The 113821-nt window shown below is 72.2% G+C and carries 99 protein-coding genes, 1 other RNA gene and 2 pseudogenes (2 of these 102 cut by a window edge); 52 read left to right on the top strand and 50 right to left on the bottom strand.

The window, feature by feature from the left end:
- Positions 1–793, bottom strand: the 5' portion of a protein-coding gene (locus ACZ7MF_RS35660; protein ID WP_471482325.1) for a helix-turn-helix domain-containing protein. Its footprint begins 56 nt before the window's first position; only the first 793 of its 849 coding nucleotides appear in the window; the start codon lies at positions 791–793; its stop codon lies off the left edge, out of view.
- A gap of 95 nt (positions 794–888) precedes the next feature.
- Between ACZ7MF_RS35660 and ACZ7MF_RS35655 the strand changes: the two genes are divergently transcribed.
- Complete coding sequence (locus ACZ7MF_RS35655; protein ID WP_115741861.1) at positions 889–1332, top strand: ATP-binding protein; 444 nt, start codon at positions 889–891, stop codon at positions 1330–1332.
- Here the strand turns inward: ACZ7MF_RS35655 and ACZ7MF_RS35650 are convergent, their stop codons facing one another.
- Positions 1333–2112 carry an alpha/beta fold hydrolase gene (locus tag ACZ7MF_RS35650; RefSeq protein WP_471482324.1) on the bottom strand — a complete coding sequence of 260 codons (780 nt, stop codon included), beginning with the start codon at positions 2110–2112 and terminating at the stop codon, positions 1333–1335. It lies immediately after the preceding gene.
- A 59-nt stretch (positions 2113–2171) separates the two neighbouring features.
- Here ACZ7MF_RS35650 and ACZ7MF_RS35645 point away from each other — a divergent pair, with 59 nt between their 5' ends.
- Positions 2172–2585: a MarR family winged helix-turn-helix transcriptional regulator gene (locus ACZ7MF_RS35645; protein ID WP_471482323.1), complete on the top strand. Its 414-nt coding sequence runs from the start codon at positions 2172–2174 to the stop codon at positions 2583–2585.
- Here the strand turns inward: ACZ7MF_RS35645 and ACZ7MF_RS35640 are convergent.
- Positions 2582–3172: a cysteine hydrolase family protein gene (locus ACZ7MF_RS35640; RefSeq protein ID WP_471482322.1), complete on the bottom strand. Its 591-nt coding sequence runs from the start codon at positions 3170–3172 to the stop codon at positions 2582–2584. The two genes, ACZ7MF_RS35645 and ACZ7MF_RS35640, sit on opposite strands and share 4 nt — an antisense overlap.
- 132 nt (positions 3173–3304) lie before the next feature.
- On the opposite strand from ACZ7MF_RS35640, the gene ACZ7MF_RS35635 reads away from it, so the two are divergent.
- On the top strand, positions 3305–4297 hold the full coding sequence (locus ACZ7MF_RS35635) for a GlxA family transcriptional regulator (RefSeq protein WP_356858784.1): 993 nt from the start codon (positions 3305–3307) through the stop codon (positions 4295–4297).
- Between the two features lie 2 nt (positions 4298–4299).
- Here the strand turns inward: ACZ7MF_RS35635 and ACZ7MF_RS35630 are convergent, their stop codons facing one another.
- The 6 genes from ACZ7MF_RS35630 to ACZ7MF_RS35605 all read right to left on the bottom strand — a co-directional run bounded on the left by ACZ7MF_RS35630 (position 4300) and on the right by ACZ7MF_RS35605 (position 10939).
- Entirely contained in the window at positions 4300–4956 is a 657-nt protein-coding gene (locus ACZ7MF_RS35630) for a M15 family metallopeptidase (protein ID WP_471482321.1), read from the bottom strand.
- Positions 4957–5220: 264 nt separating this feature from the next.
- On the bottom strand, positions 5221–6117 hold the full coding sequence (locus ACZ7MF_RS35625) for an ECF transporter S component (protein ID WP_471482320.1): 897 nt from the start codon (positions 6115–6117) through the stop codon (positions 5221–5223).
- Positions 6114–7805, bottom strand: coding sequence for an ABC transporter ATP-binding protein (locus ACZ7MF_RS35620; RefSeq protein WP_471482319.1), 1692 nt, complete (start codon positions 7803–7805; stop codon positions 6114–6116). The genes ACZ7MF_RS35625 and ACZ7MF_RS35620 overlap by 4 nt, the downstream gene beginning before the upstream one ends.
- Entirely contained in the window at positions 7802–8953 is a 1152-nt protein-coding gene (locus tag ACZ7MF_RS35615) for an energy-coupling factor transporter transmembrane component T (RefSeq protein WP_471482318.1), read from the bottom strand. The genes ACZ7MF_RS35620 and ACZ7MF_RS35615 overlap by 4 nt, the downstream gene beginning before the upstream one ends.
- Before the next feature lie 67 nt (positions 8954–9020).
- Positions 9021–9683 carry an SCO2322 family protein gene (locus tag ACZ7MF_RS35610; protein ID WP_471482317.1) on the bottom strand — a complete coding sequence of 221 codons (663 nt, stop codon included), beginning with the start codon at positions 9681–9683 and terminating at the stop codon, positions 9021–9023.
- Positions 9680–10939 carry a prenyltransferase/squalene oxidase repeat-containing protein gene (locus ACZ7MF_RS35605; protein WP_471482316.1) on the bottom strand — a complete coding sequence of 420 codons (1260 nt, stop codon included), beginning with the start codon at positions 10937–10939 and terminating at the stop codon, positions 9680–9682. The genes ACZ7MF_RS35610 and ACZ7MF_RS35605 overlap by 4 nt, the downstream gene beginning before the upstream one ends.
- Before the next feature lie 319 nt (positions 10940–11258).
- Between ACZ7MF_RS35605 and ACZ7MF_RS35600 the strand changes: the two genes are divergently transcribed.
- Positions 11259–11930 (top strand): phosphotransferase, encoded by a 672-nt coding sequence (locus ACZ7MF_RS35600; RefSeq protein ID WP_471482315.1) that lies wholly within the window; start codon positions 11259–11261, stop codon positions 11928–11930.
- A gap of 24 nt (positions 11931–11954) precedes the next feature.
- Here ACZ7MF_RS35600 and ACZ7MF_RS35595 read toward each other — a convergent pair whose 3' ends face one another.
- A complete protein-coding gene (locus ACZ7MF_RS35595; protein ID WP_471482314.1) occupies positions 11955–12617 on the bottom strand; it encodes a TetR family transcriptional regulator in 663 nt (220 codons plus the stop codon).
- Positions 12618–12821: 204 nt separating this feature from the next.
- Here ACZ7MF_RS35595 and ACZ7MF_RS35590 point away from each other — a divergent pair, with 204 nt between their 5' ends.
- Genes ACZ7MF_RS35590 through ACZ7MF_RS35580 form a run of 3 tightly spaced genes read left to right on the top strand, consistent with a single transcriptional unit; the run spans position 12822 to position 16119 of the window.
- A complete protein-coding gene (locus ACZ7MF_RS35590; protein WP_471482313.1) occupies positions 12822–14297 on the top strand; it encodes a glycosyltransferase family 4 protein in 1476 nt (491 codons plus the stop codon).
- The gene (locus ACZ7MF_RS35585) at positions 14291–15025 is read left to right on the top strand and encodes a class I SAM-dependent methyltransferase (RefSeq protein ID WP_115741845.1); all 735 of its coding nucleotides are present in this window, start codon (positions 14291–14293) and stop codon (positions 15023–15025) included. The genes ACZ7MF_RS35590 and ACZ7MF_RS35585 overlap by 7 nt, the downstream gene beginning before the upstream one ends.
- A complete protein-coding gene (locus ACZ7MF_RS35580; protein WP_471482312.1) occupies positions 15022–16119 on the top strand; it encodes a prenyltransferase/squalene oxidase repeat-containing protein in 1098 nt (365 codons plus the stop codon). Before ACZ7MF_RS35585 ends, ACZ7MF_RS35580 begins: the two co-directional genes overlap by 4 nt.
- Before the next feature lie 13 nt (positions 16120–16132).
- Here the strand turns inward: ACZ7MF_RS35580 and ACZ7MF_RS35575 are convergent, their stop codons facing one another.
- From ACZ7MF_RS35575 to ACZ7MF_RS35555, 5 genes are all read right to left on the bottom strand, one after another.
- On the bottom strand, positions 16133–16426 hold the full coding sequence (locus tag ACZ7MF_RS35575; protein WP_115741843.1) for a hypothetical protein: 294 nt from the start codon (positions 16424–16426) through the stop codon (positions 16133–16135).
- A gap of 94 nt (positions 16427–16520) precedes the next feature.
- A complete protein-coding gene (locus ACZ7MF_RS35570) occupies positions 16521–17408 on the bottom strand; it encodes a hypothetical protein (RefSeq protein ID WP_471482311.1) in 888 nt (295 codons plus the stop codon).
- A gap of 158 nt (positions 17409–17566) precedes the next feature.
- A complete protein-coding gene (locus tag ACZ7MF_RS35565; protein ID WP_471482310.1) occupies positions 17567–18553 on the bottom strand; it encodes an N-acetylmuramoyl-L-alanine amidase in 987 nt (328 codons plus the stop codon).
- A gap of 22 nt (positions 18554–18575) precedes the next feature.
- Positions 18576–19256, bottom strand: coding sequence for a class I SAM-dependent methyltransferase (locus ACZ7MF_RS35560; RefSeq protein WP_471482309.1), 681 nt, complete (start codon positions 19254–19256; stop codon positions 18576–18578).
- A gap of 128 nt (positions 19257–19384) precedes the next feature.
- Complete coding sequence (locus tag ACZ7MF_RS35555; RefSeq protein ID WP_471482308.1) at positions 19385–21142, bottom strand: MFS transporter; 1758 nt, start codon at positions 21140–21142, stop codon at positions 19385–19387.
- Positions 21143–21422: 280 nt separating this feature from the next.
- Between ACZ7MF_RS35555 and ACZ7MF_RS35550 the strand changes: the two genes are divergently transcribed.
- Positions 21423–22883 carry an MFS transporter gene (locus ACZ7MF_RS35550; protein ID WP_471482307.1) on the top strand — a complete coding sequence of 487 codons (1461 nt, stop codon included), beginning with the start codon at positions 21423–21425 and terminating at the stop codon, positions 22881–22883.
- Between the two features lie 147 nt (positions 22884–23030).
- Here the strand turns inward: ACZ7MF_RS35550 and ACZ7MF_RS35545 are convergent, their stop codons facing one another.
- From ACZ7MF_RS35545 to ACZ7MF_RS35530, 4 genes are all read right to left on the bottom strand, one after another.
- The gene (locus ACZ7MF_RS35545; protein WP_471482306.1) at positions 23031–23663 is read right to left on the bottom strand and encodes a response regulator; all 633 of its coding nucleotides are present in this window, start codon (positions 23661–23663) and stop codon (positions 23031–23033) included.
- A gap of 85 nt (positions 23664–23748) precedes the next feature.
- Positions 23749–24954, bottom strand: coding sequence for a sensor histidine kinase (locus tag ACZ7MF_RS35540; RefSeq protein WP_471482305.1), 1206 nt, complete (start codon positions 24952–24954; stop codon positions 23749–23751).
- 37 nt (positions 24955–24991) lie between these two features.
- Positions 24992–25708 carry an ABC transporter permease gene (locus tag ACZ7MF_RS35535; RefSeq protein ID WP_471482304.1) on the bottom strand — a complete coding sequence of 239 codons (717 nt, stop codon included), beginning with the start codon at positions 25706–25708 and terminating at the stop codon, positions 24992–24994.
- A complete protein-coding gene (locus ACZ7MF_RS35530) occupies positions 25708–26631 on the bottom strand; it encodes an ABC transporter ATP-binding protein (RefSeq protein WP_471482303.1) in 924 nt (307 codons plus the stop codon). Before ACZ7MF_RS35530 ends, ACZ7MF_RS35535 begins: the two co-directional genes overlap by 1 nt.
- Before the next feature lie 186 nt (positions 26632–26817).
- Here ACZ7MF_RS35530 and ACZ7MF_RS35525 point away from each other — a divergent pair, with 186 nt between their 5' ends.
- Entirely contained in the window at positions 26818–27714 is an 897-nt protein-coding gene (locus ACZ7MF_RS35525; protein ID WP_471482302.1) for a MaoC/PaaZ C-terminal domain-containing protein, read from the top strand.
- Positions 27715–27862: 148 nt separating this feature from the next.
- Here the strand turns inward: ACZ7MF_RS35525 and ACZ7MF_RS35520 are convergent, their stop codons facing one another.
- Together ACZ7MF_RS35520 and ACZ7MF_RS35515 are read right to left on the bottom strand one after the other, a co-directional pair.
- Positions 27863–28030, bottom strand: a complete 168-nt coding sequence (locus ACZ7MF_RS35520; RefSeq protein WP_115741833.1) for a hypothetical protein — start codon at positions 28028–28030, stop codon at positions 27863–27865.
- A 97-nt stretch (positions 28031–28127) separates the two neighbouring features.
- On the bottom strand, positions 28128–29387 hold the full coding sequence (locus ACZ7MF_RS35515; RefSeq protein WP_471482301.1) for a hypothetical protein: 1260 nt from the start codon (positions 29385–29387) through the stop codon (positions 28128–28130).
- A gap of 269 nt (positions 29388–29656) precedes the next feature.
- Between ACZ7MF_RS35515 and ACZ7MF_RS35510 the strand changes: the two genes are divergently transcribed.
- The 3 genes from ACZ7MF_RS35510 to ACZ7MF_RS35500 are packed head-to-tail and all read left to right on the top strand — an operon-like array spanning position 29657 to position 32711.
- The gene (locus ACZ7MF_RS35510; protein WP_471482300.1) at positions 29657–30526 is read left to right on the top strand and encodes a Nif3-like dinuclear metal center hexameric protein; all 870 of its coding nucleotides are present in this window, start codon (positions 29657–29659) and stop codon (positions 30524–30526) included.
- Positions 30523–31266, top strand: a complete 744-nt coding sequence (locus ACZ7MF_RS35505; protein WP_356859135.1) for a zinc ribbon domain-containing protein — start codon at positions 30523–30525, stop codon at positions 31264–31266. The genes ACZ7MF_RS35510 and ACZ7MF_RS35505 overlap by 4 nt, the downstream gene beginning before the upstream one ends.
- A gap of 11 nt (positions 31267–31277) precedes the next feature.
- On the top strand, positions 31278–32711 hold the full coding sequence (locus ACZ7MF_RS35500; RefSeq protein ID WP_471482299.1) for a bifunctional RNase H/acid phosphatase: 1434 nt from the start codon (positions 31278–31280) through the stop codon (positions 32709–32711).
- Here the strand turns inward: ACZ7MF_RS35500 and eda are convergent.
- From eda to ACZ7MF_RS35480, 4 genes are all read right to left on the bottom strand, one after another.
- Positions 32686–33345 carry a bifunctional 4-hydroxy-2-oxoglutarate aldolase/2-dehydro-3-deoxy-phosphogluconate aldolase gene (gene eda / locus ACZ7MF_RS35495; protein ID WP_471482298.1) on the bottom strand — a complete coding sequence of 220 codons (660 nt, stop codon included), beginning with the start codon at positions 33343–33345 and terminating at the stop codon, positions 32686–32688. The genes ACZ7MF_RS35500 and eda overlap by 26 nt on opposite strands.
- Before the next feature lie 73 nt (positions 33346–33418).
- A complete protein-coding gene (gene yaaA, locus ACZ7MF_RS35490) occupies positions 33419–34201 on the bottom strand; it encodes a peroxide stress protein YaaA (RefSeq protein WP_471482297.1) in 783 nt (260 codons plus the stop codon).
- A gap of 33 nt (positions 34202–34234) precedes the next feature.
- On the bottom strand, positions 34235–34849 hold the full coding sequence (locus ACZ7MF_RS35485; protein ID WP_471482296.1) for a hypothetical protein: 615 nt from the start codon (positions 34847–34849) through the stop codon (positions 34235–34237).
- The gene (locus ACZ7MF_RS35480) at positions 34846–35607 is read right to left on the bottom strand and encodes a MerR family transcriptional regulator (protein ID WP_471482295.1); all 762 of its coding nucleotides are present in this window, start codon (positions 35605–35607) and stop codon (positions 34846–34848) included. Before ACZ7MF_RS35480 ends, ACZ7MF_RS35485 begins: the two co-directional genes overlap by 4 nt.
- A gap of 175 nt (positions 35608–35782) precedes the next feature.
- On the opposite strand from ACZ7MF_RS35480, the gene ACZ7MF_RS35475 reads away from it, so the two are divergent.
- The 3 genes from ACZ7MF_RS35475 to ACZ7MF_RS35465 all read left to right on the top strand — a co-directional run bounded on the left by ACZ7MF_RS35475 (position 35783) and on the right by ACZ7MF_RS35465 (position 37661).
- A complete protein-coding gene (locus ACZ7MF_RS35475) occupies positions 35783–36364 on the top strand; it encodes a Uma2 family endonuclease (protein ID WP_471482346.1) in 582 nt (193 codons plus the stop codon).
- 50 nt (positions 36365–36414) lie between these two features.
- An RNA gene (rnpB, locus tag ACZ7MF_RS35470) (RNase P RNA component class A) lies at positions 36415–36817 on the top strand.
- Positions 36818–37409: 592 nt separating this feature from the next.
- Positions 37410–37661, top strand: a complete 252-nt coding sequence (locus ACZ7MF_RS35465; protein WP_471482294.1) for a hypothetical protein — start codon at positions 37410–37412, stop codon at positions 37659–37661.
- Positions 37662–37855: 194 nt separating this feature from the next.
- Here ACZ7MF_RS35465 and ACZ7MF_RS35460 read toward each other — a convergent pair whose 3' ends face one another.
- Positions 37856–38470 carry an acyl-CoA thioesterase gene (locus ACZ7MF_RS35460; RefSeq protein ID WP_471482293.1) on the bottom strand — a complete coding sequence of 205 codons (615 nt, stop codon included), beginning with the start codon at positions 38468–38470 and terminating at the stop codon, positions 37856–37858.
- Between the two features lie 532 nt (positions 38471–39002).
- Here ACZ7MF_RS35460 and ACZ7MF_RS35455 point away from each other — a divergent pair.
- Positions 39003–39680 (top strand): DUF3159 domain-containing protein, encoded by a 678-nt coding sequence (locus ACZ7MF_RS35455; protein WP_471482345.1) that lies wholly within the window; start codon positions 39003–39005, stop codon positions 39678–39680.
- 489 nt (positions 39681–40169) lie between these two features.
- Positions 40170–40754: an MFS transporter gene (locus ACZ7MF_RS35450; protein ID WP_471482292.1), complete on the top strand. Its 585-nt coding sequence runs from the start codon at positions 40170–40172 to the stop codon at positions 40752–40754.
- Here ACZ7MF_RS35450 and ACZ7MF_RS35445 read toward each other — a convergent pair.
- The 5 genes and pseudogenes from ACZ7MF_RS35445 to ACZ7MF_RS35425 all read right to left on the bottom strand — a co-directional run.
- Positions 40693–41010: pseudogene (locus ACZ7MF_RS35445) on the bottom strand (NADP-dependent oxidoreductase); the annotation flags it as partial. The gene ACZ7MF_RS35450 and the pseudogene ACZ7MF_RS35445 sit on opposite strands and share 62 nt — an antisense overlap.
- A gap of 419 nt (positions 41011–41429) precedes the next feature.
- A complete protein-coding gene (locus tag ACZ7MF_RS35440) occupies positions 41430–42602 on the bottom strand; it encodes an ABC transporter permease (RefSeq protein ID WP_471482291.1) in 1173 nt (390 codons plus the stop codon).
- Positions 42603–42613: 11 nt separating this feature from the next.
- Positions 42614–43327, bottom strand: coding sequence for an ABC transporter ATP-binding protein (locus ACZ7MF_RS35435; protein WP_471482290.1), 714 nt, complete (start codon positions 43325–43327; stop codon positions 42614–42616).
- Positions 43324–44541: an efflux RND transporter periplasmic adaptor subunit gene (locus ACZ7MF_RS35430; protein WP_471482289.1), complete on the bottom strand. Its 1218-nt coding sequence runs from the start codon at positions 44539–44541 to the stop codon at positions 43324–43326. Before ACZ7MF_RS35430 ends, ACZ7MF_RS35435 begins: the two co-directional genes overlap by 4 nt.
- Positions 44542–44555: 14 nt before the next feature.
- The gene (locus ACZ7MF_RS35425; protein ID WP_471482288.1) at positions 44556–45071 is read right to left on the bottom strand and encodes a hypothetical protein; all 516 of its coding nucleotides are present in this window, start codon (positions 45069–45071) and stop codon (positions 44556–44558) included.
- Positions 45072–45201: 130 nt separating this feature from the next.
- Here ACZ7MF_RS35425 and ACZ7MF_RS35420 point away from each other — a divergent pair, with 130 nt between their 5' ends.
- The gene (locus tag ACZ7MF_RS35420; RefSeq protein ID WP_471482287.1) at positions 45202–45858 is read left to right on the top strand and encodes a response regulator transcription factor; all 657 of its coding nucleotides are present in this window, start codon (positions 45202–45204) and stop codon (positions 45856–45858) included.
- Positions 45859–45866: 8 nt separating this feature from the next.
- Entirely contained in the window at positions 45867–47051 is a 1185-nt protein-coding gene (locus ACZ7MF_RS35415) for a sensor histidine kinase (RefSeq protein WP_471482286.1), read from the top strand.
- 141 nt (positions 47052–47192) lie between these two features.
- Here the strand turns inward: ACZ7MF_RS35415 and ACZ7MF_RS35410 are convergent.
- From ACZ7MF_RS35410 to ACZ7MF_RS35400, 3 genes and pseudogenes are all read right to left on the bottom strand, one after another.
- Positions 47193–47484, bottom strand: a pseudogene (locus ACZ7MF_RS35410) (IS982 family transposase); the annotation flags it as partial.
- A 98-nt stretch (positions 47485–47582) separates the two neighbouring features.
- Positions 47583–48080 carry an FBP domain-containing protein gene (locus tag ACZ7MF_RS35405; protein ID WP_471482285.1) on the bottom strand — a complete coding sequence of 166 codons (498 nt, stop codon included), beginning with the start codon at positions 48078–48080 and terminating at the stop codon, positions 47583–47585.
- A gap of 52 nt (positions 48081–48132) precedes the next feature.
- Entirely contained in the window at positions 48133–49680 is a 1548-nt protein-coding gene (locus ACZ7MF_RS35400; RefSeq protein ID WP_471482284.1) for an MFS transporter, read from the bottom strand.
- A gap of 795 nt (positions 49681–50475) precedes the next feature.
- Between ACZ7MF_RS35400 and ACZ7MF_RS35395 the strand changes: the two genes are divergently transcribed.
- A complete protein-coding gene (locus ACZ7MF_RS35395; RefSeq protein WP_471482283.1) occupies positions 50476–50604 on the top strand; it encodes a hypothetical protein in 129 nt (42 codons plus the stop codon).
- Between the two features lie 496 nt (positions 50605–51100).
- Here the strand turns inward: ACZ7MF_RS35395 and ACZ7MF_RS35390 are convergent, their stop codons facing one another.
- On the bottom strand, positions 51101–51754 hold the full coding sequence (locus ACZ7MF_RS35390) for a GPP34 family phosphoprotein (protein WP_471482282.1): 654 nt from the start codon (positions 51752–51754) through the stop codon (positions 51101–51103).
- 395 nt (positions 51755–52149) lie between these two features.
- Here ACZ7MF_RS35390 and ACZ7MF_RS35385 point away from each other — a divergent pair, with 395 nt between their 5' ends.
- Positions 52150–54039, top strand: coding sequence for a S9 family peptidase (locus tag ACZ7MF_RS35385; RefSeq protein WP_471482281.1), 1890 nt, complete (start codon positions 52150–52152; stop codon positions 54037–54039).
- Positions 54040–54293: 254 nt separating this feature from the next.
- Positions 54294–54659 (top strand): hypothetical protein, encoded by a 366-nt coding sequence (locus ACZ7MF_RS35380; RefSeq protein ID WP_471482280.1) that lies wholly within the window; start codon positions 54294–54296, stop codon positions 54657–54659.
- A gap of 12 nt (positions 54660–54671) precedes the next feature.
- Here the strand turns inward: ACZ7MF_RS35380 and ACZ7MF_RS35375 are convergent, their stop codons facing one another.
- Entirely contained in the window at positions 54672–55235 is a 564-nt protein-coding gene (locus tag ACZ7MF_RS35375) for a GrpB family protein (RefSeq protein ID WP_471482279.1), read from the bottom strand.
- A 325-nt stretch (positions 55236–55560) separates the two neighbouring features.
- On the opposite strand from ACZ7MF_RS35375, the gene ACZ7MF_RS35370 reads away from it, so the two are divergent.
- The 5 genes from ACZ7MF_RS35370 to ACZ7MF_RS35350 all read left to right on the top strand — a co-directional run bounded on the left by ACZ7MF_RS35370 (position 55561) and on the right by ACZ7MF_RS35350 (position 60854).
- Complete coding sequence (locus tag ACZ7MF_RS35370; RefSeq protein WP_471482278.1) at positions 55561–55917, top strand: WDGH domain-containing protein; 357 nt, start codon at positions 55561–55563, stop codon at positions 55915–55917.
- A 701-nt stretch (positions 55918–56618) separates the two neighbouring features.
- On the top strand, positions 56619–58052 hold the full coding sequence (locus tag ACZ7MF_RS35365; protein WP_471482277.1) for an amidase: 1434 nt from the start codon (positions 56619–56621) through the stop codon (positions 58050–58052).
- Positions 58053–58075: 23 nt separating this feature from the next.
- Positions 58076–58513 (top strand): HIT family protein, encoded by a 438-nt coding sequence (locus ACZ7MF_RS35360; RefSeq protein WP_471482276.1) that lies wholly within the window; start codon positions 58076–58078, stop codon positions 58511–58513.
- A 151-nt stretch (positions 58514–58664) separates the two neighbouring features.
- Positions 58665–59426: a MerR family transcriptional regulator gene (locus tag ACZ7MF_RS35355; protein WP_471482275.1), complete on the top strand. Its 762-nt coding sequence runs from the start codon at positions 58665–58667 to the stop codon at positions 59424–59426.
- Between the two features lie 312 nt (positions 59427–59738).
- The gene (locus tag ACZ7MF_RS35350) at positions 59739–60854 is read left to right on the top strand and encodes an FAD-binding oxidoreductase (protein WP_471482274.1); all 1116 of its coding nucleotides are present in this window, start codon (positions 59739–59741) and stop codon (positions 60852–60854) included.
- Between the two features lie 193 nt (positions 60855–61047).
- Here ACZ7MF_RS35350 and ACZ7MF_RS35345 read toward each other — a convergent pair whose 3' ends face one another.
- Entirely contained in the window at positions 61048–61764 is a 717-nt protein-coding gene (locus ACZ7MF_RS35345) for a TetR/AcrR family transcriptional regulator (protein WP_471482273.1), read from the bottom strand.
- A 255-nt stretch (positions 61765–62019) separates the two neighbouring features.
- On the opposite strand from ACZ7MF_RS35345, the gene ACZ7MF_RS35340 reads away from it, so the two are divergent.
- Complete coding sequence (locus ACZ7MF_RS35340; RefSeq protein ID WP_471482272.1) at positions 62020–63780, top strand: CocE/NonD family hydrolase; 1761 nt, start codon at positions 62020–62022, stop codon at positions 63778–63780.
- Between the two features lie 477 nt (positions 63781–64257).
- Here the strand turns inward: ACZ7MF_RS35340 and ACZ7MF_RS35335 are convergent, their stop codons facing one another.
- Positions 64258–64800 (bottom strand): TetR/AcrR family transcriptional regulator, encoded by a 543-nt coding sequence (locus ACZ7MF_RS35335; protein WP_471482271.1) that lies wholly within the window; start codon positions 64798–64800, stop codon positions 64258–64260.
- Positions 64801–64893: 93 nt separating this feature from the next.
- On the opposite strand from ACZ7MF_RS35335, the gene ACZ7MF_RS35330 reads away from it, so the two are divergent.
- Positions 64894–65640 carry an alpha/beta fold hydrolase gene (locus ACZ7MF_RS35330; RefSeq protein ID WP_471482270.1) on the top strand — a complete coding sequence of 249 codons (747 nt, stop codon included), beginning with the start codon at positions 64894–64896 and terminating at the stop codon, positions 65638–65640.
- 663 nt (positions 65641–66303) lie between these two features.
- Here ACZ7MF_RS35330 and ACZ7MF_RS35325 read toward each other — a convergent pair.
- The gene (locus ACZ7MF_RS35325) at positions 66304–66678 is read right to left on the bottom strand and encodes a MerR family transcriptional regulator (protein ID WP_471482269.1); all 375 of its coding nucleotides are present in this window, start codon (positions 66676–66678) and stop codon (positions 66304–66306) included.
- Positions 66679–66745: 67 nt separating this feature from the next.
- Here ACZ7MF_RS35325 and ACZ7MF_RS35320 point away from each other — a divergent pair, with 67 nt between their 5' ends.
- Positions 66746–67081: an EthD domain-containing protein gene (locus ACZ7MF_RS35320; protein WP_471482268.1), complete on the top strand. Its 336-nt coding sequence runs from the start codon at positions 66746–66748 to the stop codon at positions 67079–67081.
- Between the two features lie 78 nt (positions 67082–67159).
- On the opposite strand, the gene ACZ7MF_RS35315 is transcribed toward ACZ7MF_RS35320, so the two are convergent.
- Together ACZ7MF_RS35315 and ACZ7MF_RS35310 are read right to left on the bottom strand one after the other, a co-directional pair.
- The gene (locus ACZ7MF_RS35315) at positions 67160–69466 is read right to left on the bottom strand and encodes a TOMM precursor leader peptide-binding protein (RefSeq protein ID WP_471482267.1); all 2307 of its coding nucleotides are present in this window, start codon (positions 69464–69466) and stop codon (positions 67160–67162) included.
- A gap of 32 nt (positions 69467–69498) precedes the next feature.
- Complete coding sequence (locus tag ACZ7MF_RS35310) at positions 69499–69699, bottom strand: hypothetical protein (protein ID WP_361014936.1); 201 nt, start codon at positions 69697–69699, stop codon at positions 69499–69501.
- Positions 69700–69988: 289 nt separating this feature from the next.
- On the opposite strand from ACZ7MF_RS35310, the gene ACZ7MF_RS35305 reads away from it, so the two are divergent.
- The 6 genes from ACZ7MF_RS35305 to ACZ7MF_RS35280 all read left to right on the top strand — a co-directional run bounded on the left by ACZ7MF_RS35305 (position 69989) and on the right by ACZ7MF_RS35280 (position 75656).
- The gene (locus tag ACZ7MF_RS35305; RefSeq protein ID WP_471482266.1) at positions 69989–70681 is read left to right on the top strand and encodes a tryptophan 2,3-dioxygenase family protein; all 693 of its coding nucleotides are present in this window, start codon (positions 69989–69991) and stop codon (positions 70679–70681) included.
- On the top strand, positions 70678–71526 hold the full coding sequence (locus tag ACZ7MF_RS35300; protein ID WP_471482265.1) for an alpha/beta hydrolase: 849 nt from the start codon (positions 70678–70680) through the stop codon (positions 71524–71526). The genes ACZ7MF_RS35305 and ACZ7MF_RS35300 overlap by 4 nt, the downstream gene beginning before the upstream one ends.
- Positions 71527–71641: 115 nt before the next feature.
- Entirely contained in the window at positions 71642–73192 is a 1551-nt protein-coding gene (locus ACZ7MF_RS35295; RefSeq protein ID WP_471482264.1) for an amino acid adenylation domain-containing protein, read from the top strand.
- Positions 73193–73319: 127 nt separating this feature from the next.
- The gene (locus ACZ7MF_RS35290; RefSeq protein WP_471482263.1) at positions 73320–73556 is read left to right on the top strand and encodes an MbtH family protein; all 237 of its coding nucleotides are present in this window, start codon (positions 73320–73322) and stop codon (positions 73554–73556) included.
- 34 nt (positions 73557–73590) lie between these two features.
- Positions 73591–74538 carry an ATP-binding cassette domain-containing protein gene (locus ACZ7MF_RS35285; RefSeq protein ID WP_471482262.1) on the top strand — a complete coding sequence of 316 codons (948 nt, stop codon included), beginning with the start codon at positions 73591–73593 and terminating at the stop codon, positions 74536–74538.
- 95 nt (positions 74539–74633) lie between these two features.
- A complete protein-coding gene (locus ACZ7MF_RS35280) occupies positions 74634–75656 on the top strand; it encodes an ArsR/SmtB family transcription factor (RefSeq protein WP_471482261.1) in 1023 nt (340 codons plus the stop codon).
- A gap of 99 nt (positions 75657–75755) precedes the next feature.
- Here the strand turns inward: ACZ7MF_RS35280 and ACZ7MF_RS35275 are convergent, their stop codons facing one another.
- The 5 genes from ACZ7MF_RS35275 to ACZ7MF_RS35255 form a co-directional block, all read right to left on the bottom strand.
- On the bottom strand, positions 75756–78287 hold the full coding sequence (locus ACZ7MF_RS35275; RefSeq protein ID WP_471482260.1) for an FtsX-like permease family protein: 2532 nt from the start codon (positions 78285–78287) through the stop codon (positions 75756–75758).
- Complete coding sequence (locus ACZ7MF_RS35270) at positions 78284–79081, bottom strand: ABC transporter ATP-binding protein (protein ID WP_471482259.1); 798 nt, start codon at positions 79079–79081, stop codon at positions 78284–78286. Before ACZ7MF_RS35270 ends, ACZ7MF_RS35275 begins: the two co-directional genes overlap by 4 nt.
- A 94-nt stretch (positions 79082–79175) precedes the next feature.
- Positions 79176–79700, bottom strand: a complete 525-nt coding sequence (locus tag ACZ7MF_RS35265; protein ID WP_471482258.1) for a flavin reductase family protein — start codon at positions 79698–79700, stop codon at positions 79176–79178.
- A complete protein-coding gene (locus ACZ7MF_RS35260) occupies positions 79697–80989 on the bottom strand; it encodes a cation:proton antiporter (RefSeq protein WP_471482257.1) in 1293 nt (430 codons plus the stop codon). Before ACZ7MF_RS35260 ends, ACZ7MF_RS35265 begins: the two co-directional genes overlap by 4 nt.
- A 26-nt stretch (positions 80990–81015) precedes the next feature.
- A complete protein-coding gene (locus ACZ7MF_RS35255; RefSeq protein ID WP_471482256.1) occupies positions 81016–82566 on the bottom strand; it encodes a tryptophan halogenase family protein in 1551 nt (516 codons plus the stop codon).
- Between the two features lie 408 nt (positions 82567–82974).
- Here ACZ7MF_RS35255 and ACZ7MF_RS35250 point away from each other — a divergent pair, with 408 nt between their 5' ends.
- The 12 genes from ACZ7MF_RS35250 (at position 82975) to trpC (ending at position 104579) form a co-directional block, all read left to right on the top strand.
- On the top strand, positions 82975–83703 hold the full coding sequence (locus tag ACZ7MF_RS35250) for an AfsR/SARP family transcriptional regulator (RefSeq protein WP_471482255.1): 729 nt from the start codon (positions 82975–82977) through the stop codon (positions 83701–83703).
- A gap of 168 nt (positions 83704–83871) precedes the next feature.
- Positions 83872–84870 (top strand): LysR family transcriptional regulator, encoded by a 999-nt coding sequence (locus ACZ7MF_RS35245; RefSeq protein WP_471482254.1) that lies wholly within the window; start codon positions 83872–83874, stop codon positions 84868–84870.
- Between the two features lie 31 nt (positions 84871–84901).
- Positions 84902–85180, top strand: coding sequence for an acyl carrier protein (locus ACZ7MF_RS35240; RefSeq protein WP_471482253.1), 279 nt, complete (start codon positions 84902–84904; stop codon positions 85178–85180).
- A 35-nt stretch (positions 85181–85215) separates the two neighbouring features.
- Positions 85216–86502, top strand: a complete 1287-nt coding sequence (locus ACZ7MF_RS35235) for a beta-ketoacyl-[acyl-carrier-protein] synthase family protein (RefSeq protein WP_471482252.1) — start codon at positions 85216–85218, stop codon at positions 86500–86502.
- Complete coding sequence (locus ACZ7MF_RS35230) at positions 86502–87587, top strand: beta-ketoacyl synthase N-terminal-like domain-containing protein (protein ID WP_471482251.1); 1086 nt, start codon at positions 86502–86504, stop codon at positions 87585–87587. The genes ACZ7MF_RS35235 and ACZ7MF_RS35230 overlap by 1 nt, the downstream gene beginning before the upstream one ends.
- A gap of 62 nt (positions 87588–87649) precedes the next feature.
- Positions 87650–88420, top strand: a complete 771-nt coding sequence (gene fabG / locus ACZ7MF_RS35225) for a 3-oxoacyl-[acyl-carrier-protein] reductase (protein WP_471482250.1) — start codon at positions 87650–87652, stop codon at positions 88418–88420.
- 32 nt (positions 88421–88452) lie between these two features.
- Entirely contained in the window at positions 88453–89157 is a 705-nt protein-coding gene (locus ACZ7MF_RS35220) for a DsbA family protein (protein ID WP_471482249.1), read from the top strand.
- A gap of 98 nt (positions 89158–89255) precedes the next feature.
- Positions 89256–100622 carry an amino acid adenylation domain-containing protein gene (locus tag ACZ7MF_RS35215; RefSeq protein ID WP_471482248.1) on the top strand — a complete coding sequence of 3789 codons (11367 nt, stop codon included), beginning with the start codon at positions 89256–89258 and terminating at the stop codon, positions 100620–100622.
- Positions 100619–101497 carry an ABC transporter permease gene (locus tag ACZ7MF_RS35210; RefSeq protein ID WP_471482247.1) on the top strand — a complete coding sequence of 293 codons (879 nt, stop codon included), beginning with the start codon at positions 100619–100621 and terminating at the stop codon, positions 101495–101497. Before ACZ7MF_RS35215 ends, ACZ7MF_RS35210 begins: the two co-directional genes overlap by 4 nt.
- Before the next feature lie 26 nt (positions 101498–101523).
- Positions 101524–102771, top strand: coding sequence for a cytochrome P450 (locus ACZ7MF_RS35205; protein ID WP_471482246.1), 1248 nt, complete (start codon positions 101524–101526; stop codon positions 102769–102771).
- A gap of 1 nt (position 102772) precedes the next feature.
- Complete coding sequence (locus tag ACZ7MF_RS35200; protein WP_388513323.1) at positions 102773–103723, top strand: TauD/TfdA family dioxygenase; 951 nt, start codon at positions 102773–102775, stop codon at positions 103721–103723.
- A gap of 85 nt (positions 103724–103808) precedes the next feature.
- Positions 103809–104579, top strand: coding sequence for an indole-3-glycerol phosphate synthase TrpC (trpC, locus tag ACZ7MF_RS35195; protein WP_471482245.1), 771 nt, complete (start codon positions 103809–103811; stop codon positions 104577–104579).
- A 92-nt stretch (positions 104580–104671) separates the two neighbouring features.
- Here trpC and trpD read toward each other — a convergent pair whose 3' ends face one another.
- The gene (trpD, locus tag ACZ7MF_RS35190; RefSeq protein WP_471482244.1) at positions 104672–105793 is read right to left on the bottom strand and encodes an anthranilate phosphoribosyltransferase; all 1122 of its coding nucleotides are present in this window, start codon (positions 105791–105793) and stop codon (positions 104672–104674) included.
- A gap of 124 nt (positions 105794–105917) precedes the next feature.
- Between trpD and pdxR the strand changes: the two genes are divergently transcribed.
- Complete coding sequence (gene pdxR / locus ACZ7MF_RS35185; protein WP_471482243.1) at positions 105918–107300, top strand: MocR-like pyridoxine biosynthesis transcription factor PdxR; 1383 nt, start codon at positions 105918–105920, stop codon at positions 107298–107300.
- Here pdxR and ACZ7MF_RS35180 read toward each other — a convergent pair.
- Together ACZ7MF_RS35180 and ACZ7MF_RS35175 are read right to left on the bottom strand one after the other, a co-directional pair.
- Positions 107290–107874 (bottom strand): anthranilate synthase component II, encoded by a 585-nt coding sequence (locus tag ACZ7MF_RS35180; RefSeq protein ID WP_471482242.1) that lies wholly within the window; start codon positions 107872–107874, stop codon positions 107290–107292. The two genes, pdxR and ACZ7MF_RS35180, sit on opposite strands and share 11 nt — an antisense overlap.
- A complete protein-coding gene (locus tag ACZ7MF_RS35175; RefSeq protein WP_471482241.1) occupies positions 107871–109364 on the bottom strand; it encodes an anthranilate synthase component I family protein in 1494 nt (497 codons plus the stop codon). The genes ACZ7MF_RS35180 and ACZ7MF_RS35175 overlap by 4 nt, the downstream gene beginning before the upstream one ends.
- A gap of 212 nt (positions 109365–109576) precedes the next feature.
- Here ACZ7MF_RS35175 and ACZ7MF_RS35170 point away from each other — a divergent pair, with 212 nt between their 5' ends.
- On the top strand, positions 109577–110929 hold the full coding sequence (locus ACZ7MF_RS35170) for a class II 3-deoxy-7-phosphoheptulonate synthase (protein WP_471482240.1): 1353 nt from the start codon (positions 109577–109579) through the stop codon (positions 110927–110929).
- A 14-nt stretch (positions 110930–110943) separates the two neighbouring features.
- Here the strand turns inward: ACZ7MF_RS35170 and ACZ7MF_RS35165 are convergent, their stop codons facing one another.
- Entirely contained in the window at positions 110944–111654 is a 711-nt protein-coding gene (locus ACZ7MF_RS35165; protein ID WP_471482239.1) for a thioesterase II family protein, read from the bottom strand.
- Between the two features lie 274 nt (positions 111655–111928).
- On the opposite strand from ACZ7MF_RS35165, the gene ACZ7MF_RS35160 reads away from it, so the two are divergent.
- Both ACZ7MF_RS35160 and argH read left to right on the top strand, forming a co-directional pair.
- The gene (locus ACZ7MF_RS35160) at positions 111929–113011 is read left to right on the top strand and encodes a cysteine synthase family protein (protein WP_471482238.1); all 1083 of its coding nucleotides are present in this window, start codon (positions 111929–111931) and stop codon (positions 113009–113011) included.
- Positions 113008–113821, top strand: the 5' portion of a protein-coding gene (gene argH / locus ACZ7MF_RS35155; RefSeq protein WP_471482237.1) for an argininosuccinate lyase. Its footprint extends 656 nt past the window's final position; only the first 814 of its 1470 coding nucleotides appear in the window; it begins with the start codon at positions 113008–113010; its stop codon lies beyond the right edge, outside the window. The genes ACZ7MF_RS35160 and argH overlap by 4 nt, the downstream gene beginning before the upstream one ends.

Below are 113821 nucleotides of genomic sequence, written 5' to 3'. Positions count from 1 at the left end.
CCCGGTGGATCAGCTCCGCCGAGTCCTTGAGGGAGAGCGCGGCGGCCCGAAGATGATCGTAACGGAGTGAACAGTCCCTGACTGTCTCCGGGTTGGCCGTCGGATGGCCACTGCCGTACCTCTCCGTATAGAGGATCGCCGGGTCCTTGGCGAAGCGGAAGAGCGTGAATGCGCCGGTGAGTCCCGGGTGCGCTCCGACCGAGAACGGCAGCACCTGGACGTTGATCCGGGGATTGGTCTCGAAGGACAACAGGTGGGCCAGTTGCCCGCGCATCGTCTCCCGGCCGCCGATCTCCTGGCGGAGCGCGGCCTCACTGAGGACCGTCCAGAAGACCGGCGGCTCCTCCTTCTCGAAGATGCGCTGGCGGGCGAGCCGCACCGCGGTGCGGTCGTCGAGGTCGTTCGGGTCGAGTGTGCCGAGCACGGCCCGTACGTAGGCGTCGGTCTGGAGCAGGCCGTGGATCATGTGCGTCTGGAAGGTGCAGATCTCGACGGCACGCCCCTCCAACTCGGCCACCTGTTGGAACCAGGCCGGAACCTGGCTGCGCATCACCAGGTCGACCAGCCGGGACAGTAACCCTCCCGTGCCCAGCGCAGCGTCGACGCGCTCGCTGAACTCCGGCGTCGGCAGCTTCCGGGCCGTCTCGATCTGGCCCACCAGGGAGCCGGTGTAGTTGACGATGTCGCCGAGCTGCCGCTGGGTGAGCCCGGCCGCCTCGCGATGGCGGCGCAGTTCGAAGCCGTAGTAGTCGAGTGGTGAGGCGCCCGGGTCGAGGACGTTGATGTGGGTCATGTGCGGAGGCCCTCTCTCGTCCAACTCGGTCCACGGCGGGACCGGTTGTATCCGTTCGGTAGCCCACGGTAGTCGTGCGACGTCAGGCTCGTGCCGTGAACGAATACTTTCCCTCGGTCCTCGTGGGACACTGCGCGAACCAGTACCGGATGAGCTTCACGGCCGGCGCGCACTCGGCGCGGCACGTCCGGCGCATCGTCCGCTCGTACCTGCGTGAGTGGGACCTCGCCGAGCTGACCGACGCGGTGGAACTCGGCGTGACCGAGCTGCTGGCGAACGTCGTACGTCATGTCCCGGACGGCCGCTGCGTGTTGCTGTTGCAGCGGCGGATGGGCGGCGACGGGAGCGGGGTCCGGGTGGAGGTGTCGGACGGGAGCCCCCGGCAGCCCGTACCGGCCGGGCCGGTGAGCGACGACTCGGAGTGCGGCCGGGGGCTGGTGCTGCTGGACGCGGTGGTCGACAAGTGGGGCGTGGGGCCGGGGCCGAGGGGCGGCAAGACGGTGTGGTTCGAGTGCGGGGTCGGCTCCGCACCGGCCTAGCTAGAGCTTTGCGAGGAAGGGAGCCATCGCCGCCCAGGTCGCGTCCGGGGCTTCGAGGTGCGGGAGGTGCCCGGCTTCCGGGACCTCGACGAACTGCGCGCCGGGTATGGCGCGTGCGACGGCCCGCCCGTAGGCAGGTGTGACGATGCGGTCGCTCTCGCCCCACACCACGAGTGTGGGGACGTCCACCGCGTCGAGCCGGTCGAGCAGCGTCGGATCGCTCATGCTCCGGCCCGCGACGGCGGCGATGGTGCGGCCGTTCGCCTGCTGGATCGCGCGCTGCTCGTCGGTGAGGCGGGCGGGGTCGACGTAACCGCGCTCCGGGTGGTGCCAGGCGGCCTCGGCGAGTCCACGGGCGTCCAGGGCGAAGAAGTCCGCGACGGGTTCGCCGTCCACCACCGCGCCGACGCCGTCGATGACGACCACGGCCCCGATCACTCCCGCACAGCGGTCGTCGGTGGCGGCCTGCACCGCCATCTCGACGGCCACCCACCCGCCGATCGAGGATCCGATCAACACGACGCCGCGCTCGTCGTGCTCGCGCAGGCGCGCGAGATAAGCGGCCGCGAGCTGAGGGACCGAGGCGATGGAGTCGGCGCGCGTCGTGCCTTCCCAGCCGGGATGCGTGGGCGCGAACGCGTGCATCGTGGCCGCGAGGTGCCCCACCAGGGGCGCGACGGTCCGGGGTCCACCGCCCCCGTGCAGTACGAGTGCCGTGCGTGCTGCTGCGGGGGAGCCGGCCCGGAGGGCGGGAAGGCCCTGGACGAGAGAGATGTTCATGACGCTCCTGCTGGCTTCGTATCAACATGTTTATATACGAGTGTTGATACGGTAACACCATGACGACCGACCTGGAAGTGCTCGGGCAGGCGATCAAACGTGCCCAGTACCGCAACCACCGCGCGATGGACGCCGCACTGCGCGAGACCGGGGTCAGCCTCGTCCAGTGGGACGCCTTGCGCGCCATCGAGCGGATGCCCGGAGCCTCCGGGCACGAACTGGCCGTCGCGACGTTCCAGAGCGACCAGGCGTTCGGCACCCTCGCGAACCGGCTCGTGGAGCGCGGGCTCATCACCCGGTCCGCAGGCCGTGGGCGACGCCTCGATCACGCGCTCACCGAGTCGGGGCGGGCGGCACTCGCGGAGGGGCGGCAATTGGCGACCGGTGTCCTGCGGGACCTCTTCGCACCTCTCGACGAGGAGCAGCGGGCGCGACTGCTCCGCGCGCTCCGGGACCTCACCGAGGGCCCCTAGGTCAGGGACTCCTGCGACGGCACGACGACCCCGTACATGTCGGCGACGGTGGCGAGGGCGCTGTAGTGCACCTGGCGGGCGTCGAGTTCGGTGTCCGCGACCGGCAGGGCGCGGGTGGCGCAGGCGTCGGCGACGACCGTGGGGCGGTTGCCGCGCAGAAAGGCGCCCTGGGCGGTGAAGGCCACGCACATGTGGGTCATGAAGCCGACGACGACGAGGTCGTTGTTGCCCGCCGCGTCGACGTGCTCGCCCAGGTCGGTGCCGAAGAAGGAGTCCGGCGCCTTCTTGGTGACGACGGGTTCGCCGTCGACCGGGGCGACGCTCGGGTGGATCTGCCCGATCTCGGCGCCGAGGTCGTACGGGCTGCCCACGCCGCCGTCGTGGACGACGTGGACGACCCTGGCCCCCTCCTGGCGGGCGCGGGCCAGCAGCCGGGCGCCCGCGTCCAGTGCGGCCTGCCAGCCGTCGAGTTCCATCACGCCGGTCGTGTAGGTGTTCTGGTAGTCGACGAGGACCAGCGTGGAGTCGGCGAGCTTCGCGGGGGTGTCGTCGAGCCCGCTGAGGCGGCGCAGCGTGGTTCTGGGCATGGGAACTCCTCGAATCCGGGTGCGGGTGAAGGCCGTCGGCCTGCTCCTGTGACGCTAGGGCTCGCCCGGCGATGTCGGCAATGTCGTCTAACCTGCAGATACCGACATGGCCGTGTGACCGCGGGAGGAACCGTGAACTCCGTCGGACGACTGATCGTCGTCGTGCTCTTCGAGGGCGTCGACCTGCTCGACGTCACCGGGCCGCCGGAGGTGTTCTCCCTCGCGCGGCGCGAGACGGAGGACGCGGCGGGCTACGAGGTGGTCCTCGCCGCCGGGACCATGGACCCGGTGACCACCGCCGCCGGAGTCCGCGTCCTGCCGGACGCCACCTTCGAGGACCTGTCCGCGCGGCGCATCGACACCCTGATCGTGCCCGGCGCGGTCGAGATCGACGGCCGACGCCGGGTCCGGGCGGTCACCGACCCCGTCGTGGTCGAGTGGGTGCGGCGCCTCGCGGCACGCACCCGGCGAGTCACGTCCGTCTGCGTCGGGGCGCACGTCCTGGCCGCCGCCGGGCTGCTCGACGGCAGGCGCGCCACCACGCACTGGTCGACCGCGCGGCAGCTCGCCGACGAACATCCGGCCGTCGAGGTCGACGCCGACCCGATCTTCATCCGAGAGGGCGACGTGTGGACCGGCGCGGGCATCAGCTCCTGCCTCGACCTCTCCCTCGCCCTCGTCGCCGACGACCTCGGCGAGGCGGTGGCGCTCCGGGTGGCCCGGCAGCTCGTGATGTACCTGAAGCGGCCGAGCGGGCAGAGCCAGTTCAGCGTGCCGCTGGAGCAGGTGTCCACGACCCGGCGCGTCGAGGACCTCCGCCACCACATCCTGCGCAACATCGCCGCACCGCTCACCGTTGCCGACCTCGCGGCCCACGCCCACGTCAGCGACCGGCAGCTCACCCGCATCTTCAAGACCGAACTCGGCACGACCCCGTACGCGTACGTCGAGTCGGCGCGCGTGGAAGCGGCACGCCACCAGCTCGAATCCACCGACGCGACCCTGGAACGCGTCGCCTCGGCCTGCGGTTTCGGCACCGTCGACACCCTGGTCAGAGCCTTCCGCCGCCGACTCGACACGACCCCGACCGAGTACCGCCGCCGCTTCCGGACGGGCGCGGCCTGAGGTCAGCCCAGTTCCGCGGGGCCGTAGCACGCGGCACCCGCGCCCGTCGCCAAGGCCCAGTAGCGGTCTCCGTACGACCAGTGCCACCACTCCGTCGGGTAGTTGACCAGGCCCGCCGCCGTGAGTGCGGTGCCCAGCACGGCACGGTGGGAGCGGGCCTCGTCGCTGATGTTGTCGGCGTGCGTGTAGCAGGCGCCCGCGCTTTCCTCCGGGGTCGCGTTCATACGGGTGCCCAGGTCGAGTTCGCGGCCGTCGAGGTCCGCGAGCGTCAGGTCGACGGCGGCGCCCGCGCTGTGCGGGGCTATCTCTGGCGGGGAGACGTAACGGCTGGCCGCCGAGCGGATCCGGTCGGGGGACCACTCGGGGTTTTCGGTGCGCAGCCGGGTCGCGTACTCGTCGAAGTAGCGGCGTTGGAGGGCGGGTGGGCGGTATCCCTCGACGAAGAGCAGCCGCAGTCCCGGCGGCAGTTGCGCCTGGGCTTCGAGGAGCCGGGCGAGCACGCCTTCCCGCAGGTGGGCGAAGGCGCCCGCGGAGTCCTGCCACTTGCGCCGGTCGACCAGCAGCGGGCTGTCCCGCAGTACGTCGACGAGTCGTTCGCCGCACTCCTGGACGGGCACGGCGGCGACCTTCGGGTCGGACATCAGCACGATCTCGGTCATGGCGCGATCATCTCGCGGCCCGGATTGCCTTCGGCCGGTTCCTCTCTGACGGAGGAAGAGCGCCGGGAGCGGGCTGAGCGGACGCGCGCCTACCTGGCCGAGAACTTCGGGGTCGAGGTGGACGACGAGGAGAGCGCGGTGATGGGACGTAGGCTCCGGGAGGCGTTCGCCCGGCAGCAGAGTGATGCCGGGTGATCCTGCACCACCTCGTTCTCGGCGCGCCCACGCTCGTTGCGCTGTCGGGCAATCGGCAGGTGTCCGCTCTCATCCACCGCGCGAACTTCGAGACGGAGACCCGCTTGTGGGTGCCGGCCCTTTCCGTGGCCTGCTCGGAGCCTGCTCGAACGTGACCGGTGTCTCGAAGGCCGCCCTGCGGGTCGCGCGGCGCAGTGCCTTCAGGACAGGGGTGCCGAGGGCGAGGGTCAGGACGACCGTCATGGCGGCGCGGCCGCCGTCCCAGCCCAGCGACGTCGCCAGGCAGTAGGCGAGGAAGTGGGCCAGGTTGGCGGGGAGCGACGCGTCCGGGTCGAAGGCGATGTTCGAGGCGAGGGTGTTCATGAAGGTCCAGCCCGCCAGGTTCATCACCGTGCCGTAGGCGAAGGCCGCCAGGAAGCCGTACGCGGCCAGCAGCAGCAGCTCCGCGCGGCCGCGCAGGCGGTCGGGGCCCGGCAGCAGGCCCGCGCCCATCGTGAACCAGCCCATCGCCAGCATCTGGAACGGCATCCACGGCCCCACCCCGCCCGTGAGCAGCGCCGACGCGAACATCGTCACCGAGCCGAGGACGAAGCCGAAGCCGGGGCCCAGGACCCGGCCGCTGAGGACCATGAGGAAGAACATCGGCTCCAGGCCGGCCGTCCCCGCGCCGATGGGGCGCAGGGCCGCGCCCGCCGCCGCCAGGACGCCGAGCATGGCCACCGCCTTGGGGCCCAGGCCCGATTCCGAGATCGTCGCCGCCACCACCGCCACCAGCAGCACCAGAACGCCCGCGAACAGCCACGGCGCGTCCTGCGCGTGCGCGTTCAGCGAGGCGTCCGGCGGGGCCAGGAAGGGCCAGCCGAAGCCCGCCACACCCACCGCGCTGACCAGCACGAGGGCGGCGACGGAACGGGGGCCGAGGCGCACGGCGCGGGCCTGGCGCTGAGGAGGGGAGCCGCCGGTCATGCCAGTGCCTCCCGCACCTGTGCCACCGTGAGCCACTTGCGCGGCGCCAGCACCTTGGCGACCTGCGGGGCGTAGGACGGCGAGGCCACCACCACGTCCGCCGCCGGGCCGTCGGCGATCACCTCGCCCTCGGCGAGGAGTACGACGCGGTGGGCCAGCTCGGCGGCCAGTTCCACGTCGTGCGTGGCCAGCACGATCGCGTGGCCCTCGGAGGCCAGGCCGCGCAGGATGCCGGCCAGCCGGGCCTTGGCCGCGTAGTCCAGGCCGCGGGTCGGCTCGTCCAGGAGGAGGAGGGGAGGGCGGGCGGTCAGGACGACGGACAGGGCGAGGGTGAGGCGCTGGCCCTCCGAGAGGTCGCGGGGGTGGGTGGCGTCCGTGATGCCGGGGAGCAGCTCCGACAGCAGCGTTCGGCAGGTGCCGGGGGCCGCGTCCGCGTCCCGGTCGGCGGCCGCGCACTCGGCGGCCACCGTGTCGGCGTACAGCAGATCGCGCGGCTCCTGCGGGACGAGGCCGACCCGGCGTACGAGGTCGCGGGGGGCCGTTCGGTGCGGTACCGCGTCCCCGGCCCGGACCGAACCGGCCGACGGCTCGACCAGGCCGACGAGCGCCGAGAGCAGGGTCGACTTCCCGGCGCCGTTGCGGCCCATCAGGGCGACCGTCTCGCCGGGGGAGACCGTCAGATCGACGTGGCGCAGGGCCTGGACGCGGTCGCGGCGCACGGCGAGGGCGCGGACCTCGGCGGCGTACGGGGTGGGCGCCGAGGGGTTCTCCGGACGCTTCCCGCGGCGGCGCCAACGGGAGGTGACGGGGCGCGGGGCGGGTGGCGCCTTGAGCGGGGCGGACGGCGGCGGGGTGTGGTCGGGGATCTCCCGGTCGGCCAGGCGTTCGCGCAGCGGGGCGGCCCGGCGGCGGGCGTCCCGGATCGTCAGCGGCAGCGGGGACCAGCCCGCCAGCCGGCCCAGGCCCACCACCGGCGGATACACGGGGGACGCCGCCATCACCTCCGCCGGGGCGCCGATGACGGGCGCCTCACCGGGGGCCGGGAGCAGGACGACCTGGTCGGCGTACTGGATCACCCGCTCCAGACGGTGCTCGGCCATCAGGACCGTCGTACCGAGGTCGTGGACCAGGCGCTGGAGGACGGCCAGGACCTCCTCGGCGGCGGCGGGGTCCAGGGCGGAGGTCGGCTCGTCCAGGACCAGGACCTCCGGATGCGGGGTGAGGACCGAGCCGATGGCGACCCGCTGCTGCTGGCCGCCGGAGAGGGTCGCGATGGGGCGGGAGCGCAGGTCGGAGAGGCCCAGCAGGTCGAGGGTCTCCTCGACCCGGCGGCGCATCACGTCGGGGGACAGTCCCAACGACTCCATTCCGTAGGCCAGTTCGTCCTCGACGGTGTCCGTCACGAAGTGGGAGAGCGGGTCCTGGCCGACCGTGCCCACCACGTCGGCGAGTTCGCGCGGCTTGTGGGTGCGGGTGTCCCGCCCGGCCACGGTGACCCGGCCGCGCAGGGTGCCGCCGGTGAAGTGCGGGACCAGACCGCCGACCGCGCCGAGGACGGTGGACTTGCCGACGCCGGAAGGACCGGCGAGCAGGACCAGTTCGCCTTCCGGGACCTCGAAGTCCACGGCCCGGACGGTGGGTTCGGTGGCGCCGTCGTACGTGACCGACACGTCCTCGAAGCGGATCACGACGGCTCCTTCACGGCGGTCTTCACGGCGGGCTCGGGTGCGGGGGTGATGAACGCCGGGAGCAGGCCGACGAGTACGGCCGCCGCCGGCCACAGGGGGAGGGACGGGGCGACCAGGGGGACCACGCCCGGGTGCAGCGCCGCCGGGTCGCGGGCGGCGGCGAGGAAGAGCAGCGCGGCGACCGTCGCGCCGGACGCGGTGACCAGCCAGGCGCGGGCGTCCCAGCGGTCGGGGCGGTACCGGGTGCGGACCGTGCGACGGCCGCCGAGCCACAGGCCCGCGACCGCGGCGGCGACACCGGCCAGGAGTACGGGGATGCCGTACGTGCCGCCCGCGGCGGTCAGCAGTCCGTACGTCCCCGCGCAGACGCCGAGCAGGCCGCCGAGGGTGAGGGCGGCGGTGGTACGGCGGACGGGGGCCGGTACGTGTGCGGTACGGCCGTAGCCGCGGGCGTCCATCGCGGCGGCGAGGGCGACGGAGCGCTCCAGGGCGCCCTCCAGGACGGGGAGCCCCACCTGGAGCAGGCCCCGTATGCCGCGGTCCGGGCGGCCGCGCAGGCGGCGGGCGGCGCGCAGGCGCTGGGCGTCGGCGATGAGGTTCGGCGCGAAGGTGAGGGCCACGACGACGGCGACGCCCATCTCGTACAGGGCGCCGGGGAGGGACTTGAGGAGGCGGGAGGGGTTGGCGAGGGCGTTCGCGGCGCCGACGCAGATGAGCAGGGTGGCCAGCTTCATCGCGTCGTACAGCGCGAAGGTGAGGCCCTCCGCGGTGACCCGGCCGCCGAGGCGGATGCCCTGGGCCCAGTCGGGGAGGGGGACTTCGGGGAGGGTGAGGAGGGTGTGGGTGCCGGGGATGGGGGAGCCGAGGAGGGTGGTGAAGAGGAGGCGGATGAGGAGGACGGCGAGGGCGAGTTTGACGAAGGCGCCGTAGGAGCGGGACCAGGGGGCGTGGGGGCGGCGGGTGACCACCACGTAGGCGGAGACAGTGATGAGGAGGGTGAGGAGGAGGGGGTTGGTGGTGCGGGTGGCGGCGGTGCCGAGGGCCAGCGCCCAGAGCCACCAGGCGCCGGGGTGCAGGGCGCCCCGGCGCTGGTGGCGGGCGGGGGTGGGGGCGCTTGCCCGCGCTGACAGGGTGCCGCCTGCGCCCACCCGTGCCGCCCCAGCGGCACGATTGCCCGCAGGGTCAGCGGGGTCAGCGGGGCGATTGTCCGCCGCTTCAGCGGGTTGCATTCCTGCGCCGCCTTGCCTGCCAGGTTGCCGCGCCGGCCAGGGCCGCCACCACCGCTATGCCCGCGTAGAGGCCGATCGATGGGCCGCCGTCGTCGCCCTCGCCGTCCTCCGTGGCCTTCGGGGCGGCCGAGACGCTGGAGTCCTCCTTCTGCGACACCTGTTCGCCGCAGCCCGACTTCGGGTAGCCCGCTATCGCGCACAGCAGGGCGTTGGTGTTGTAGCGGAGGGGGTCGGCGACGGCGGCCAGGGCGTCGGCCGTGGTCGCGTCGGGGGAGACCCGGGCGCAGGCCGTGCGCGGGGCGGGCGGGGTCTCGCCGGAGGGGGCGTCGGGGGCCGTGCCGAAGTCGAGGACCAGTGCCACCCGCTTGGTGCCGTCCTCGGCCGGGGTCTTCGCGCAGATCGACGCGAAGTCCGCCGTGCCGCGCGGCTGGGCCGCGTCGCCCGAGTTCTCGCTCACCGCGAAACGGAAGCCCTGGACGTCACCGTCGGAGGGGTGGGCCATGGACGGGCCCTGGGTGGCGTAGACCCACTTCGCGCCGTCGCGGTCCCAGAAGGACCAGTAGCGGTAACCGGCGGCCTGCGCCTGGCCCGCGGTCCCGATCAGCAGGAACGCGGCCAGGAGCAGGGGGACGAGGCGGCGGGGCGTCACGGCTGCTGCTTCTTGTTGCGGTTGCTGAGCAGGAAGCCGATGCCGACGCCGAAGAGCAGGCAGACGCCGACGAACCACCAGACGCCGAAGGGGGAGTCGTCGTCCTTCTTCTCGTCCTTCGACTTCTCGTCGTCGCTCGCGGTCGCGGTGTCCTTCGCCGCCATGCCCTGCGGAGCGGGTCCCGTCGCGTTCAGCTTCGCCACCAGGTCCGTGCCGCCGAAGTCGCGCGGGTCGGTGCCCGTGGCGTGGGCGGCGAAGATCAGCTGGGCGTAGGCGGCCGGACCGCTCTCCCCGGCCCATTTCGCGGCGTTCTTCTTCAGCCAGGCCAGCGGCTCGGCCGCCTTGTCCGCGCCGCCCTGTGCGGCGAGGGCGACGACCGCGTCGGCGGTGTTGCCGTAGTCGGGCTGGTCGGCGGAGCCGCCGAGGGCGGAGACGAGGTGGCCCTCCTTGGCGAGCGTGTCGGTGAGATACGCGGCGGCGTTGACGGCGGCGCGCCCGCGGTCGGGCTGGTCCGCGTCGGCGCAGGACGCGGCGGCGGTCTTCTTGCCCGCCTCGGCGACCAGGCCCTCGCCGAGCGCGCCGAGCAGGCCCGCGGCGGTCGCGTCCGCGTTGGGGAGCAGCTTGCCGTCCTTGTCGGGCTGGAAGGCGAAGGCGCCCGCGCCCTTGTCCTTCGCGCAGGGCAGGGCGAAGGTCAGCAGGGCGTCGTAGGGGGACTTGCCGCCCTTCTCGACGTCCTCGGGGTTGGTCTCCGTGGCCGTCAGCGCGCCGATGACGACGGAGGTGGAGTTGGCGTCGCTGGGGGTGCCGGGGCTGTAGCCCCAGCCGCCGTCCTCGTTCTGTACGGACTTCAGCCAGCCGAGGGCTTCCTCGATCACGTCGCCGTGCCCGCCGACGGCCCACAGGGCCTGGACGGCGGCGGCCGTGTTGTTGGTGTCGACCATGGTCTTGGCGTCGCAGGGCTTGGACGGGTCGGCGCGGAAGGGGGCGAAGGCGCCGTTCGCGCACTGCTGGTCCGTGAGCCACTTCACGGCCGTCGAGGACGGGACCACGCCCGCCGTGTCCTGCGCGAGCAGCGCGAGGGACTGGCGCCAGACACCGTCGTACTGGGGGTCGGTGGTCCCGTACAGCCCGGACGGTGCGGTCTTGGACGGGGCGGAGGACGGCGACGGATCGGCGGCGACCGCGGGCGCGGTGGCGGCGCCGATCACGGCTATGGCGGCCAGAGCCGCGGCGCTGCTGCGACGGCGGACGTTCATGATCGGCGGGTGCCTTTCCCTGTGCGGGGTCCGGCAGCACGGGGCACCCCCGGCGGCTCGGCCCCGTATGCCTCGACGGTGCCCGTGCGCGGCGGGTGCCGGGCACGTGAGCCGGTCACATCCGTGCGGGGCAGTCCGGCTCACCGTCCGGGAGTCTCGGGGAGGCTCGGCGGGCGGCTCACGGTTGCGGGTCAGCGCCGGAATTGCACCGGCTTCCCCCCGTACGGGTGATGACGACGCCGCCACTTTACCCGTCCCCGGGGTCCGGGCCGAGGGGTGGCCGGGACGGGGGCGGCGGCCGGGCGATACGTTCCCGGGCATGCGGACGGGGAGACTGATCGGGGCGGGGCGTTCGGCCGACGTGTACGAGGCGGACGCGGGACGGGTGCTGCGGCGCGACCGGGAGGGCGTCGGGGACGCGGTGGCCGAGGGCGCGGTGATGGAACACGTGCGGCGGCACGGCTACCCCGTGCCACGGGTGTGGCCCGGGGCGACGGAGTCCCCGCGCACGGACCTGGTCATGGAGCGGCTGTCCGGGCCGACGATGCTGCGGGCCTGGCAGGACGGGGCGTTGACGCCCCAGGAGGCGGGCGGCATGCTCGCCGGGCTGCTGCGGCGCCTGCACCGGGTGCCCGCGTACCGCAGCGCCGACCCGGGCGTGCGCGTTCTCCACCTGGACCTGCACCCGGACAACGTGATCCTCACGGCGGACGGGCCCCGGGTGATCGACTGGTCCAACACCGAGGAGGGTGATCCCGGACTGGACTGGGGCATGTCCGCGGTGATCCTCGCCCAGGTGGCGGCCGCCGGCGGACCGATGTCCGGGCCCGTCCGGGGCACGCTGGCCGCGCTGCTCGCCGATCCCCGTGCCCTCACGCCGGACGGTCTCGCCGAGGCGCTGCGGCGCCGGGCGGCCAACCCGACCATGAGCCGGGACGAGGTGGAGCTGCTGCCCGCCGCGGAGGCGCTGGTCCGCTCCCACCTGGACTGAACGCCGGGACTGAACGGGGGACTCTCAGGGGCGCTCCGCCGCCTCTGCCGTCCCGGCCTCCGTCAGGTCGATCAGCCGGCACACCGTCTCGATGTCCACCCGCACCTGGGCGAGGGAGGTGCGGCCGGCCAGCCAGGTGATCAGGGTCGAGAGCCAGGTGTGCTCGACGACCCGGACCGCCGACAGCTGCTCGGGCGTCGGGTTCTCCAGGCCGCCCATCGCGTCCAGGATGATCGCCGTGGTCTGCCGGGAGACCTGGTCGACCTCCGGGGAGACGCTGCGGTCGGCGAAGGTCAGGGCACGGGCCATCGCCTCGGCCAGCCGGGGCTCGCGCTGCAACGCGCCGAAGGCCCGCATCAGGGTCTGCGCCACCCGGTCCGCGGCCGTCTCGCCGGTGGGCGGGCTCCTGCGCAGGGTGCCGTGCAGCCGCTCCAGCTGGTCGTGCATGGTCGCGACCAGCAGATGCACCTTGGACGGGAAGTACCGGTACAGCGTGCCGAGGGCGACCTGCGAGGACTCCGCGACCTCCCGCATCTGCACCGCCTCGAAGCCGCCCCGGCAGGCGAGCTGGGCGGTCGCGTGCAGGATGCGGCGGCGGCGCTCCCGCTGGCGCTCGGTGAGGGGCGGGGCAGTGGAGCGGTGCGCCGAACCGGGCGCCTTCGCCGCCGGGTTGTCCACCTTGGTCACCTACTTCCCCGGGTCCCGCGTCCGGATCTCCCCGAGCCCCGCGCGACGGAGTGCCGCGCCGTGGCGTGAATCACCTGATCCACTCGGCACAGGGTCTCTACCTGCCGGTAGATTCGGAGCCTCTGACGATCAAGTCTGAAACTTGTTCTAGATTAACCTCCCGACGTAGTGTCGCGGGACAGCGCAGTGAGGAGGGGGCCCAGAGTGACCGCCGAGGCCAGTCAGACGGGTCCCCGTCCGGAGCCAGCCGCCGACGGCTTGCCACCGCTGCGCATCGCCCTCCTCACCTACAAGGGGAACCCGTTCTGCGGCGGCCAGGGCGTCTACGTCCGCCACCTCTCCCGCGAACTGGCCCGCCTCGGCCACCGCGTCGAGGTCATCGGCGCCCAGCCCTACCCCGTCCTGGACGACGGGCCCCTCGTCGGCGACCGGCTCTCGCTCACCGAGCTGCCCAGCCTCGACCTCTACCGCCAGCCCGATCCCTTCCGCACCCCGAAGCGGGGCGAGTACCGGGACTGGATCGACGCGCTCGAGGTCGGCACGATGTGGACCGGCGGCTTCCCCGAGCCCCTCACCTTCTCGCTGCGCGCCCGCCGCCATCTGCGGGCCCGCCGCGGCGACTTCGACGTCGTCCACGACAACCAGACCCTCGGCTACGGCCTGCTGGGCGACGTGGGCGCCCCCCTGGTCACCACCATCCACCACCCCATCACCGTCGACCGGCAGCTCGAACTCGACGCCGCGGACAGCCGCAAGCGCCGCTACTCGGTCCGCCGCTGGTACGCCTTCACCCGGATGCAGAAGCGCGTCGCGCGCCGCCTGCCGTCCGTGCTCACCGTCTCCGGCACCTCCCGCCAGGAGATCGTCGACCACCTCGGCGTACGGGACGACCGCATCCACGTCGTCCACATCGGCGCCGACACCGACCTGTTCTCGCCCGACCCGTCGGTGCCGCGGGTGCCGGGCCGGATCGTGACGACGTCCAGCGCGGACGTACCGCTCAAGGGCCTCGTCTTCCTCGTCGAGGCGCTGGCCAAGGCACGCACGGAGCATCCGCGGGCCCACCTCGTCGTCGTCGGCAAGCGGCCCGCCGAGGGGCCCGTCGCCCAGGCGATCGAGCGGTACGGCCTCGAAGGCGCCGTCGAGTTCGTCAAGGGCATCTCGGACGCCGAACTGGTCGACCTCGTGCGGTCCGCCGAGGTCGCGTGCGTGCCGTCGCTGTACGAGGGGTTCTCGCTGCCCGCCGCCGAGGCCATGGCGACCGGCACGGCGCTGCTGGCCACCACCGGCGGGGCCGTCCCCGAGGTCGCCGGACCCGACGGGGAGACCTGCCTCGCGGTGCCGCCGGGCGACGCGGACGCGCTGGCCGCCGGGTTGAACCGGCTGCTCGGCGACCGCGAACTGCGGGCCAGGCTCGGCGCCGCCGGACGCGAGCGCGTGCTGCGCCACTTCACCTGGGCCCGCGCCGCCGAGGGCACCGTCGCCCGCTACCGCGAGGCCATCGGCCGCCGCCCCTCCGGCACGAGCGCCGCGAGCGCCCCGAGTGCGCCGAGCGTCGCGAGTGCCCCGGGGGCCGTGCCCGCGGGCCAGCAGCCGACTCCGGCCCCCGCCCCGAGCCCGAGCCCGAGCCCGACCACCAGTGACACCGGCGTCTATCCCGAAAGCAGGGCCACGTGCTGACCGTCGACTTCTCCCGGTTCCCGCTCGCCCCCGGCGATCGCGTCCTGGACCTCGGCTGCGGCGCCGGCCGGCACGCGTTCGAGTGCTACCGGCGCGGGGCCCAGGTCGTCGCGCTGGACCAGAACGCGGAGGAAATCCGCGAGGTCGCCAAGTGGTTCGCGGCGATGGAGGAGGCCGGTGAGGCCCCGGCCGGCGCCACCGCCACCGCCATGGAGGGCGACGCGCTCGCCCTGCCCTTCCCCGACGAGTCCTTCGACGTCGTCATCATCTCCGAGGTGATGGAGCACATCCCCGACGACAAGGGCGTCCTCGCCGAGATGGTCCGCGTCCTCAAGCCCGGCGGCCGCATCGCGATCACCGTGCCGCGCTACGGCCCCGAGAAGGTCTGCTGGACCCTGTCCGACGCCTACCACGAGGTCGAGGGCGGCCACATCCGCATCTACCGGGCCGACCAGCTCCTCGCCCGCATCCGCGAGGCCGGACTCAAGCCGTACGGCACCCACCACGCGCACGCGCTGCACTCGCCGTACTGGTGGCTGAAGTGCGCGTTCGGCGTCGACAACGACAAGGCGCTGCCGGTGCGGGCGTACCACAAGCTGCTGGTGTGGGACATCATGAAGAAGCCGCTGGCGACGCGGGTCGCCGAGCAGGCGCTGAACCCGCTGATCGGCAAGAGCTTCGTCGCCTACGCGACCAAGCCGCACCTGCCGACGGTGGACGCCGCGTGACCGCGCCCCGCACCCCCGGCACACCCCGCACCCCGCGTACCGAACACCTCGTCCTGCCCGGCGTCCTCACCGCCGCCGAGGCCGCCGAGACCGTCCGGGGCATCCTCGCCGTCCAGCGCGAGGACGGCGCGATCCCGTGGTTCCGCGGGCACCACCTCGACCCCTGGGACCACGTCGAGGCGGCGATGGCCCTGGACACGGCCGACGAGCACGAGGCCGCCGAGCGGGCCTACGCGTGGCTGGCCCGGCACCAGAACCAGGACGGCTCCTGGTACGCCGCCTACGCCGACGGGGACTTCGCCGACGTCACCGACCGCGGCCGGGAGACCAACTTCATCGCGTACGTCGCGGTCGGCGTCTGGCACCACTACCTCGCCACCGGCGACGACGTGTTCCTGGAGAGGATGTGGCCCGTCGTCCACGCGGCCGTCGAGTTCGTGCTGCGCCTCCAGCAGCCCGGCGGGCAGATCGGCTGGCGCCAGGACGACGACGGCACCGACACCACCGACGCGCTGCTGACCGGCAGTTCCTCCGTCCACCACGCCCTGCGCTGCGCGCTCGCCATCGCCGAGCAGCGCGAAGAGCCGCAGCCCGACTGGGAGTTGGCGGCGGGCGCGCTGCGGCACGCCATCCGCCGCCATCCGGAGCGGTTCCTGGACAAGGGCCGCTACTCGATGGACTGGTACTACCCGGTCCTCGGCGGCGCGCTGACCGGCACGGAGGCCAGGTCCCGCATCAAGGAGAGCTGGGACCGGTTCGTGGTCCCGGGCCTCGGCGTGCGCTGCGTCGTCCCCAACCCGTGGGTGACGGGCGGTGAGTCGGCCGAACTCGCGCTCGCCCTGTGGGCGGTGGGCGAGTCCGACCACGCCCTGGAGATCCTCCAGTCCATCCAGCACCTGCGGGACCCGGACAGCGGCCTGTACTGGACGGGCTACGTCTTCGAGGACGAGGCTGTCTGGCCGCGCGAACTGACCGCCTGGACGGCCGGTTCCCTGCTCCTGGCCGTCGCCGCGCTCGGCGGCCACGAGGCCACCTGCCAGGTCTTCGCGGGCGACCGGCTGCCGCGGGGCCTGGACCCCGACTGCTGCGTCTGAGGGCCGCCCGGCGTCAGCCCCGGTGGAGGCGGTTGGCGACGGCGTGGCCGACGAAGAGGTAGACGACCGCGGCCAGTCCGTACCCGGCGACCACGCGGGCCCAGGCCTCGTCGAAGGTGAAGAGGTCGTGCGACCAGCCGGCCAGCCAGTCGGCCGCGTCATGGACGAACCGCACCAGGTCGTTGGCCCGGTTGGCGTCCAACAGATACATCAGGATCCACAGTCCGAGGATGAAGGCCATGATGTCCGCGATCACCGCGACGGCCGTTCCGGCGGAGTGGGAGCCACTGCGCGTTCGAGGGGACATGCCTTCCGTCTGGCCCGGAAAGCGCGTTCGAAACCTACGGCCCCTCGCCCGGAAGTACCGGTGGGCGAGGGGCCGTTGAGGTGAGCGGGGCCGGTCAGCCGCGCTGGATGCCCGAGCTGTCCTGGAGGACGCCGCGGCGGCCGTCCTGGGTCTGCGCGACCAGGTTGGCGCCACGCTGCTCGACGGCCAGGTACCAGGTACCCGGCGCCAGCTCGGCGATCGGCGTCGGGGAGCCGTCCTCCGCGAACAGCGGACGCGGCACCGGCACGGCGAACCAGAACGGGGAGAAGTCCCCGGCCGGCTGCGCCTGCGCCTGCTGCGGCGCCTGCGGCTGGCCGGGCTGGGGCTGACCGGGGTGCGGCTGGCCCGGCTGCGGCTGGCCGCCGAAGGACGGACCGGGCTGACCCGGCTGACCAGGCTGTCCGGGCTGGCCCGGCTGACCGCCGTACGGCTGCTGCTGGGCGCCCGGGTAGCCGTAACCACCCTGGGGCTGGCCGCCGTAGGGCTGCGGCGCGGCCGGACGGGCGGCCGGGATCAGGGTGCCCTTGAGGGCCGGGAGCAGCGGCGTGGCCACGGCCGCGGCGGCCATGACCAGCGTGGCGACGAGAGCGAGGATCAGGCCCGTCCCGGCACCGATGCCGCTCGCACCCCCGTCGTTGTCGAAGGCGCCCGCCGGGTCGAAGATGTTGCCGAGCGCGCACCACGCGGCGAAGACCGTGAACGCGATGCCGAACTGGCCGAGGTCGAGACCGGCCACCTTCCTGGGCTGCGGCATGGCGCGGTTCACGACGACGAGCGCGGCGCCGATGACGCCCGCCAGGACGACACCGAGCACGACCGAGCCACTGCCCCACAGGCTGGGAATGTCGGCGCTGTCCGGCGCACCGTCGATCGAGTAGATGTCGAGGAACGACGCGATCAACAGCAACACCGCTGCTCCGATCACCACGCCGTCGCCTCGAGTGAGCGAGCGGATATTCACTTCAGGTCCTTCGTAGGTCGTCTCGTCGTCGGTAGAGGCGTCGCTGTCACGACGGCGCCGAAAGGTTCCGGTGTGAAGCGCGGGGGTGGCCCCTCATCGTACGGACGACACTATCGTCCGGACCTCGGGGCTGTCCGCAGGGATCGGGACGCCGGGCGTTACCCGCGCAGGAAACTCACGATTCCCTCAGACATCCCCTCCGCCGCCTTCTGCCGCCAACTGCCGCTGGTCAGCAGGGCCGCGTCCTTGCTGTCGCGCATGTTGCCGCACTCGATGAACACCTTGGGAACCGTTGACAGATTGAGACCGCCCAGGTCCGTGCGCGTGACCAGACCGGTGCCGTCGCCGAGGTAGTTCGAGGGGGCGGTGCCCGTGACGCGCACGAAGCTGCCCGCGACGCGCTTGCCCAGTTCGGCGGAGGGCGCCACGATCGCGCGGGTGTCGGCGGCCCCGTCGTGCACCGAGCCGGGCATGATCACGTGGAAGCCGCGGTTGCCCGCCCCCGACCCGTCCGCGTGGATCGAGATCGCGGCGTCGGCCTTCGCGTCGTTGCCGATCCGGGCCCGTTCGTCCACGCAGGGGCCGAAGGAACGGTCGCCGTCCTGCGTCAGCTTCACGGTCGCGCCCTGCTCCTCCAGCAGGGTGCGCAGCCGGTGGGCCACGTCGAGTGTGAACTTCGCCTCGGGCCAGCCCGCGTTGGTGGCCGTGCCGGTCGTGTCGCACTCCTTCCAGTGCGTACCGACGTTCACCTTGCGGTTGATGTCGGACGCGTGCTGGAAGTTGGCGGGGTTGTGGCCGGGGTCGATGACGACGACCTTGCCCTGGAGCGGCCCGGAGGCGGGGAGTGCGGAGGCGGAACCGGACGGCGCCTTCGACGTGGGGGCGGGTGACGAACCCGCGGGCTTCTTGGCGTCGCCGCCCTCGGACGCGGGTGCACCGGAGGCCGACGGCGCCGCCGACGTCCGTACGGCGCCCGCCCGGTCGGAGCCGCCCCCGTCCCCGTCGTCGGGGCCGCCGACCGCCGCGTACACCCCCCACCCGAGCAGCGCCCCCGGCACCAGCGCGGCGACCGCCACGGTCAGCGGGCGGCGCAGCGGGGAGCGGCGGGGCTGGGGAGGTTCGAAGTCCGGGCCTGTGTACGACACGTCAGCGACTCTAACCGTGCCCTCAGATCCCCGCGCCGGTTCGCCGCAGGACGCGCAGCGAGTCGGTCGCGGAGACCTCGGTGAACGCGCCGGACGCCAGCGCCCTGAGGTGGACGCGGTACGGGGCCTGGCCGGTGAACTCGTCGGCCGGGTCCGGGAAGACGTCGTGGATGGCCAGCAGGCCGCCGTCGGCCACGTGCGGGGCCCAGCCCTCGTAGTCGGCGTTCGCGTGCTCGTCGGTGTGGCCGCCGTCGACGAAGACGAGGCCGAGGGGGGAGTTCCAGAGCGCCGCGACCTGGGGGGAGCGGCCGACGAGTGCGATCACGTGCTCCTCCAGACCGGCCCGGTGCAGGGTGCGGCGGAAGGTGGGCAGGGTGTCCATCACGCCCAGCTCCGGGTCGACCGTCTCCGGGTCGTGGTAGTCCCAGCCCGGCTGCTGCTCCTCGCTGCCCCGGTGGTGGTCGACGGTGAGCGCGGTGACCCCGGACCGGCGGGCCGCGTCGGCGAGCAGCACGGTGGAACGCCCGCAGTACGTGCCGACCTCCAGCAGCGGCAGCCCGAGCCCGCCCGCCTCCACGGCGGCGGCGTACAGCGCGCGGCCCTCGTGCGCGGGCATGAACCCCTTCGCGGCCTCGAAGGCGGCCAGGACGTCGGGGGCGGGGCTGGTGGCAGGGCTGGGGGTGGAGGCGGGGGCCGCGGTCATGGGGGCCTTTCGGTGATCGTGCGGGGCGTTGCAGGGGAGTTGCGGGGGTGTACCGGCGCCCCATGCTGCCGTACCCCCCGCCGCGTGCTGCGACAGGGGGTACGGGGGCCGGGAGGACGGGGCGAGGGTCAGGCGGGGACCGTCTCGCCCGGCAGGGACAGGTCCAGGTCGACCTGGCGGTCACCGCCGTGGGTGGCCGCGTGGGCGAGCGGGGCGTGGCCCGCGGCACGGGCGGCCAGGACGTACGGGCCCTGGGCGGGCACGGCGAGGGCGTAGCTGCCGTCGCCCGCGGACAGGGTCGCGCCCGCCTGCCGTCCGTGCCGGTCGATCAGGGTGACCTTGGCGCGGGCGACGGGGGCGCCGTCGGCGGCCAGCACCCGGCCCCGGAAGCCGTGCGGGTGCTGCCCGGCCCCGGCGAGCGCCTGCTCGGCGCGGGCCAGGTTCGCGTCCTCCTCGCTGCTCGCGCGCAGCTGCGAGACCGCCGCCGGGGTGCTGCGGGGGAGGAAGAAGGCCAGGACCAGGCCGACGGCGACCGCGCCCGCCGCGATCATGAAGGAGACGCGGAAGCCGTGCAGGGTGGGGACGGCGACGCCGCCCACGTCGTTCGCCGTGTTGGCCAGCACCATGCCGATGACGGCGCTCGACACGGACGTACCGATGGACCGCATCAGCGTGTTGAGACCGTTGGCGGCGCCCGTCTCGGAGGCCGGGACCGCGCCGATGATCAGGGCGGGCAGCGAGGAGTAGGCGAGGCCGATGCCCGCGCCGATCAGCACCGAGGTGACGACGGTCTGCCAGGCGGCGCTCATCAGGCCGAGGCCGCCGGCGTAACCGATCCCGATGATCACCAGACCCATGATGAGAGTGGTGCGCGGGCCGTAGCGGGCGGACAGGCGGGCGTACACCGGCGCGGTGAACATCATCGTCAGGCCCAGCGGCGCCACGCACAGACCGGCGACCACCATCGACTGACCGAGGCCGTAGCCGGTCTCCGAGGGCAGCTGGAGGAGCTGCGGCAGGACGAGGGAGATGACGAAGAAGGAGACGCCGACCATGATCGAGGCGAGGTTGGTGAGCAGCACCTCGCGGCGGGCCGTGGTGCGCAGGTCGACCAGCGGGGCCGCGACGCGCAGCTCCATCAGGCCCCACAGGAGCAGCACCACGACGGCGGCGCCGAACAGTCCGAGCGTGGTGGGCGACGACCAGCCCCAGTCGCTGCCCTTGCTGATCGGCAGCAGGAAGAGGATCAGACCGGCGGTCAGGCCGAGCGCGCCCGGCAGGTCGAACGAGCCCCTGGCGCGCAGCGGGGACTCGGGTACGACCAGCAGGGTCAGGGCGATGGAGACGACACCGAGGCCCGCGGCGCCGAAGTACAGGGCGTGCCAGTCGGTGTTCTGTGCGACCAGGGCCGCGGCGGGCAGCGCCAGGCCGCCGCCGACGCCGATCGAGGAACTCATCAGGGCCATCGCCGAGCCGAGCCGCTCGCGGGGCAGCATGTCGCGCATCAGACCGATGCCGAGGGGTATCGCGCCCATCGCGACGCCCTGGAGCGTACGGCCGACGATCATCGGGACCAGGGCGTCGGTGAGCGCGCTGAGCAGTGCGCCGACGACCATCACGGACAGGCTGGCGATCAGCATGCGGCGCTTGCCGAACAGGTCGCCGAGCCGGCCCATGATCGGCGTGGCCACGGCTCCGGACAGGAGCGTGGAGGTCAGGACCCAGCTGGCGTTGCTGGGTGAGGTGTCCAGAAGTCGGGGCAGGTCCTTGATGACCGGGACCAGCAGGGTCTGCATCACCGCGACGACGATGCCCGCGAACGCGAGCACCGGGACGGTGGCCCCGCTCGCTCGCCGCGCGGGCTCGTCGGTCGTCGTGTGGGACATGGGGTGGGGCCTCCAGGCCGGAGTTGGCGGGTGCGGTGCGTGATCGTGATACGTGCAAGCTGAACCTCGTGCGCCCGGGCAACTATTCCGTTGCTTCGAGTCCCTAACTAATTCTTGACCTTCTCTTGGCGTTCAGGGGAGGGAGACGGAGGGGAGGGGAGGGGGGAGACCCGGGGAGACCGAGCAGGTGGCCGGGGGACGGCTAGGTCGCGAGACCTAGGCCGGTCCGGGGCCGAAATACCGATGCAAGGGGCAGGCCCGGGTTGAGACCATGACACCCATGCTCGAAGCCACCGGTTCCTCCGCCTCCGCCGCCACGCGGATATCCCCGCGCCGTACCCCGCCCACCTGGCTGGTCGTGGCGCTCGCCTGCGCCGGACAGTTCCTGGTCGTGCTCGACGTGTCCGTCGTCAACGTCGCCCTGCCCTCGATGCGGGCCGACCTCGGCCTGAGCGCGCAGGGACTCCAGTGGGTGGTCAACGCCTACGCCATCGCCTTCGCCGGGTTCATGCTGCTCGGCGGGCGGGCCGGCGACCTCTACGGGCGCAAGCGGATGTTCCTGGTCGGGCTCGGGCTCTTCACGCTGGCCTCGCTGGGCGGCGGCCTCGCCCAGGAGGGCTGGCAGCTGCTGGTCGCCCGCGCCCTGCAAGGGCTCGGCGCGGCCGTACTCGCCCCCTCGACGCTGACGATCCTGACCGCCGCGGTGCCGGAGGGCGCGGCGCGGGCCCGCGCGATCGCGACCTGGACCGCCGTGGGCGCGGGTGGCGGCGCCGCGGGCGGTCTGGTGGGCGGCGCCCTGGTGGACGGGCTGTCCTGGCGCTGGGTGCTGCTGATCAACGTGCCGGTGGGCGCGGTCGTGCTGGCGGGTGCCGCGCGGTGGCTGGCCGAGAGCAGGGGCGGCCCGCGGCGCCGTCTCGACCTGCCGGGCGCGCTGCTGGTGACCGCCGGTCTCGCCACGCTGGCCTACGGCATCTCGCAGACCGAGTCCGAGGGGTGGGCGGCGCCGGCGGCCCTGGTGCCGCTGCTGGCCGGACTCGTGCTGCTCGGGCTCTTCCTCCTCGTCGAGGCACGGACGGCGGCGCCGCTGATGCCGCTCGGGCTGCTGCGGCTGCGGTCGGTGGCGTCGGCGAACGTGGCGATGCTGGTGTCCGGCTCGTCGATGTTCTCCATGTGGTTCTTCATGACCCTGTATGCGCAGAACGTGCTGGGCTACTCGCCGCTGGAGGCCGGAGTGGCCCTGGTGCCCAGCTCCCTGGCGGTGATCCTCGGCTCGAAGGCCGCCCCGCGGTTCCTGCCGGTGCTCGGGGCCCGGAACGTGGCCGTGCTCGGCACGCTCGTCGCGGCGGTCGGCTTCGGCTGGCAGTCGACGATGACCGCGGACGGCGGCTATGTGACCGCGATCATGATCCCCGGCGTACTGATGATGCTGGGCGCGGGCATCGCGGCGACCCCGCTGGCCTCGCTGGCCATCTCCGGCGCGGCACCCGGGGACGCCGGACTGGTCTCCGGGCTGATCAACACCTCCCGGACGATGGGCGGTTCGCTGGGACTCGCGGCGATGTCGACGATCGCGGCCACCCGGTCCGGGGGCGAGGACGCGGGCCCGGTGGCCCTGACGGACGGCTACGCGCTGGTCTTCCGCACGGCAGCGGTGGTCCTGGTCGCCGCGGCCCTGCTGATGTGGCTCTGGCTTCCGGCAGGCCGCCCGAAGCCCGAGCTGAAGGCCAGCAGCACCGACTGATCACCCCAAGGGGGCACCTTCTGTCGCCGGGTTCCTGGAGCGCCCCTGAAAGGGGCGCGGGGCGGTATCCATGTGCGGCTCCGCCGCGGGGCGCGACCAGCCCCCACCGGCCCGCAGCCGACGAACGGCGCCGGGGCCCGCGGCCACTCAGAGCCACCCCTGCCCCCGCGCCGCGCGGAGCGCCTCCGTGCGGTTGCGGGTGGCGGTCTTGCCGATGGCCGCGGAGAGGTAGTTGCGCACCGTGGACTCGGACAGATGCAGCGCGCCGGCGATGTCGGCGACCGTCGCACCGTCCGCCGAGGCCCGCAGGACGTCGCACTCCCGCGCGGTGAGCGGGCTGGGACCCGCACTGAGCGCGGCGGCGGCGAGCGCCGGGTCGACGACCGTCTCGCCGTCCAGCACCCGGCGGATCGCCCCGGCCAGCTCCTCCACCGGGCCGTCCTTGACCAGGAAACCGGCCGCGCCCGCCTCCATGGCCCGCCGGAGGTACCCGGGGCGGCCGAACGTGGTCAGGATCAGCACCCGGCACCCGGGCGCCCGCTCCCGCAGCTCGGCGGCGGCGTCCAGGCCGCTCAGGCCCGGCAGTTCGATGTCGAGGAGGGCGATGTCGGGGCGGTGCGTGAGCGCGGCGGCGACGATCTCGTCCCCGGCCGCCACCTGCGCGACCACCTCGATGTCGTCCTCCATCCCGAGCAGCAGCGCGAGCGCGCCCCGCATCATGCCCTGGTCCTCGGCGAGGAGGACGCGAACGGGGTGGGCGCGGGGCGTCTCGTCGGTCACGGGGCAAGAGTAGAGGGCAGGTGCTCAAAGGCAGGTGCTCAAGGGCGGACGCACCGGAAGCCCGCGACCTCGCCCGGCGCGGGCGCTACGCCGGTGCGCCCACCGGCTTCCCCTCCGCCAGAACCGGCAGCTCCGCCGTCACCGAGAACCCGCCCCGCGGTTCCACTCCCGCCGTGAGCGACCCGCCCGCCGTGGCGAGGCGTTCCCTGAGCCCGGTCAGACCGGTACCCGGCCCCTGGGTGGAGGGAGCGGCGCCCGTGCCGTTGTCCGTGACCGTCAGCCGGACCCGGTCCGCGCTGCCCGCGACCGCGATCTCGCACCGGCTCGCCCCGCTGTGCCGTACGACGTTGGTGACCGCCTCCCGCACCACCCACCCCAGCAGCGCCTCCGCCTGCGGGGGCAGCGGCGGTCCTGAGCGGCGCACCACCGGGTCCACGTCGGCCGCGCTCAGCGCGGAGCGCGCCCGGTCCAGCTCGGTGCCGAGGCTGCCCTCCCGGTAGCCGGTGACCGCCTCGCGGACCTCGGTCAGCGCCTGGCGGCCGACCGACTCGATGTCCGTGATCTGGGTCAGCGCCGCGTCCAGGTCGCGGGGCGCCAGCCGGCGGGCGGCCTCCGACTTGACCACGATCACCGACAGCGTGTGTCCCAGCAGGTCGTGCAGATCCCGCGAGAACCGCAGCCGCTCCTCCGCCACCGCCCGCGTGGCCAGTTCCTCCCGGGCGGCCCGCAACTGCCGTACGGCGTCGGACAGGCTCAGGATCGCGGCCGTCACCATCGTCGACAGGAAGGTCCCGTAGGCGATGTTCAGGCCCGTCCAGCCGTCCTTGACGCCCGCCACCGCACCGGCCACCACCGCGAGCGACCAGCCCCACCGGCCCAGCCACCGGCCGCGCAGCGCCGCCCCGGCGGCCAGGCCGAGCAGCGGGAAGAACAGCAGCCAACTGCCCCCGTACGCCAGGGCCAGACCACAGGTCACCAGCGCCATGGCGGCCAGCGCCAGCCGCGTGGACGGCGACTCGCGCAACTCCTTGTCGAAGGAGCGGAAGGCGACGTAGATGTAGAGCGAGTTGAAGACGAACAGGCCGAGGCCGCCGATCCAGGGGTTGGCGCTGTTCCCCTGGAAGATGTTCGCCAGACTGCCCAGGCCCATCAGCAGCCACGGCAGCAGCGTGAAACCGGTGGGCGGCGGCCCCATCCGCTCGCCCGATCCGGCCGGATCGGACTGCCGTGCCAGCTGCCACGCGTCCAGACGGCACGACATCCTGTGCAGCCGCCCTCGGGTCCCGGTCATGGGTGTCGGCTCCCTTCCACTCCGGCGCCCGGGGCGCTCAGTCGTTCGCCGCGACACGGCGGTAGGACAGGACGGCGTACGCGCCGAAGGCCAGCAGCCACCCCGTCAGGACGAGAATGGCACCCGCGGGAGGCGCGTGCCCCGTGGCGATCGAGGTGCCCAGCTGCGCGAAGCGGTTGGTCGGGGTGTACGCCGACACCGTGCGCAGCCACTCCGGGAACAGCACCAGCGGGAACCACAACCCGCCGAGCACCGCGAGACCCAGGTTGGCCACCATGTTCGCCACGCCCGTGGTCTGCCCGGTCAGCCGGTAGCCGTTGCCCAGCCCCAGCAGTGTGAAGGGCACGGAGCCGAGCCACAGCAGCAGCGCCAGCGCCGCCCACTGCCAGGCGTCCAGCCGTACGCCGTTGAGCAGACCGCCCGCGGCGAGCACGGCCGTGATCGCGGGCAGCACGGTGACCGTGGCGGTCAGGGCACGGCCCACGACCACCTGGTGCGGGCGCATCGGAGTCACCCGCAACTGCCGCAGCCAGCCGATGGCACGGTCCTCGGCGACCCCGCCGCCGGTGTTCAGGGCGGAGCCGACCGCGCCGTAGGCGGCCATGCCGACCATCGCGCCCGTCTTCCACTCGCCCGCGTCGCCCCCGAGGTTGGTGAACAGCAGGTACATCAGCACCGGCATGGCGACACCGCCGACGACGAAGCCGGGGTCGCGCAGGGTGCGGCGCGTTTCCAGGATCAGGTAGTCCCTCATCACACGCTCTCCTTCTCCGGCACCGGTGCCGCCGTCGTCAGGGCCAGGAACGCGTCGTCCAGGGACGCGGGGGCGACCTCCAGGCCGCGTATCGCGCCGAGCCGCGCGAGGGCGATCACGGTCGCGTCGGAGTCCTCGGTGCGCAGCAGCGCGCGGTCCCCGCGCACCTCCAGCGAGCGGACCCCGGGCAGCAGCGTCAGGTCCTCGGTGGCCCGCCCGGCCAGGTCGAAGGAGACGCGGCTGCCGCCCGCCGCCCGGCGCAGCTCGTCACCGGTGCCGTCCGCGACGATCCGCCCCCGGTCGACGACCAGGATCCGGTCGGCGTGCGCCTCGGCCTCCTCCAGGTAGTGGGTGGAGAACAGGACCGTGCTGCCGCGCCGGGCGTACGCCCGCATCGACTGCCAGAAGGCGTGCCGGGCCTCCACGTCCAGGGCCGCCGTCGGTTCGTCCAGGACCAGCAGGTCGGGGCGGCCGGCCAGGGCGAGCGCGAACCGCACGCGCTGCGTCTGCCCGCCGGACAGCCGGTCCACGCGCCGCCCCGACAACTGCGCGATCCCGGCCAGCTCCAGGGCCTGCCCGACCGGCATCGGCGCCGGATAGCGGCCGGCCACGAAGGCGACCAGCTCGCCCACGGTGACCCGGGGCACCGCTCGCGCCTCCTGGAGCATGGCGCCCACCCGGCCGGCGCGCACGGCACGCTCCGCAGGCCCGCCGAACAGCTCCACGGTGCCCGCGTCGGGCGGGCACAGGCCGAGCAGCAGCGCGATCGCCGTCGACTTGCCCGCGCCGTTGCGGCCGAGCAGCGCGACCGTCTCGCCGCACTCGATGCGCAGGTCCACGCCGTCGACGGCGCGGACGTCGCCGTAGGCCTTGGCCGCTCCCGTGAAGGCTACGGCGGAGGTGGTGCCCTCTGTCGGTCTCATACCGGTGACGCTACGGAGTCGGCCCGGACGGGCGGCAGATGCGGTTGTCCGGAGTTGGCGATGACAAATGTCATGGGTGGCCGGCGTCCCGTACGGTCGGGGCTGTCCGTGATCGTCGTCGTGCCCGGGTCGTCGTGCCCGGGTCGTCGTGCTCGGGTCGTCGTGCCCGGGAGGAGCAGGAGGGCCATGCCCATCGACGCAGCCGGGGCGCTCGCCGCCGCGCCCCGGGTCCGTGAGATCGCCTGGGACCACAAGGACGTCCAGCTCTACCACCTCGGCATCGGCGCCGGACGGCCCGCCACCGACCCGCGCGAGCTGCGCTACACCCTGGAGTCCCGGCTGCACGTCCTGCCGAGCTTCGCGACGGTGGCCGGCGGCGGCGCCCCCGGGGTGATCGGCACCCTGTCCGCACCCGGTGTCGACGTCGACCTCGCCCGCGTCCTGCACGGCGGGCAGCGGCTGCGCCTGCACCGGCCCGTCCCGGTGCGGGGCCGGGCGAGCGCGGCCTCGCGCGTCGTCGCCGTGTACGACAAGGGCACGGCGGCCGTCCTCGTACTGCGCACCGAGGTCACCGACGCGGACGGGCCGCTCTGGACCGACGAGGCCGAGGTCTTCGTACGCGGGGAAGGCGGCTGGGGCGGTGACCGGGGCCCGTCCGGACGCCCCTCGCCACCGCCCGCCGACCCGCCGGACCAGGTCGTGGAACAGGCCGTACGGGAGGACCAGGCGCTGCTCTACCGGCTCTCCGGCGACTGGAACCCCCTGCACGCCGACCCGGAGTTCGCGGCGCGGGCCGGATTCGAACGGCCCGTGCTGCACGGACTGTGCACCTACGGCGCCGCGCTCAAAGCGGTCGTCGACACGCTGCTGGACGGCGACGTGACCCGGGTGCGCGACTACCGCACGCGGTTCGCCGGGGTGGCGTACCCGGGGGAGACGCTGCGGATGCGGATGTGGCGGACCGCCGGGACGGGGGGTGCCGGGTCCGGCGGTGCCGGGACGGGGGAGGTGCGGGTGGCGGTGAGCGCCGTGGAGCGCGACGACGCGCCCGTCCTCGCCGACACGGTCGTCCGGCACGGGTGACGGCAACCTGATGACGACAACGGCCCCGTCCGCCGGATGCGACGAACGGGGCCGGAGCCGCTTGCTTTCGTGTGTGCCTGTGCCTGTGCCTGTGCCTGTGCCTGTGCCTGTGCCTCTGGCTGTGCCCGTGCTTGTCCTGCGCGGGCCGTCAGGCGGCCGTCTCGGACTCCTCGGCCGGCTTGCGGTGGCGGCCCTGTGGAGTCGCCACGCCCTCCTGGCTGGAGAACGGTCCACGGTGCTTTCCGTGGCCGGTGTCGGTCTCGGAAACGTCGGCACCGGCGGCCTGCATCGGCTGGGTCGTGCTGGCGTCGTTCATCGGAAGGAATTCACCCCGTCAACATGATCTTTCCTACAACCGGGCGAGTTTAACCGGCACACCTCGGGCCGAATCCAGGCGGCCACGCCAACCGGCACTACTTCGTTACAAGCCGTGCCAGCGGGGCCTGTTGCAGCGGTACGGGGCAGGGCCGAGCGGGTGTGGAAGCGCGCGTCGACGGGTCCGTCGCGCCGGGGTCGCCTGACTCGTCCGGAGCCGATTCCCCGGCGTCCGCCGCATCCCCGGCGTCCGCCGCATCCGCCGCATCCGCAGGGTTCCCCGGGTCTCCCGCGTCGTTCGCCGCCTCCGTCCGCCCGCCGCCCGCGTCGGGTACGGCCAGCCGGGCCACGCCGCACGGCGACTGCGGTGTGGAGCACGGCAGTCGCAGCTCCCCCTCCGGCGTCCACAGCCCGGCGCCCGTCAACCAGCCCTCGGGCGCGGGGAGATGCCGCACCTGCCGCTCGGCGGGCCGCCACACCCCGACCCAGCTGCCGAACGCGCCGTCCACCCGCAGGGCCACCGCACAGCGTTCCGGGGTCAGCACCTGCCCCGGCTGGATCGCGAACGGCGTCACGACGCAGTCCGGCATGCGCAGGCACTCCGGGAAGCGCACCGGCAGCGTGCTGCCGAGGACGCCCCAGCCGAGCCGCTCCCGCCCCGGCGAGGGGGCGTCCGAGCCGATCAGCACCAGCCCGCTGTCCGGGTCGGCCAGCAGGAGCCGGTCGTCGCTGTCCGCGGCGATCTGCAGCAGCGGCGAGACCTCGCCGCCCCGCTCCAGGTCCACCACCACCGCCTTGGTGCGCCCGCCGGTCTCCCGGTCCACCGCCAGCATCCGGCCCGTGCGGTCCAGCCAGACCCCGCCCGAGCAGCGGCCGGGGATCTCCACCACCCGCTCCGGGCCGAAGGCGCCGCCCGCCACCTCCCAGAGCACCGTCGAACGCGGACCGGCCGCGAGGGCGTACGCCCGCTCGCCGCCCGGGGCCGGCGGCAGCAGCCGCAGCCCGGTGGTGTCCGCCGGGCACTCGACCGCGCCGAGCGGCAGCTCGCCGGTGCCGGGCCCGGTCGGATACAGCAGCGCGAAGACGTGCCGGCCGGCGGCGACGCGGTGGACCAGGACCCGCCCGTCGCCCATCGGCTGCACCTCGGTGCCCGCCTCCTCGGGCTGGTTGCCCGGCAGCGGCACCGCGTACGGCTCGGGGCCGTCCAGGGTCCAGCGCTCCGGGTACCAGGAGTCGCCGTCCTGCCCGCTCCGGGCGAGACGCGCGGCGTAGGCACCCGCCGCGGTGATGCTGCAGCCCGCCCGCGGGGCCCCACCGTTCCCGGGGTCCGCCGAGGGCTCGATCGCACAGGCCGTCATCGTTCGGTCACCTCCGGCGACGAAGCTAGTTTTCGCACGCACGGGCGGGGGACCGGAGCGGCCCCCATCACACATACGTGTGTCACAGGAACGATTCGCCTGAGGGAAGGGCACGGTGTGTGCTGCGCCGGACCGACCGGTCGCGGCGCCGGTCGCGGCAGCGGTCGCGGCGGCGGTCGCGGCGGCGGTCGCGGCAGCGGGCGGGGAGGGCGGGAGGGGAGTGCGTCCGCGGGTACAACGGCGCAGAACCTCCAGGTAGCCTTGCACGCGTGCCCCGTCTGTCAGAAGTCATCGCCGCGCTGGACAACCTGTGGCCCGCCGAGCGGGCCGAGTCCTGGGACGCGGTCGGCACCGTCGTGGGCGAGCCCGACCAGGAGGTCACGCGGGTCCTGTTCGCGGTGGACCCCGTCCAGGAGACCGTCGACGAGGCGGTGAAGCTCGGCGCCGACCTGCTCGTCACCCACCACCCGCTGTATTTGCGCGGGACGACGACGGTCGCGGCGTCCACCTTCAAGGGCCGCGTGGTGCACACGCTCATCAAGAACGACATCGCCCTGCACGTCGCCCACACCAACGCCGACAGCGCCGACCCGGGCGTCTCCGACGCGCTGGCCGGCGCCCTCGACCTGAACGTCGTACGGCCCCTGGTGCCGGACCCGAGCGACCCCGAGGGGCGCCGGGGCCTGGGCCGGGTGTGCGAGCTGACGCACCCCCTGACGGTCCGCGAGCTGGCCGCCCGCGCCGCCGAGCGGCTGCCCGCCACGGCGCAGGGCATCCGCGTCGCCGGTGACCCGGAGGCGACCGTGCGCACCGTCGCCGTCAGCGGCGGCTCCGGCGACAGCCTCTTCGACCACGTGCGCGCGGCCGGCGTCGACGCCTTCCTCACCGCGGACCTGCGCCACCACCCCGCTTCCGAGTTCTCCGCGGACCGCGCGGCCCGTCGTCCCCTCGCGCTGCTCGACGCGGCGCACTGGGCCACCGAGTGGCCCTGGTGCGAGCTGGGCGCGGCCCAGCTCGACGAGATCTCCGACCGCAACGGCTGGGACCTCAGGGTCCACGTCTCGAAGACGGTCACCGACCCCTGGACCGCCCATGTGGCGTCCGCCCCGACCTCTAGCGCAATGGGAGCCCCCAACTGAAAGCCGCGCCCGCCGACCAGATCCGACTCCTCGACGTCCAGGGCCTCGACACGCGGCTCCAGCAGCTCGCGCACAAGCGCCGGTCCCTGCCCGAGCACGCCGAGATCGAGTCGCTGACCAAGGACCACACCCAGCTGCGCGACCTGCTCGTGGCCGCGCAGACCGAGGAGAGCGACTGCGCCCGCGAGCAGACCAAGGCCGAGCAGGACGTGGACCAGGTGCGCCAGCGCGCCGGCCGCGACCAGCAGCGCCTGGACTCCGGCGCCGTCACGTCCCCGAAGGACCTGGAGAACCTCCAGCGCGAGATCGCCTCCCTCGCCAAGCGCCAGGGCGACCTCGAGGACGTCGTCCTGGAGGTGATGGAGCGGCGCGAGTCCGCGCAGGAGCGGGTCGCCGAGCTGACCGAGCGGGTCGGCGCGGTCCAGGGCAAGATCGACGACGCCACCGCCCGCCGGGACGCGGCCGTCGAGGAGCTGGACGGCGAGGTGGCCTCGGTGACCAAGGAGCGCGAGGTCATCGCGGGCTCCGTCCCGGACGACCTGCTGAAGCTCTACGACAAGCTGCGCGAGCAGCAGGGCGGCGTCGGCGCGGCCAAGCTGTACCAGCGCAGCTGCCAGGGGTGCCGCCAGGAGCTGGCCATCACGGAGCTGAGCGAGATCCGCTCCTCGGCGCCCGACACGGTCGTACGCTGCGAGAACTGCCGCCGCATCCTGGTGCGTACGGCCGACTCCGGGCTGTAGGCGGCGGTCCGGTGGCTGACCAGGCGGCACGTCCCGCGCGGGAGTTCGTCGTCGAGGCCGACGGCGGGTCGCGGGGCAACCCGGGGCCCGCGGGCTACGGCGCGGTGGTCCTCGACCCGGCGACGGGAGAGGCCCTGATGGAGGCCGCCGAGTACCTCGGCGTCGTCACGAACAACGTGGCCGAGTACCGGGGCCTGCTGGCCGGCCTGCGCGCCGCCGCGGCACTGGACCCGGACGCCACCGTGCACGTCCGCATGGACTCCAAACTCGTCGTCGAGCAGATGTCGGGGCGCTGGAAGATCAAGCACCCCGACATGAAGCCGCTGGCGGCGGAGGCGGCCCGCGTCTTCCCGCCCGGCCGCGTGACCTACGAGTGGATCCCCCGCGCGAACAACAAGCACGCCGACCGCCTGGCCAACGAGGCGATGGACGCGGGCGCGCGCGGCGAACGCTGGTCGCCGTCCGCCTCGACGGCGGAACTGGACGCGGGCGGCGCCGCCGGCCGCACCGCCCCGGGCCTCCGTACCGGGGACCGGCCCGAACCGGCCGTCACACCTGCCGGTACCGAAGACGGTGGCGACGGCGGTGGCGGCGGCGATGGGACGGCCGGCGTGGCAGCGGGCGGTGCGCCCGCGGGTGAGCGCCCGGCGCAGGCGGTCCGGACCGCCCGGACCGGCACCGCGTCGCCCGACACGGGCGCGCGTGCCGCCGCGGTCAGCACCACTGCCGTCACCGGCGCCGCCGTCGCCGAGTCCTCGGCCGACGCCGACGTACGCGCGGCGAAGACGGTGGCCTCGCCCGGCTGGGGTGCGCCCGACATGGGTGCCCCCGCCACCTTCGTCCTGCTGCGGCACGGGGAGACGCCGCTCACCCCGCAGAAGCGGTTCTCCGGGAGCGGCGGCAGCGATCCGGCCCTGTCGGCCGTCGGCCGGGAGCAGGCCGAGAGGGTCGCCGCGAGCCTCGCCCGGCGCGGCACGATCGAGGCGATCGTCGCCTCGCCCCTGGCCCGCACCCGGGAGACCGCCGGCATCGTCGCCGCCCGCCTGGGTCTGGAGGTGACGGTCGAGGAGGGGCTGCGCGAGACCGACTTCGGCGCGTGGGAGGGGCTGACCTTCGGCGAGGTGCGCGAGCGCCACCCCGCCGACCTGGACGCCTGGCTGGCCTCCCCGGACGCCGAGCCGACCGGTGGCGGCGAGAGCTTCGCGGCCACCGGCGCCCGGATCGCCGCCACCCGCGACAGGCTCGTCGCGGCGTACGCGGGCCGCACCGTGCTGCTGGTCTCCCACGTGACGCCGATCAAGACCTTCCTGCGCCTCGCCCTGGGCGCCCCGCCCGAGTCACTGTTCCGGATGGAACTGTCGGCGGCGTCGCTGTCGGCGGTGGCGTACTACGCGGACGGCGGCGCCAGCGTCCGCCTGTTCAACGAGACGTCCCACCTGCGCTGAGCGCGGCGGCCTCGCGGGCCAGCGCCTCCACGCGCCCCCAGTCCCGCCCGGCGATCGCATCCTTGGGCAGCATCCAACTGCCCCCGACGCAGCCCACGTTGGGCAGGGCCAGGTACTCGGGCGCGGAGGCCGGGGTGATGCCACCGGTCGGGCAGAAGCGCGCCTGCGGCAACGGCGCGGCGAGCGCCTTGAGATAGGCGGTGCCGCCCGCCGCCTCGGCCGGGAAGAACTTCATCTCCCGCACCCCGCGCTCCAGCAGCGCCACCACCTCCGAGGTGGTCGACACCCCCGGCAGGAACGGCACCCCGGACCCCCGCATCGCCTCGAGCAGCGTGTCCGTCCACCCCGGGCTGACCAGGAACCGCGCCCCGGCCGCCACGACCTCGGCGACCTGCTCCGCGGTGACGACCGTGCCCGCGCCGACCACCGCGCCCGGCACCTCGGCGGCGATCGCCCGGATCGCGTCGAGGGCGACCGGCGTCCGCAGCGTCACCTCGATCGCGGGCAGTCCACCGGCGACGAGCGCCCTGGCGAGCGGCACGGCGTCGGCGAGGTCGTCGACGACCACGACGGGCACGACGGGCGCGAGGTCCAGCACCGAGACGGCGGGGGAGGAGGGCAGCGGAGAACTCATGCCCTCATCGTGCCGCCGAACCGCACTCTCTGCAATCACCGTTGCAGTAGACGCAACGACTGCGGGTGACGGTTCAGTGGACCTCGTGCACGAGTACGTCCAGCGACCACGGCCGTCCGCCCTTCGCGGGCGCCGCCGCCTCCACCTCGTACCCCAGGTCCCGCAGCGCCTCCACCAGCTCCGCCGGGCCCTCGGGCGCCGTCCCGGACGCCAGCAGACTCCGTACGATCCGCCCCTTGGTCGCCTTGTTGAAGTGGCTGACCACCTTCCGGGTCGGCGCGTGCAGCACCCGCACGCTCGCCGTCCGCGGGGCGACCTCGCCCGTCGGCTTCCACGCCGCCGCGTACGCCGCCGAACGCAGGTCGAGCACCAGCCCGCCCCCGGCCGCCTCCGGCAGCACCTCGGCCATCGGCGCCCGCCAGTGCGCGCCCAGCGCCCCGAGAGCGGGCAGCCGCACGCCCATCGAGCACCGGTAGGAGGGAATCCGGTCGGTCACCCGCACGGCGCCCCACAGTCCGGAGAACACCAGCAGCGACCTGGCCGCCCGCCGCTTGGCGGCGGCGTCGAGCGAGGCCAGGTCCAGCGCGTCGTACAGCACACCGGTGTAGATCTCCCCGGCCGGGCGCGCACCCGCCGTCAGCAGCTCCACGTTCTTGGCGACCTCGCCGCGCAGCCCCTCGCTCAGCCCGAGCACCTCGCGCGCCTTCTCCGCGTCGCCGGCGCACAGCTCCACCAGCTCGCCGAGGACGGCCTCCCGGGCCGCGGTGAGCCCCGGCAGGGACAGCGACCCGGTCTTCAGCGGGGCACCCCGGCCGGACGCGGCCTTCCCCTCGGACGGCGGCAGCAGGACAAGCACACGCACTCCTTCACATCGAGCTGGGGCCCCCGATCAGGGTACGGCGTGCCCCTCCCGTGCCTGCTCGACGGCCCGTACGAGCGCCCCGGGATCCTCGGCGTGGCAGCGCACCACACGGACCTCGCGCCGCCGCCCGAAGAAGGAGACGTGGGTGACGGGCTCGGCGAGTTCGACGGTGACGGAGGTCTGGGACCCCACGGCGAGATCCAGCTCGCCGTCGGCCCGCTCGTGCGTCGCGCGCAGCTCACGCCGGACGGAGGCGATCCGCTCCAGCGGTATCCGTACGTCGACGTGGACGGCGCGGCGGATCCGCAGCGTCCCGGCGGCCGGGTCCAGGACGTGCGGGCGGACCACGGACGCGGCGTGCAGCCCGACCACGATCACGACCGTGTACACGTCCAGGACCAGCACCACGTGGTGCACCGTGGGCCAGTCCCGCAGCAGCACCGACATCATCACGGACTCGACGACACACACGAACCCGAACCCGGCCATCATCGCGCCCTGCCCCCGGGCATACCCGAAGACGGCCCCTCCGGCCACCGCCCCGTGGGTCCGCCGGGCCGCCCACAGCCACAGACTGGCCAGCAACCGCAGCTCGTGCCGGACCAGGAGGTACGGGACCGTGACGAAGGACGGGCCGCTCATGACCGCCGCTCCCGCGAGACGATCTCCATGGCCCGCCGGATCGCCTCAGCCTGTCCCGGGGCGAAGTCGGCGTACATGGCACGCAGGACGCCGTGGCCGGAGTCGAGGTCGACGCCCTCTGCGGGCAGCAGCTCGGCGGGGATGCAGTCGGCCAGGGCCCGCGCGGCCCCCGCCACCCGGGGATCGTCGGCTCCGGCCTCCGCCAGTTCGTCGAGCAGCGCGTACGCCCGATGCGCCCGTGCCACCGCCCCCGGCGAGTCGAGCGCCCCGCGCAACGCTGCAAGCAGCCCCTCCCGGTCCTCCGGAGCCACGGTGCTCTCCATCAGGGCCAGCATCTCCCGGTCCCGCAGGGCCATCGGCGAACCGGACACGTCCCCCATTCCGGCGAACAGCCCGGCCAGCTCCGGCGACACCGGCCCCTCGGCGGGCAGCCCGCCCTCGGTCTCCAGCAGCACCCGCAACCGCGCCCGGCGGTCCCGGATCGCCGCCTCCTGCCGCGCGAGATCCGCGTCCAGTTCCGCCAGCACCTCGCCCAGGTCCTTCCCGGTCTCGTCCGCGAGCACGTCCCGCACCTCCGCGAGCCCGAGCCCCAGCTCGGTCAGCCGCCTGATCCGGGCCAGCACGACGACGTGCCGCAGGGTGTACGTCCGGTACCCGTTGGCCAGCCGTTCCGGCTCGGGCAGCAGGCCCTGGTGGTGGTAGTGCCGCACCGTCCGCGTGGTGACGCCGACCGCGTCGGCGAGTTCTCCGATCCGCATGACCTCAGTAGAAACGTTGACGTTGCGACAGGGTCAAGCGCGACGGGCCCGCCTTCCGGACAGGGGCCTCGTTCCTGTGCCACGATCGAGGGAACGGTTCCCGATCTCTCGGACAGGTGATCAGCCGATGTCCCAGTCTGGCGAGCGACCGAAGGAGGGGCGTGACATGACTGCCATGGCCCACGAGCCGCTGACGCAGGCAGATGTCCTGTTGGAGGGGTTCCTCGCCCTGGACACGCCGGAAGGCTTCCGGGCCGAGTTGATCGAGGGGGAAATCGTTGTGACGCCGCCGCCGGACGGGGATCACGAGGACTACATCAACCTGATCGTGAAGCAGGTGATCAGGAGGTCCAGGACGGACATGGACGTCTCCGGGAACAAGGGGCTGAAGCTCAGAGGCGGACTTGACCTTCCTCTGGATCACGCCATTCCGGACGCCACCTTCGCCCCCACCGAGCTGCGTCTGTATCGCGGCGCCGACCCCTGGATGCCCTGTCAGGGAGTCGCCATGGTCCTGGAGGTGACGTCCAGCAAACCCCAGGTCGACCGCGACGCCAAGCGCCGCTGCTACGCGGGTGGCGGTATCCCCCTCTACCTGCTGGTCGACCGGCATGCTTCCTCGATCACGCTGTTCAGTACCCCGCAGAAGATCGACCATCGGGACGACTACCGGGAGCACTGCACCCGCCCCCTCGGCAAGTCACTCACCCTCCCCGCCCCCTTCTCCTTCGACCTGGACACCACCGACTTCCTCTGAGCCCGTCCGAGGGCCGCCCCCACGCCCGGTACCATGGTCCACACGGCAGACGAGCCGGGCGGGCGGCCGCGTGGAGTCCCTCACGGGACTTCCCGAGGAACGTCCGGGCTCCACAGGGCAGGGTGATGGCTAACGGCCACCCGGGGTGACCCGCGGGACAGTGCCACAGAAAGCAGACCGCCGGAGGCTTCGGCCCCCGGTAAGGGTGAAACGGTGGTGTAAGAGACCACCAGTGCCCAGGGCGACCTGGGCAGCTAGGTAAACCCCACCCGGAGCAAGGTCAAGAAGGAAGCGCCTCGGTGCTTCTGCGCGGACGTTCGAGGGCTGCCCGCCCGAGTCCGCGGGTAGACCGCTGGAGGCCGGTGGCAACGCCGGTCCTAGATGGATGGCCGTCGCCGACGGGACCGCGAGGCCCCGTCGGAACAGAACCCGGCGTACAGCCCGACTCGTCTGCCGCTCTATATTTCCGCAGGTCAGAGCGTATATTTACTCGCTGAACAAACTGCCCGGGTCGAATCCGGCTCGAATCCGGGTCGAATTTCCGGTCCGCGCGTTATCCGCGCCGTCTGATCCGTGGGTGGATAGACGGGAATATCGGACGCTCTTTCGGTGTGAGGTGTGGCCGGGAGCCGGCTATCGGTGAGTTGGGAATCCTCGGACGGATCGGAAGTATCGTCCGGCGTGTCCCGGGCAGAGCGAACGGATGTCGGTCCGTGAGAGTCGGATTGGAATCCTGCACGACTGTGACGCTCGGCGTGGCACGGTGGCTCTCAGGGCCTGGCGCTGGATTGGTGCCAGAGTCCGCGGTGCTGCCCTCAACAGGCTGTGAAAGTGATCGCGTGGCCGCACATCGCAGGGCAAACGCGAGGGTCGAGGGGACCTTGGTGAGCCCTGGCCCGCGTATGGTCCGGATCTTGGTTGTGAGCTGCGCGGCTGATCCTGTTGGAACGTCTCTGCGGATGCGCGAGCAACTCGGGGCTCGGGGTCTCATTCTCGGTGAGCGCTGACGGACGGGCTCGCGGCCCTGGGCCCGGCCGTCGTCAAGGTGGTGCAGCCCGTTCCCTGGTCCGTGGCGAGCAGCATGCTCGACGCGATCGCCCCGCCGGACCACCGCTCGTACACCAAGGGCGCCTACCCGTCGGAGTTCACCGACGACGTCATCGACATCGTGACGCGCCACGGCGCGGCGCATCTGCCGTCGAAGGGTCCGGTGGCGAGCACCGTGCAGAACATCTGGCTCATGGGCGGAGCCATCACCGAGGACTTCGCCGCCTTCTCACGGGAGGGCGCCAACTGATTGCGGCGCACCGGCACCCGACGTACTCGCTATCGCGGCCTCGCCAAGACCGCCTTGGCCCAGGTCCTGACCGCGGCGGCTCTCAACCTCTACCGTCTCGACGCCTGGTGGACCGGAACCCCCTGGGCGCGACACGAGTCTCCCACTACGAACAACTTGTCCTCAGCCTCACGGCCTGATCGACAAAACCCACGTCACATCGGCCAACGGAGTCCCACAGGGGCGGCAGAGCCTCCAGAAGTCGCTGGATCGAGTCCCAGAATCAGGGCATTCCTCCGCAGACGCGGATCGGGCCCAGTGGCGCCGCGATGCCGGGATGTACCTGGGCCTGTCCCCGGGAGGACTGTGGTCAGTCCGCCCGTCGGGGCCGCCTTCAGGGCTTCGGAGGTCAGTTCGCCGCGTGGGCCGACGGCGTCGGCCATGCTCAGGCAGGTGCTGTCGTGGAAGATACCGAGTTCGTAGTGCACGGAGTCGGCGTCGACGGAGCGGACCGTTAGTCCGATCTCGTAGTCGCCCGGGTAGGTCACCTCACCGAGATACTGGATCTGGTATGACGAAGGGGGCAGATCTGGCACCGAGCCCGCACCACTTGTCCCAATCGAGTGCGAGGTGAAGGCGGCGACGGCCTCGTCGTACCAAGTGGTCAATGCGATGAAGTTGACGTGCTGGTTGGAGTCGACGTCACCGATCCGGGAACGTAGCGTGACCCAGTGCGAGTAGTGGGCACGTTGCAGGCGTTCAGGGCGTGGACGGGCAGTTGTCGACGTAGCTGTCTCCGGTAGCTGCATGGCATCGAGGGTTCGAGCCACCGGACCACTCCTCCCTGATTCAGACGATGCCGACATCGCCTGGTCTGCCCACGTGTGAAAAGCACGTCGAAATCCGGCTCTCCCGCACAGAGATCACCGAGCTGATCGCCCCGCGCACCGACGCCCTGTCAGGAAGGCTTCGGACAGCGAGCGGCGGAGTGCGGCTGCACCGTGGCAGGCCCATCAGCCACGGCTCGAACGCCACGCATCCGACCACGAGCTGGTCGGCGTGCCGCGTGGGAGCCGGTCAACCTGAGGTTTGGTTCGGCGGCATCGCGCTGTTCGATCCGTTCACCACCGCGCGATGCGGGACACCTCCCGAGGGTCCGATCAGCATCAACGCCGTGATCGCCGCACCGTCGTACGGACCCTGATCGCCACGTGATGACGGGCGACTCGCTGAGCGGGGGTTTCGCCGAGGCGTGATTCAGGTCACGTCGCGCGAGGTGGCTCCGTTCGTCACGTGATGCCAATATGTCACTTAGTGACGTGCAATCTCGCCCCCAAGACGAACCCGGAAGAGCTGATCACCATGCAGACCACCAGTCCCCAGGAGGCGGCGACCGACGTGCAGGCGACAGACCAACGGAAGAAGAAGTCGGCGCTCGAACAGGCGGGCGGCACCAAGGGGGTCATCTACTCGGCGCTGCCCGCTCTGGTGTTCGTCGTCGCCAACAACGCCAGGGGACTCAAGGTGGGCATCCTCGCCGCCCTGCTCGTCGCCTTGGGCATCGCGGTGCAGCGGCTGATGCGCAAGGAGTCGATCCAGCCCGCGCTCGGCGGCATGTTCGGCGTGGCGATCGCCGCCGGCATCTCCTGGTACACGGGATCCGCCAAGGACTTCTTCCTCATCGGCATCTGGCTGAGCCTGGCCGGCGCCGTCGCCTTCGTCCTCTCCGTGCTGCTGCGCTGGCCCCTGGCCGGCCTGATCTGGAACTCGACGACCGGCAAGGGCACCGTCTGGCGGGTCGACAAGCGTTCGCGGTTCTACTACGACATCGCCACCCTGGTGCTGGCCGCCATCTTCGGCGCCCGGTTCGCCGTCCAGCAGTACCTCTACGAGGCCGACGAGGTCGGCTCCCTGGGCTTCGCCAAGATCGCCATGGGCTACCCGCTCCTCGCCGTCGCGTTCCTGGCCGTTGCCTGGGCCGCCCGGGCTTCCGACAAGCGACTGAAGGCCGTCGGGCTGCTGCCCGCCAAGCGCAGCTAACCGACGCCCTCCCCGCTCCCCGTCCGGCACACGCGTCCGCACCGCGGAGCGACTACGGCCGATTTGGGCGTCGTCTCTTGTGGGGTTGCCGACCTCCGCACCGCCGCTGCGAGCACACGGCCGGGCACTTCCAGGCCCTTCGCCGGCATGGCCGCAGCTGAACGACGTCTTTGTCCCACGGCTGAATGACGAGGTGACCTCATGCAGGTGAGCAATCGCGTCGGACCTGGGATGAGCGAGCAGCGGCGCTGCCGGATTCGGTTGGAGAACTCTCGGGAGGCGTCGCGTCTCTTCTGGGAGCAGGGCGTTGCCGCGACCAGCGGTGACCAGATCGGCGAAGCAGTGGGTCTGTCGACGACAGTTCCCCTGCGACGAAGCCGGAAGCGGTGACGGTGCCGCCCCGGCAGGTGCTTCAGTCGGTTTCCGGACTGGTGGCCGGTTTGTTCGTCGCCATCCTCGCCGGAACCGTGGTCGCCAACGCACTGCCCCATGGGCAAGTCGCCCACGACCGCCGGTCTGATGAGTCTGCCGCTGGTCCTGGGATCACTCGCCGCCTCCACGATCGCCGGACACCGGATCAGCGCGACCGGCAGGTGGAAGCGGTACCTCGTGGCGGGCACCGTCCTCCTGACCGCCGGCCTCGCCCTGCTGTCCACCATCGGGTCTCACACGCCCTTTGTCCTGCTGAGCGTCTACATGGCCGTCCTGGGGACCGGCGTCGGCATGCTGATGCAGAACCTGGTCCTCGCCGCGCAGAACGACGGTTCCGCCGACACTCTGGGCAGCGCGGCCTCCGTCCCGTCCTTCTCGCGCAGCATGGGCGGGACCGTGGGCACCAGCGTCCTCGGGGCGGTCCTCGCCCACCGCGTCGCCACCGCCGAACTCTTCCTCTGGGCCACCCCGTTCGCCCTGCTGGCGCTGATCGCCGTCCTGTTCATCGAGGAGAAGCCGCTCAAGACGACCACCAGCACGGAGCGCCTCGCCGAGGCGTCGACCAGATGCAGTGGAGGGTGCCCAGGCGCCACCCGCCTGCTTGGTCGGCGGCCGTCGCGACGCGCGTCGGGTCGCCCGTGATCGCGACGAGGTCGATCAGCGAGCCGGAGCCCGCAATGTCGAGTGCCAGGTCGACGCAGTGCGGAGCGAGAGCGGTGAGGCGCTGTGCGAGGCCGGCCGTAGGTGGTGGGGCGGCGCCGAGAGAGTTGGGGAGTGGTTGCGTTCACTGGCTGGCTGTCCCTACGACGGTGGCACCTTGTGCTACGGCGATCACGCCTGCCGCGCTCCCCACCCCTCCCTCGACGCTCTCGACGCTCTCGACGAGAAGGGTGCGCCCCGCAGGTCGAGGTCGCGCAGTCCGTTTAGGCCGCGACACACGAGGATGCGGTGGCCGGCGCCACGGTGACGGCGTGCAGCCGCCAAGTTCTGCGGTGAGCCGGGCAGGCCCGTACTTGGTCTGCCGCCGCAGCGATTCCACCAGGTCGGCGATGCCCTCGCTAGGCAGCGACGCGAGATCTGGGCTTCCGCCGCGATGTGCGCGATGGGGTGTCCAGCGTCGACGCTTAGCCGCAACCGGAGACGCCCTTCCGGGGTGAGGGGCGCGTTCGCGTGCACAGTCATGACCCCACCGCGTGCGGCAGCTCGTGCTGAGGCACGCGGGCCTCCGTTCGTATCGAGCAGGATCATCGAGCAGCTCCGGAGTGGGACGGGCACGACGCGATCGGGTATCCAGACCTTGGACGTGCCTGCCTGGAATCAGGCCCCGGACAGCGCCACCGTCGGGGGCAGCCGGGACGCCCGGACGGCGGGGTACAGGCCGGCCAGGGCCCCGATGACGAGGGTGGCGAGCAGGCCGCCTGCCATCGCCCAGGCCGGGACGACTGCCGGCCAGTCCTGCGCGACGGCGTACGCGGTGGTGACGCCCACCCCGATGACGACTCCGGCGATCCCGCCGAGTCCTGCCAACAACTGCGATTCCACGAGGAATTGGGTGCGGATGTCGCCTCGCCGTGCGCCGAGGGCGCGGCGCAAGCCGATCTCGGCGCGCCGTTCCAGGACGGAGATGACCATGGTGTTGGCCACGCCGACCCCGCCGACAAGGAGCGCAACGCCGCCGAGGCCGAGCATCAGGCCCGTAAAGGCTTTGTCGGTGGCGCCCTTGGCGGCGAGGGCGTCCGAGGGGCGGCTGATGGTCACTTCCGTGGGAGCCTCGGGGTTGACGGTGGCGGCGAGGACGTCGCGTACGGACGTGACCGCGCTGTCTGCAGTGCGGACGTAGATTGTCGTGGGGTGTCCGTCGAAGCCCAGGTACCGCTTGGCGGCGTCCCAGCCGACGAGCGCGCTGTCGTTCAGCTCGGGTGCCAGGAGCGCCTCGTCGAGGATGCCGACCACGCTGAACCACTGACCGCCGAGCCAGACCCGGATGTCCGGGCCGACGTCCCCGATACCCAGGCGGCCGGCGGCGCCGCTGCCGAGTACGACGGCCGGGTACTTGGCGGTGGCGGCGTTGAGCCAGTTGCCGCGGGCGAGAGAGCCGCCAACGGTGTCCAGGAGGTCGAGGCGGGCGGCCTTGACGTTGATGCTGCCGGTCTCGGCGGCCGGGATGTGGTCGTTGCGATAGACGTACGCCGTCACCTTGCCGGTGCCGGTTGCGGACTCGACCGGGGCGATCCGGCCCGCCATGTCGATGGAACGCTCGGGGAGTTTGGCCTCGCCGCCGGTGAAGGTCCGGCCGGGGGACGCGGTGAGGAGGTTGGTGCCCAGGCGGTCGAGAGTGCGCTGCAGTTCGGCGTGGCTGGAGGTGGAGATGCCCACTACGCCGATCATCGCCGCGATGCCGATGGCGATGCCGAGCGCGGAGAGGAAGACCCGCAGCGGGCGGGCGCGCAGCCCGGAGGCGCCGACGCGTACGACGTCGCGGGTGCTCATGCGGGAGACCTTCAGCACGCGGACACCGCCTGAACGTCGCCCTGGGCGTTCTGGGCGGAGTCGTGCACGATGCGCCCGTCGCGAACGTGGACCTGGCGGGGCAGAGAGGCCGCGATCTCCCGGTCATGGGTGATGATCACGACGGTGGTGCCATCGGCGTTCAGGGCGCGCAGCAGGTTCATCACGGTGGTGCCGGAGTGGGAGTCCAGGGCGCCGGTCGGCTCGTCCGCGAGGAGCAGGCTCGGCCCGCCGACCAGGGCGCGGGCGATCGCGACGCGCTGCTTCTCCCCGCCGGACAACTCGTGCGGCCGGTGGTACACCCGGTGGCCCAGGCCGACCCGCTCCAGGGCGGAGCAGGCCGCGCGGCGGCGTTCCGCGAGCGCGATGCCCGCGTACAGCAGGCCCTCGGCGACGTTGTCGAGGGCCCGTACGCCCGCGGTGAGGTGGAAGTGCTGGAAGATGAAGCCGATACTGAGCGCGCGCAGCGCGGACAGCTCCCGGTCGCCCAGGCCGGCGATGTCGTGGCCGTCGACGGTGACGGTGCCGCTGCTGGGTCGGTCCAGGCTGCCGATCATGTTGAGCAGGGTCGACTTGCCCGACCCGGAGGGCCCGACGATGGCGACCAGCTCGCCGCGGCGGATGTCGAGCGAGACGCCGTCGAGGGCGGTGACGCCGCCGGCGTACGAGCGGGTGATGTGGTCGAGGCGTACGACGTTGTGGTTCATCGCGGCACCCCGACCTTGTCGCCCGCCTTCAGGCCGGCGCCGGTGATCTCGACCCGGCCGTTCGCGAACATGCCGGTCTCCACCGCGACCGTGCTGCTGACGGAGCCCTTGACGACCTGGACGCCGTAGCCGCCCTCCGACAGCGCGAGGAGCGCGGAGATGGGCACGGTCAGTACGTTCTTCTTCTCCGCGGAGGTGATCTCCACATCGACGGGCGCGCCGTCGTAGCTGCCGAGCTTTCCCCTGTCCTTCTTGTCGATCTGGACCGTGACCTTGATGACGGTCTTGCCGTCGCCCTCTCCCGGCGCGCCGTCCCCGCCTTCAGCGCTGGCGACCTTGCCGACGGAGGTGATGGTCCCGGCCGCGTGTGCACCGTCGGGCAGAACGACGGTGACCTTGTCGCCACGGCGGACGAGTTTCTGCTTCTTCGCGTCGAGGTCGATGACGACAAGCTGGCTGGTGCCGGTGTACGTCAGCACGGGTGAGCCGGGCTGGAGTTTCTGTCCCTTCTTCACCTCCTGGCCGGTGACGCGTATCTCACCGTCGGCAACGACCAGGTCCGCGGGCTTGACCGTGCCCGTCTGTGGCACTCCGAGGTGCTTCTGCCAGCGCTTGACGGCCGCCGCGGTCTGGTCGGAGTACTCCTCGTCGGCGGTGAAGCCGGTGTAGCCGAGGGCGGCCAGGGCCCGTTCCACCTCGGCGACGTCGGGGCCTTTCGTGCCGGCGCGCAGTTCGCGGTAGAGAGGTGTGTCGCCGTGGATGAGGAGGATGGGCCGCCCGTCGGCCTTGAGCGCGTTCTGGCCCTGCTTGATGGTGGCACCGAGCTTCGGCAGCCAGGTCACGGTGCCCGACGCGCCGCTGGTCAGGGGCTGCTTGTCGCCGTAGCCGAGGCTGCCGGTGACGGTGTCCTGCTGGGCGAGGTCGGAGCGCGTCACCAGTGCGGTCGCCGGAGGCAGACCGCTGCCCTTTTCGGACTTCTCGCCGTTGCCGCCGCCGAAGCCGTACGCCGCCACGCCGGCCCCGCTGAGGACGACCGCGAGGGCGATCAGCGCGGCGGTGGTGCGGGCACGGCGGCGACGCGGTGGGGCGTACTGCGGGCCGTCTGGTGACCTGCCCGGCGAGGCCCCTGACGGATCCTTTACCGGGTCCGTTTGAGAGGGAAACTGGTGCATCCGGGTCGTCTCGTCGTCGGTGGATTCGGGTGTGTGCGTCATGTCGGTCTCGCCCGTCACCGCTGGGCTGCGGGGTTGACGGCCGTGCACTTCTCGGCGGCCGCCTGCAGCTCGTCCATGTTGCTCGCGTCCTGGTCGAGCGGTATGCCGCCTGTCTCCGGGTCGGGATCCGGGGCGTTATAGCCGTTGGCCCGCAGGCACTTGACGTATTTGCGCGCCTGCTCGAGCTGCTTTGCGTCAGGTTTCGGTGCCTTCTGCATGTCCTGCGCGGTGGGTGCGAACTCCTTGCACGCCGCGAGCGCGGCCTGCACCTCGTCGGGCGACGCGGTCTGCTTGGGCGCGTCCTCGCCGGCCTTCCCGCTCCCCGGCGCCACGCCCCGCTCGGCCAGGCAGGCGGTGTACTTCTTGGTCTTCTCCGCGGGCGTGAGCTGCTGCCCGCCCCCCTTCTTGTCGCCGCCGGCCGACGCGACGTCGGCGTTCCCGCCGGTGCCGCCCCCGCAGGCGGCCAGGCTCAGGCTCAGCAGCGGTATGGCTGCCAGCAGCCCCCAGTTGGTGCACGAAATGGTACGCATGCGCTCGGCAGTCCCTTCTGTGCCGGGTCTCTCCCGGCGTCGGGGACCAGTAGAGGCGGGGCCCGGTGTCCCCTCCGTAACCGCAGGCGGTTACGCCCTGGTTATCCGGGCCTCTGACACTCTGGGGATCATGAGAGTGCTGATCGCCGAGGACGAGCGGATGCTGGCCGACGCCGTCGCCGAGGGGCTGCGCGAGGAGGCGTTCGCCGTCGACGTCGTGCACGACGGGGATTCCGCTCTGGAACGCCTTTCCGTGAACGAGTACGACGTGCTCCTCCTGGACCGCGATCTGCCCGTCGTACACGGCGACGAGGTGTGCCGGGCCGTCGTCGAATCCGGCGGCCGCACCCGCATCCTCATGGTCACCGCCGCCTCCGATGTGCCCTCCCGCATCGAGGGCCTCGCCATCGGAGCCGACGACTACCTCACCAAACCCTTCGCCTTCGAGGAACTCGTCGCCCGCGTCCACGCCCTGGCCCGCCGCGCCCAGCCCGCGGGTCCGCCCGCCTACGAACGGGCCGGCCTGCGGGTGGAGACGGCCCGCCGCGAGGTCTACCGCGACGGCCACTACGTATCCCTCGCACGCAAGGAATTCGCCGTCCTGCTGGAACTACTGCGGGCGGACGGCGCGGTCGTCTCGGCCGAGGAACTCCTGGAGCGGGCCTGGGACGAGCACATCGATCCGTTCACCAATGTTGTCCGCGTGACCGTGATGAAACTGCGCAAGAAACTCGGGCCGCCGCAGGTCATCCAGACAGTCCCGGGCGCGGGGTACCAGATCCCATGAGGCTCACCTTGCGACTGCCTCGTCTCGCCATCCGCGTCCGGCTCACGCTCCTGTACGGCGCCCTGTTCATGGCCTGCGGCGTGATCCTGCTCGGCGTGACCTATCTGCTGCTCGACGCGGGACTGACCGACCGGTTCGACGGCGTGGCCGTGCAGATCACCAAGGAGGGCGGGATCGCCCCGGTACCCGAAGCGTCCACCCACAGCCTCCCGTCGGAGCCCGCCGCCGGACTGGCCGGCAGTCCCGAGCTACGCGAACTCCAGGACCGCTACCGGGCCGCGACCCTGCAGTCTCTGCTCCGTCAAGGCGCCCTCGCCCTGGGCGTGCTCACCGTCGTCGCCACGCTGTTCGGCTACCTGATGGCCGGCCGCGTGCTGCGTCCCCTCAACCACATCTCCCAGACCGCGCGCCGCATCACCTCCGGCGGCGACCTCAGTGAGCGGCTGGCCTTCACCGGCCCCCGCGACGAGGTCACTCAGCTCGCCGACACCTTCGACTCGATGATGGGACGCCTGGAGAAGTCCTTCCAGGACCAGCAGCGCTTCATCGCGGACGCCTCCCACGAACTGCGCACGCCCCTCGCCATCAACCGGACCCTCCTTGAGGTGGCCCTGCGCCGCAAGACCGCAAGCGAAGACACCAAACGCCTCGGCACTTCACTACTCGCCGTCAACGAACGCAACGAAAGACTGATCAACGGCCTCCTCGCGCTGGCCAAGGGCGAGACAGAGGTCACCAACCGGACACCCGTCGACCTCGCCGAACTTGCCCGTCATATCGCCGAGTTGCACCAGCCGCAGGCAGCCGAAGCAGGTATCGGCCTCCGGCTCGACACCAGGCCCGCCGCCACCTCGGGCAACGCCGTGATGCTGGAGCGCATCATCCACAACCTGCTCGAGAACGCCATCCGCTACAACGAACCGAACGGCTGGGTCCGCCTCACCACCCGCACCACCCCGCACGGCACCGCAACCCTCACGGTCGAGAACACCGGCCCCGTGGTGGCCCGCCAGGACATCGAGGCGCTGTTCCAGCCTTTCCGCCGCCTGGGAGCCGACCGCATCGACTCCGAGCGGGGCTCGGGCCTCGGCCTGGCGATCGTACGAGCCATCGCGCGCTCCCACGACGGCGATGTGACCGCGGCACCCCGGGAACGCGGCGGGCTCGTGGTCACCACCGCCCTCCCACGGTGAGAGGCCCCTGCGCGAAGGCTCTTCCTCCGGTGCCTCGGGGCCCCACCCCGACGAGCTCAAGTGCTGTGCGTCGTGCCGGAGTCGGGTGCGCTGGGAGGGACAGGTACCAGACACCCCATCAACCTCATGAGATGGCACACCCATGGCGAGGATGCGCTGGGCGACACGGACGGCAACACCTTCGAAGGTCCGTCCGCCGTGGTGCTCCAGGTCCAAGTGCCCCTTGAGGGTGACGTTCACGGGCTCGATCAGTGCCGCATCGACTTGAGCGGGCCCTCGCCCTTGCGCTTCTTCTCCCGCTCGAACGAGGCCACAGCAGTTCGGCCCCACGCATGACCAGGTCATTCTCGAAGTCGAGCATGGCCTGGAGCACTTCGCGTTCGTCGAGTTTCGGGTTCGCCGGCGCTCACAGGAGCGGCATTCCGGTCGGCGTTGCGTCCGGCGCGTCAGACCGGAGGAGCCGCGAGGAGACGGCGGGTTCAAGGAGTGGACAGGGGCTCGGCGACGATGGCCGTCGAGCCCCTGTCGGTCTCAGTGGAAGATCCGCTCCACGAACGCGTCGAGGTTGCCGCGCAGGCGCTCGATCTGCTGCTCGACTGTGAGGGACTCCTCCATGCGCCCGCCCGGTGCCGCCTTCTTCCTGCCCCGTACGTACAACGAGCAGTCCAGGTCCGCGCAGATGTAGAGACCCACCGAGTTGCCTGCGCGGCCGGCCGGGCCTGCCTTGGGGGCGGTCGTGAGGGATACGCCGCTGCCGGGATGCGTGGTCAGGCACAGCGAGCACATGCTGCGGCGCAGGAAGCCGCGGCTGCCGGAAGCGGAGCGCAGGGACAGGCCGACGAGTCCGGTGGCGCGTTCGACGACGAGATAGCTGCGATCGGGCGCGGACAGATCGAACCAGCCCAGGAAGTCCAGGTCGTCCCAGTGGTCGAGGTCCGCCAGGTTCTTGGGCAGGGGGAGGCGTTTGGCCGCGCCCTTCGAGCAGTTGACGAACGAGGTGCGGATGTCGTGCTCGGTCAGGGGTTTCATGAAGGATCCTTCGAGAGGTGCGGTGGAGGGTGGCCGGACACGACGCCGCTCGCTAGGCCGGTGCGTCTTCTCCGGCCTGCTTCGACGGCCTGTGCCGCACGGTGAGGCCCGCTACCAGGGCGGCGAGCAGCAGGACGCCCGCCGAGCACCAGTAGGCGACGGAGAAGCCGTGCACCATGCCTTCGTCGAGGGCCGCGCTGTCGTGGCCCGGATCGTGGGCGTGCGCGTGGACGTAACGGCTGGTGGCGCTGGTGGCGATGGTGTTGAGCAGTACGGTGCCCAGCGAAGCGCCCATCTGCTGAACGGTGTTGAGGACGGCCGAGGCCACGCCGGCATCCTGCGCGGGCACACCGGAGGTGGCCGTCGCGTAGACCGGCATGAAGGTCAGGCCCATGCCCAGACCGAGCAGCAGCAGGGCGGGCAGCACGTGCGTGACGTACTGCGCGTGCACGGTCAGGCCGCTGAGCAGCACCATGCCGGCGGCCGCCAGCACCATGCCGGTCGACATCAAGGTGCGCGGGGCCGTGCGGGGCAGCAGGCGGGCGGCGATCTGGGTCGCACCGACGACGATCCCGGCCGAGATCGGCACGAAGGCCAGGCCGGTGCGCACCGGTGGATAGCCGAGGACGACCTGCAGGTAGTACGTCAGGAACAGGAAGACGCCGAACATGCCGATGGTGGCCAGGCCCATCGTCGCGAGCGATCCGGCCCGGACCCGGTCCCTGACGATGCGCAGCGGCAGCAGCGGGCTCGCCGCGCGGCTCTGCCACCACACGAAGGCGGCGAGCAGGATCACGCCGGCCACGAGCAGCGTGAGCACGGACGGGCTGGTCCAGCCGCGGGGTTCGGCCTCGCTGAAGCCGTACACGAGGGCGACGAGCCCGCCGCAGCCCAGCAGCGCGCCTGGCACGTCCAGGTGCCCGCCCCGGCGGCCTGAACGGTCGCGCAGGAAGGCCGGTGCGCCGAGCAGGGCGGCCAGCGCGATGGGCACGTTGACGTACAGGGACCAGCGCCAGTTCAGGTACTCGGTCAGCAGACCGCCCACGATCAGCCCGACCGCGCTGCCGCCGCCGGCCAGCGCACCGTAGACCCCGAACGCCCTGGCCCGCTCCTTGGGGTCGGTGAACGTCGTAGCCAGCAGTGACAGGGCCGAGGGCGCCAGGACCGCCGCGAACGCACCTTGCAGCGCCCGCGCCGCGAACAGCATCCCGGGACCGGTCGCCGCGCCGCCCAGCGCGGAGGCCGCGGCGAACCCGGCCAGGCCGATGACGAAGGTGCGCTTGCGGCCCACCAGATCGGCGATCCGGCCGCCGAGCAGCAGCAGCCCGCCGAAGGCCAGCGTGTAGGCGGTGATCACCCACTGCCGGTCGGCGTCCGACATGCCGAGAGCGTGCTGGGCGGAGGGCAGCGCGATGTTCACGACGGTGCCGTCAAGGATCACCATCAACTGGGCGAGGCCGATGACGGCCAGCGCCCACCAGCGCTTCGGATCCGGTGCCGACGGGGGAGTCGCGGCGGGAATCTCGCGGTCCGGGGAACGGTCGGTGGCTGTGGAAGGGGCGGACGGGAGGGATTCCCCTCCGGGACGTTTCTTGCTCATGGCGATCACGCATGTTTCGTGTCGAAGTGCTGTCGAGACAGCCGGCCAGGGACGGTCGCGGTGGTGACGACGGGCCGGGGTACGCAGCACGGGGACACGGCATGGCGGTGGGGCAGCGGGAACCGCGGACAGCACCCGGGGCCTGGGCCTGCCTCATTAGCCGCGTGTCAGTTACGCCGGCGCTCTTGCTGGCCGTGAGGCGGAGAGCGCCGAGATCACGGTGACCAGCAAAAGAAGGGCCCGTCTTCGGGCGCGCGCTCCCGCGGCCCGCGCGGCGACGAATCGCGCAGACCAGGACATCTCGTGACGCGGCATCTCAGGAAGATGCCGAGAACAAGAAACAAAAAGGGGGACGAGTTACCGCGCGCCGCAGAGGAGGGAGGGCACACGGCCGGAGGCAACTATGGCCGCAACGCATTCAGCACGGTCCATGTCTCTCGCCTCCTTCCGGGTAGGGCACGCGGTGCGTGTCGACGCCGAGCGCGTCGAGCGGGGCGGCAGAGAACCTGCCGCGCGAAATCCCGAACACCTTATCCCATCGAAGCCACCGCGCCGACCGGAATTACCGACCGCCCCCGCGCACACGCACCAAGCATGGGTGATCGAGTGTCTATGCTGAGGCCGCGGCAGCAGACCTCGACCGCAGTCGAGAGAGTCCACGGGCCACAAGAAGGCGGTAAGGGTTGGCAGGCGATCCGCCGTCACCTGAACGGATGGGGCTGGGGCGCCCCAGCCGGTCGCCCGCTCGGCTGAACACCGTGAGCAAGGACTGCTCGATGCGCGGGTCTGTCCAACATGAAGTCCATGGTGCAGGGCCTCGCCGCCGCCTGCGAACTGCAGGGCGGTCCCCGGTGGGAAGCGACCTACGACGGGCTGCGGGTCGCTGAGGCCAAGGGCAACGGCGGCGGTCACGATCGGCTGTAGGACCATCGCCGACGTGCGCCGCGCACCTCGAGGCCGGCCACAGCGCGGTCGACCACCAGGCCACATCCGCCACGTGCAGTCGTCACCCTCGATACGCCGCGCAAGTTCGTCGAATTCATCCGCGTGATCGAGCTGGACGACGCCGAGTGGGCCACTTCACCGCTGCTCCCGCCGTGGACTGCCAAGCCGTTTGACGGCCCCCAGGGCGCCCCGACCGTCCCCGGTGCAGCGCAAGGCTCGCCCCAGTACGAGATGGACGGTTGCGGTTCTGCGGTTCCGGTGACGTCGGCCAGACGGCGAGGAAAGCTCGCTGCGGCGTGATGGGTTCCCGCTCACCGGTGGCGAATTCACCGGTCGCTGACGGTAATTGTGGGTAGACCTTCGCCCTGTTCCACCAGTTCAAACGCTTCGCTGTCCGATGGGAACGACGTCTCGAAATCCACGACGCCTTCCTCTTGTTGGCCTGCGGACGTGCGCATTTTTAGGTTTGTCCTGCTCAGCTCCATCCGCCGCCGACAGACCGACTGGAAAGCACCGAGTTTGACAGGGCTTTGCGCAGGCCCGGAATTTCTCGATCGAATTTCTTGGCGAGTTCCTCAAGCGTATCCTTGTGTTTGCGGCGCTCGGAACGGTTCAGTACGACCCCCATGGTCGCGTCGCTCTCCAGGGCGATCACCGGCAGTGCCACTTGCGCCAGGGGCAGAGTGGACGGGTCGGCAGTGGTGGTGACCCGCGTGCGCAACGCTTGCTGCACAGTTCGGGCCTCCTCTTCCCGCCGCAAGACAACCTTGCTCCCTCCCAGCAGACTCAAGGTGCGGCCGGTCTTCTTTTCGACAATCCCAGCAGCCGTCAGCTGGTTTTCCACCGGTTTCTCCGCCTTGTGCGCGGTGTTGTGCACCAGTGCCATCCACTTTTTCGGCCTCGCGTGCAGCTCTTCCCACACAGAGGCAAGAAACGGATCCGTCGGTGATTGGTCCCCAAGTACGCGAACCTGGCGCCCGTCGGTCTCAGCCTGTCCCGCAAGGATTAGCTCGGCCAGGGCGGCAGCGCGCAGCCGCTGCCCGCGGAACTGCAGAAGAGTAGCCGGAAACTTGTTCTTCTTGAAGGCGTAGGCACACAGGTAGATCTGCTGCGGAAGCGTGAGATCCATGTGAACTCCTTGAATACGTGGCAACAAGACCAGTTCCACCTGAATGGCGCGATCTACAAGGGTCGTTGACGGCATGTTGGGTTCGCCGGCCCCCGCCGTCAACGCTTCCGAAAACCATCTTGCGCGATCTCACCAAGTGTCACTAACTGCAATAATGACATTTGGTGACAGTATTGCCCACCCCTCGCGCATGTGACCTGCGCCACGACTTCAGTGCTGGTCGAGCGGTCACTCAGGGGAGGTGGGGCCGCAATCGACGGCCCGTGGCGGCCGGGTGTCGGTGTACTTGCCATTTCTGTCACTTAGTGACACTGTCATTAAGTGACAGCCTTCAGTTGCGACCATCATCAGGGCCCCATCACTCGCTGTCCGGGACAGCCACAGGAAGGACCCACATGGCACTGCCGAAGCCGATCAGCGTCGAGGAGTTCTTTGCCCCTCCCGTCCGTTCGAGGGCCTCGCTCTCGCCGGACGGCACCAAGATCGCGTACCTGGCTCCTTGGGGGGACCACCTGAACCTGTGGATCGAGAGTGTCGACGCGCCCGGGGACGCGCGACGGGTCACCTCCGAGGACCGCAACCTGCTGAGCTATCACTGGACCGACGATCCGAGATGGCTGCTCTATACCCGGGACCAGGGGGGCGACGAGAACCGGCACCTGTACCGCGTCGATCTCGAAGACCCGGACGCAGGGGCTACTGACCTGACCCCTTTCTCCGGCGCACGCATCATGGATCTGAAGCTGCCCGCCGCTCGGCCGGGGAAGGCGGTGTTCTCCTCGAACAGCAGGAACCCCGCCGCGTTCGACCTCTTCGAGCTGGACATCGCCACCGGTGACCTGCGGACCCTCGCGGAGAACACCGGAGGCGCTGCCACCACCTTCTTCTATGGCGGCAGCGGAGACCCCTTCACCAGCGACGTCACCGAACAGGGCGACCTCAACCTCTCGCGCTGGAACGAGGCCACGCAGACGTTGCGCCACATCGCGCAGTTCGACGGTGCGGACTATCCGCTGGGCGTCTATCCGCTGGAAGTTACCGCCGACGCCGGCGTTCTCTTCGGTTCGAACCGGGGCTCGGACAGACTCCGCCTGGCCCGGTTGGATTCAGAAACCGGCGAGGAGACGGAGGTCGACTCCCACCCGCAGTACGACCTGGACACCCGAGCCCGTGTCTTTCCCGCACTGCCCTCGCCGCTCATCTTCAGCCGACGTACCGGCGAGCTCATCGGAGTTCGCTACCTCGGGGAACGACTGGTGATCAACGCACTGGACCCGCACTTCGCCGAGGTCTTGGAGAACCTGAGGAATCTGTCCGATGGCGACCTGGCCCACATCTCGTCCGACGAGAGCGAGCAGCGGTGGGTCGTCAGCTTCACCCACGACCGCGATCCCGGGGCCACATACTTCTACGACCACTCCTCGGGCGAGAGCCGCCTACTGTTCCGGCCCCTTGGCCACCTGGATCCCGAGCAGCTGGCACCGATGACACCGGTGACGATCACCGCTCGGGACGGTCTCGCGCTCCCCTCCCACCTGACACTGCCAATCGGGACAGAGCCGCACCGGCTGCCGCTGGTCCTGCTTGTGCACGGCGGTCCCTGGGACCGAGACAGCTGGGGGTTCAACCCTCTCGTCCAACTGCTGGCCAACCGGGGCTACGCGGTGCTTCAGGTGAACTTCCGCAGCTCCACGGGATACGGCAAGTCGTTCATGAAGGCCGGCATCGGGGAGTTGGCCGGCAAAATGCACGACGACCTGATCGACGGTGTGAACTGGGCCATCCAGCAGGGATACGCGGACCCGGACCGGGTGGCGATCGTGGGCGGCTCCTACGGGGGCTATGCGGCACTGGTCGGAGTCACCTTCACACCCGATGTCTTCGCCGCTGCTGTGGACATCTTCGGGGTCTCTGACCTCGCCAACTTCCTGCGCAACCAGCCGGAATTCGTCCGGCCGGCCCTTGCCGCCAACTGGTTCCGCTGGGTCGGCGACCCTGCGGATCCGCAGCAGGAGGCCGACATGCTGGTCCGCTCACCGATCAGCCAGGTGGACCAGGTCCGTACACCGCTGTTCATCGCCCAGGGCGCCAACGACGCCCGGGTAGCGCAGGCAGAATCCGACAACATGGTCCAGGCTCTCCGGGCACGTGGGGTCCCCGTCGAGTACATACTCATGGCGGACGAAGGGCACTCCATCGAGAACCCGGAGAACTTGATCGCCGTGTACCACGCAGTGGAGCACTTCTTGTACGAGCATCTCGGACACGGCCGGGAGGCTACGTAGCCGTCGTCCGGGCCGTGGCGGTAGGCGGTCGGGTAAGGAAAGCCGTGAGGACCCGCAGCCCGGAGGCCGCATTCTCCGCGGCCGCCATTGGCGGATGCTCTGTCCAGCAGCTGCGGAGGTGTTACGGGAAGCGGCAGCGGGAAGCGCGAGGCGCGAGCGCCTTGGGGAAACACAGCAAACCGGAACGGAGCCCGCGCAGCCATAGCCGAGATGTGGGAAAGCTACCGAAGCCTCCCTGCGCTTCGCCGGCGGCCGTGCCCGTGCTGCGCACCTATGTCTCGCGGCTGCGCCAGACCCTGGAGCCCGACCGGGCGGTCGACGAGTCCCGGGCCTTGATCGTCTCGGCCATCGACAGATACCTGGCCTTCGCTGTGCCCGAAGTGGGCGAAGACGGCGCTGGCCGCGATCGAGGCAACTACACGCGAACTTATTCGAACGGCACCTACCGCGTGGTGGCACACCCGGAGAAGGAGGATCTGTCGGAGGGCGTCGGGGAGATCGCGCCGCGTACCTATCGCACGTCCGGGGACCTGTCGGAGGCGACGGTGACAGTCCGTGACTTCTGCGCCGGTGACGTAGGCGTCGCCAGTCGAACAGATTCACGGATCACAAACCCGTGACGCCATTCCGCGTCATTGGCGAGCTGACCTGGCTCGAGTCTTGATCGCGAGGATGACGTCGTTCTTGGCGTCGGCGTAGTCGTTCATGTCGTTCCACTGCTGGCTGAGCAGAGCTCGTTTGACACTCTCGTACAGGGCGCGATCGTCTGCATTGGCGCGCAAGTGGTCACGGAAGAGAAGGTACTCGTGCACCGCTGCGTCCCTTCGTTCATATACGTGCACGTGAACGTCGCGAGTCGGCGTACGCACGAGCCGATGTCCTGGCTCGCGAACCCGCAGTTCGTAACCTGCGGCCAACAGCCCGTCGAGGTAGTCCTCCTCTGCTGTGATGTCGGCCACCGCGACGACGATGTCGACAATCGGTTTGGCGGCAAGGCCTGGAACCGAAGTCGATCCAATGTGCTCGACATCGACGTCCACTGCCGCCAAGGCGTCAAGGATCCGACGCCGGTGATGCAGATAGACCTCCGCCCACCGGGCGTCATAGCTGCCAAGGCCGACCTTGAGTGCTTCTGGACCACCGATGATCTCGACCGTCGTGACGTCCGGCCGACGAGGCTTGCTGCTGTTCATCACCAACACGTCCTTTACGTCTTGCGCCAGTTCACCACCTCGATCGACGGGGCTGCGGTTGGCGGCTTCGTCGAGCCTCGCCGTCGAAACGCGGGCTCGGCGGATCGGGACCTGCGTCGCGCGACCCAACAGGACCCTGAGGCGGGCCAGGTCGGCGCCAGCGGCTCTAGGCAGACAACACTTGCACTGAAGTCTGGCCTGAGTTATGTTATCAGGCTGACCATTTCAGCCCGGCCAGGCTGTCGAGGTGCCCGGCAAGGTGGGCAAGACCCGCCGCGTGTCAGCGGCGAAGCGCGCGCCGCGGGCTCTACGCGATCTGGAGCCTGTAATGACCGACACCGGCAGCATCTCCGACGGGTTCCACACCTTCGACGAGCTGTACGAATTCAGGCTGCTCTACCACGCACACGCAGTCCGGGCGTGGCTGGCCGCCAGGTACCCCGTCGTCCGCTCATGGAAGCACCACGACGGTGAACCATGCTTCGGGGGCGGCTGGTTCATAGTCGTGGCCCAGCTCCCCACGGGGCAGGTCAGCAATCACTACCGAGCCAATAGCTGGTCGTTGTTCGGTGACGTGCCCGAGGTAGAGACGGCGCCCGTGTGGGACGGGCACAGCACCACCGACGTAGCTCGCCGGCTGCGCACTCTCCTCAGTGGGGATGGATCCACGAGCGTGGCGAGATGACGCTGCGCCGATAGGGCAGTCCGCTTTCGACATGATCGCGGAGGGAGGGCATCCCCGGCGCCGCCCTCGCCGACCTCCCACGCGAGCGCCGCGCCCACCTATTCACCGCCGCCGACTTTCCGTAGAGGTCGAGGCCGTCGAGGTGGCGCGGTGCGGGTCGTCGGACGCCGATGTCCGAGAACCTGCGCGAGTACGTCGCGGACGACGTGAGGGGCAGACGCCAGGTCGGGGCCGGGAAGGCCGGACCGCGTGAAATGGCGCGCGTCAGCCGCAGCCCGCTGACGACGTCAACTTGCATTGGAAGAAGGCGGACGGGCCTACCCCGGCCCGGCAGCCGGGCACCCCTTCTGCCTCCGGTCGGCCCGACCGTCACCGCGTGCCCGCCTCCGGCGCTGCGCCCAGATCTCGGCGTGTGGGGTGATCCCGCTATCCATGAGCTTGAGTGTGCCGTCGCGGCACAGTGTTGACTCAGGCCCTGGCTGATCAACATCGCTGCGCAGTGTCTGACGCGGTCGTGACCGGCCGACCGAGACCTGCGCGAGGTCGTAGCCGGGACGCCGATGGCCGAGGCGTCGTGACGTTGGACATGCCTCGGACCGGGCCCCTTTCGCTCTGATGGGAGCACTCGTATGGCTATCACTTGGGCTGAGTACCGGGAGCACGATGCCGTCGGGCTGGCCGAGCTGGTGAAGTCCGGGGCGGTGAGCCCGGTTGAACTGCTCGAGGCGGCGATTGCCCGTGCCGACGCCGTCGAGCCGACGATCAACGCGATCCGCCACCGACTCGACGACGATGCCCGTGCCCGCGCTCGCAGCCCGCTGTCCGGGCCGTTCGCCGGCGTCCCGTTCCTGATCAAAGACTTGGGTCAGCACCTCGCCGGGGTTCCGACCGGCAGTGGGAACCGATCGCTGGCACGCTTCCCGCGCCCGGAGACGTCCACGGTGGTACAGCGTTGGCTCGACGCCGGTCTGGTCGTGTTCGGCCGGACCGCGACCCCCGAGTTCGGTGCTCGCGCGATAACCGAGCCGGTCGCGGGGGGCCCGACCCGAAACCCCTGGGATCCGTCGCGGACGCCCGGTGGCAGCTCCGGCGGGTCCGCGGCGGCCGTCGCGGCCGGAGTCGTGCCGGTCGCGGGCGGGAACGACGGCGGGGGCTCCATCCGGATTCCGGCTGCGGCCTGCGGGCTGTTCGGGCTCAAGCCGGGGCGGGGCGTCGTCCCGTCCGGGCCGGAGGTCGACGAGGTCTTCCATGGCGCCGCGGTGCAGGGCGTGGTGTCGCGCACGGTCCGTGACTCCGCCGCGATGCTCGACGTGCTGGCCGGCTCCGCACCGGAGGGCCCGTACCGGGCGGCTCCGGCGGAGCGTCCGTACGCCGAGGCCGTCGTCGACGACCCACGCCCGCTGCGGATCGGGCTGAGCACAGTGTCCCCGCTTGGCGGACCGGTTGATCCGCAGGCCGCCGCCTTGGTTCGGGATGCGGGGGAGTTGCTCACCGGACTCGGACACGTCGTGGAGGAGTCCGCCCCGGCCATCGACGGGCAGCACCTGGCGACCGACTTCCTCACGGCCTGGTTCGCGATGGTCGCCGCCGAGGTCACGGCCGCACGGGAGATCACCGGCTGTGCCGAGGGCGACTTCGAGATCGAGACCCGGATGATGGCTGCGATCGGCCGGAGCCTTTCGGCGCCGGAGTATCTGGCCACGCAGTCCCGCTGGCACCAGCACACCCGGGCGCTGGCCGCGTTCCACGAGCGCTACGACATGCTGCTCACCCCGACCATGGCCCGGCCGGCGTGGCCGATCGGCGAGTTCGATCTCGCCTTGCCGGTCCGGCTCGCCGCACGGGGGCTGCTGGCTGCCCGGATCGGCGGTGTGCTGGGGCGGATGAACCTCGTCGAGAAACTGGCCGTCGCGAACCTTGAGCCCGCGCCCTTCACTCAGCTGGCGAACGTGACTGGGCGCCCGGCGTCGTCGGTGCCGCTCTACTGGACGTCGAGTGGGCTGCCGCTCGGCATCCAGTTCGTCGGACGCCCGGGTTCGGAGCCCGAGCTTCTGGCACTGGCCGCGCAGTTGGAGCGGGCGCAGCCGTGGGCGCATCTCTGGCCGTCGTTGCCCGATTCGCCGTCCGCGGCCTGACGTCTCTAAGGACAATTTCACGTATGACTACCGTGTTCTCGCGCATTATCGCTGGCGAGCTGCCCGGACACTTCGTCTGGCAGGATCCGGAAATCGTCGCTTTTCTGTCCATCGCTCCGTTGCGCCCTGGTCACACTCTTGTTGTGCCGCGGCGTGAGGTCGACCGGTGGACGGACGCTGACGGGACCCTTCTGACGCGTTGCTTCGAGGTAGCCCAGTCCGTGGGGCAAGGGGTGCAGCGGGCTTGGAACGCTCCGCGTGCCGGCCTCGTCATCGCAGGCTTTGAGGTGCCGCATCTGCACATACATGTCGCGCCGGTCTGGGACATGTCAGACTTTGATTTCAGCAAGGCCAAGCAGGAGCAGGATCAGTCAGCTTTGGCTGAAGCAGCAGCAAAGCTCCGTGCCGCTCTGCTGGAACTCGGTTATGAACAGGCACGGGACTTTGACCCCGGAGTGTGAACCGGAACTCGCGCGACCGCGCAATGCCCAGCTGCCGCGAGCCGGAAGCCGAACAGCACCAACCCGGTCCCGATATCGATGCCGATCGTGAGAGCCAGAGCCAGAGCCAGGACTTGACTGTGCCGTAGCGGCACCGTGTTGGCTGAGAATCATGAGCTGGAGTACCCGGGAGATCGCCGAACTTGCCGGCACCAGCCTGCGGGCGGTACGGCACTACCACGAGGTCGGGCTGCTGGCGGAGCCCGAGCGCCGCGCCAACGGCTACAAACAGTACGGCGTGCCGCACCTGGTCCGCCTGCTGCGGATCAAGCGTCTGGTCGATCTCGGGTTCTCGCTGAACCAGATCGCGGAGACCGTGGACGAGGGTGAGCACCCCGGGCAGGCACTGCGCACGCTTGACGCGGAGCTGGCCGCGACCATCGAACGGCTGCAGCGGGCCCGGCTCGAACTCGCGGCACTGATCGACCTGCGTGCCCCGGCCGACCTGCCTAGGGAACTCACGCCCGGCGAAGCAACGGCCCTGTCCGAGACCGACCGCTCGCTCCTGCTGGTCATGACCCGGTTGATGAACGGGGAGCAGCTGCAAGCCTACGGTGCACTGGTCCGCAATCTGCCTGCTCACCCGATCAACCGGGAGTTCGGCGAACTGCCCGCTGACGCAGGCGAGCCCATCCGCCAAGACCTCGTGGAGCGGATGGTGCCCTACCTGCGCCGGCTGCGGCAGGACCACCCGGACCTGCCCGACCTGTACACGGACTCCCCGAGGGGGGAGAAATTCGTTCGAGAGACCATGGAGACGGTCCTGCGTGAGCTGTACAACCCGGCGCAGCTCGACGTTCTGCACCGGACCCACGTGATCGTGGACGAGTCCACCCAGCCACGACCGGGGCGGAACGCTACCGAACTTCGTTGACCGCGCCGGTCTCCGGCCCCATGCAGATGCCCGCGACGCGGTCAGCACTGCCTTGCTGGCTGAGCTGCGGTCCGGAATCCCTGCGGGGCGTGTGCTCACCAACGGGCCGGAGTACGCAAAAGCAGTGGCGTTGTCCAACTCAGCGGTCGATGTCCGTCCTGCTGTCGTCGTGCGGTGCGCGACCACCGCTGACGTGCAGGCCGCGATACGCACGTCTCGCGACCATGGGGTGCCGATCTCGGTACGCGGCGGGGTCATGACTTCTGGGGACGGGCGTTCCGTCCCGGCGGACTGGTTCTCGATCTGACTGACATGCGGGGAGTTCAGGTCGACACCGGCCGCCCTTTCGCGACGGTAGGTGGCGGGGCACTCTCGTCCGACGTCGTATCCGCTGCCGAGCGGGCGGGCCTGACGGCGGTCACCGGAACGGCGGGCGCCGTCGGCATGGTCGGCCTCACGCTCGGCGGCGGATACGGCCCCCTGATCGGGGAGTTCGGGCTCGCGGCCGACAACCTGCTCAGCGCCGAAGTCGTCCTGGCCGACGGTTCACGAGTGCACACCGACGCCGACCATCATCCGGACCTCTTCTGGGCGTTGCGGGGCGGCGGCGGCAACTTCGGTGTCGTGACCTCGGCGCTGATCCGTCTGCACCCCGTGCCGACAGTCGTGTCGGGCACCATCTTGTACCCGATCGTTCAGAGCGCCAACGTTCTCGCCGACCTCGGTGGGATCCTTCAGGACTGTCCGGATGAGCTGACGGTGGACGTGGGGTTCCTTCCCGGCCCGGACGGGAAGCCGACGGTGTACGTCGCGCCGACCTGGTCGGGCGGGCGGATGGGCGCGATTCGCACGCGCACCGTCCAGAGCATCTCCGGCTCCATCGCGACCGTCCTGGACCGGGCTGCCCAGGAGTTCACCTCACCGTTCTCCGCGATCGTGTGGCATCAGTTCCATGGTGCCGCCGCCCGCCTGCCCCTCGGCTCGACGGCTTTCGGCCGACGCGAACCGCACCTGATGGTCGAGCTGATCTCATTGTGGGAGGGCGAAGGCAAGGGCAACGCAGGAGCCGGCCATGGTAGGTCCCAGCACCTGCGCTGGCTGGAAGCGTTCCACGCGGTGCTTGAGCCGTTCTCGTTGCCGGGTGGCCACGTGAACTTCCTGGGGCCGGAGACTCCCGACCAGGTCGCGGAGTCCTACGGGCCGAACACCGAGCGTTTGCTGGCCGTGAAGTCTGCGGTCGACCCGGACTCCGTCTTCGCCGCCACGCCGCTCCCCAGCGGGAGTGCGGACGCCGGTTCCCGGCCCGTGTCAGGCGTGGAACCGGAGCATCGGGGGGTGCCGGCGGTCCCGCCGGAGAACGGCATCGGGTCGTCGGACATCGGCCACGTTGGCCTCGGGCTTTCACCAAGGGGGCCGTCCGACGGGTGATCAGAGAGCCCGGGTCTTCGTCGGACTGGCCGAAATAGCGCCCTGGGCCACAGAGTTCATATGGGCGCTACGGCGTTGTCGTGCCCGGGGAGATCGGCGGTTGAGCGGCGTACACAGTACGTGCAGCAGCGGCCGTGTCCCCTCCTGCCTCCGTGGCTGAGTCCATCGGCGTGTGCCGCTCAGGGGGCACCGCTTACTCCTGTCGATCGACGGCGCCCTCGTCCGGCGCGGCGGGCGCCTCGTCGACCTGGACCGGGTCGCCCACGGCGCCCCCGGTGGCCGTGCGGACAGCGTCCGCAATGAAAGCGAAACTCTCGTCACCGAGCTTCCGCGGATCGGTGCCGTCCAGAAGGCCGGCTCCGACGTACTCGTTGATGACTCGCAGGGCGGCCGCGGCGGCCGCGGCGTGCAGACGTACCTGTAGGCCGTCGGGCTTGAGTCCGAGGCGAGTCGCGATGACCGCTGCCAGTTCGCGTTCCACCTGGTCGCAGGCCATCAGCCAGGCCGTGCGCAGGGCCGGTTCGGTCTCGGCCAATCGAATCATCTTGACGCCCAGCCCGGCATCGGCCTGCTCCGAAGGGCTGATCTCGCTGACCAACCGCTTCGCCTCCGTGGCGAAGTGCTCCTCCAAAGAGCGGTGCAGCGGCCAACTGCGCAGAGTAGCCAGTTCCCACTCCACGCTCTGCACAACGATCGGCTCCGCGCAGCTCTCCTTGCTACGGAAATGACGCCAGATGGTGCGGGTCGACAGGCCCACCGCCTCGGCGATCTGGTCACCGCTCGTGCCGTCGACGCCCTGCGCCCAGAACAGGCGTGCCGCCTCCCGCGAGATCTCCAGACGTACACGACGGCGGCGCTGCTCGCTCATCCCGCCACGGCTGCGTTCGGTCGTTACCACGTCGTCGGTCATCTTTCGCCACCCTTTCACCATCACGCTCACTCAGTGCCATATTGACATTAAGTGACGCTGCATGCCAGCCGGTGCGCGTGCTTCGATCCGGACTCAAGCGCATCCACTTGCCATGCCTGTCACTTAGTGACACTGTCGCTAAGTGACAGAGGGGTCCCGCCGCGCGGTGGCCTTTGCCGCTCGCCGTGCAAGGCCGACCTGCGCAGCGAGTGATCCCCTTCCGAGCCCATCCCTACCCGAGCTCCGGAGTGCCGCATGAGGAAACGACCAGCCGCCACCGCCGCAGCCGTGCTCACGGCCTGCGCTCTGACCTGCGGCCTCATGGGGGCAGCCGTCGCCGCGCCGGACCAGGCAACCGACGGCGGCCGAACCGGGAGGACGACCGCCGCCACTGCCGCCGATTCGGTCACGCACGAGGAGAACGAGCGGGTGCCGGAGGGGGCGCGCTGGACCCAGCACTACTTCCCCTCCTCGGACGGCTCCAAGACCGAGCTGCACGCCGACGTTCTGCTTCCTGAGAAGCTCCCCGAGGGAGCGAAGGTGCCCGTCATCATGTCGGCCGGCGCGTACTTCGGTCACTCGGGGGAGATGGAGGTCGAGGAGGAGCACGCCGGTCCCTCGGAGCGCTTTCAGGACCTCCTGGAGGGGACCGACCTGCTCGACAAGGGGTACGCCTTCGTCATGGTGGACACGCGCGGCTTCGGCGGCTCCACCGGATGTCTCGACCTCGGCGGGCCCGGAGACCAGGCCGACGTCAAGGCCGCGATCGACTGGAGCGCGAGTCAGCCCTGGTCCACCGGAGCGGTGGGAATGTACGGAAAATCCTTCGACGCCTACACCGGGCTCCTCGGCAACAACGTCAAACACGACGCACTGAAAGCCGTCGTCGCCCAGGAGCCCATCTGGGATCTGTATCAGCAGCTCCACTCCAACGGCGTGCCCCGCCCGAACAGCGTCCAGTTGCCCACCAGCTACAACCGCATTGCCGGCCTGGCCCAGTTGCCGGACGAGGACAAGCGGTACCGGACCAACGCCGCATACGAGAAGAAGCACCCCGAGTGCCTGGTGCTCAACTCCTTCGGCCCCTCCATCGGTGATCCGGACGACCCGTACTGGAAGGACCGCAGCCCGGCCAGGAAGGCGAAGGACACCGCCACTCCGCTTCTCTTCACTCAAGGCACCGCCGAGACCAACACCCTGCCCGTGGGGATGGAGGAGTTCCTCGACCATCACCGCGGCCCCCAGCGGGCCTGGGTCGGCCCCTGGGACCACGTACGCGGCAATGAGCACACGCAGGACGGGAAGCTCGCGATGGGCCGCGCGACCTGGTTCAAGGAGACACTGTCCTTCTTCGACGAACACCTCAAGGGCATCGATCCGAAGAGCCAGTTCCCGAACTACGCCGTCCAGGACAACCTCGGCAACTGGCGCGCGGAGAAGTCCTGGCCCACAGCGAACCGCTCCGCGAACCTCCGTCTCGGCAACGGCTCGTACGTGGACAGCGGAGCGGGTTCGCAGCCGACGTCCGCGAAACAGGGTGCCGGTCGTGACGCTGCGAGCTTCATCGTCTGGTCCGGACCTCTCGGGACGGCCACCCGGGTCACCGGCACGCCCCGAATCACCATGACGGCCAAGGGTGAGGGGAACGTCTTGGTCACGCTGTACGACGTGGACGAGGACGGCAACGCTGTCGCATTCGACGAGCGAGTCTCCCGGCTGGACCGGGACCGGCTGGACATCGGCCTGAAGTCGACCGACTGGACCCTGCGGGCCGGCCACCGCCTCGCCGTGGAGATCGGTTCGGTGCGGACCGGCGATTGGCTCGACACCCCCTCCAAGCAAAAGATCCGGATCAGTAACGCCCGTCTCCAGCTGACCTTGGACAACCCGGCTGAAGACATCGCGACTGGTGGCGACCGGGCGCCGTGGCTCGACACCTTCATGCAGATCAACGCGGCGCAGCTGAAGCCCGGCCCAGCCGCGTTCACGGTGCCCCCGGCCCGTGCGCGGCGCTGAGGACGCCACACCGCCACCGACACCCCACCGACCAGCGCGAACGACAGGTCGGAAACAGCTCAGTTCATCGAACCGAGGGGATACCCGTGCCCATCCGCCCAGGTTGGCTTCTCTGCCCGTTACGGCTTCATCAGGACGGGATCTTCGGAGGTCGAACTGATCCAGCCGCTCGATGGCCGCTCGCCGTACACGGAGTTCCTCGACCTCCAACGGTGAAGGCGTCCACCACCTCGCCGACGTGGTGGGAAGCGTCGACCAGTGCCTCGAATCGCTGCGAAACAGTCGCCGTCTTCCCCGCTCGGGCGCGTGTGCCAACGGTCCGTGCGCCGAGCGGTGACCGGCGGGCATCCGATAAGCCCGCCGTGCTCCGAAGCGCCTTCGCGTCCACGTCAAAGAGGACTGCATGACGAGCGGCACGATGCAGCCTCCGGCCCAACGTCCGAGTTCGGGCCCAGCTCGCGCCCACAGCCCCGGTCGTCAGAGGGTGGGTGCGATGCCGACCCGGAGGATGTCGAGGTAGTTGTCGATCGCGTCCCCCTGCCGCTCCGCCGGGTGCTCGCTGACGGCGTGGATCAGGCCGCACAGGAGCTTGAGCAGGTTTTCACCGGTGAGGGCAGGGGCAGGGCGGATGCGTGCGAGCAGGTGGGAGGTGACTTCGACCAGCTCTCCCTTGGCCCGGTGCAGAGAGTCCGTCTCGTCGGACCCGGTGATCAGTACGTCGGTGAGGCCCGGTTGCGCCAGGGCCGTCAGGAGCGCCGTGCGGAGGAAGTCAACGAGCGCCTTGGCGGGAACGGGGTGTCCGACGGCTGCGGCCGCCGCATCGATGAGCTCTCGGACCGCCTCTTCCAGGACGGACTCCAGCATGGCCCGCTGCGTGGGGAAGACCCGGTAGACCGTCCCGACCCCCACGCCCGCCCTGCGCGCAAGCTCGTTGAGGGTGAGCGCTGTCTCCCCGCCGATGACGGCGCCGCGGGCCTCATCGAAGATCCGCTGCCTGTTGCGTGCGGCATCCGACCTCATGATCCCTCCTTCGCGTACCTATGTGGATAACCTATCAGATTAGTGCTACGGTTAAGTCGATAACCAATCCACTTCACTTCGCCAGGAGCGGTCATGACCGTTGTGTTCATCCATGGAGTACCGGAGACGCCCTCCGTCTGGAACGACCTCCGGGGGCGGATCGACCGCCCCACCACGGCCCTGCGGCTGCCCGGATTCGGCAGCCCTCGCCCGGCTCACCTGGACGGCAAGGAGGCGTACGCCGACTGGCTGGCGAACGAACTGCGCGCCTTCGGCGAGCCCGTCGACCTCGTGGGCCACGACTGGGGTGCACACCTGGTGATGCGGATCGTCTCCGCCTACGACGTTCCGGTACGCAGCTGGGTGTCCGACGTCGCGCACGGCTGGCACCCCGACTATCAGTGGCACGAGGCGGCCACCCTCTTCCAGAAGACCCCGGAGGGTGAGGAACTGCTCGCGTCGCTGCGCACCCGGACCCCCGGCAGCCCCAGCTTCGGGGACTTCCTTCGCCCCCGGGGGATGAGCGCCGAACTGGCGACGGAAGTCGACACCGTCCACGACGAGGAGATGAGCACGGCCATCCTGACGCTCTACCGCTCGGCCTGGCCCAACTTCAGCACCGACTGGGGCAAGGACTTCGACCGCCCCGCTCAGGTGCCGGGGCTCGTCCTGATCCCGACCGGCGATCCGATGGCACAGCCCGCGATGGACCTGGATATGGCCATGCGAATCGGGGCACAGGCAGTGGAACTGGACAACCTCACCCACTACTGGATGCTCCAGGATCCTGATCGGGGCGCGGAGGTACTCAACCGATTCTGGGACTCCCGGCCCGCATGACATCCGGTACCGGTGGGCGGCGTTCCTCGGGTGTGTCAATTCAACGGCTGTTCTTGGTGGTTGAGGTTCAGTTGTTGGCCGGGGTGAGCCGGCCCTCGAAGGCGATGCACCCAGACCCGGGGCCGCCCAAGCCTCCATCGGTCCGAGGAGTCACCTCCTGGATCATGACCCACCCCGAACACCTGCGGGACGAGAAGACGGACAAGCTCCGCCGGCTCCGTGAACGCGATCCCGACCTGGACCGGCTCACCGGGCACGTCAGGAAATTCGCCGTCATGGCCGACGACGGTCGGGAGAGGCCCAGGGGGCCGCGGAGGGGGGGTGAGTTGTCGTTGGGGGAGTGGCTGGTGGGTGCTGTCTGTCACGTCGGGGTCGTCTCGCAAAGACGTGGACGCCGCCCAGGCCCGCTGAAAACCACGGGTGGCATCCGGAACCGACCTCCCATCGGTTCCAGGCGAGGCCTCCAGGATGTGCCGTCCTGGAGGCAGTGCACGTCAGAAGGGTGCTCCAGGAATATCCGGCGTACAGCCCGACTCGTCTGCCGCCACCAGCGGCCTGCTGCGCGCGCCGCGCCGGACGTGGGGCAGTGGGAAGTCGTCGTCGAGACTCGCGACCAGGCGGAGAGGCGTACACGGTTGCGCCGTCTTCACATTCGTCCTCGGTTCACGGACCGTGGTCTGCCGACCGTGCCAGGTACGCCTGGTTGTCCTGGATGAGGTGGTCCAGCGCGTTCCTGGCGGCGGCGAGGCCCTCGATGGCCTCGGACAGCCGGGCCCGCTCGCGGCCCATGATGTCCAGTGCCCGCCGCGCCCGGTCCTCGGTCGGCTCGGACATGCAGGGTGCCATCTCCGCGATGGTGCCGCTGGCCATGCCTGCTGCCAGGAACGCCTGTATGAGACGCACCCGCTGGACGTGCTCGTCCTCGTAGTGGCGCTGTGCGCTGGGCGAGCGGGAGCTGACGAGCAGGCCCTGTTCCTCGTAGTAGCGCAGCGACCGACGGCTGGCTCCCGTCCGGGCAGACAGCTCACCGATCCGCATGCCGAACTCCTCACGTGCTGCTGACGCACTTGCCCCTGACATTGATGTGAGCTTTTAGGGTAACTCCATGCTGAAGCTCATCTTCATGATCAACCGTGTCGAGGGAATGTCGTACGAGCGCTTCGTCGAGCACCACCGGGACCGGCACGCGCCGCTGTTCACCTCCATCCCGGAGGCGGAGCGCCACGTGCGCAAGTACACCGTGTCCCACCCGGTCCCCGCCGGGAACTACCCGCCCCGGGCCTACGACGGCCTGACGGAAATCTGGTTCGAGAACTGGGAGGACCACGACGCCTTCTTCGCCTCCGAGAACTACCGGACGCTGGTCAACCCCGACGAAGCACGCTTCATCGACATGGACTCGGTGGCCGTGATGGTCACCGAGGAGAAGAAGGTCATCTGACCGACCGACCGACCGACCGACCGACTGGACGGACGGGTGGAGCCCTGGCCGGGGCTCTGCCCGTCCGTGTTTCGGAGGTCAGACGAAGAGCGGGGTCGGGTTGAGGTCGTCGTACGCGGTGGCCTGCTGGAGGCGGCCCAGGGTCACCGGCACGTCGAACAGGCGGCCCGGTGCGAAGCGGGCCCAGAAGTGCCGCAGTCCCGGCACGATCACCTTCACCACCGGCAGGTCCAGGTCGGGACGCCGCTGGTCGAGCACCAGGAGTTCCAGGCCCCGGCTGCGGACCGACTCGGTGATGGCGTGCACGTCGTCCAGGAGGTCGAGGCGCTGCGGGGCGGGCCAGGACCCGGGGCCGCGCGGCGCCACCCGCGGGTCCGGTGTCAGGTAGGCCTGGTTGGCGAGCGTGGCGTGCCGCCACCAGCGTCTCGGCTCGGGATCCTCGATCCGGTACCCGGACCCGTCGGGCCGGACGTCGCACACCGCCGGCAGCAGCTGTCCCATCTCGGTCAGCGCCCGCCGCAGTGCCGTCCGCGGGTCGAAGTGGGCGCCGAACCCGAAGATGACGTCCTGGGCCGGTTTGTCGAGGCGGCGGGAGAGCGCCGCCATGACGGGGATGCCGAAGTCCGAGGTCAGGTCGAGGACCCAGACGTCCCGGTGGACGCGCCGGTAGCCGTGGCGCAGCCGTTCCACGTAGGGCTCGTCGAAGGCGTCCAGGTCGACCGACGGCTGCCGGGTGCGGTTGTACCACCACAGGGCGACCGCGTCCCGCTCGACCAGTTCGAGGAAACCCTGGAGGGGAGCGTCCTCGGGGCTGCTGCCGGCGGCGTTGCCGTTCGAGTCGGCCCACAGGCCGTCACCCTCACCGGCACCGTGCTCCGTGCTGGCCCCCGTCCCCGTCCCCGTCCCGCCGAAGTAGAGCATCGACGTGGGCAACAGGCGCTGGGTGTTGTGGGTCAGGGACCAGACGGGGGTCCAGTCGGTGGCCCGGGTCTCGTCGAAGGGGGCGCTGACGTGCTGGAAGCGGGAGTGGGCCGCGTTCCAGCGCTCCCGTTGCGCGTACTGCTGGTCCGCGTACAGCTGGCAGTCGTTCGGGTGCACGGCCGCCGGGCCGAGGCCGCGGTAGGAGTCCCGTACCACCGGCTCGTCGCCGTGCCGGGTACCGCTGTAGCGCTCCACCGCCTCGCAGAGGGCGCTGACCCGGGCCTCCGTCTCGGTCAGGCCCTTGCCGCCGCTGAGCGCGCGCAGACCGGAGCGCAGTCCGGCGAGCGTCGCGGAGCCCATCGCCAGGTTGTGCCCGGAGACGTAGGAGGTGACGAAGTCCGGGCAGCCGGGCGCCTGTCTGATCTCCTTGACGACACCGGTCACCGGGTTCACCAGATGACCGTACGCGCCGAGCATCTGCTGTGCCGTCAGCGCCCGGTGGCCGCCGCCCACGGTGACGGCCTTGAGGCGGGAGACCGGCCGGAAGGGAGCGCGCACCCGCCGGGCGACCAGCCCCGGATCCCCGCACGCCGGGCACTGCCGGCGCCGGCTCACCGGATGGGAGGCGGTGCGCAGCCGGACCGTGTCCATCGTGCGGATGTGGCCCTGCTCCGGATCGCGCACCCCGGCCAGCCACTTCGCCGTCTCCAGGACGGCGATCCCGATGGCGAGGGAGCGGCCCGCGGCCAGCGAGGCGACGGGACGGGGCAGCGGGCCGTCCAGCCCGAGCGCCCGCTGCACCGGCACCTCCGAGTGGCGGTGCCCGCGCAGCCGTACGGAAAGGCAGTGCCAGCAGGGCCCGTCGTCCGGGCGGAAGACCGGGCCGACCCACGGGTCCGCCCCGCACAGCTTCGCGAGCAGCCACGGTTTCCCGGCGGCCCGGTGCGCCGCGTCCACCGCGGCGAGCTGGGGCGACAGATAGTCGTCGCACAGGACGAGGGACAGGTCGGCGTCGCCGCCGGGCGGGGAGACCGCGATCCCCTCGGCCCGGCAGGCCCGCACCACGGGATCCCCCGCCACCCCGGGCAGCGCCTCGACCGCGACGGTGGCGCCCGCGACGGTGGCCGCGGCCCGGCCGCCGTCCAGGCCGATCAGGTCCCAGTACGCCTGGGCGGCCGGGTCCGTGTCCGGCGGTTCGGGTTCGTCGAACCGCAGCAGGCCCGCACCGTCCAGGGCCCGCAGTGCCGCCTCGGCGTCCGCCGCGCCCAGCACCGGGGCGGCCTCGCACAGCACGGCGTGCGGGCTGCGCGTCCCGTCCAGCAGCGGCACCAGGACCTCCGCGGGGTGCCCGTGCAGTGCCGTGACACCGCGACGTGACACCAGGTACGTCGCGTCGTCCGGCAGGACCGTGGGGCGTAAGTGGCTCTTGAAACCCACCAGGACGCCGTCCCGCTCAGCGAGCACGGGGGACCCGTCCTTCCGTGCGTCAAAGAGATTCACGCGTCGAGCCGTCCCGCTCTCCGCGTGGCGGCCGGAACGGCGCTCTCGGCCTGGATGCAGAACGTGGAGAGCGCGACCATGTGGTCCGCCACCGAGTCGAGCTCCTCGATCACGAGGGCGGACCGGGCGGGAACGGCGCTGTCGGTGCCGGCGGCACCGGCGGACTTCAGCTGAATGCCGGAGGAAAGCAGATTCATGTCCTCATCCCTTGGTGGTGTGCGACGGGTCTTTCTGTTCCTCGAGGTGCTCCGTGGTGCTCGGTGGTGCTCCGTGCTGCTCCGGGAAAGATTCTGCGAAGTCGGCCCCGCTGCGCACAGTGCCGGGTTCATCACTGCGAGATGAAGAATTCACGTGCGGCCGGAGGTGGCCCTTTAAGGCTCCGCTTGATCACGGTGATCCGTCCCGCGCCACGTGGCTACGCTCACCGGGACGACGCCCCTTTCGGCTTCCGTGCACGAGGTTCCGTACACGAGGAAGAAGGCCCCCGTGAATGCCGTGACCGCCGCCCCGCCCTACGGCCAAGTGCTCCGGCTCGAGGAGCTGTTGCGGGCCGCCCGCGTCCATGACGACGACGTGGACCACGTCCTCTTCCTGGCCACGCACCAGTCCTGCGAGATCCTCTTCGCCGTCGCCCTGCGCCACCTGGAGGAGATCCGCGCGGCCCTGGACGCGGGCGACGCGGACAGGGCCGTGCGCAGGGCGGCCCCGCTGCCGCGGCTGATGGACACGCTGACCCGGCACTTCGACGGTCTCGCGACGCTGACCCCGGCCGCGTTCGAGGACATCAGGACCGCGCTGGGCGACGCGAGCGGATTCCAGTCCGCGCAGTTCCGCGAGCTCGAGTTCCTCTGCGGCCTGCGCGACTCCCGTTACCTGACCACGGGCGGCTTCACCGATTCGGACCGCGCCCGACTCCGGGCGCGGCTGGGAGAACGCTCGGTGGCCGAGGCCTACCGGGACTTCGCCGACTCGTGCGCGGACCGGCCGGCCGCCGAACGGGTGCGGCTCGCCCTCCTGGAGTTCGACGAGGCCGCGGCCGTGTGGCGGGCCCGGCACGCCGTGCTCGCCGAGCGCTTCCTCGGTACGGCCGTGGGCACCGCCGGGTCGGAGGGCGCCGGCTACCTGTGGCGTGCCGCCCTGCGCCGGATGCTGCCCGAGGTGTGGACCCCGGTGCCGTGACCGGGCGCGACACGGCCCGCGCCGCCCTCGACCGGGACTACTCGCCCAGCTCGCGCGTGCTCGACCTGGACGTCCACCTCGCCCGGTACGCCACCGACAGCGCCCGGGCCCGCGCCGCCCTCCCCGTCCACCTGGACGTGCCCTGCGGGCCCCGGCCCGAGCAGCGGCTCGACCTGTTCCCGGCGCCCGACCCGCACGCCCCGCTGTTCGTCTTCGTGCACGGTGGCTACTGGCAGGAACTCAGCAAGTCCGAAGCCGCCTTCGCCGCCCGGGACTTCACGGCCGCCGGGATCTCCTTCGCGGCGCTCGGCTACGGCCTGGCTCCGCGCTTTCGCCTGCGCGCCATCACCGCGGCCGTCGGCGACTCGCTGCGCCGCATCCGCACCGGCCGGGCCCGCCTGCCCGTGGCCCCCCGGTCCGTGCACCTCGGCGGCCACTCCGCCGGTGCCCATCTCGTCGCCTGCGCCCTCCTCGACGCCGACGGTCCGCACCCGGCGAGGTTCGCCTCCGCGACCCTGGTCAGCGGCGTATACGACCTGGAACCCCTGCGGCACACCTACGTCAACGACGCCCTCGGTATGGACGCCGACGAGGCCCGCGAGTGCAGCCCGCTGCACCGCCTGCCCGCCCGGCTCCCCCCGCTCGTCGTGGCTCTCGGCGACAACGAGACCGACGCGTTCACCGCCCAGCACCACCGGTTCGTGGCCGCCGCCGGGGCGGCCGGTGCCGATGTGACCGGTCTGGTCGTACCCGGACGCCACCACTTCGACCTGCCCTTCGACCTCGCGGACCCCGGCACGGTGCTGGGCGCCGCCGTGCTGCGGGCCGTGCGCGACAACCGCTGACCGGTGAGTTTCGGCCGGGGCTTAACAGCGTGGCCGGGACGGCCGGACGATTCCTACGCTGGCGACTGCCGGAAGACCGTGCCCCAGCCCCGCCCCTCCCCGAGGAGTCCTCGTCATGGTCCGTGTGCCCCATCCCAGTGCGGTGTCCGGCGCGGTGCGCCCCGTCGCGGAGCCGTCCGTCGTCCACATGGTCGTACGGCACGTGCGGACCCGGCCCGACGCCGTGGCGGTGCGTTCGTCCGGGGGCGCCCTCACCTACCGGCAGTTGTGGCGCCGGGCGCTCGTCGTCGCCGCGGCCCTGGAGGAGGCGGGCGTCGGCGCGGGGGACCGGGTGGCGCTCATCGCCGCGCGCACCCCGGACACCGTCGCGGGAGCCCTGGCGGTGATGGCGCTCGGGGCGGCCTATGTGCCCATCGACCCCGAGCACCCCGGTGAGCGCACGGCCGCCGTACTCGCCGGCGCGTCTCCCGCCGCGCTGCTGCACTCGGGACCCGACGTGGCGGCGGGGCTGTCCGCCGGGTCCGTGCCGTTCGTCGACATCGCGGCCCTGCCGGACGCCGAGGCCCCCGACCGCGGCGCCGCGCTGCCGGGCCCGGAGGACATCGCGTACGTCGTGTTCACCTCCGGCTCCACCGGCACGCCCAAGGGCGTCCGGGTGCCGCACGCCTCGCTCGCCAACTACGTCTCCTGGTGCGGCGATCTGGTGGGGGCCGAGGGCACCGGCAGCCCGCTGTTCGGCAGCCTCGGCTTCGACCTGGCGATGACGTCGCTGTGGGTGCCGCTCACCCAGGGCCGCACCGTCGTGACCGTCGCCGGACTGTGGGACCAGGAGACGTTGTTCGGCGAGCGCCCGGAGAAGTACACGTTCGTGAAGATGACCCCGTCGCACGCCCGCTTCTTCGACGTCCTCGCGCAGCCGCCGCGCTACGACCGGGCGACGGGGCTGCTGATGTTCGGCGGCGAGGGCCTCGACCCGGCGCTCATCGCCTCCCTGGGCGACCGCCTCGAGGGGGTCAGGCTCGTCAACCACTACGGCCCGACCGAGACCACCATCGGCTGCTGTGCGTTCACCTTCGACCGTGCGACGCTGCCCGCGACACCGACCGTGCCGATCGGCCGGCCCGCGTGGAACACCCGGGCCTACGTCGTGGACGACCAGCTGCGGCCGGTGCCGCAGGGCAGCCCGGGCGAACTGGTCGTCGCGGGGCGGGCGGTCGCCGCCGGCTACCTGGGCCCGCAGCCTGCCGGCGAGCGGTTCATCGACGAGGCCGAGCTGGGCGGTCCCGCCGGGCGCGCCTACCGCACCGGCGACGTGGTGGAGCTGCGCCCCGACGGCACCCTGCTCTACCTCGGGCGCGGCGACGACCAGTTGAAGGTGAACGGCCACCGCATCGAACTCGGTGAACTGCGCCACCACGTGCTGTCCGTGCCGGGTGTCGCCGACGCGGTGTTCGACGTCGTGCGCGGCCCGATCGACACCCTGGAGCTGTTCGTACGCCCCGTCGCGGCGGGCGGCACCGAGGACCTGGCCGCCACCGTGCGGTCCGCGCTCGCGGCGGTGCTGCCCTCCGCCCTGGTGCCGGAGGCCGTGCACACCGTGCCGGAGATCGTCGTGAACGCCAACGGCAAGTGCGACGTGGCGGCGACCAGGACGCGCGTGGCCTGATCGGGGAGCCCTCGCGCGGCACACATCAGCGGGGAGTCAGCGTTTCGTCAGCGCGGGTCGAGATCCTCGATGAGCCCGGTGCAGGACCACCGGGCGATCGAATCCGACACGACCTGGAGTGTGCGACGTGGCGAACCCCTTTGACGACGCGGACGGAACCTTTCTGGTGCTGGTCAACGACGAGGGCCAGCACTCCCTGTGGCCCGCCTTCGCGGAGCGGCCCGCCGGCTGGACGGTGGCCCTCGACGAGACCTCGCGGGACAAGGCGCTCGCCTACGTGGAGGAGCACTGGACCGACCTGCGCCCGCGCAGCCTGCGCGGTCCCTCCGCCCACGCTGCGGCCGCCGACGTCCCGGCAGCCTGACGAGCCCGGCCGAATCGGGGCGTGAGGAGCAGCGGTGGCAGCGGCGGAATGGGCGATCGAGGCCGAGGGCCTGTGCAAGCGGTACGAGCGACACCAAGCGCTCGGCGGAGTCGACCTGGCGGTGCCACCGGGGACCGTGCTCGGCCTGCTGGGTCCGAACGGGGCGGGCAAGACGACCACGGTCCGCATGCTCGCGACCCTGCTCGAACCGGACGGCGGCCGGGCCCGCGTCGCCGGTTACGACGTGGTGCGCAGGCCGGCCGAGGTACGGCGGCGCATCGGGCTCGCCGGACAGTACGCGGCGGTGGACGACATGCTCACCGGGCGGGAGAACCTCGTCCTCATCGGCACGTTGACCCACCTCGGCCGGGGCGCCGCGCGCGCCCGGGCGGCGGAGCTGCTCGACCGGTTCGAGCTGACCGGCGCCGCCGACCGCCCGGCGCGCACCTACTCGGGCGGTATGCGGCGCCGGCTCGACCTGGCGGCCTGCCTGGTGGCGAGGCCGTCCGTCCTCTTCCTCGACGAGCCGACCACGGGCCTCGACCCGGTCAGCCGCTCCGGTCTGTGGGACGCGGTCAAGGAGCTGGTCGCGGACGGTGTGACCGTGCTGCTGACCACCCAGTACCTGGAGGAGGCCGATGTCCTCGCCGACCGGATCGCGGTCATCGACACCGGCCGTGTCATCGCCGAGGGCAGCCCGGAGGAGCTCAAGCGCACGGCGGGGGAGGAGCGGCTCGAAGTGGCCCTCACCCGGCCGGAGAACGTGGCCCGGGCCGCCGACGCGCTGCGTCGTGTCGGCGGGGGCGAGGCGACCGCGGACCCGGCCGACGGCACCGTCTCGATCGTGCTGAGCGACGGCATGCAGAGCATCGAGTCCGCCGCGGCGGCGCTGCGCCGGGCAGGCGTGGACGTCGCCGACTTCGCCGTGCGCCGGCCCACCCTCGACGACGTCTTCATCTCCCTCACCGGCAAGTCGGCCTAGCGGCCCTGTCACGGATCGGGCCGGTCCCGGCCCGGTCCGCGGGACAGGCCCTGGGCGACGGTTGCCGCCAGCAGCGTGACCACGGGGGCATCACCATGCAACGAATCCGCTTCACCCCGGCCGACTTCGCCCGGGTCCGGCTGAGGACGACCGCCGGCCCGCTGGTGGAGAGCGCCTTCGCGTACGGGCTGCTCGGGCGCGGCGTCGGCGCGCCGTTCGCCCGCTGGCGCAGCCAGGTCGGGGAGCGGCTGGCCCAGTGCCCGCTCCCGCTGAGCGGCGGCAGCGCCGCCCCCGGCCTCGACGGGCTGATCGACCTCATCGAGCGCAGTGGCCGCGCTGTCAGCACCGACCCCTTGGCCGTGCGGAGCACGCCGGGCCGGCACTTCCCGCCGGCGGCCGGCGATCTCTCGCAGGTGTGGCGGGCCGCCGTCGCGCCGTACTGGGAGCACGTACGGGCGTACCTGGAGACCGAGTGCGAGGCCCGCGGCCGCGTACTGATGGCGGGCGGGGTGGAACTGCTCCTGACCACCCTGCACTCCAAAATCACCTGGCGTGCCCCGGTCCTCGAGATCCACGACGGCCCCGACGAGGACATTGACCTCGACGGGCGCGGCCTGGTGCTCACTCCGTCCGTGTTCCTGGCCCACCGGCCCGGCCGGGTCACCCGCCGCCTCGCCGAGAACGGACCGGTGGTGCTCGCCTTCGCCGCGCCGCCCGACACCCATCAGGCGGCCGGGCTGTGGGACGAGCCGGACGACAGCGGCCAGTCGCTCGGCGCCCTGGTCGGGCAGACCCGGGCCGCCGCGCTGCACGCCCTGCGCAGCAGTTGCACCACCAGCCAGCTGGCGGACCGGCTCGGCATCTCGGCGGCGGGCGCCAGCCAGCACACCGCGGTACTGCGCAGGGCGGGCCTCATCACGACCCGCCGCATCCGCAACACGGTGCTGCACACCCTGACCCCTCTCGGCGTCGCCCTCCTCAAGGGCATCTCCCCCCGCCCGGCGACACCGGCCGTCGTGGGGGACCCGGCCCGCCGCCGCCCGGCCGGCCCGACGGTGCGCCACCGTGACCCCCGCCAGGTGACCGGCCTGGCGGCGAGCAGCACTCCCGCCGCCTGAAGCCCGGCCCATCTCTGGTGGGCCGGTGACACCGATACGGCGGTGCCCGGCACGGAAATTCGTGCCGGGCACCGCCGTATCGAAGGGTCGGGAGTGCCGTTACTCCTTGATTCCGGCCATGTCCCCGGGGCGGCCCCGCAGGACCGCGCCCGCGGCCAGCAAGGTCGTCATCAGGGTCAGTGCCGTCGCCCCGGCCACCACCGCGACGAGAATCCACGGTGAGCCGCCGGGCACCGCGGTGCCGAGGACGCTCATGCTCAGCGGCACCAGCGTCGCCCCGGCGACCAGGAGACCGAGGATGACACCGGCCAGGGCCACCAGGGACGCCTCGACCGTCATCATCTGCAGCACCTGGCGGCGCGTGGCCCCGATGAGACGCTGCAGCATGAACTCCTTGCGCCGCTCGGTCGTCGCGAGGACCTGCGTGTTGATCAGGGCGAGCGTGGCGTAGCCGACGACGACGCCGAGGACCAGGTACGCCATCCACGCCTGTGTGTCGTCCGCGTCGGCCTGCGCCGCCTCCAGGACCTCCCTTCCGCTGACCTGGAGGCCGGGCTGCTCCTTCGTCAGCTCGGAGAGGGACGCGGTCAGCCGGGCGGGGTCCGTGCCGGCGGCCGCGCTCACCAGGATCTGCGGGACCAGCCCGCCGTCCGTGTGCCCGACGAGCAGCGACGCCGGAACGAGCGCGGTCTCGTACCCGCGCCGCCCGTCGACCGTGGCGACCAGCTTCAACTGGACCTGGGTGCCGTCACCGAGCCGCATCGGGACCAGGTCGCCCAGCTCACGGTCCTCGGCGTACCGGGCGGGCAGCACCACCGAGTCGCCGCTCAGGTCGGCCAGGCTGCCCGACGCCGCACGGTAGGCGGTCGTGCGGTCCAGGCCCTGGTGCGTGACGCCCAGCATCGACAGCTCGGTGGGCTGCGGGCCCGTGTCCTCACCCTCGCTGGGCCGCATCGGCTCGTCCGGCTCGATGTAACCGGTCGTGGGGATCTGCGCGGACGCCGCCGCCACCCCCGGCTGCGTACGGACCGTGTCGACGAGGTCGAGCGGCAGACCGCCGGAGGCCGACGTCACGACGACGTCCGCCCGCATGTTCTCCTCGAACGCCTGCTTGGCACCGTCGGACTGCGTGGTCTGCATGTAGATCAGGCCGACCGCGAGCCCGCTCGCCAGCATCACCGGCATCACGGCCGAGGCCAGACGGGCCGTGCGGGCCCGCGCGTTGTGCGCCGCGAGTTCGCCGGAGAGCCCGGACAGCTTGCTGACCGGACGGCGCAGCGCGGCGACCATGGCACGCACCACGACGGGTCCGAGCAGACCGAACGCCGCCGCCCACACCATCGCCGCCGGAGTGGCGACCCCGGCCGCGTCCGGCCCCGCCGAGCCCGCGGTGCCCCAGGCGAGGGCCGCGCCCCCGGCCAGGCACAGCAGCCCGACGACCAGCCGGAAGGCGCTGAACCAGCGGCGTTGCAGGGTCGCCTCGGCCAGCGCCTCGGTCGGCTTGGTGCGGGCCGCGCCGTGCGCCGCGATGTACGCCGCGCCGACAGCGGTCAGCAGCGCCGTGCCCACCCCGGCGATCACCGGCCAGGAGCCGGCCCGGTACGCGATCGACTCCGGTACGACGCCCGCGCCCGCGAACGCGTCCAGCAGCCACTGCCCGAAGCGTGGCCCGGGGACGGTGGCGAGGCCGGTGGCGACGACCGCGAGGAAGAAGGTCTCGCCGAGGACGAGGCGGCGCAGCTGCCCCGGTGTCGCACCGATCGTCCGCAGCAGTGCCATCTCGCGCTGCCGCTGCTGGATGGAGAGGCCGAGCGTGCTGGCCACCACGAACACGGTGACCATCGCCGACAGACCGCCGAACGCGGCGGCGAGCGGGATCAGGTCGCTGCCGTCGGCCACCACACCGGGGTCTTCGGCACGGCCCCGCTCGTCCCCGGTCAGCACGGTGATGGGCGAGCCGTCGACGACCTCGCGGACCGCGGCGGCGACCTTCTGCGGGTCGGCGCCGGAGGCCGGGAAGACGCCGATGTTGTCGGTCGTGCCGACGCGGTCGGCGACCCGGGCGGCCTCCGCGTCCGCGAGGAAGACGTCGCCGCCGTCGTCAGGACCGGTGGCCAGGCCGGAGATCCGGTAGTCGTGCTCCGCGCCGTGGACGAGGAGCCGGACGCGGTCGCCCGTCCTCAGCCCCGCACCGTCCGCCAGCTCCCGGCCCAGGACGATCGTGCCGTCCGCGGCGGGTGCCGCACCCTCGGCGAGCCGGTAGGAGGAGAGTTTGGTCGAGGACCAGCCGTGGCCGGTGACGGAGCCGCCTTCGGACAGGGCCGCCGGGAACGACAGGTCCCGTACGGCCTCCTCGACACCCGGGACCTTCGCGATCCGGTCCGCCAACGCGGCGTCCATGTGGGACCGCTCGGGGAAGACCAGCTCCTGCTGGGTGTAGGCGTAGCGCTGGTCGCCGGAGACGACGATCGGCGCGGCGGACAGCCGGTGCGGCGGTGCCGCGTTGTGGATACCCGTCTCCAGGAGCGCGCCGGAGCCGATGACGATGACGGCGCCGAAGAACAGGGCCACGAACGAGGCGATGAAGCCGCTCTTGTGGAAACGCAGCGTGCGCAGCGAGATCCGGATCATCGGTGCACCCCGTGTTCCGGCCGCTGGATCGCGAACGGGTCGCTCCACGTGCCCAGGCTCTGCATCTGCTCCGTGACCTGCTCGACCGTCGGACCTTCGAGCGTGCCGATGAGCCGGCCGTCGGCGAGGAAGACGACGCGGTCGGCGTAGGCGGCGGCCACCGGGTCGTGCGTGACCATCACGATCGTCTGCCGCGCCACGTCCACCGACTGCCGCAGCAGCGTGAGCACCTCGGCGGCGGTGCGCGTGTCCAGGGCGCCGGTCGGCTCGTCGCCGTAGATCACCGCCGGCCGGGTGACGAGCGCCCGTGCGATGGCGACGCGCTGCTGCTGCCCGCCGGACAGCTCACCGGGGCGACTGCGCCGCCGGCCCGACAGACCGACCTGTTCGAGGACTTCGTCGACCAGGGCCTTCTTGGGACGGGTGCCCGACAGGCGCAGCGGCAGCGTCACGTTGTCCACGACGCTGAGCGCGGGAAGGAGGTTGAACGCCTGGAAGACGAAGCCGATGCGTTCGCGGCGGAACTTGGTCAGGGCCTTCTCCCGCAACGAGGCGAGGTCGACCCCGTCCAGGTGCACGGACCCCGACGTCGGCCGGTCGAGGCCCGCGGCGCAGTGCAGGAAGGTGGATTTGCCCGCCCCGGAGGGGCCCATGACGGCGGTGAACGTGCCCCTCTCCAGGCTGATGCTGACGTTGTCGAGGGCCGTCACCCGGTTCTTCGGGGCGCCGTAGAACCGGGTGACGGAATCGAGGCGGACGACTGGCTGGGTGTGCGGGTCCTGTGTCCCGTTCATGGGTGTCCTTAGGGCGTGGAAAAGGCAGGGCCGGAGCAGGGGGTGCGGGGCGTGCGACGGGGAGGCGGCACGCCCCGCACCCTTGGTCGGGTGGTCAGCTGGTCGGGGGCCAGGCGGCGAACTGCCGCAGCCCGTACAGGAGCGGGGGCCGCCCGCTCGGCCGGCGGATGCGTCGCACGCGTCCGTATACGGTCGTGTGGTCGCCCATGCGCTGGGTCAGGGCCACGGCGCAGTCGGCGATGGTGTGCGCGTGCCGGGGGAGATGGGGTCCCGCGGCCTCGGCCGTCCGCTCCCAGTGCGTCTTGCGGAACCGTTCGGAGTCCCCCGAGGCGAACAGTTCGGCGAGGCCCCTGGCGTCCTCGTGCAGCAGGTTCACGGTGAACTCGCCCGAGGCGAGGACGGCCTGGAGCGTGGGGCTGCCCTCCCGCAGGCACACCAGGAGGGTCGGCGGGTCGAGCGCGACACTGCACACCGACGAGCACGTCATGCCGCGCGGAGTGCCGTCGAGGTCCTCCGCGGCGATCACGGCCACCCCGGTGGGGAAGCTGCCCATCATCACGCGGAAGTCGTCGGACCGGGCGGCCGTGGCCGCCGTCGTGCGGACGGTGGACTGGGTCATCGGATACCGCCTTCTGCCGCCACGGCGACCGGAGGGTTCGGGGTGGGTGGTTCGGGATCGCCCGCGCCGCGGTCGAGAAGGCCGAGGAGCGGGCCCGTCACGGCGGTGGTGGCCACCGCCATCACAGTCAGCGCGAGCACCAGGGGAGCCGTGAGGACGCCTGCGGCGAGCCCGGCCTGGAGCATGATCAGCTCGGTGAGCCCGCGCGCGTTCATCAGCACGGCGATCCGTCGGGACGCCGCGGGTGGCTGACCCCCCAGGCGGGCTCCCAGGTAGCCGCCGATCCCCTTGCCCGCACAGGCGAGCACGAGGGCCGTGACGACCAGCGTCCAGGAGAGCCGGGAGAAGGCCTGGTTGAGCACGGTGACTCCGGTGACGACGAAGAACGCCGGCACCAGCGCACGCCCGGTCCGGGTCAGCGTCGCGACCATCGGCGACCACGGGGTGCCGTCGCCCGTGGGGATCGCGAGCCCCACCAGGGCGGCGCCGAGGATCGCCGTCATACCGAGGTGCTCCACCGCCGAGGCCACGGCGAGCGCCGTCGCCCCGAGCACCACGGTGGCGGTCCGCGGCCGGCCCGCGCACGCCTTGCGCACGGCCGGCACCCGCAGCCCGTACCGCACGGCGAGTGCCCCCGCCGCACCCGCCGCGATGCCGAGGAGGGAGTGCAGGAAGCCCGTCGCGCTGCCGGCTCCCAGACTGATCGCCAGCATGCACAGCAGCCAGCCGACCGCGTCGATCGCGACGGCCGCGGACAGCGCGAGCCGCCCGGCCGACGTGTGGTTCATGCCGCGGTCGGCGAGGATGCGGGCCATGACGGGGACGGCCGTGATGGACATCGTGACGGCGACCATCAGCACGAACGCGGCGGTGGGCGCGGTCCCGCGCACCACCGGGTCGTCCTCCAGCAGCACATACCCGGCGAGCAGCGCGCCCGCGCACAGCGGCGGGACCAGCGAACCGGCCGCCACCCAGGCGGTGGCGCGCCGCTCGGTGCCCGAAGCGGCCCGCAGTTCATGGGCCAGCCCGACCAGGAACAGCACGAGTCCGGCCTCGGTGACGACTTTCAGCGCGTCCAGGGCGGAACCGGGCAGCACCGCGTCGAACGTGTCCCGGCCGAACAGGTGGAGCACGGCGGGCCCGGCCAGCAGACCCACCACGATCTCGCCGATCACCCCGGGCTGGCGCAGCCGGCGGGCCAGGCCCCGGCCCACCCGGGCGAGCAGCAGAATCGCGACCAGCAGCGCCGCCAGGTGCGCGGCGTGGCCCAGCGGTTGCAGGGAATCCATCGCGCAGGACCCTCCAGCCGTCGTCGTCAGTGTTGGGCGGCGAAATAGTCGTACGCCTTCGGCAGCGTCTCGGTCAGTCGGCGCGTCTTGTCCCGGATCGCCGCGAACTCCCGCTCCGCCGCACCCGAGTCGGCCAGGGAGAGGGCCGGGGAGTGCTTCAGCTCGATGCCGCCCATGCCGAGCAGGACGCACATGTACGAGTAGGCCGGCAGACCGTGGTAGTAGGGGAAGACCGTCTCCGAGTCGGGGACCTGGGTCTTCCACTTCTCCAGACGGGCCGCCAGCCCGTCCGGTATGCGCCGGGTCTTCGCGTCGCGCCAGTACTGCGTGTCGTTGCGCTTGGCGGCGACGTAGTGCAGCACGAGGAACTCCCGTATGCCGTCCATGACATGGGCGACCGAGTCGTTGTAGAGGTCCCGCTGGACGGGGTTCCAGGACTCGTCGGGGAAGTACTTGGCGAGCTGCTCGATGGCGTGGTGGATGAAGAAGATGCCGGTGGACTCCAGCGGCTCGACGAAGCCGCTGGACAGGCCGATCGCGACGCAGTTCTTGACCCAGGAGCTCTCGCTGCGGCCGATGCGCATCCTGATGTGGTTGGCCTCGACGTCCGCCGCGGCCGGGCCGACGAACTCGCGCAGGGTGCGCTCGGCCTCCTCCGGGGACAGGTAGTCCTTGGCGTACACGTAGCCGGTGCCGATGCGGCCCATCAGCGGGATCGTCCAGATCCAGCCGGCGTCCTGGGCGGTGGCGGTGGTGCACGGAAGGATGCCGCGGGACTTCATGTCCTGCGGGACCTGGAGGGCGACCGCGCTGTCGTTGGGCAGGGTGTCCGCGTAGGAGACGAACGGGACTTCGAGGGCCTTGTTGAGGAGCAGCGCGCGGAACCCGGTGCAGTCGACGAACAGGTCGCCCTCCACGTCGCCGTGCTCGGCCGTGGTGACACCGGAGATCCAGCCGCGCTCGTCCAGGCTGACCTTCTGGACGTCGTCCGTGATGTGCTTGACGCCCCGCTCCACCGCGTACGTCGTCAGGTACTTGGCGAGCAGCGCCGCCTCGAACTGGTAGGCGTAGGGGAACTGCGTCTTGCCCTGGTGCTCGACCATGGTCAGGCCCTGCATCTCGTCCGCGCCCTCGTCGAAGGGCTGGTCGATCAGGGTGCCGTCCAGATGGCGGGGGCTGAGCCCGGCGTCGATGACCGAGGGCATCACGAAGCAGTCCTGGTCGAACCGGTCCGTGGGGCCGTCCTTCAGCCACCAGTCGGTCAGCGGGAACCCGTTGACCGACCGCATCTGCTCGAAGGGGTGGTAGAAGTAGTGGCCCTTCTCCCGCCAGTTCTCGAACCGGACCGCGAGCTTGTACGTCGCGTTGCACGCCGGCATCCAGTCCTTCTCCTTGAGCCCGAGGAACTCGAAGAAGTGCCGGATGTCGCTGAACGTCGCCTCGCCGACCCCGACCGCACCGACCTTGCCGGACTCCACCAGGGTGATGTCGATCCGGTCGCCGAACGCCGCCTTGAAGTACGAGGCCGTCATCCAACCCGCGGTTCCGCCGCCGACGATCACAAGTCTGTTGAGCATGGGGTGACTCCTTTCGCTGACCGACTTCCCGTACACGGGAGGAGCCTAGGAATCAGCCACAGAGCACAACAGGTTGTTAAGTCGGCGCTGAAACACGCCGGTTGAACCGGTCCGCCGGCGGGTACACCCCGGCGTCAGCGAACCGTCAGTGAGGTTCGGCATTATGCCGACGTGCCGCACGCGCAGCAAGGGGTACCGAGTGCGTGCGCGTACTCGGCGACCGCGTTCGGGCCCCGGCCATACCTCCCGGGCGCTCGCCGGTGGCGCGAATGGTATTTCCCCCGACCGGTGGACAGAGGCGATATTGGGCCATCCAACCGACGAATACGGGGGCGTTCGCACATGGACCCAGTAGGCATACAGGTTCTCGGTTCCGTCTCGGTGCGCCACGGCGGCAGGCAGCACACCATGGTGTCGAAGCGCCTGACGGCGATCTTCGCCCTGCTCGCACTCTCGCCCGGCCGCACGATCCAGGCCGACCAGCTGGAGGACGAGCTGTGGGAGGGCCGCACCCTCACCAACGCACGCAACGCGCTCCAGGCCGGCGTCGGCCGGCTGCGCAGGCATCTGGGGTCGATCACGGGCCGGCGCGGGGACGAGCTGATCCGCACCGTCGGCGGCGGCTACCAGCTCGACGTTCCGGCCGGCGCGGTGGACGCCCACCGCTTCCGTGACCAGGCGCGCAGCGGTGCCGACCTGGTGGCCGGCGACCCCGCCCTGGCCGCCGTCGTACTGGAATCGGCCCTGTCCCTGTGGCGCGGCCCCGCCCTGAGCGACGTGCACGACGGACTCCGGGTGCGCATCGCGGCGGCCGACCTGGAGGAGCAGCGGACCACCGCGTACGAGGACCTGATCACCGCGCGCCTGGCGGTGGACCCGCACCGGATCCCCCTGCCGGAACTGCGCCGGGCGGCCGCCGAGCATCCCGAACGGGAGCGGCTGAGCGAGCTGCTGATGCTGACGCTCTATCACGCCGGCCGCCAGGCCGAGGCCCTCGACGTGTTCCATCGCGCGCGGCGCAGACTCGCGGACGACATGGGACTCGAACCGGGCCGCGCACTGCACCGTGCCTATCAGGCGATCCTGGAACAGGACGCCAGACTCGGTGAACCGCGACAGGTTCTCGCCCATCGCTGAGGTGTCACTGAAGGAATACTGACGAACGGCAGAATGGGGCTGCCACTCCCCGGTCTCGCGGCTACGTTGGATTACCAGTGGAACTCCGCTCGTTCCGGTCCCCGAACTCTCGAAAGGGTCCCGGAACGGGCGGATTCGATATGTCCGCTCGGGGATTTAAGGCGGCTCATGGACATCGAACTCAGACATGCGCGTGTCGTCGTCACCATAAGTGAAGCCGGGAGCATTTCCCGCGGCGCGAGCGAACTCAATCTCCCTCAGCCGAGCATCACCGCCCAGCTCAAGCGCATCGAGAGAGCCGTCGGCGGCGAACTGTTCGTGCGCTCCCGCAGCGGTGTCACGCCCACTCCTCTGGGGGAGCGGCTGATCCCGTTGCTCGGCGACCTCGTGCGGCGGGCCGACGAGGTGACCGCCCAGGCGAGCTGTGCCACCGCCGGTCAACTGCGCCTGGGCAACACCGAATGGACCCCGCCCGCCCTCGGCGACACCCTGCAGAGCGTGCTGCCCGGCACCACCGTCGCGACCGAAACCCTCTCACCCGCGGCCGCCGTGGCGGGTGTGCGCCGCGGCTCGCTCTCCGTGGCCCTGGTGCCGGGCCTCGCCCTCCAGCCGGGCACCGCGTCCGACGCGGCCGATCCCGCCGTCGGCAGCGAGATCGTCGTACGCGAGCCCGTCTGGCTCGCGCTGCCCGCGCACGGCGAGCGGTCCGGGCGCGCCTGGGTGCGCTACTCGCGGCACCACTGGCTGCACACCGTCGAGGAACGGCTGCTCGACCGGCCCGGCCGGGCCGGCCCCGACACGGTGCTGCACCAGGTCAGCACGCAACGCGAGGCGATGACGTGGGTGCACGACAGCGGAGCCGCGGCCCTGGCCACGCCCTCCGGCGCCACCGCCGACGTACGCCTGGACCCGCTGCCGGACACCGAACTGGTCGACATGCTCCTGGTGTGGCGCCGCGGCGCGGTCACCGAGGAGACCCTGCGCCGCCTGGTGCACGCGGTGCGCGACTACTACTGCGCGTACGCGCGCACGCTGCCCGGCTACTGGGAATGGCTCGTCGAGCACCGTGCCGAGCTGCCCGAACTGCGGCCGCACCTCGCACGGTCCGCAGGAGCACAAGACCCTGGGGCAGAGCCTGTCAGCGTGTGGTCAGCCGCGCGTCAGTGAGGGGTCAGCGCGTACCGCCAGCATCGTAGGCATGACAACAACGAACTCGCTCAACGCCGAGGACCGCGCCAGGATCAAGGAAATCATCTGCGACGTCCTGGAGATCGAGCCGGAGGACATGACCGGCACCAGCCGCTTCAAGGAGGACCACGAGGCGGACTCGATGGGCGCCATCGAGATCCTCTCCCAGCTGGAGCGGACCTTCGGCGCCGACATCGACCAGGCCGAACTCGCCCGCATGGTCAACCTGGACAGCGTCGTGACCGTGGTCGGCGAGGCCGTCGCGGCCCAGCCCGCCCGGGCCAACTAGCCACCGCCGCCTGACGGACACGACGGGAGCGCACGGTGTACGACGAGGAGCAGCAGGCGCGCCGGGTGGTCATCACCGGACTCGGCGCCGTCACCAGCATCGGGCTCGGAGCCCCGGCCTTCCTGGACGGACTGAGGTCCGGCCACAGCGAGGTCAAGCCCATCACGGCCTTCGACACGACCGGCTTCGCGCATGCCAACGCGTGCGAGGTGACCGACTTCGTGCCGGCGGAGTGGATCCACCACGTCGAACCCGAGGAACTGGGCCGGGCCACCCAGTTCTCCGTCGCCGCGGCCAACATGGCCGTCGCGGACGCCGGTCTGAGCCTGCCGGAACTGCGCGAGCGCAGGGTGCTGGTCTCGGTCGGCACCACCGACGCCGAGTCGCGCGACCTCGACACGCTGGCCGGCATCCAGCTGGAGGAGGGCCCCGAGCACTTCCCGCCCGGCCTGGCGCGCCGGGCGCAGGCCGGTCACCTCTCCCTCGGCATCGTCCGGGAACTCGGCCTGGAAGACGTCGAGGCCCTGACCATCCCGACCGCCTGCGCCGCGGGCAACTACGCGATCGGCAGCGGCTTCGACGCCATCCGGCACGGCGAGGTGGAGGCCGCGCTGTGCGGCGGCGCCGACGCCGTCTGCCGCAAGACCTTCACCGGGTTCTACCGCCTGGGCACCATCGCTCCCGAGGTCTGCCAGCCCTTCGACATCGACCGCAAGGGGATCCTCACCGGCGAGGGGGCGGGCATCCTCCTGCTGGAGAGCATGGAGTCCGCCCTCGCACGCGGGGCACGGATCTACGCCGAGGTGCTGGGCTACGGACTGAACTGCGACGCGCACCACCCCGTCTCGCCCGACCGGGACAGCCTCGCCCGCTGCATGGAGATCGCGCACCGCAACGCCGGCGTCGCCCAGGACGACATCGACTTCATCTCCGCGCACGGGACGGGGACGCGGGCCAACGACGCGACGGAGACCGGCGCGATCCGGCAGGTCTTCGACACCCCGCCGCCCGCGGTCTCCATCAAGTCGATGATCGGCCACTCCATGGGGGCGGCCAGTGCGCTGGCGGCGGCCGCCTGCGCCCTCGCCATCACCGAGAACTTCATCCCGCCGACCGTCAACCACCGGGAGACGGACCCCGAGTGCGGACTGGACTGCGTGCCGAACGAGGCTCGCCCGGCCGTCCTGAACGTCGTGCAGAACAACGCGCTCGCCTTCGCGGGCAACAACGCCGTGCTGATCCTCGGCCGCGCGGACCGCACGCAAGGCACTGACCGTGCGACACGCACGCACCGCACGGAGCCCGGCAAGGAGGCCGCGTGATGTCGTCCCTCGTCATCTCCGCCTGGTCGGCGATCACCGCCTTCGGCGTCGGCAACACCCCCCTGCGCGACGGGCTCGCCCAGGGCCGCGACGCCGTGGCCCCCCTCGACCGCGACGTCCACGACGTTCCCTACCGGCGGGCCGCCCTGGTGCCCGACTTCACCGCCGCCCGCCACCTCGGCAAGAAGGGCGTGCGGACCATGGACCGGGTGACCGCGCTCGCCGTCACCGCCGTCGGGGGACTCGTCGAGACCGTGGCCGAGGAACACGCGGAGCGGTCCGAGCAGACCGCGCTGGTCCTCGGCACCGGCTCCGGCAGCGTCCAGAGCATCATGGACTTCACCAGGGACTCCCTCTCCGGAGAGCGCCCCTACCACGTGGAGGCGGCCCGCTTCCCGAACACCGTGATGAACCGGGCGGCCGGACAGAGCGCCATCTGGCACCGCATCAAGGGCCCCAACGTCACCGTGGCGGGCGGTTCGCTGACCGGCCTGCTCGCCCTCAGCCACGCGCTGCGGCTGCACCGGGGCGGACACTGCGCGCGCGTGCTCTGCGGGGCGGCCGAGGAGTTCTCCACCCAGCGCGCCTGGCTGGAGTGGCACGGCAGGGCCGACGAGGACCGGGAGGCCCCGCTCGGCGAGGGCGCCGCCGTCCTCCTGGTCGAGACCGCCGAGGACGCCGCGGCGGCGGGCCGCACCGCCCTGGCCCGGGTCGGAGCCGTCCGCTTCCGTGCCCACCGGAAGGCCGACGGCCTGCGCGAGGCGCTCACCGGGTGCGTCCGCGACGCGCTGGACACGGCAGGTGTGGCGCCCGCGGACGTCCGGTACGTGGCCCCGCTCGGGGGCGGCGGCAAGCTCGCCGCCGAGGAGGAGCAGGCCGTCACCGACGCCCTGCCCGGCGCGCGTCCCGAGTGGACCCGGCTGAGCGAACGCGTCGGCGACACCTCCGCCGCGGCCACCGCGCTCCAGCTGGCCGCCGTCCTCGCCACGGCCGGCGAGCGGGGCCTCGGCCCCGGTGAGGCGGCCCTGGTGACCGGTGTCCAACGAGACGGCCAGGTCGGCTGCGCCGTGCTGGCCGGGAGCTGAGCCGTGCGCACACCCGCCACCGAACGCGCGGACCCCCGCCGCGGAACCTCCAGGAGACGAGCATGTCCGTAACCGATCGCGTAACCGATCGCGTATCCGATCGCCCCGTCGCCCTCGTCAGCGGCGGCTCCCGCGGCATCGGCCGCCATGTGGTGACCCGGCTCGCCCACGACGGCTACGACGTGGCCTTCTGCTACCGGTCGGACAAGGCGGCCGCCGAAGCGGTCGCCGAGGAGGCCACCGCGGCGGGCGCCCGCGTGCACGCGGCGCGCGCGGACGTGACCGACCACGACGCCGTGCGCGACTTCGTCAAAGCCACCGAACGCGAACTGGGCCCGCTGCACACGGTGGTGTCCTGCGCGGGCATCGTGCGCGACAACCCGCTGGTACTCCTCGCGCCGGACGACTGGGACGCGGTCGTGCGGGTCAACCTCGACGGCACGTACCACCTCTGCAAGGCGGCGGTCTTCGCGATGATGAAGCGCAGGGCCGGATCCGTGATCACGCTGTCGTCCGTGGCCGGCGTGTACGGGAACGCCACCCAGGCCAACTACTCGGCGACCAAGGCCGGAATCATCGGCTTCACCAAGGCACTCGCCAAGGAGTCGGGCCGCTACGGCATCCGTGCCAACGCGGTGGCGCCCGGCTTCATCGACACCGACATGCTCTCCGGCCTGGCCGCCGAGCACGTCGAGAAGATGACCGAGCGGATCCCGCTCGGCCGCCTCGGCCGCCCCGAGGAGGTCGCCGACCTGGTGGCGTTCCTCGCGTCCGACCGCGCCTCGTACATCACCGGACAGGTATTCGGAGTCGACGGCGGCCTCGTCGTGTGACCGGAAGCCGTCAGACCGGAAGGGGGCCCACCATGCCCAAGAACAAGACGCCCAGGTTCTACTTCTCCCTGCGCAGCCCCTACTCGTGGCTCGCGTACCGCACCGTGATGGCCGAGCACCGGGACCTCGCCGAGCGCCTCGAATGGGTGCCCTTCTTCGAGCCCGACCCGCTCAGCGCCCGGCTCATGGAGGAACAGGGCGGTCGGTTCCCCTACTCGCAGATGTCCCGCGAGAAGCACCGCTACGTCCTCCAGGACATCGGCCGCCTCACCAGGTCCCGCGGGATCGAGGTGGTCTGGCCGGTGGACCGCAACCCGGTGTGGGAGGTCCCGCACCTGGGCTACCTGGTCGCGCGCAGCGAGGGCCGCGGCCACGACTACATCGACGCGGTGTACCGGGCCAGGTTCGGCCGGGGCCGCGACATCTGCGACCCGCGGACCATCGAGGACATCGGGTGGGAGCTGGGCATCGACCCACGGCGCCTGTCCCGCGCCGCCGACCAGCCCGAGCTGCGTGCCGAGGGCATCCGCATCCTGCTGGACGTCTGCGCGGACGGCGTCTTCGGCGTCCCGTTCTTCGTGCACGGCTACAGCCGGTTCTGGGGGATCGACCGGCTCGACGCCTTCGTGGAGCACCTGCGCTCCCAGGAGCAGCCGGCCCCCGAGCTGCCGCGCGAGCTCACCGCGGCCGGCATCGGCACCGCCACCGACGACGGGCACGCGGGCGGCTGCGGCTGACCGCCCCGCGTCCCGACCGCCTCACACCCCCCACCCGCACCACCTCTCCACCCACCCATCCACGGCATGACTTCTGTGACCTTCGCTAGGGGACTGCTATGACACCTGTTCGGACGGTCGGCCTCCCGCTCACCGCCGGCCAGAAGGACATCTGGTTCGACGCGAAACTCTCCGGCGGGGGCGCGATCTACAACAACTCCGCCTACTGGGACATCCGCGGGCCACTGAACCGGGACCTTCTGCGCACCGCGCTCGCGCGGCTCGTCGACGAGTCGGAGTGCCTGCGCGCCCGGTTCGACGAACAGGGCGGAGAACCACGCCAGTTCGTCGAACCGATCGAAACGCTGCCGCTGGTCGTCACCGACGTCAGCGCCGCACCCGACCCCGCGGCGGCCGCGCGGCAGGCGATCCGCGACGACCTGGCCGTGCCCTTCCCGCTCGACGACGACGCCGACGGCTCCGAGGGGCACGGCCCGCTGTTCAGGCTGAGCGTGTTCGTGCTCGGTCCGGAGCGCACCTTCCTCTGCCTGCTCACCCACCACCTCGTCTCCGACGGATTCAGCTACGTCATCTACTTCCAGCGGCTCGCCGAGATCTACGGCGCCCTGCTCGACGGCACCCCGCTCGACGAGGGCCGCTTCCCCCCGCTCGCCGAACTCGTCCAGGCCCAGGCGGCGTCGGCCGGTTCGGCCAAGGGCGAGCGGGACGCGGCGTACTGGCGGGAGCGGGTGGGTGACGGCCCCGAACTGATCAGCCTGGCCGCGCGGGACGCCCAGCCCGCCGCCTCCTTCCACCAGGAGGGGACGGTGCTCACCGAGGCGACGGCCGAGCTGCTGCGCACGGTCGCCTGGCAGTCCCGGGTGATCTGGCAGACCACGCTCGCCGCCGCCCTCTTCGCCTACACGGCGCGCACCGCCGCCACCGAGGACGTCCTGCTGGCCCTGCCGGTGACCGGGCGCCTCGGCGAAATGATGCAGCGCGTCCCCGGCGTGGTCGTCAACACGCTGCCCCTGCGCCTGACCGTGTCCGGCGACAGCACGCGCGCCGAACTGCTCGCGGCGACGCACGAGGTGTTCTCCCAGGCGCTCAGACACCAGCGTCACCGGGTCAGCCGGATCCGCCGGGACATGGGACTTCCCAGCGACGACCGGCGGCCGTTCGGTCCCTTCCTCAACATGTTCCCGCAGCCCGGGAAGCCGGTCATCGGCCCGTGCCGGGCCACCATCCACACTCCGTCCACGGGGCTCGTCGACGACCTGGAGTTCACCGTCTTCGACAAGGGCGAGGAGGGCATCGCCATCGACCTCAGCGGCAACACCGCACGCTACGACCGTGCCGAGGTCCGCCTGCACCTGGACCGGTTCACCGCCTTCCTGGAGGCCTTCCTCCGGGCCGCGCCCGACGCCCCGCTCGGCGGCCTCGGCCTGCTCACCGCCGACGAGCGGGCGGGCCTGACCACCGCGCTCACCGGGCCCGTCCGCGAGACGCCCTACCGAGGGGTCGTGGAGCGGGTACGGGAGCACGCCGCGCGGACGCCGCACGCGGCGGCCGTCACCGACGACGGAGGCAGCCTCGGCTACGCGGAGCTGGTCGGCCGGGCCTCCGCCCTCTCCCGTGTCCTGACCGGAGCGGGACCCGTGGCCATCCTCTGCGAGCCGGGCCGGGACTTCGTCACCGCCGAACTCGCCGTCCTCGGCGCCGGACGCGCCTTCGTGCCCCTCGACCCCGGGGCGCCGCCGGCCCGGCTGACCGCACTGCTGCGCGACAGCGGCGCCGGATTCCTGCTCGCCCAGGACGAGCACGCCGAACTGGCACGGGATGCGGCGCGAGAGGCGGCGCAAGACGCGGGCGCGCCCGCCGGCCCGCTGCCCGTGCACGTCCTCGACGGCAGCGCCGACGCCGCCGACCGGCTGGCCCCGGTCACCGGCGGCCCGCTCGACCTCGCGTACGTCATCTACACCTCCGGCTCCACCGGCAAGCCCAAGGGCGCCATGGTGCAGCGCGGCGGCATGCTCAACCATCTCCTCGCCAAGATCGAGGAGTTCGAGCTCACCGGCGCCGACACGCTCGTCCACAACGCACCCGTCACCTTCGACGTCACCGTCTGGCAGACCCTGACGACGCTGCTCGTCGGCGGGCGGGTCCGCGCCTTCGGCCGGGGCGACGCCGCCGACCCGGACGCCCTGTTCCCCGCCATCGGCGCCGAGGAGCTGACCGTCGTCGAGGTCGTGCCGTCGCTGCTGCGCGCCACCCTCGACGTCTGGGACGCGGCGGGCGAGGCACCCGCACTGCCCGCCCTGCGCTGGATGATCTCCAACGGCGAGGCACTTCCGGCCGACCTGTGCAGCCGCTGGTTCGCCCGCTACCCGCGGATCCCGCTGGCCAACCTCTACGGCCCCACCGAGTGCTCCGACGACGTCACCCACGCCTACGTCCGCACCACCGGCGACCTGGACGCACCCGTCGTACCGATCGGCCGGCCGCTGCGCAACACCCGCCTGCACGTCCTCGGCCCGGACCTGCGGCCGGTGCCGCGCGGCGGGCAGGGCGAGCTGTACATCGCCGGCCGGGGAGTCGGCCGGGGCTACCTCGGCGACCCGCGCCGCACCGCCACCACGTTCCTGCCCGACCCGTTCGCCGCCGACGGCTCGCGCATGTACCGCACCGGCGACCACGTCGTCCTGCGCCCCGACGGACAGCTCGCCTTCGTCGGCCGCGTCGACCACCAGGTCAAGATCCGCGGACAGCGCATCGAACTCGGCGAGGTCGAGACGGCCGTGCGCGCACTGCCCGGCGTCGCCGACGCGGTGGCCGCCGCCGTCACCGACCCGGCCGGCCAGCAGCGGCTCGTCGCCTACGTCGTCGGGGACGGCGCCCGCCCGGACACCGCGGCCGCCCGCGCCCTGCTGACGCAGCGGCTGCCCGGCGCCCTGGTGCCCACCGTCCTCGTCGCCCTGGACGAACTGCCGCTGACCGCGCACGGCAAGGTCGACCGCAAGTCCCTGCCGGCCCCCGACTTCGGGGCACCCGCGCGGGGCCGCGCCGCGGGCACCGACGCCGAGCGCGTCCTGTGCCAGGTGCTGGCCGAGGTCCTCGGGCTGCCCGAGGTCTGCCCCGAGGACAGCTTCTTCGCCCTCGGCGGCGACAGCATCAGCTCCCTCCAGGTGGTCAGCAGGGCACGCAAGGAGGGGCTGGTGGTCACGGCCCGCGACGTCTTCCGGCACCGCACCCCGGCGGCCATCGCCGCCGTCGCGGTACACGCCGTACAGGCGGCGCCCGCAGCCGAGGAGGACGGCATCGGGGAGGTGGAACTCCTCCCGGTCGCGGAGCAGTTGCGCGCACTGGTGTCGCACCTGCCCGACGAGACCCGCCAGTTCGCGCAGCACTTCGCCGTGACCGTGCCCGCCGAGGTGGACGCGCCGCGCCTGGAGCGCGCGCTCCAGGCCCTCCTGGACCGCCACGACACGCTCCGCCTGCGCCTGACCTCCCCGGTACCCGGCCTGTGGTCCCTGACCACCCCGCCCCCGGGTGCCGTCGCGGCGTCCGACGTCCTCACCACCGCCACCGTCGCCGAGGGCGCCGACCGGGCCGCCCGGCTGGCCGAGGAACTGGCCGCGGCCCGCACCCGGCTGCGCCCCGAGGACGGTCTGGTCGTCCAGGCCGTGCTGCTGACGGAGCAGGACACCCGCACCCTGCTCGTCGCCATTCACCACCTCGCCGTCGACGGCGTGTCCTGGCGGATTCTGCTGCCCGACCTCCAGGCCGCCTGGGAGGCCGTCGCCGAGGGCCGCGAGCCGCGGCTCGACCCCGTGCCGACCTCCTACCGCCGCTGGGCGAAGGCCCTGTCCGAGGAGGCCCGCACCGCGGACCGCATGGCCGAACTGCCGCTGTGGACCGAGCAGACCAGCGGCCCGTCCGTGTCGCTCACCGAACGGCCGCTGGACCCGGCCCGGGACGTGCACGGCAGCGCCGGCCGGCTGCGCGTCGAACTGCCGGCCGAGCACACGGCGGCCCTGCTCACCCAGGTGCCCGGCGCCCTCCACGCCGAGATCAACGAGGTACTCCTGACGGGCCTCGCTCTCGCGCTCGTCGAGCGGGACTGCCGCACCGGATCCGCCGGCGCCACCCGCGCCCTGATCGAGCTGGAGGGACACGGCCGCGAGCAGATCGCGGGCGACCTGGACGTCTCCCGCACGGTCGGCTGGTTCACCAGCGTCTTCCCCGTCGCTCTCGACGTGGGCGAACTGGACCGGGCCGACGCGTGGCAGGGCGGCCCCGCCCTCACCACCGCGCTCAGGCGGGTCAAGACCACCCTGCGCGCCCTGCCCGACCACGGTGTCGGCCACGGCCTGCTGAGCCACCTCAACCCGCAGACCGCCGCCGTCCTCGCCCGCACCCCCGTACCGCAACTCGCCTTCAACTACCTGGGCCGGTTCACCACGAGCGGCGGCGACTGGACCATGCAGGCCGGCAGCGCCGGCCAGACCGCGGCCCCGGGCACCCCGCTGCGCCAGGCCGTCGAACTCGTGGCCGTCGCCGAGGACCGGCCCCGGGGCCCCGTGCTCGTCGCCGAGTGGACCTGGGCCTCGGCCCTGCTCGACGAGGCCGACATACGGGACCTCGCCGAGACCTGGTTCCGCGCCCTGGAAACCCTGGTGGCACACGCCGGCCGGCCGGGCACCACCGGGCGCATCCCCTCGGACTTCCCGCTCGTCGAGGTCGCCCAGCGGGAGATCGACGCCTACGAGAGCGAACTGGGCGGTGTCACCGACATCCTGCCGCTCTCCCCGCTCCAGCGCGGACTGCTCTTCCAGGCCGAGTTCGACCGCCAGGGCATGGACGCGTACACCCTCCAGGTCGTCATGGACATCGGCGGCCCCCTGGACACCGGGGCGCTGCGGGCCGCCGCCGTCGCGCTCCTCGACCGGTACCCGGCCCTGCGGGCCGCCTTCCGCGAACGCGACACCGGCCACCCGGTCCAGCTGATCCCCGACCACGTGGAACTGCCGTGGACCGAGGTCGACCTGACCCACGTCGCCGCGGCCGACGTGGACGCCGAGGCGGCCCGCCGCACCGACGAGGAGTGGCTGCACCGCTTCGACGTCACCCGGGGCCCGCTGACCCGCTTCACCGTCTACCGGTTCGCCGAGGACCGGCACCGGGTCGTGTGGACCACGCACCACCTGCTGGTCGACGGCTGGTCCCTGTCCGCCGTGCTTGCCGAGGAACTGGTCACCCTGTGGTCCAACGGCGCCGACACCACCGCCCTCGCCCGGGTGGCCCCCGTCCACCGCTACCTGGAGTGGTCGGCGGCCCAGGACAAGGACGCCGCCCGCGAGGCCTGGCGCGCCGAACTCGCGGACCTCGGGGAAGCGGGCGGCGCGACCCGGCTCGGCCCCGCCGACCGCGACCGCGTCTGCGTCCTGCCCGAGACCCTCGTGGCCGACGTGCCCGCCGAGGTCACCGCCGCGCTCACCCCCTGGGCGCACGAGCGCGGCCTCACCATGAACACCGTGATGCAGGGCGCCTGGGCCGTGGTCCTGGGCGCGCTCACCGGACGACGGGACGTCACCTTCGGCGCCGTCGTCTCCGGCCGGCCGGCCGAACTGGGGGAGGTGGAACGGATGGTCGGCGCGTTCCTGCACACCCTGCCGGTCCGCGCCCGGCTCGACGCCGCGCAGCCCTTCGAGGCGCTCCTCACCGACCTCCAGGACCGCGGGCTCGGCCTCGAACCCCACCACCACCTGGGCCTCGCCGAGGTGCAGCAGTGCGCCGGCGTCGGCGAACTGTTCGACACCGTCGTCAGCTTCCACAACTACCCGACGGGCGCCCTCGACCGCATCGGCGAGCACCTCCCCAAAACGGCCATGCTCGGCTGGAACGCCCGCGTCATCGCCGAGTACCCCCTGGCCGTCGGCGTCTTCCCGGGTCCGGAGGGCCGGTTGCGCGTCGAGGCCCAGTACCGGCCCGACGTGTTCACCGAGGAGCGCACGGACGGATTCGTACGCCGCTTCCTGCGGGTGCTGGAGCGCCTCGTGGCCGACCCGGGCGCCCCGCTCGGCCGCCTCGACACCCTCGACGACGACGAGCGGCACCGCCTCACCGCCGACTGGGCGGGAACCGGGGCCGCCCGCCCCGAGCCCGCGGCGCTCGCCACGGCCGCCTTCGAGAAGTGGGCCGCCCGCTTCCCGGACAAGCCCGCCGTCTCCCTCGGCGACAAGGTCCTCGACTACACCGAGCTGAACACCCGGGCCAACCGGATCGCCCGGCTGCTCGTGGCCCGCGGCGTGCGCCCCGAACAACCCGTGGCCGTCCTGCTGCCGCGCTCCCCGGAGCTGGTGGTGGCGGCCCTGGCCGCGCTGAAGGCGGGAGCCGTGTTCCTGCCCGTCGACGTCGACTACCCGGCCGACCGCGTCGGCCACCTCCTCGGCGACGCGCGCCCCGCGGCACTGCTCACCGACCTCGCCACCGCCGCCCGCCCGGCGGGGCTGCCGGACCGTGCGGACCTCGCCGGCGGGCCCCTGGTCCTGGACTCGGCCGGCACCGCGGCGGAGCTGGACCGGCTCTCCGGCGCCGACCTCACCGACGCGGACCGGAACGAACCGCTGCACCCGCAGCACACGGCGTACATGATCTACACCTCGGGCTCCACCGGCCGGCCTAAGGGCGTGACCGTGCCGCACAGCGCGCTGATGGCGATGACGGACAGCCTCACCGAGCGGTTCGCGCTGGACGAGGACGTGCGCGTCCTCCAGTTCGCCTCCTTCAGCTTCGACGCGTCGGTCTTCGGCATCATGCTGGCGCTGCTCAACGGCGGCACGCTCGTGATCGCCGACGAGGAGCACCGCACCCCCGGCCGGCCCCTGGTCGACCTGATCAACGACGCCCGTATCAACCTGGCGGCCCTGCCGCCCGTCGTCGTCGGGGCGCTCCCGGAGGACAGCACCCTGCCCGCGGACCTGCGCATGGTGGTGACCGGCGAGGCGGTCCCCGCCCAGGTCGTCGACCGCTGGGCGGGCTCCGTACGGATGTTCAACGGGTACGGTCCCACCGAGGCCGTCGTCGGCTGCACCGTCAGCGGCCCCCTCGTCCCCGGCCCCGGCCGCCCGCCGATCGGCCGCCCGACCAGCGCCCACCGCGTGTACGTCCTGGACCGCGCGCTGCGGCCCGTACCGGCCGGCTCCGTCGGCGAGCTGTACGTCGGCGGCGGACTGGCCCGCGGCTACCACGGCAGGCCGGGACCGACCGCCCAGCGGTTCGTGCCGGACCCGTACGGACCGGCCGGCAGCCGCATGTACCGCACCGGCGACCTGGTGCGCTGGCTGCCCGACGGCGAGCTGGACTACCTGGACCGCGCCGACGACCAGGTGCAGCTGCGCGGCATCCGCATCGAACTGGGGGAGATCTCCGCCGCGCTGACGGCCGGGCCCGAGGTCGAGCAGGCCGCCGTGGTGATGCGCGAGGACGAGGCGGGGGAGCGGCGCCTGGTGGCGTACGTGGTCGCCGCCGGAGCCGGAGCCGGGGTGGACGCAGGTGTGCTGCGCGACCGGCTCGCCCGGGAACTGCCCGACTACATGGTGCCGTCCGCCGTCGTCGCCCTGGACGCGCTCCCGCTGACCACCAACGGGAAGCTGGACCGCACCGCCCTGCCCGCCCCGGACCTCGGATCCGGAGCGCGCGGACGCGCCCCGCGCACCCCCGTCGAGGAGATCCTGTGCGGCCTGTTCGCCGACATCCTCGGCCGCGACCGGGTCAACGCCGACGACGACTTCTTCGAGATCGGCGGGCACTCGCTGCTCGCCACGCGGCTGGTCAGCCGGATCCGCGGCGTCCTCGGCGCCGAACTGCCCATCCGCGTCCTCTTCGAGGCCCGCACCGTCGTCGCCCTCGCCGCCCGCGTGGAGCAGGCGGACCGGGCCAGGCTGCCGCTGGCACCCGCGCCCGCCGGAACCGAGCGGCCGCCGTCGTACACCCAGCAGCGGCAGTGGTTCCTCAACCGCAGGGAGGGCGCGGCGGACGGCTCGTTCAACTCCGTGCTCGCCTTCCGCCTCACCGGGCACCTGGACACGGACGCCCTGCGGTCCGCGCTGCGCGACGTCGCGGAGCGGCACGAGGTGCTGCGCACCGTCATGCCGGACACCGACGGCGTCCCGTCGCTGCGCGTCCTCGACCCCGCCGCGGGCGCACCCGCCGTCAAGGTGGTGGCACTGCCGCCCGAGGAGGTGACCGGGGCGGTGGCCGCGGAAGCCGACCGCGGGTTCGACCTCACCGAACAGACGCCGCTGCGCGTGCGGGTCTTCCCGGTGGCACAGGACGAGTGCGTGCTGCTGTTCGTGATCCACCACATCGCGTTCGACGGCTGGTCGATGGGCCCCTTCCTCGACGACTTCACCGCCGCCTACCGGGCCAGGAGCGAGGGCCGCGCCCCGCACTGGGAGCCGCTGCCCGTCCAGTACGCCGACTTCGCCGTCTGGCAGCGCGAACTGCTCGGCGCCGACGACCCGGACGGCCTCGCCGCCGAACAGCTCGACTTCTGGCGCGACGCGCTCGCGGGCCTGCCCGACGAGACCCCGCTGCCCACCGACTTCCCCCGCCCGGAGCGGGGTTCGCGGGAGGGCGACGCGGTGCCGTTCGACGTGGACGCCGGCCTGCGGTCGGCGATCGGGGAACTCGCCCGCGCCACCGGCACGACCGAGTTCATCGTCTTCCAGGCGGCGCTGTCGGCCCTGCTGACCCGGCACGGCGCGGGCACCGACGTCCCGGTGGGCGTCTCGGTGGCGGGCCGCACGGACGACGCGCTCTCGGACGTCGTCGGCATGTTCCTCAACACCCTGGTCCTGCGCGGCGACACCGGCGGCGACCCGACCTTCCGGGAACTGCTCGAACGGCTCCGGGAGACCGACCTCGCCGCCTTCTCCCACCAGGACGTCCCGTTCGACCAGGTGGTCGAGGCGCTGCGGCCGCCGCGCAGACTGAACCGGCACCCGCTGTTCCAGGTGTCGCTGACGGTGCAGTACGACGGCGTGAACGACCTCGCCCTGCCCGGACTGACCGCGCGCCCCGAGTACGTGCCGTCCCGGCAGGCCAAGCTCGACCTCGTCGTCGAACTGGTGCCGTCCTACGACGACGAGGGCATGCGGGGACTGCTGACCTTCAGCAAGGACCTGTTCACGAGGGACACCGCCGAGCGTCTGGCGCGGCAGTTCACGCGGCTGCTGCGGGACGCGGTGGCCGACCCCGGGGTACGGATCGCGGACCTGGAGATCGAGGGCGCCGGGGGCCCGGACGCGCCGACGGAGCCGTCCCACGCCCCGGACGACCCGGCCCGGGACTTCGCCGAGGTCGTCCGGGAGCTGCCCGAGGTGACCCTGCTCGACCTGTTCGCGGACCTGGTCGCCGAGCAGCCCGACACCGTCGCCACCGGCAGCGGACCCCAGGCACTGTCGTACGCCGCACTCGACCGGTGCGCCGACGCGCTGGCCCACACCCTGGTCGTCGCCGGGGCCGGACCCGAGCGCACCGTGGCCCTCGCCGTGCCGCGGGCGGCCGACCAGGCCCTCGCGGTGCTCGCGGCCCTCAAGGCGGGCGCGGCGTACGTGGCGCTGGCCGCGGACGAACCGGCCGCCCAGATCCGCGACCTGTTCGCGGACGTCTCCCCGGTCTGCGTCCTGACGACCACGGGCATGGCGGGACGGCTGCGGTCCACCGGCATACCGGTGGTCGTCCTCGACCACACCGCACTGCGCGGTACGGCCGATGCCGGACACCGGCCCGGGACCGCCGCGGCGCGGCCCGGACAGGCCGCGTACGTGGTCCGCGGCGGCACGGCGGGCGCGGTGGTCGAGCACCGCACGGCCGCCGCCCGGGTCGTCGCGGCACTCGACGGCGGACGGCCCGGCGACGCGGGGCTGTTCGGGGCGCTGCTCGCCGGGACCGGCCTCGCCACCCGGGAGCGACCGCCCGCCGCATGGGCCGCACCGAAGACGTTCCCGGCGGACCCGGCCCGCTGGCCGGCCCACGGCTACGTCCTGGACGAGGCGCTGCGTCCGGCCCAGGAGGGCGAGCTGTATCTCGCGGGGGCGGCCGTCGCCCGGTCCTACGCGGGCCGCGCCGGTGCCACGGCCGAGCGGTTCGTCGCCGACCCGTGGGGCGGGGCAGGGGCACGGATGTGGCGCTCCGGCCGGAAGGTGACCCGGGGCGACAACACGCCGGTACGGCCCGCGGGCCCGTCGGAGGAGGCCGCGGCCGGAGCACCGGGACGGCCGGCCGCCGAGCCGGCCGACCCGGCCGTGGCGCGGCTCTGCGAGATCGTCGCGGAGGTGGTCGGGGCCGCCTCGGTGGACCCCGCGGAGAACTTCTTCGAGACCCGGTCCATGGACAGCATGAAGTCGCTGCGCCTGGTCGCCCGGGCCCGCAAGGCAGGCTTCGAGCTGAGCATCGCCGACGTGTTCACCCACCAGAACGTCGCCGCGCTCGCCGCCGCGCTCCGCCCGGAGCCGGAACCCGGACCGGCGCGGCCACCGACGGCACCCGCCCCCAGGGACACCATGCGCGTCGCGGCCGAGGCGATCGAGGAGATCGACAGCCTCGACCACGCGGACACGTTCGCACCGATGCTGTGCATCCGGGCGACCGGGGAGCGCCCGCCCGTCTTCTGCGTCCACAGCGGAGTCGGCCTCGCGCTCTCGTACCTGCCGCTGGCCCCGTACATCGGCGCGGACCACCCGGTCTACGGCATCCAGTCGCCCAGCGTCGTCGACGGCGCCCCGCTGCCCGACAGCATCGAGGCGAACGCCGCCGCCTACATCGACCTCATCCGCCAGGTGCGGCCCGAGGGGCCCTACCACCTGCTCGGCTGGTCGTTCGGCGGACTGCTCGCCTACGAGATCGCGGTGCAACTGCGGGCCGCGGGACACGAGGTGGGCCTGCTGGCCAACCTCGACTCCTACCCACGGACCGGCGCGGTCGACGAGCGGGACGTCCAGGGCAGCCTCACCTGGCTGCTGGAGGGCATCGGGCACAGCCGCGACGAGTTCGGCGACCGGGACCTCACCCCGGCGGACATCGTCGACGCCCTGCGCCGCGACGGCAGCGCGCTGGCCCGGATGGGAGAGCAGCGGCTGGCCCGCATGGTGGACCTGATGGCCCGCCACCAGATCCTCAACACCCGCTACGAGCCCCGCGGTTACGACGGCGACATGCAGCTCTTCCTGGCCGACCGCTCCCCCTGGGGCGAGGAGACGGACAAGGAACGCCTGTGGGCCCCGTACACCGGGGGCACCGTGACCACCCACCACGTCGACTGCGCCCACGACGACATGCTCAGCCCCGGCCCGCTGGACGAGATAGGCCGGGCGGTCGCGGCGCGGCTGGAACGGCTGCACACCCCGTCGCGGGACGTGCCGTCGCGGGACGTGCCGCACCGGGCGACGGGCACCTCCACGGCCGAACGGAACCCGTCATGACGACCACCCTCCCCAAGGCGCCGTCCCCCGCGGCGCCCGCCCCCGGCCGGGACCCGCTCGGGAACCCCCTCCCCGACGGGCCCCGGCCGGGCAGAGCCCGCACCTTCGGCACCGAGGTCCTCGCCGTGCTGGGACGCAGGCTCAGGCGGCTGCGCCGGGGGCCCGGCCGGGCCATCGGCGTCGTACTCAACCCGCTCGTCTCGATGGTGCTGCTCGGGTACCTGTTCCGGGACGCCATCACGCTGCCCGCCGGCGGAAGCTACGTCGAGTACGTCTTCGCCGGAGGCGCCGTCCAGGTGGGGCTCGCCTGTGTGGGACCGACCGCCGTGTCCATGGCGATGGACCTGCAGGGCGGCATCGTCGACCGGTTCCGCTCGCTGCCGATCAGCCGGTCGGCCGTGCCGCTGGGACACACCGCGGCGGACTTCCTGGTCGCCCTGGCGGCGCTCGCCGTCACCACGGGCGCCGGGCTGCTGCTCGGCTGGCGCTCGCACACCGGGCCGCTGCCCACGCTCGCCGGGTTCGCCCTGGTCGCGGTCTTCACGTACGTGATGCTCTGGCTGGGCGTGCTGCTCGCCATGACCCTGCGCAGCATCGAGACGATCAGCGTCGTCGCGCCGTTCGTCGTCGTCGTGCTGCCCTTCCTGTCCAGCGCCTTCCTCTCCCCGCAGACCATGCCGGGCGCGATCCGTCCGATCGCCGAGTGGAACCCGGTCAGCGCCGTCATCGCCGCCTGCCGCGACCTGTGGGGCAACCCCGCCACCACGAGCCCCGGCTTCGTCGGCGAGCATCCGCTGATCGTGGTCGCGGTGACCCTGGGAGTGCTGTTCGCGGCCTGCCTCGCGCTCAGCCTGCGCCGATTCCGAAAGCCCTGAGACCGAAGCCGTAAGGAACACCCACCATGCCTGTCACAGCACGCGCGGCGGCACCCGCCCCCGCCTCGCTCGACCTCACCGACCCGCAGACCTTCCTCGACGTCGACCAGCACGCCATGTGGCGCAGGTTCCGCACCGAGAGCCCCGTGCACCGGCACCCGGCGGGCCCGTCCACCCCCGGGTTCTGGGTGATCTCCCGGTACGCGGACGCGGTCGCCGTCTACCGCGACAACAAGCGGTTCACCTCCGAGAAGGGAACCGTCCTCACCACCCTGCTCCAGGGCGGGGACTCGGCCGCCGGCAAGATGCTCGCCGTCACCGACGGAGTGCGCCACCGCGAGATCCGCAACCTGATGCTGAAGTCCTTCTCGCCGCGGGTCCTCGCGCCCGTCATGGACGGCGTGCACCGGCACACGCGGGAACTGCTCGGCACCGCCGTCCGGTCGGACCGGATCGACTTCGTCACCGACGTCGTCGACCACATCCCGATGCACACCATGGGCGACCTGCTCGACATCCCGGCCGCCGACCGGCCGCAGCTGGTCGAGTGGAACACCCGGACGCTGTCGCGGCACAGTTCCGAGGAGAGCGAGTTCGAATCGCTCCTCGCACGCAACGAGATCCTGCTCTACATCTCCCAACTCGCCGCCGAGCGACGGGCCAAGCCGGGCGACGACGTCCTGAGCACCCTGGCCACCGCCACCATCGGCGGCAAGCCGCTCACCGACGACGAGATCGTCCTCAACAGCTACAGCCTCATCCTCGGCGGCGACGAGTCGACCCGGATGTCGATCATCGGCGGGCTGATCGCGCTGGCCGAGAACCCCGAGCAGTGGCGCCGTCTCAAGAGCGGCGAGGTCACCTCGGACGCGGCCACGGAGGAGATCCTGCGCTGGACGACGCCCGCCATGCACTTCGGACGCCGCGCCCTGGTCGACGTGGAGCTGGGGGACCGGACCATCAAGGCCGGCGACGTGGTCACCCTGTGGAACGCCTCCGCCAACTTCGACGAGGACGTCTTCACCGACCCGTACACCTTCGACGTCGGCCGCACCCCCAACAAACACGTGGTCTTCGGCCACGGCCCGCACTTCTGCCTCGGCGCCTTCCTGGGCCGGGTCCATGTGAACGCCATGGTGGAGGCGCTGCGCGCCATGGTCGCCGACATCACGCTGCTCGGCCCCCCGCAGCGCCTCTACTCCAACTTCATCCAGGGCTACAGCGGCCTGCCCGTCGCACTGCGCGCGGAGCCGGCCCCCGAGGAGGTTCGCTGAGATGCGGCACGAGACACGGACCACGGGCGGCACCACGCTCGCGATCCTGCACACCGGGACCCCGGCCGACGCCTGGGACGAGGAGGGCTGGGCGCAGGTGCGCCGCCGGACACGGGTCCTGCTCGACTCGTACGGGGTGGTCCTGCTGCGCGGTGCCCGGATCCCCGACGTCACCGCGTTCCACGCCGCCGTCAGCGGCTTCGGCAGCGACCTGATCGAGAGCTACCGCGGCGGCAACACCCCCCGCAAGACACTCTCCGACGGCGTCTTCACCTCCACCGAGTACCCGGCGCGCTACGACATCACCCTGCACAACGAGCTGTCCTACGCCCGCGCCTGGCCCGACCGCCTGTACTTCTGCTGCCTGGACGCACCCGACACCGGCGGCGCCACCCCGGTCTGCGACGGCGAGGCCCTGCTCGGCGCGCTCTCCCCCGACGTGCGGGAGCGGTTCGCCGGCGGCGTGGTCTACCGCCAGTACCTGCACGGCGGGGCCGGGCTCGGCAAGTCCTGGCAGGACACCTTCGAGACGGACGACAAGGCGGCCGTCGAGGAGTTCCTCACCGAGTCGGGCGCCGACTTCGCCTGGACGGCCGACGGCGGCCTGCGGGTCGCCCAGCACCGGCCAGGCGTCCGCAAGAACCCGCGCACCGGCCGCGACACCTGGTTCAACCAGGCCGACCAGTGGCACCCCTCCAACCTCCCCGACGACGAGGAGGAGCTGCTGCTCTCGCTGACCGACTCCTACGACGACCTGCCGCACTGGGTGACGTACGCCGACGGCACCCCCCTGTCCGACGGGGACCTCGCCGAGGTCCGCGCGGCGCAGCGCGAGCACATGGTGGCCGAGCCCTGGCAGCGGGGCGACCTGATGATCGTCGACAACCTCTCCGTCCTGCACGGCCGACAGGCGTTCACCGGTACGCGCAAGGTCGTCGTCTCGATGACCTGAGCGGGGCGCACCGGACGGTTCGGGAGGGGCCCGGCGGAAAGTGCCGGGCCCCTCCGACACGGCACACACCAAGGGGGGCGTACGGATGACAGTGCTCGACGACATCGTGGCGGGGGCGCGCGAGGATCTCGCGGAGCGCCGGCGCGCGGTACCGGAGGCGGAACTGAGACGGCGGGCGGCGGCACGCGGCCCGGGCAGGGACTGCGTGCCGCTGCTGAAGGCCGCGGACGGGCACCCCCGGATCGTCGCCGAGGTGAAACGCGCGAGTCCCTCCCGCGGCCCGCTCGCCCCGATCGACGACCCGGCCGCGCTCGCCGCCGCGTACGAGAGGGGCGGCGCGGCCGCGATCAGCGTGCTCACCGAGGGCCGCAGGTTCGCCGGCAGCCTCGCCGACCTGGACGCGGTGCGGGCCGAGGTCGCCCTGCCCGTGCTGCGCAAGGACTTCGTCGTGGACCCGTACCAGGTCTGGGAGGCGCGGGCGCACGGCGCGGACCTGGTGCTGCTGATCGTGGCGGCGCTCGAACAGCCGCTGCTGGCGGACCTGTCGGCACTCGCCGCGGAGATCGGCCTCACGCCGTTGGTGGAGACCCACGACGAGGCGGAGGCCGAGCGCGCGCTGGCGGCCGGAGCGCGGGTGATCGGCGTCAACGCGCGTGATCTGCGCACCCTGGCCGTGGACCGGTCGACGTTCGCACGGGTCGTTCCGCACCTGCCGGCCGATGTCGTACGGGTGGCGGAGTCGGGCGTGCGGACGGCCGCCGACGTGGCGGCGTACGGGGCGCTCGGCGCGGACGCGGTGCTGGTGGGGGAGGCGTTGGTCACCGGCGGGGTCGACGCCGGGCAGCTGTGCGGTTGAGCGTCTGCCTGGCTCGGTTCGGGGGCCGGGTGCGGGCCGTGCCCGGTTCTCGCGCAGTTCCCCGCGCCCCCGAGGCGCGGGGAACTGCGCGATCAGCCACGACGGACCGGCACCCGGCCCCCGGCACCAGCCCCGCAGACGCTCAACCGCCCCCCGCCCAGCCGCGCAGCGACCGTCACCCACCGCTCCAGCACCCCCGCCGCCGCCCCCGAGTCCACGGCCCGCACCGCACGGTCCAGACCGGACGCCAGGCGTTCGGTCACCGGCCCGGTGCCACCGTCGAACGCGGCCAGCCCGGCCGCCGCGGACAACAGCACCGCGTCCCTGACCGGCCCCCGCGCCCCGGCCAGGACATCCCGGGCGACCCGGGCGTTGAACGCCCGGTCCCCGCCGCGCAGCGCTCGCGCGGCGGCCCGCGGGACACCGATGTCCCGCGGGTCGAACGACTCCCGGCGCACCTCGCCGCCGGTGACCGACCACACGGTGGAGGTAGTGGTGACCGTCAGCTCGTCCATCCCGTCGTCCCCGCGGAACACCAGCGCGTCCGTGCCCCGCCGCGCGAGGACTCCGGCGATGCGCGGGCCCAGCGCCGGATCGGCGACCCCGATCGCCTGGGCCGCCGGCCGTGCCGGATTGGTCAGCGGGCCGAGGGCGTTGAACACCGTACGGATGCCCAGCTCGCGGCGCGGCCCGGCGGCATGCCGCATCGCCGGGTGGAACAGCGGCGCGAAGCAGAACGTGATGCCGGTCTCCTCGGCGACCGCTCCCACCGCCTCGGCCGGCAGGTCGAGCGCCACCCCCAGCTCCTCCAGCACGTCGGCCGACCCGCAGGCCGAGGACGCGGAGCGGTTGCCGTGCTTGACGACCCGGGCACCGGCGCCGGCCGCCACGAGCGCCGACATCGTGGAGATGTTCACGCTGTGCGAGCCGTCGCCGCCGGTCCCCACGATGTCGAGGCAGCGCCCCGGCACCGTCAGCGGCACCGCATGGCCGAGCATGCCGCGCGCCAGGCCCTCGATCTCCTCGGCGGTCTCGCCCTTCGCCCGCAGGCCCATCATCAGGGCGGCGAGCCGGGCCGGGCCGGCCGCCCCGGACATGGCCTCGTCCATCGCCCATTCGGTCTGGGACGTGGACAGGTCCCGGCGGTCCAGCAAAGCGTTCAGCAATTGGGGCCAGTTGTTCACGGCGACCTCCTCGTGAGTGATGGCTTCCATTGCAGTCTGGGAAATCCGACGGCCCCTTTCCAGACCACTTCCGTGCCCTTCGTGCGGTCCAATTCACCCCCGTTCTCCCCCCGTTCTTCCCCCGTTCTCCGGTCAGAAAAGGGATGCGAGCAGCATGCAGGTGGCAATGAACGTCGTCCGGGACTCCGGGGTCCCGCTCACGTCACAGATCCAGCGGTTCATCAAGAGCGAGGTCGCTTCCGGAGTGCTGCACCCGGGCAGCCGGCTGCCCTCCAGCCGCAGCCTCGCCGACGACCTCGGCGTCTCGCGCAGCGTGGTCGTCGAGGCGTACGGACAACTCGTCGCCGAGGGCTATCTGGAGGCGGTGCAGGGCGCGGGCACCCGTGTCGTACGGCACCTGCGGCCCGCGCCGGTCCTGCCGACGCTGCTGGAGGAGGGCCGGGTGCCGGACGTGCGCTGGGACCTGCGCCCCAACGCCCCCGCGTTCCCGCACTTTCCGCGCCGCGACTGGCTCACCTGCTACCAGCGGGCCCTGGAGACCGCCGACCAGGCCGACCACGACTACCCGCCGCCCGCCGGAGTACCGGCCCTGCGCACCGAACTGGCCCACTACCTGGGGCGGGTGTGCGGAGTGCCCAGCACACCGGACCAGATCATGGTCGTCTCCGGCTTCGCCCAGACCCTCGGCCTGCTCGGCGCGGCGCTGCCCGGACTGGGCGTGGACGCCCTGGGCATGGAGAACCCGGGGCATCCGCGCCAGCGCCGGTTCGTGCGCGAGTGCGGACTGCGGCCGGTGCCGCTGCCGGTCGACGCGGAGGGCATCGACGTGGCGGCGGTGCGGGCGTCCGGGGTACGGGCGGTGCTCGTCACACCCGCCCACCAGTACCCGACCGGCGTCACCCTGTCCGCGCGCCGCCGCGCGGAACTCGTCGCCTGGGCCCGGGAGACCGGGGGCTGGATCGTCGAGGACGACTACGACGGCGGCCTCTGGTACGAGCGCGGCACGCCCCGGCCGCTCGCCCTGCGCCGGCTCGCCCCGGACCACGTCGTCTACGCGGGCACCGCCAGCAAGACGCTCGCCCCCGGCCTGCGCCTGGGCTGGGTCGCGGCACCGCGCGCCCTCCTGACCCCGCTGCTGCGCGCCCGCGCCCGGCACGACCTCGGCACCGACAGCCTGGCCCAGCTGGCGCTGGCGCAGTTCCTGCGCAGCGGCCTGTACGACCGGCACCTGCGCCACCTCAACGCCCGGTGCCGGGAGCGCCGGGAGGTCCTTCGGACGGCGGTGCGCCGGCATCTGCCCGGCGCCACGCTCCTGGGACCTGCGGCGGGACTGCACGCGTACGTCCAACTGCCCCCGCACACCGACGAGGCGGCGCTGGTGGCGGGGGCGCTCGGCCGCTCCGTCCTGGTGCGGGGCGCGGCGGCGTTCCACGCGCGGCCGGGCCAGGGGGCGCCCGCGCTCGTGGTGGGGCATGCCCAGCTTCCGCGCACGGGGATCGGGGAGGCCGTCGCGGAGCTGGGCGCGGTCATCGGCTGACCGGTGCGGCGGCCGACTCCAGGAAGTTGTGCATCATGGCCAGCCCGCCCGTCGTCATCACGGACTCCGGGTGGAACTGCACCCCTTCGACGGGCAGCGTCCGGTGCCGCAGCCCCATCACACAGCCGTGATCGGCGGCCACGGCCGTCGTCACCAACTCCTCCGGCAGCGGCTCGGCGACCAGCAGCGAGTGGTACCGCGTCGCCTCCAGCGTGTGCCCGAGCCCCTGGAACAGCCCCGCCCCGTCGTGCCGCACGGTGCTGGTCCGCCCGTGCATCACCTGCTCGGCCACCTCGATCCGCCCGCCGTAGGCGAGCCCGATGGCCTGGTGCCCCAGACACACGCCGAGCAGCGGCACCCGCCCCGCGAACTCGTGCACCAGCTCCACGTGCCCCGAGTCGGCCGGGTGCCCCGGGCCCGGCCCGAGCACCACGGCGTCCGGCTCCAGCCCCGCCAGGGCGGCGGGTGTCCGGGTCAGTGAGCGGACGACCTGGGTCTCCGCGCCGAGCGTGCGCAGGTACTGGTCGATGATGTGGACAAAGCTGTCGTACGCGTCGATCAGCAGAACCCTCACGGCAGCAACTCCTCTCCGGTCAGCGCCCAGTAGGCCGCGCCCATCTTCGCCAGGGTCTCCCGCCACTCCGCCTCCGGATCCGACTGGGCGACCAGGCCGGCCGAGCTCTGCGTGGAGTACGTGGCGCCGTCGTACTCGATCGTGCGGATGCACAGGGCCAGCTCGCACCAGCCGCGGACGTCGATCAGCCCCACCGCGCCCGCGTAGCTGCCGCGGCGTTCTCCCTCCAGGACGTCGATGATCTCCATGGCGCGGACCTTGGGCGCCCCGGTCATGGTCCCGGCGGGGAACGTCGCGCGGACCGCCTGCCACACGTCCACGTCCGGCTCCAGCCGGCCGGACACCGTCGACACCAGGTGGAAGACGTGGGAGAAGGCCTCCACGTCCATGAGCCGGTCCACCGGCTGGGTGCTGGGCCTGCTGATCCGGCCGATGTCGTTGCGGCACAGGTCGACGAGCATGATGTGCTCGGCCTGCTCCTTGACGGACTCCCGCATCTCCTTGACGCGTTGGCGGTTGACCTCGCCGTCGGGGCCGCGCCGGGCGGTGCCCGCGATGGGCCGCATCACGATCTCGTCCCCGGCCCGGCCGCCGGGCTCGATCCGGAAGAACAGCTCCGGGCTGGCGCCGATGAGCATGCCGCCCGCCCTCGGCATCAGGTACATGTACGGCGACGGGTTCCGCGCGCGCAGCCGCCGGTAGACGTCGAGCGGCTCCAGGTCCGTGGCCACGTCGATGCGGTGCCCGATCTGGATCTGGTACAGGTCGCCGACCGCGATGTGCCGCAGGCAGCGGTCCGCCCGGTCCAGGAACGTGTCGCGGCCGACACTGTCGTGGACGGAGCGGGGGGCGGGTGCCGGCGGCGCCGCCACGGCGGCGGCCCGCCCCGCCTCGGCGGCGGCCTCGGCGACCCGGGCCGCCGGCCCCGCGTCCGCGAACCCGGCCCCGTGGGCCCGCAGATGACGGGGAGCGCCGCCCTCGACGTCGTACCGGACGGTGTCGCGGAAGAGCGAGAGCGTGATGTCCGGGCCGTGCGGCTCCTTGGTCCGCGGGGTCAGCGTCTCCATGTGCCAGGCGGACTCGTACGCGAACGAGGACAGGAACCCGAACGCGTACCCCTCCTCGGGCACGTCACCGCGCAGCGTGAAGACCCGCTGGGCCCGGCCGAGGGCCGCCCACAGCATGTCCTGGCCGGTGAAGCGCAGCCGGAACGGGCCGGTCGCCGGGCCGGGTGGCGCGTCCCGCGTGAGCCCCGCCGATCCGGCGGCGCGCGCGAGGGCCGCCGCCACGGCCGGGACGCCGTCGATGTCGAGATACGAGTCGTACACCCGGATCTCGGCGACCCGCCCCACGCCGACGACGGCCGAGCGCCGGTCCTCGCCGCTCCCGGCCGGACTCTCCAGCAGGAACACGTCCGCCGAGGGGCGGCCGCCGGTCAGCCGGGTGTAGAGGGCGAGCGGTTCGTGCCGGGGCAGCCGGGTGGAGGCCATCCGCACATCAATGGTTTCCGTTTCCGTTCCATTCACGACGAGCTCCCCGCCGATCGAAGGTGATGGACGGGAGGAGTCAATCAACAGCCCGGCGAACGCGGCCAGACCAATTCGGCGGGGCCGATGCGGTCCATTCTTGAATTGCTTGACCGGGCGGCCGGAGCGGATATGTAGTGGGCGCACATTCGCCCCTCTTCGAGGAAGGCACGGCCATGGAAGTCCTGGAAAGAAGGACCGTCGAATTCGCCGATCTGCGCCGGACGTTCCCGGCCGCCCAGCAACCCGACTGGCCCGACCCCGCCGCGCTCAGCGACGTCACCGACGGGCTCGCCGCCGCCGCACCGCTGGTCACCGCCGGCCAGTGCGCCGAGCTGCGGGGGCGCATGGCGGCCGTCGCCCGCGGCGAGGCGATCCTGTTGCAGGGCGGCGACTGCGCCGAGACCTTCGCGCAGGTGACCCCCGACTCCGTGCGCCGCAAGCTGAAGACGCTGCTGCAGATGGCCGTGGTCCTCACGCACGCCACCGCCCTGCCGGTCGTCAAGGTCGGCAGGATGGCCGGCCAGTACGCCAAACCGCGCTCCAGCCCGGTCGAGCGGCAGGGCGCACTGGCCCTGCCCTCGTACCGCGGCGACGCGGTCAACGGCCTGGAGTTCACCGCCGCGGCCCGCACCCCCGACCCGGTCCGCCTGCGCACCATGTACGAGGCGTCGGCGAGCACGCTCGATCTGGTACGCGCCCTCACCACGGGCGGCTTCGCCGGCCTGAGCCAGGTGCACTCCTGGAACCGCGGGTTCGTCGCCCGCTCACGCGCCGGGGAACGGTACGAGGCACTCGCCGACGAGATAGGCCGCAGCCTCGCCTTCATGCACGCCTGCGGCATCGACACCGGGGAACTGGGCACCGCCGAGTTCTACGTCAGCCACGAAGGGCTGCTCCTCGACTACGAGGCGGCGCTCGTCCGCACCGACCCGGCGACCGGCCGGTCCTGGGCGGGCAGCGGACACCTGCTGTGGATCGGCGAGCGCACCCGCCAGGCCGACGGCGCACACGTCGAGTTCTTCTCCCGCATCAGCAACCCGATCGCCGTGAAACTCGGCCCGTCCACCCGCGCCGACGACGTCCTGAGGCTGATCGACCGCCTCGACCCGCACCGCGAGCCGGGCCGCCTCACCTTCGTGGTGCGGGCGGGAGCGGACCGCGTACGCGACGTGCTGCCGGTCCTCGTCGAGAAGACCGGCGCCGAGGGCGGCCAGGTGTGCTGGGTCAGCGACCCGATGCACGGCAACACGACCACGGCGCCCAGCGGCCACAAGACCCGCCGCTTCGAGACGGTGCTCGACGAGGTACGGGGCTTCGTGGAGGTCCACCGCGCCCTGGGCACCCACCCGGGCGGCATCCACGTCGAGTTGACCGGCGACGACGTCACGGAGTGCGTCGGCGGGGGCGACGAACTCCTCGCCGAGGACCTGCCGGCCCGCTACGAGACGGCCTGCGACCCGCGACTGAACCACACGCAGTCCCTGGACCTGGCGTTCCTGCTGGCGGAGATGTACCGCGACCAGTGACCGCGGCCGGCCGGTCACCCGCCGTGCCGCGCCCCGGCCACCACGTCGTACGGCGGGTCCTGCTCCAGGTAGAAGTGCTCCCCGGGCGGCGTCCGCAACCGGAACGGCCCCCGGGTGACCTCCCGCCAGGCCGCCGTCTGCGCCACGCTCACCCGGGGGTCCTCGGTGCCCACCAGCGCCGTGACCGGGCAGGACAGCGGCTCCGCGGGACCGCGCCCGTAGGCCGAGAGCATCCGGAAGTCGGCCCCGATGTAGGGCACCACCAGGTCCAGGAACGCCGGATTGCCCAGCAGCTCCGGGTCGGTGCCGCCCAGTTCGAGCAGCGTCCGCACGACCGCGGCCTGGTCCCAGGCGGCCGCCGCCGCGGCGTCGGGAACGTGCAACTGCGGGGCACGGGCGCCGGAGGCGTAGAGGTGGTCCACGGTGCAGCCCGCCGCCTCCAGGGCCCTGGCCACCTCGTAGGCGACGGTCGCCCCCATGCTGTGGCCGAAGAGGGCGAGCGGGCGGGCGTCGTCGGCGGCCAGCAGCTCCGCCGCGATCTGCTCCGCCACCGGCCCGATCGCGGTGGCGGGCGGCTCCGCGAACCGCTCGGCGCGCCCCGGATAGCACACCGCGTGCACCTCCAGCTCGTGCAGCGCCTTGCCCCAGCCGCGGAAGAAGTAGGGCGAGCCGCCGGCGTGCGGAAAGCACACCAGGCGCCGTTCGGCGAAGGGTCTCGGTTCCACGACCTGCGTCCACAACATGCTGCCCCCAGGGGTCGTCACTCGCGCCGGCACCCACCGGTGCCCGGACGAGGCTGTCGGGCCGCGCTGACGCCCCGCTGACAGGGCGGCCCCGCCAGGGGTGTCAGCCGCCTGTCAGGGTGGCCCGCCAGCATGGACCGTACGGGAGCGTCCGCCCGGAGCGGCCGGCGTTCCCCGCACGCCTCCGCCTCCCCTCGAAGGAACCCTCGCCTTCTCCCGAAGGAACCTCGTGTCCGCCCGCGAACCCAGGAGCACCATGCCTCCGGCCACCTCGACGTACCCCTCGATCACCGAGGCGACGATGATGCCGCGCCTCATCAGGATCGGCCCCAACCTCTACGGCGCCGTCTTCACCCTGATGAAGCTGCTCCCCGCCCACTACATACTGCGACGCGCCGAGGAGCGGGGTGAGCTGGGGGACGACACGGTCGTCGTGGAGACCACCTCCGGCACCTTCGGACTCGCCCTGGCCATGCAGGCCGCCCTGATGCGGCGGAAGCTGATCCTGGTCAGCGACCCGGCCATCGACGCCAACCTGTACCGCAGGCTCACCGACCTCGGCGCGCGCGTCGAGATCTGCCGGGAGCCCGCACCGGTCGGCGGCTTCCAGACGGCCCGGCTCGACCGGCTCGCCGAGATCCGCGCCGGACTTCCCGACAGCTTCTGCCCGGAGCAGTACAGCAACCCGGACAACCCCCGCTCGTACGGCACGGTCGCCGACCAGCTGCGGCGCACCCTCGGCACCGTCGACTGCCTGGTCGGCCCGGTCGGCTCGGGCGGATCCATGTGCGGCACCACCCGCGCCCTGCGCGCCCACACCCCGCACACCGTCGCCCTCGGTGTCGACACCCACCGCAGCGTCCTGTTCGGCCAGCCCGACGGCCCGCGCGAGCTGCGCGGACTCGGCAACAGCCTGTGGCCGGCCAACCTCGACCACCCGGTCTTCGACGAGGTGCACTGGCTGTCCGCGGCGGAGGCCTACGCCAGCACCCGGGCACTGCACGCCCGGCACGCCCTGTTCCAGGGCCCCACCAGCGGCGCCGCCTACCAGGTCGCCCGCTGGTGGGCCGACCGCAACCCGGACCGCACGTGTGTGGTGATGCTCCCCGACGAGGGCTACCGCTACCAGGCCACGGTCTACGACGACGCCTGGCTCGCCGCGGGCGGCCACACGGCCGCGGACCGGCCCGCCGAACCCTCGCGGGTCACCGACCCGGGGGCGGTGGGGGAGCGCTGGTCCCGGCTCGTGTGGCGACGGCGGTCCTACGACGCGGTACCCGGCGCCGTCCCGCGCGCCGCCGCGCCCGGTGCCGCGCTCCCGGAAGGGGCCCTGTCGTGAGCGGCCGCGGCGAGGACACCGGCCGCCTCACCGGCACCCTCGCCCCCCGCACCCGCCGCATCGTCTACGGCGAGCAGAGCCCCGGCGAGATCCGCCGCGAACTCGAACCCATCACCACCGTCGACCTCGCGCACGTGGTGATGCTCGCCGAGAACGGCCTGCTGCCGGGCGAGGCCGCCGCCCGGCTCATCGACGCCGTACGGCGGCTGCGGGCCGGCGGCTTCCGGGAACTGGAGGGCCTGGACGCCCCGCGCGGCGCCTACCTCATGTACGAGGGCCACCTCTCCGCCGAACTGGGGCCCGACGTCGGCGGCAGGCTGCACACCGCCCGCTCCCGCAACGACATCAAGGCGACCGTGACGGCGATGCGGCTGCGCGACGAACTGACCGGCCTGCACGGGGAGCTGATGCGTCAGCAAGGCGTACTCCTGGCCCGCACCCGCGCGTACGCCCACGTCGTCATGCCCGTCTACACGCACTTCCAGCCCGCGATGCCCGTCACCTACGGCTACTACCTGGCGGGCATCGCCGCCGCCCTGGACCGGGACCTCGCGGCGCTGCGGCACACGGTCGGCGAACTGGACCGCTGCCCCCTGGGCGCGGGCGCCGTCGCCGGCACCGACCTGCGGGTCGACCCGGAGCGCACCGCCGTCCTGCTGGGCTTCTCGGCACCGCCGCTGCACGCCACCGACGCGGTCGGAGCCCGCGACACCCTGCTGCGCGGGCTCGCCGTGACCGCGTCCGCCGCGGTCACCCTCAGCCGGCTCGCCACCGACCTGCAGCTGTGGAGCACCCAGGAGTTCGGCTTCG

The organism is Streptomyces sp. NPDC111628 (genome assembly GCF_055635195.1).
The sequence above is the reverse complement of the archived record's forward strand: the minus strand, read 5'-3'. Positions and strand labels throughout refer to the sequence as shown.

Coding starts and splice junctions, on each gene's coding strand:
- ACZ7MF_RS35650 (WP_471482324.1), bottom strand. CDS start 2,112: ATGAACATCTCTCTCGTCCAGGGCCTTCCCGCCCTCCGGGCCGGCTCC.
- ACZ7MF_RS35645 (WP_471482323.1), top strand. CDS start 2,172: ATGACGACCGACCTGGAAGTGCTCGGGCAGGCGATCAAACGTGCCCAG.
- ACZ7MF_RS35640 (WP_471482322.1), bottom strand. CDS start 3,172: ATGCCCAGAACCACGCTGCGCCGCCTCAGCGGGCTCGACGACACCCCC.
- ACZ7MF_RS35630 (WP_471482321.1), bottom strand. CDS start 4,956: ATGACCGAGATCGTGCTGATGTCCGACCCGAAGGTCGCCGCCGTGCCC.
- ACZ7MF_RS35625 (WP_471482320.1), bottom strand. CDS start 6,117: ATGACCGGCGGCTCCCCTCCTCAGCGCCAGGCCCGCGCCGTGCGCCTC.
- ACZ7MF_RS35605 (WP_471482316.1), bottom strand. CDS start 10,939: ATGAACGTCCGCCGTCGCAGCAGCGCCGCGGCTCTGGCCGCCATAGCC.
- ACZ7MF_RS35600 (WP_471482315.1), top strand. CDS start 11,259: ATGCGGACGGGGAGACTGATCGGGGCGGGGCGTTCGGCCGACGTGTAC.
- ACZ7MF_RS35575 (WP_115741843.1), bottom strand. CDS start 16,426: ATGTCCCCTCGAACGCGCAGTGGCTCCCACTCCGCCGGAACGGCCGTC.
- ACZ7MF_RS35560 (WP_471482309.1), bottom strand. CDS start 19,256: ATGACCGCGGCCCCCGCCTCCACCCCCAGCCCTGCCACCAGCCCCGCC.
- ACZ7MF_RS35555 (WP_471482308.1), bottom strand. CDS start 21,142: ATGTCCCACACGACGACCGACGAGCCCGCGCGGCGAGCGAGCGGGGCC.
- ACZ7MF_RS35550 (WP_471482307.1), top strand. CDS start 21,423: ATGCTCGAAGCCACCGGTTCCTCCGCCTCCGCCGCCACGCGGATATCC.
- ACZ7MF_RS35540 (WP_471482305.1), bottom strand. CDS start 24,954: ATGACCGGGACCCGAGGGCGGCTGCACAGGATGTCGTGCCGTCTGGAC.
- ACZ7MF_RS35535 (WP_471482304.1), bottom strand. CDS start 25,708: ATGAGGGACTACCTGATCCTGGAAACGCGCCGCACCCTGCGCGACCCC.
- ACZ7MF_RS35530 (WP_471482303.1), bottom strand. CDS start 26,631: ATGAGACCGACAGAGGGCACCACCTCCGCCGTAGCCTTCACGGGAGCG.
- ACZ7MF_RS35525 (WP_471482302.1), top strand. CDS start 26,818: ATGCCCATCGACGCAGCCGGGGCGCTCGCCGCCGCGCCCCGGGTCCGT.
- ACZ7MF_RS35520 (WP_115741833.1), bottom strand. CDS start 28,030: ATGAACGACGCCAGCACGACCCAGCCGATGCAGGCCGCCGGTGCCGAC.
- ACZ7MF_RS35515 (WP_471482301.1), bottom strand. CDS start 29,387: ATGACGGCCTGTGCGATCGAGCCCTCGGCGGACCCCGGGAACGGTGGG.
- eda (WP_471482298.1), bottom strand. CDS start 33,345: ATGAGTTCTCCGCTGCCCTCCTCCCCCGCCGTCTCGGTGCTGGACCTC.
- ACZ7MF_RS35485 (WP_471482296.1), bottom strand. CDS start 34,849: ATGAGCGGCCCGTCCTTCGTCACGGTCCCGTACCTCCTGGTCCGGCAC.
- ACZ7MF_RS35480 (WP_471482295.1), bottom strand. CDS start 35,607: ATGCGGATCGGAGAACTCGCCGACGCGGTCGGCGTCACCACGCGGACG.
- ACZ7MF_RS35475 (WP_471482346.1), top strand. CDS start 35,783: ATGGCCCACGAGCCGCTGACGCAGGCAGATGTCCTGTTGGAGGGGTTC.
- ACZ7MF_RS35455 (WP_471482345.1), top strand. CDS start 39,003: ATGCAGACCACCAGTCCCCAGGAGGCGGCGACCGACGTGCAGGCGACA.
- ACZ7MF_RS35450 (WP_471482292.1), top strand. CDS start 40,170: ATGGGCAAGTCGCCCACGACCGCCGGTCTGATGAGTCTGCCGCTGGTC.
- ACZ7MF_RS35440 (WP_471482291.1), bottom strand. CDS start 42,602: ATGAGCACCCGCGACGTCGTACGCGTCGGCGCCTCCGGGCTGCGCGCC.
- ACZ7MF_RS35435 (WP_471482290.1), bottom strand. CDS start 43,327: ATGAACCACAACGTCGTACGCCTCGACCACATCACCCGCTCGTACGCC.
- ACZ7MF_RS35430 (WP_471482289.1), bottom strand. CDS start 44,541: ATGACGCACACACCCGAATCCACCGACGACGAGACGACCCGGATGCAC.
- ACZ7MF_RS35425 (WP_471482288.1), bottom strand. CDS start 45,071: ATGCGTACCATTTCGTGCACCAACTGGGGGCTGCTGGCAGCCATACCG.
- ACZ7MF_RS35420 (WP_471482287.1), top strand. CDS start 45,202: ATGAGAGTGCTGATCGCCGAGGACGAGCGGATGCTGGCCGACGCCGTC.
- ACZ7MF_RS35405 (WP_471482285.1), bottom strand. CDS start 48,080: ATGAAACCCCTGACCGAGCACGACATCCGCACCTCGTTCGTCAACTGC.
- ACZ7MF_RS35400 (WP_471482284.1), bottom strand. CDS start 49,680: ATGAGCAAGAAACGTCCCGGAGGGGAATCCCTCCCGTCCGCCCCTTCC.
- ACZ7MF_RS35395 (WP_471482283.1), top strand. CDS start 50,476: ATGAAGTCCATGGTGCAGGGCCTCGCCGCCGCCTGCGAACTGCAGGGC.
- ACZ7MF_RS35390 (WP_471482282.1), bottom strand. CDS start 51,754: ATGGATCTCACGCTTCCGCAGCAGATCTACCTGTGTGCCTACGCCTTC.
- ACZ7MF_RS35385 (WP_471482281.1), top strand. CDS start 52,150: ATGGCACTGCCGAAGCCGATCAGCGTCGAGGAGTTCTTTGCCCCTCCC.
- ACZ7MF_RS35370 (WP_471482278.1), top strand. CDS start 55,561: ATGACCGACACCGGCAGCATCTCCGACGGGTTCCACACCTTCGACGAG.
- ACZ7MF_RS35360 (WP_471482276.1), top strand. CDS start 58,076: ATGACTACCGTGTTCTCGCGCATTATCGCTGGCGAGCTGCCCGGACAC.
- ACZ7MF_RS35355 (WP_471482275.1), top strand. CDS start 58,665: ATGAGCTGGAGTACCCGGGAGATCGCCGAACTTGCCGGCACCAGCCTG.
- ACZ7MF_RS35350 (WP_471482274.1), top strand. CDS start 59,739: ATGCGGGGAGTTCAGGTCGACACCGGCCGCCCTTTCGCGACGGTAGGT.
- ACZ7MF_RS35345 (WP_471482273.1), bottom strand. CDS start 61,764: ATGACCGACGACGTGGTAACGACCGAACGCAGCCGTGGCGGGATGAGC.
- ACZ7MF_RS35340 (WP_471482272.1), top strand. CDS start 62,020: ATGAGGAAACGACCAGCCGCCACCGCCGCAGCCGTGCTCACGGCCTGC.
- ACZ7MF_RS35335 (WP_471482271.1), bottom strand. CDS start 64,800: ATGAGGTCGGATGCCGCACGCAACAGGCAGCGGATCTTCGATGAGGCC.
- ACZ7MF_RS35330 (WP_471482270.1), top strand. CDS start 64,894: ATGACCGTTGTGTTCATCCATGGAGTACCGGAGACGCCCTCCGTCTGG.
- ACZ7MF_RS35325 (WP_471482269.1), bottom strand. CDS start 66,678: ATGCGGATCGGTGAGCTGTCTGCCCGGACGGGAGCCAGCCGTCGGTCG.
- ACZ7MF_RS35320 (WP_471482268.1), top strand. CDS start 66,746: ATGCTGAAGCTCATCTTCATGATCAACCGTGTCGAGGGAATGTCGTAC.
- ACZ7MF_RS35310 (WP_361014936.1), bottom strand. CDS start 69,699: ATGAATCTGCTTTCCTCCGGCATTCAGCTGAAGTCCGCCGGTGCCGCC.
- ACZ7MF_RS35295 (WP_471482264.1), top strand. CDS start 71,642: ATGGTCCGTGTGCCCCATCCCAGTGCGGTGTCCGGCGCGGTGCGCCCC.
- ACZ7MF_RS35280 (WP_471482261.1), top strand. CDS start 74,634: ATGCAACGAATCCGCTTCACCCCGGCCGACTTCGCCCGGGTCCGGCTG.
- ACZ7MF_RS35275 (WP_471482260.1), bottom strand. CDS start 78,287: ATGATCCGGATCTCGCTGCGCACGCTGCGTTTCCACAAGAGCGGCTTC.
- ACZ7MF_RS35270 (WP_471482259.1), bottom strand. CDS start 79,081: ATGAACGGGACACAGGACCCGCACACCCAGCCAGTCGTCCGCCTCGAT.
- ACZ7MF_RS35265 (WP_471482258.1), bottom strand. CDS start 79,700: ATGACCCAGTCCACCGTCCGCACGACGGCGGCCACGGCCGCCCGGTCC.
- ACZ7MF_RS35260 (WP_471482257.1), bottom strand. CDS start 80,989: ATGGATTCCCTGCAACCGCTGGGCCACGCCGCGCACCTGGCGGCGCTG.
- ACZ7MF_RS35255 (WP_471482256.1), bottom strand. CDS start 82,566: ATGCTCAACAGACTTGTGATCGTCGGCGGCGGAACCGCGGGTTGGATG.
- ACZ7MF_RS35250 (WP_471482255.1), top strand. CDS start 82,975: ATGGTGTCGAAGCGCCTGACGGCGATCTTCGCCCTGCTCGCACTCTCG.
- ACZ7MF_RS35245 (WP_471482254.1), top strand. CDS start 83,872: ATGGACATCGAACTCAGACATGCGCGTGTCGTCGTCACCATAAGTGAA.
- ACZ7MF_RS35240 (WP_471482253.1), top strand. CDS start 84,902: ATGACAACAACGAACTCGCTCAACGCCGAGGACCGCGCCAGGATCAAG.
- ACZ7MF_RS35230 (WP_471482251.1), top strand. CDS start 86,502: ATGTCGTCCCTCGTCATCTCCGCCTGGTCGGCGATCACCGCCTTCGGC.
- fabG (WP_471482250.1), top strand. CDS start 87,650: ATGTCCGTAACCGATCGCGTAACCGATCGCGTATCCGATCGCCCCGTC.
- ACZ7MF_RS35220 (WP_471482249.1), top strand. CDS start 88,453: ATGCCCAAGAACAAGACGCCCAGGTTCTACTTCTCCCTGCGCAGCCCC.
- ACZ7MF_RS35215 (WP_471482248.1), top strand. CDS start 89,256: ATGACACCTGTTCGGACGGTCGGCCTCCCGCTCACCGCCGGCCAGAAG.
- ACZ7MF_RS35210 (WP_471482247.1), top strand. CDS start 100,619: ATGACGACCACCCTCCCCAAGGCGCCGTCCCCCGCGGCGCCCGCCCCC.
- ACZ7MF_RS35205 (WP_471482246.1), top strand. CDS start 101,524: ATGCCTGTCACAGCACGCGCGGCGGCACCCGCCCCCGCCTCGCTCGAC.
- ACZ7MF_RS35200 (WP_388513323.1), top strand. CDS start 102,773: ATGCGGCACGAGACACGGACCACGGGCGGCACCACGCTCGCGATCCTG.
- trpC (WP_471482245.1), top strand. CDS start 103,809: ATGACAGTGCTCGACGACATCGTGGCGGGGGCGCGCGAGGATCTCGCG.
- trpD (WP_471482244.1), bottom strand. CDS start 105,793: ATGGAAGCCATCACTCACGAGGAGGTCGCCGTGAACAACTGGCCCCAA.
- pdxR (WP_471482243.1), top strand. CDS start 105,918: ATGCAGGTGGCAATGAACGTCGTCCGGGACTCCGGGGTCCCGCTCACG.
- ACZ7MF_RS35175 (WP_471482241.1), bottom strand. CDS start 109,364: ATGGCCTCCACCCGGCTGCCCCGGCACGAACCGCTCGCCCTCTACACC.
- ACZ7MF_RS35170 (WP_471482240.1), top strand. CDS start 109,577: ATGGAAGTCCTGGAAAGAAGGACCGTCGAATTCGCCGATCTGCGCCGG.
- ACZ7MF_RS35160 (WP_471482238.1), top strand. CDS start 111,929: ATGCCTCCGGCCACCTCGACGTACCCCTCGATCACCGAGGCGACGATG.